The sequence below is a fragment of the Paenibacillus albidus genome (assembly GCF_014644435.1).
GTDB classification, from domain to species: Bacteria; Bacillota; Bacilli; order Paenibacillales; family Paenibacillaceae; genus Paenibacillus_AQ; species Paenibacillus_AQ albidus.
The window spans coordinates 1-115,343 of sequence record NZ_BMKR01000017.1 but is presented as its reverse complement, the minus strand read 5'-3'; the positions used below and the strand labels follow the sequence as shown (position 1 = coordinate 115,343).

80 protein-coding genes, 1 pseudogene and 1 riboswitch (1 of these 82 running past the window's edge) are annotated in these 115,343 nt (G+C 52.2%); of the genes and pseudogenes, 54 read left to right on the top strand and 27 right to left on the bottom strand.

Annotated elements, in window-relative coordinates; genetic code table 11:
• On the bottom strand, positions 1 to 1,122 hold the 5' portion of the coding sequence (gene sstT / locus IEY53_RS19570; RefSeq protein WP_189027924.1) for a serine/threonine transporter SstT. Its footprint begins 108 nt before the window's first position; the window shows 1,122 of its 1,230 coding nt (coding positions 1–1,122); it begins with the start codon at positions 1,120 to 1,122; its stop codon lies off the left edge, out of view.
• Between the two features lie 243 nt (positions 1,123 to 1,365).
• Here sstT and IEY53_RS19565 point away from each other — a divergent pair, with 243 nt between their 5' ends.
• Entirely contained in the window at positions 1,366 to 2,010 is a 645-nt protein-coding gene (locus IEY53_RS19565; RefSeq protein WP_189027923.1) for a hypothetical protein, read from the top strand.
• A 60-nt stretch (positions 2,011 to 2,070) separates the two neighbouring features.
• Positions 2,071 to 2,745 (top strand): metallophosphoesterase family protein, encoded by a 675-nt coding sequence (locus IEY53_RS19560; protein WP_229696243.1) that lies wholly within the window; start codon positions 2,071 to 2,073, stop codon positions 2,743 to 2,745.
• A 356-nt stretch (positions 2,746 to 3,101) separates the two neighbouring features.
• Here the strand turns inward: IEY53_RS19560 and IEY53_RS19555 are convergent, their stop codons facing one another.
• On the bottom strand, positions 3,102 to 3,491 hold the full coding sequence (locus tag IEY53_RS19555; RefSeq protein ID WP_189027919.1) for a (deoxy)nucleoside triphosphate pyrophosphohydrolase: 390 nt from the start codon (positions 3,489 to 3,491) through the stop codon (positions 3,102 to 3,104).
• Positions 3,492 to 3,679: 188 nt separating this feature from the next.
• On the opposite strand from IEY53_RS19555, the gene IEY53_RS35755 reads away from it, so the two are divergent.
• Positions 3,680 to 3,808, top strand: coding sequence for a hypothetical protein (locus IEY53_RS35755; protein WP_268240802.1), 129 nt, complete (start codon positions 3,680 to 3,682; stop codon positions 3,806 to 3,808).
• Between the two features lie 93 nt (positions 3,809 to 3,901).
• Here the strand turns inward: IEY53_RS35755 and IEY53_RS19550 are convergent, their stop codons facing one another.
• Genes IEY53_RS19550 through IEY53_RS19530 form a run of 5 tightly spaced genes read right to left on the bottom strand, consistent with a single transcriptional unit; the run spans position 3,902 to position 8,168 of the window.
• Positions 3,902 to 4,822: an MBL fold metallo-hydrolase gene (locus tag IEY53_RS19550; RefSeq protein WP_229696242.1), complete on the bottom strand. Its 921-nt coding sequence runs from the start codon at positions 4,820 to 4,822 to the stop codon at positions 3,902 to 3,904.
• 25 nt (positions 4,823 to 4,847) lie between these two features.
• A complete protein-coding gene (locus tag IEY53_RS19545; RefSeq protein ID WP_189027916.1) occupies positions 4,848 to 5,894 on the bottom strand; it encodes an ABC transporter substrate-binding protein in 1,047 nt (348 codons plus the stop codon).
• A 27-nt stretch (positions 5,895 to 5,921) separates the two neighbouring features.
• A complete protein-coding gene (locus IEY53_RS19540; protein ID WP_229696241.1) occupies positions 5,922 to 6,686 on the bottom strand; it encodes an ABC transporter permease in 765 nt (254 codons plus the stop codon).
• Entirely contained in the window at positions 6,679 to 7,458 is a 780-nt protein-coding gene (locus IEY53_RS19535; RefSeq protein WP_189027915.1) for an ABC transporter ATP-binding protein, read from the bottom strand. Before IEY53_RS19535 ends, IEY53_RS19540 begins: the two co-directional genes overlap by 8 nt.
• Before the next feature lie 29 nt (positions 7,459 to 7,487).
• Positions 7,488 to 8,168 (bottom strand): Crp/Fnr family transcriptional regulator, encoded by a 681-nt coding sequence (locus IEY53_RS19530; protein WP_229696244.1) that lies wholly within the window; start codon positions 8,166 to 8,168, stop codon positions 7,488 to 7,490.
• A gap of 523 nt (positions 8,169 to 8,691) precedes the next feature.
• Between IEY53_RS19530 and IEY53_RS19525 the strand changes: the two genes are divergently transcribed.
• The 3 genes from IEY53_RS19525 to IEY53_RS19515 all read left to right on the top strand — a co-directional run bounded on the left by IEY53_RS19525 (position 8,692) and on the right by IEY53_RS19515 (position 12,443).
• Positions 8,692 to 10,389: a hypothetical protein gene (locus tag IEY53_RS19525; protein ID WP_189027913.1), complete on the top strand. Its 1,698-nt coding sequence runs from the start codon at positions 8,692 to 8,694 to the stop codon at positions 10,387 to 10,389.
• Positions 10,390 to 10,609: 220 nt separating this feature from the next.
• Positions 10,610 to 12,190: a glycosyltransferase family 39 protein gene (locus tag IEY53_RS19520; protein ID WP_189027912.1), complete on the top strand. Its 1,581-nt coding sequence runs from the start codon at positions 10,610 to 10,612 to the stop codon at positions 12,188 to 12,190.
• Positions 12,168 to 12,443, top strand: a complete 276-nt coding sequence (locus IEY53_RS19515; RefSeq protein ID WP_189027910.1) for a hypothetical protein — start codon at positions 12,168 to 12,170, stop codon at positions 12,441 to 12,443. Before IEY53_RS19520 ends, IEY53_RS19515 begins: the two co-directional genes overlap by 23 nt.
• Positions 12,444 to 12,646: 203 nt before the next feature.
• On the opposite strand, the gene IEY53_RS19510 is transcribed toward IEY53_RS19515, so the two are convergent.
• The 3 genes from IEY53_RS19510 to IEY53_RS19500 all read right to left on the bottom strand — a co-directional run bounded on the left by IEY53_RS19510 (position 12,647) and on the right by IEY53_RS19500 (position 15,477).
• Positions 12,647 to 13,828 carry an anaerobic sulfatase maturase gene (locus tag IEY53_RS19510; protein WP_268240801.1) on the bottom strand — a complete coding sequence of 394 codons (1,182 nt, stop codon included), beginning with the start codon at positions 13,826 to 13,828 and terminating at the stop codon, positions 12,647 to 12,649.
• A 2-nt stretch (positions 13,829 to 13,830) separates the two neighbouring features.
• Entirely contained in the window at positions 13,831 to 14,817 is a 987-nt protein-coding gene (locus IEY53_RS19505; protein WP_189027908.1) for a DUF4003 family protein, read from the bottom strand.
• A gap of 75 nt (positions 14,818 to 14,892) precedes the next feature.
• Positions 14,893 to 15,477: a GNAT family N-acetyltransferase gene (locus IEY53_RS19500; protein ID WP_189027907.1), complete on the bottom strand. Its 585-nt coding sequence runs from the start codon at positions 15,475 to 15,477 to the stop codon at positions 14,893 to 14,895.
• A 521-nt stretch (positions 15,478 to 15,998) separates the two neighbouring features.
• On the opposite strand from IEY53_RS19500, the gene IEY53_RS19495 reads away from it, so the two are divergent.
• Positions 15,999 to 18,014 carry a methyl-accepting chemotaxis protein gene (locus IEY53_RS19495; RefSeq protein ID WP_189027905.1) on the top strand — a complete coding sequence of 672 codons (2,016 nt, stop codon included), beginning with the start codon at positions 15,999 to 16,001 and terminating at the stop codon, positions 18,012 to 18,014.
• A 413-nt stretch (positions 18,015 to 18,427) separates the two neighbouring features.
• Positions 18,428 to 18,850: a VOC family protein gene (locus IEY53_RS19490; protein WP_189027964.1), complete on the top strand. Its 423-nt coding sequence runs from the start codon at positions 18,428 to 18,430 to the stop codon at positions 18,848 to 18,850.
• A 96-nt stretch (positions 18,851 to 18,946) separates the two neighbouring features.
• Here IEY53_RS19490 and IEY53_RS19485 read toward each other — a convergent pair whose 3' ends face one another.
• From IEY53_RS19485 to IEY53_RS19455, 7 genes are all read right to left on the bottom strand, one after another.
• Positions 18,947 to 20,260, bottom strand: a complete 1,314-nt coding sequence (locus IEY53_RS19485; protein ID WP_189027903.1) for an ABC transporter substrate-binding protein — start codon at positions 20,258 to 20,260, stop codon at positions 18,947 to 18,949.
• 198 nt (positions 20,261 to 20,458) lie between these two features.
• Positions 20,459 to 23,461: a polysaccharide lyase 8 family protein gene (locus IEY53_RS19480; protein WP_189027902.1), complete on the bottom strand. Its 3,003-nt coding sequence runs from the start codon at positions 23,459 to 23,461 to the stop codon at positions 20,459 to 20,461.
• A 543-nt stretch (positions 23,462 to 24,004) separates the two neighbouring features.
• Positions 24,005 to 24,775 (bottom strand): response regulator transcription factor, encoded by a 771-nt coding sequence (locus IEY53_RS19475; RefSeq protein WP_189027901.1) that lies wholly within the window; start codon positions 24,773 to 24,775, stop codon positions 24,005 to 24,007.
• Positions 24,768 to 26,573, bottom strand: coding sequence for a sensor histidine kinase (locus IEY53_RS19470; protein WP_189027899.1), 1,806 nt, complete (start codon positions 26,571 to 26,573; stop codon positions 24,768 to 24,770). The genes IEY53_RS19475 and IEY53_RS19470 overlap by 8 nt, the downstream gene beginning before the upstream one ends.
• Before the next feature lie 135 nt (positions 26,574 to 26,708).
• Entirely contained in the window at positions 26,709 to 29,036 is a 2,328-nt protein-coding gene (locus tag IEY53_RS19465) for an FAD-dependent oxidoreductase (RefSeq protein WP_189027897.1), read from the bottom strand.
• A gap of 26 nt (positions 29,037 to 29,062) precedes the next feature.
• Positions 29,063 to 29,848, bottom strand: a complete 786-nt coding sequence (locus IEY53_RS19460; RefSeq protein ID WP_373293887.1) for a carbohydrate ABC transporter permease — start codon at positions 29,846 to 29,848, stop codon at positions 29,063 to 29,065.
• Between the two features lie 112 nt (positions 29,849 to 29,960).
• Positions 29,961 to 30,854, bottom strand: coding sequence for a carbohydrate ABC transporter permease (locus tag IEY53_RS19455; protein ID WP_229696239.1), 894 nt, complete (start codon positions 30,852 to 30,854; stop codon positions 29,961 to 29,963).
• A gap of 259 nt (positions 30,855 to 31,113) precedes the next feature.
• On the opposite strand from IEY53_RS19455, the gene IEY53_RS19450 reads away from it, so the two are divergent.
• From IEY53_RS19450 to IEY53_RS19405, 10 genes are all read left to right on the top strand, one after another.
• Positions 31,114 to 32,433 carry a hypothetical protein gene (locus IEY53_RS19450; protein ID WP_189027893.1) on the top strand — a complete coding sequence of 440 codons (1,320 nt, stop codon included), beginning with the start codon at positions 31,114 to 31,116 and terminating at the stop codon, positions 32,431 to 32,433.
• Positions 32,434 to 32,642: 209 nt separating this feature from the next.
• On the top strand, positions 32,643 to 34,022 hold the full coding sequence (locus IEY53_RS19445; RefSeq protein WP_189027891.1) for an amino acid permease: 1,380 nt from the start codon (positions 32,643 to 32,645) through the stop codon (positions 34,020 to 34,022).
• 140 nt (positions 34,023 to 34,162) lie between these two features.
• Complete coding sequence (locus tag IEY53_RS19440; protein ID WP_189027889.1) at positions 34,163 to 35,539, top strand: hypothetical protein; 1,377 nt, start codon at positions 34,163 to 34,165, stop codon at positions 35,537 to 35,539.
• Between the two features lie 28 nt (positions 35,540 to 35,567).
• Positions 35,568 to 36,221 (top strand): M48 family metallopeptidase, encoded by a 654-nt coding sequence (locus IEY53_RS19435; protein ID WP_189027962.1) that lies wholly within the window; start codon positions 35,568 to 35,570, stop codon positions 36,219 to 36,221.
• A gap of 298 nt (positions 36,222 to 36,519) precedes the next feature.
• Complete coding sequence (locus IEY53_RS19430) at positions 36,520 to 38,454, top strand: asparagine synthase-related protein (protein WP_189027888.1); 1,935 nt, start codon at positions 36,520 to 36,522, stop codon at positions 38,452 to 38,454.
• 37 nt (positions 38,455 to 38,491) lie between these two features.
• Positions 38,492 to 38,617 carry a paeninodin family lasso peptide gene (locus IEY53_RS19425; protein WP_189027887.1) on the top strand — a complete coding sequence of 42 codons (126 nt, stop codon included), beginning with the start codon at positions 38,492 to 38,494 and terminating at the stop codon, positions 38,615 to 38,617.
• 108 nt (positions 38,618 to 38,725) lie between these two features.
• Positions 38,726 to 39,658 carry a phosphoenolpyruvate carboxykinase (ATP) gene (locus IEY53_RS19420; protein ID WP_189027885.1) on the top strand — a complete coding sequence of 311 codons (933 nt, stop codon included), beginning with the start codon at positions 38,726 to 38,728 and terminating at the stop codon, positions 39,656 to 39,658.
• Between the two features lie 3 nt (positions 39,659 to 39,661).
• Positions 39,662 to 39,961: a lasso peptide biosynthesis PqqD family chaperone gene (locus IEY53_RS19415; RefSeq protein ID WP_189027884.1), complete on the top strand. Its 300-nt coding sequence runs from the start codon at positions 39,662 to 39,664 to the stop codon at positions 39,959 to 39,961.
• Positions 39,958 to 40,416, top strand: a complete 459-nt coding sequence (locus IEY53_RS19410; protein ID WP_189027882.1) for a lasso peptide biosynthesis B2 protein — start codon at positions 39,958 to 39,960, stop codon at positions 40,414 to 40,416. The genes IEY53_RS19415 and IEY53_RS19410 overlap by 4 nt, the downstream gene beginning before the upstream one ends.
• Before the next feature lie 15 nt (positions 40,417 to 40,431).
• Complete coding sequence (locus tag IEY53_RS19405; RefSeq protein WP_189027880.1) at positions 40,432 to 42,228, top strand: ABC transporter ATP-binding protein; 1,797 nt, start codon at positions 40,432 to 40,434, stop codon at positions 42,226 to 42,228.
• A gap of 179 nt (positions 42,229 to 42,407) precedes the next feature.
• Here the strand turns inward: IEY53_RS19405 and IEY53_RS19400 are convergent, their stop codons facing one another.
• The 3 genes from IEY53_RS19400 to IEY53_RS19390 all read right to left on the bottom strand — a co-directional run bounded on the left by IEY53_RS19400 (position 42,408) and on the right by IEY53_RS19390 (position 45,970).
• Positions 42,408 to 43,595: a nucleotidyltransferase domain-containing protein gene (locus tag IEY53_RS19400; RefSeq protein WP_189027879.1), complete on the bottom strand. Its 1,188-nt coding sequence runs from the start codon at positions 43,593 to 43,595 to the stop codon at positions 42,408 to 42,410.
• A 163-nt stretch (positions 43,596 to 43,758) separates the two neighbouring features.
• On the bottom strand, positions 43,759 to 44,091 hold the full coding sequence (locus IEY53_RS19395; protein WP_189027878.1) for a hypothetical protein: 333 nt from the start codon (positions 44,089 to 44,091) through the stop codon (positions 43,759 to 43,761).
• A gap of 151 nt (positions 44,092 to 44,242) precedes the next feature.
• The gene (locus IEY53_RS19390; RefSeq protein WP_229696238.1) at positions 44,243 to 45,970 is read right to left on the bottom strand and encodes a cellulase family glycosylhydrolase; all 1,728 of its coding nucleotides are present in this window, start codon (positions 45,968 to 45,970) and stop codon (positions 44,243 to 44,245) included.
• 394 nt (positions 45,971 to 46,364) lie between these two features.
• Between IEY53_RS19390 and IEY53_RS19385 the strand changes: the two genes are divergently transcribed.
• Positions 46,365 to 46,655, top strand: coding sequence for a hypothetical protein (locus tag IEY53_RS19385; RefSeq protein ID WP_189027958.1), 291 nt, complete (start codon positions 46,365 to 46,367; stop codon positions 46,653 to 46,655).
• Positions 46,656 to 46,739: 84 nt separating this feature from the next.
• Here the strand turns inward: IEY53_RS19385 and IEY53_RS19380 are convergent, their stop codons facing one another.
• Together IEY53_RS19380 and IEY53_RS19375 are read right to left on the bottom strand one after the other, a co-directional pair.
• Positions 46,740 to 47,366, bottom strand: a complete 627-nt coding sequence (locus IEY53_RS19380; RefSeq protein ID WP_189027877.1) for a sensor domain-containing protein — start codon at positions 47,364 to 47,366, stop codon at positions 46,740 to 46,742.
• 131 nt (positions 47,367 to 47,497) lie between these two features.
• On the bottom strand, positions 47,498 to 48,352 hold the full coding sequence (locus IEY53_RS19375) for a helix-turn-helix transcriptional regulator (RefSeq protein ID WP_189027875.1): 855 nt from the start codon (positions 48,350 to 48,352) through the stop codon (positions 47,498 to 47,500).
• Between the two features lie 113 nt (positions 48,353 to 48,465).
• Between IEY53_RS19375 and galA the strand changes: the two genes are divergently transcribed.
• The 20 genes from galA to IEY53_RS19275 all read left to right on the top strand — a co-directional run bounded on the left by galA (position 48,466) and on the right by IEY53_RS19275 (position 78,803).
• Complete coding sequence (galA, locus tag IEY53_RS19370) at positions 48,466 to 50,844, top strand: beta-galactosidase GalA (RefSeq protein ID WP_189027873.1); 2,379 nt, start codon at positions 48,466 to 48,468, stop codon at positions 50,842 to 50,844.
• A 116-nt stretch (positions 50,845 to 50,960) separates the two neighbouring features.
• Positions 50,961 to 52,697, top strand: a complete 1,737-nt coding sequence (locus tag IEY53_RS19365) for a sensor histidine kinase (protein ID WP_189027956.1) — start codon at positions 50,961 to 50,963, stop codon at positions 52,695 to 52,697.
• A 38-nt stretch (positions 52,698 to 52,735) separates the two neighbouring features.
• On the top strand, positions 52,736 to 54,307 hold the full coding sequence (locus IEY53_RS19360; RefSeq protein WP_189027872.1) for a response regulator: 1,572 nt from the start codon (positions 52,736 to 52,738) through the stop codon (positions 54,305 to 54,307).
• 258 nt (positions 54,308 to 54,565) lie between these two features.
• The gene (locus tag IEY53_RS19355) at positions 54,566 to 55,492 is read left to right on the top strand and encodes an ABC transporter permease (protein WP_189027871.1); all 927 of its coding nucleotides are present in this window, start codon (positions 54,566 to 54,568) and stop codon (positions 55,490 to 55,492) included.
• 17 nt (positions 55,493 to 55,509) lie between these two features.
• Positions 55,510 to 56,436, top strand: a complete 927-nt coding sequence (locus IEY53_RS19350) for a carbohydrate ABC transporter permease (protein ID WP_189027869.1) — start codon at positions 55,510 to 55,512, stop codon at positions 56,434 to 56,436.
• Between the two features lie 66 nt (positions 56,437 to 56,502).
• Positions 56,503 to 58,092 carry a DUF3502 domain-containing protein gene (locus IEY53_RS19345; protein ID WP_189027867.1) on the top strand — a complete coding sequence of 530 codons (1,590 nt, stop codon included), beginning with the start codon at positions 56,503 to 56,505 and terminating at the stop codon, positions 58,090 to 58,092.
• Positions 58,093 to 58,196: 104 nt separating this feature from the next.
• The gene (locus tag IEY53_RS19340) at positions 58,197 to 61,886 is read left to right on the top strand and encodes a glycosyl hydrolase 53 family protein (RefSeq protein WP_189027865.1); all 3,690 of its coding nucleotides are present in this window, start codon (positions 58,197 to 58,199) and stop codon (positions 61,884 to 61,886) included.
• Between the two features lie 117 nt (positions 61,887 to 62,003).
• Positions 62,004 to 64,364, top strand: a complete 2,361-nt coding sequence (locus IEY53_RS19335; RefSeq protein ID WP_189027864.1) for a beta-galactosidase — start codon at positions 62,004 to 62,006, stop codon at positions 64,362 to 64,364.
• A gap of 164 nt (positions 64,365 to 64,528) precedes the next feature.
• Positions 64,529 to 65,446 (top strand): phosphotransferase family protein, encoded by a 918-nt coding sequence (locus IEY53_RS19330; protein ID WP_189027862.1) that lies wholly within the window; start codon positions 64,529 to 64,531, stop codon positions 65,444 to 65,446.
• Positions 65,447 to 65,517: 71 nt separating this feature from the next.
• The gene (locus IEY53_RS19325; protein ID WP_189027860.1) at positions 65,518 to 65,955 is read left to right on the top strand and encodes a HEAT repeat domain-containing protein; all 438 of its coding nucleotides are present in this window, start codon (positions 65,518 to 65,520) and stop codon (positions 65,953 to 65,955) included.
• 108 nt (positions 65,956 to 66,063) lie between these two features.
• Positions 66,064 to 67,611 (top strand): response regulator transcription factor, encoded by a 1,548-nt coding sequence (locus tag IEY53_RS19320; protein ID WP_189027859.1) that lies wholly within the window; start codon positions 66,064 to 66,066, stop codon positions 67,609 to 67,611.
• Positions 67,612 to 67,814: 203 nt separating this feature from the next.
• Positions 67,815 to 68,777, top strand: coding sequence for an ABC transporter permease (locus tag IEY53_RS19315; RefSeq protein WP_189027857.1), 963 nt, complete (start codon positions 67,815 to 67,817; stop codon positions 68,775 to 68,777).
• Positions 68,778 to 68,793: 16 nt separating this feature from the next.
• On the top strand, positions 68,794 to 69,663 hold the full coding sequence (locus IEY53_RS19310) for a carbohydrate ABC transporter permease (protein ID WP_189027855.1): 870 nt from the start codon (positions 68,794 to 68,796) through the stop codon (positions 69,661 to 69,663).
• Between the two features lie 29 nt (positions 69,664 to 69,692).
• Positions 69,693 to 71,351: a type 2 periplasmic-binding domain-containing protein gene (locus tag IEY53_RS19305; protein WP_189027853.1), complete on the top strand. Its 1,659-nt coding sequence runs from the start codon at positions 69,693 to 69,695 to the stop codon at positions 71,349 to 71,351.
• Positions 71,352 to 71,399: 48 nt separating this feature from the next.
• Positions 71,400 to 73,142 (top strand): sensor histidine kinase, encoded by a 1,743-nt coding sequence (locus IEY53_RS19300; RefSeq protein ID WP_189027852.1) that lies wholly within the window; start codon positions 71,400 to 71,402, stop codon positions 73,140 to 73,142.
• Between the two features lie 3 nt (positions 73,143 to 73,145).
• Entirely contained in the window at positions 73,146 to 74,438 is a 1,293-nt protein-coding gene (locus IEY53_RS19295) for an ABC transporter substrate-binding protein (protein ID WP_189027850.1), read from the top strand.
• Positions 74,439 to 74,531: 93 nt separating this feature from the next.
• Positions 74,532 to 74,638: riboswitch (TPP riboswitch) on the top strand.
• Between the two features lie 120 nt (positions 74,639 to 74,758).
• The gene (gene thiC / locus IEY53_RS19290; protein ID WP_189027848.1) at positions 74,759 to 76,582 is read left to right on the top strand and encodes a phosphomethylpyrimidine synthase ThiC; all 1,824 of its coding nucleotides are present in this window, start codon (positions 74,759 to 74,761) and stop codon (positions 76,580 to 76,582) included.
• 187 nt (positions 76,583 to 76,769) lie between these two features.
• Positions 76,770 to 77,306, top strand: coding sequence for an STM3941 family protein (locus tag IEY53_RS19285; RefSeq protein WP_189027847.1), 537 nt, complete (start codon positions 76,770 to 76,772; stop codon positions 77,304 to 77,306).
• Between the two features lie 47 nt (positions 77,307 to 77,353).
• A complete protein-coding gene (locus tag IEY53_RS19280) occupies positions 77,354 to 77,938 on the top strand; it encodes an SMI1/KNR4 family protein (protein ID WP_189027846.1) in 585 nt (194 codons plus the stop codon).
• 70 nt (positions 77,939 to 78,008) lie between these two features.
• Positions 78,009 to 78,803 (top strand): DUF4261 domain-containing protein, encoded by a 795-nt coding sequence (locus tag IEY53_RS19275; protein WP_189027844.1) that lies wholly within the window; start codon positions 78,009 to 78,011, stop codon positions 78,801 to 78,803.
• Positions 78,804 to 79,227: 424 nt separating this feature from the next.
• Here IEY53_RS19275 and IEY53_RS19270 read toward each other — a convergent pair whose 3' ends face one another.
• Positions 79,228 to 80,766, bottom strand: coding sequence for an acetate--CoA ligase (locus IEY53_RS19270; RefSeq protein ID WP_189027954.1), 1,539 nt, complete (start codon positions 80,764 to 80,766; stop codon positions 79,228 to 79,230).
• A gap of 236 nt (positions 80,767 to 81,002) precedes the next feature.
• On the opposite strand from IEY53_RS19270, the gene IEY53_RS19265 reads away from it, so the two are divergent.
• Genes IEY53_RS19265 through IEY53_RS19255 form a run of 3 tightly spaced genes read left to right on the top strand, consistent with a single transcriptional unit; the run spans position 81,003 to position 83,937 of the window.
• Positions 81,003 to 82,238: an FxLYD domain-containing protein gene (locus IEY53_RS19265; protein WP_189027842.1), complete on the top strand. Its 1,236-nt coding sequence runs from the start codon at positions 81,003 to 81,005 to the stop codon at positions 82,236 to 82,238.
• Between the two features lie 13 nt (positions 82,239 to 82,251).
• A complete protein-coding gene (locus IEY53_RS19260) occupies positions 82,252 to 83,397 on the top strand; it encodes a S1C family serine protease (RefSeq protein ID WP_189027840.1) in 1,146 nt (381 codons plus the stop codon).
• 24 nt (positions 83,398 to 83,421) lie between these two features.
• Positions 83,422 to 83,937, top strand: coding sequence for a GNAT family N-acetyltransferase (locus IEY53_RS19255; RefSeq protein ID WP_189027839.1), 516 nt, complete (start codon positions 83,422 to 83,424; stop codon positions 83,935 to 83,937).
• 360 nt (positions 83,938 to 84,297) lie between these two features.
• Here the strand turns inward: IEY53_RS19255 and IEY53_RS19250 are convergent, their stop codons facing one another.
• Entirely contained in the window at positions 84,298 to 85,263 is a 966-nt protein-coding gene (locus IEY53_RS19250) for a DMT family transporter (protein ID WP_189027837.1), read from the bottom strand.
• Between the two features lie 165 nt (positions 85,264 to 85,428).
• Between IEY53_RS19250 and IEY53_RS19245 the strand changes: the two genes are divergently transcribed.
• Together IEY53_RS19245 and IEY53_RS19240 are read left to right on the top strand one after the other, a co-directional pair.
• Positions 85,429 to 86,772 (top strand): aminotransferase-like domain-containing protein, encoded by a 1,344-nt coding sequence (locus IEY53_RS19245; RefSeq protein ID WP_189027836.1) that lies wholly within the window; start codon positions 85,429 to 85,431, stop codon positions 86,770 to 86,772.
• Between the two features lie 141 nt (positions 86,773 to 86,913).
• A complete protein-coding gene (locus IEY53_RS19240; protein WP_189027834.1) occupies positions 86,914 to 87,633 on the top strand; it encodes a hypothetical protein in 720 nt (239 codons plus the stop codon).
• Between the two features lie 118 nt (positions 87,634 to 87,751).
• On the opposite strand, the gene IEY53_RS19235 is transcribed toward IEY53_RS19240, so the two are convergent.
• From IEY53_RS19235 to IEY53_RS19225, 3 genes are all read right to left on the bottom strand, one after another.
• Entirely contained in the window at positions 87,752 to 87,877 is a 126-nt protein-coding gene (locus IEY53_RS19235) for a DUF4023 family protein (RefSeq protein WP_189027833.1), read from the bottom strand.
• Between the two features lie 65 nt (positions 87,878 to 87,942).
• The gene (locus tag IEY53_RS19230) at positions 87,943 to 88,752 is read right to left on the bottom strand and encodes a WYL domain-containing protein (protein WP_189027831.1); all 810 of its coding nucleotides are present in this window, start codon (positions 88,750 to 88,752) and stop codon (positions 87,943 to 87,945) included.
• On the bottom strand, positions 88,739 to 90,058 hold the full coding sequence (locus IEY53_RS19225; RefSeq protein ID WP_189027830.1) for a helix-turn-helix transcriptional regulator: 1,320 nt from the start codon (positions 90,056 to 90,058) through the stop codon (positions 88,739 to 88,741). The genes IEY53_RS19230 and IEY53_RS19225 overlap by 14 nt, the downstream gene beginning before the upstream one ends.
• Positions 90,059 to 90,627: 569 nt before the next feature.
• On the opposite strand from IEY53_RS19225, the pseudogene IEY53_RS19220 reads away from it, so the two are divergent.
• The 10 genes and pseudogenes from IEY53_RS19220 (at position 90,628) to IEY53_RS19170 (ending at position 115,248) form a co-directional block, all read left to right on the top strand.
• Positions 90,628 to 92,128 (top strand): annotated as a pseudogene (locus IEY53_RS19220) (TROVE domain-containing protein).
• 177 nt (positions 92,129 to 92,305) lie between these two features.
• Positions 92,306 to 96,712 carry an S-layer homology domain-containing protein gene (locus tag IEY53_RS35190; protein WP_229696237.1) on the top strand — a complete coding sequence of 1,469 codons (4,407 nt, stop codon included), beginning with the start codon at positions 92,306 to 92,308 and terminating at the stop codon, positions 96,710 to 96,712.
• 740 nt (positions 96,713 to 97,452) lie between these two features.
• Positions 97,453 to 102,492, top strand: coding sequence for an endo-beta-N-acetylglucosaminidase (locus IEY53_RS19205; protein WP_189027828.1), 5,040 nt, complete (start codon positions 97,453 to 97,455; stop codon positions 102,490 to 102,492).
• A 184-nt stretch (positions 102,493 to 102,676) separates the two neighbouring features.
• Positions 102,677 to 104,500, top strand: coding sequence for a sensor histidine kinase (locus IEY53_RS19200; protein ID WP_189027826.1), 1,824 nt, complete (start codon positions 102,677 to 102,679; stop codon positions 104,498 to 104,500).
• Positions 104,493 to 106,016: a response regulator transcription factor gene (locus tag IEY53_RS19195; protein ID WP_189027824.1), complete on the top strand. Its 1,524-nt coding sequence runs from the start codon at positions 104,493 to 104,495 to the stop codon at positions 106,014 to 106,016. The genes IEY53_RS19200 and IEY53_RS19195 overlap by 8 nt, the downstream gene beginning before the upstream one ends.
• Before the next feature lie 178 nt (positions 106,017 to 106,194).
• Entirely contained in the window at positions 106,195 to 107,703 is a 1,509-nt protein-coding gene (locus IEY53_RS19190) for an ABC transporter substrate-binding protein (protein WP_189027823.1), read from the top strand.
• Between the two features lie 139 nt (positions 107,704 to 107,842).
• A complete protein-coding gene (locus IEY53_RS19185) occupies positions 107,843 to 108,733 on the top strand; it encodes an ABC transporter permease (protein ID WP_189027950.1) in 891 nt (296 codons plus the stop codon).
• Positions 108,734 to 108,758: 25 nt separating this feature from the next.
• The gene (locus IEY53_RS19180; RefSeq protein ID WP_189027821.1) at positions 108,759 to 109,676 is read left to right on the top strand and encodes a carbohydrate ABC transporter permease; all 918 of its coding nucleotides are present in this window, start codon (positions 108,759 to 108,761) and stop codon (positions 109,674 to 109,676) included.
• 42 nt (positions 109,677 to 109,718) lie between these two features.
• Positions 109,719 to 112,013, top strand: coding sequence for a glycoside hydrolase family 3 N-terminal domain-containing protein (locus tag IEY53_RS19175; protein ID WP_189027819.1), 2,295 nt, complete (start codon positions 109,719 to 109,721; stop codon positions 112,011 to 112,013).
• Positions 112,014 to 112,017: 4 nt separating this feature from the next.
• Positions 112,018 to 115,248, top strand: coding sequence for an alpha-mannosidase (locus IEY53_RS19170; RefSeq protein WP_189027818.1), 3,231 nt, complete (start codon positions 112,018 to 112,020; stop codon positions 115,246 to 115,248).
• The last annotated feature ends 95 nt before the right edge of the window (positions 115,249 to 115,343 follow it).

Genomic DNA, 115,343 nt, shown 5'->3' with positions numbered 1-115,343 from the left:
CTGCAACACACCGATTATGAAACCAACACCCACGACCTGAATTGCAACATCATTCGGAATGCCGAAAATACTGCATGCCAGAGGAATCAGTAGAAGTGAACCGCCAGCAACACCCGAGGCACCGGCAGCCGCTACAGCGGACAGGACGCTAAGAATAAGCGCCGTACCAAAGTCCACCTCAATGCCAACCGTATGAACAGCAGCGAGAGTCAAGACAGAAATCGTAACCGCTGCACCCGCCATATTAATCGTAGCACCTAATGGAATGGACACCGAATACGTATCTGCGTCGAGTTCCATTTTTTCACATAATCTCAGGTTAATTGGAATGTTAGCAGCTGAGCTGCGGGTGAAAAATGCGGTAATCCCGCTTCCCTTCAGGCAATGAAACACAAGAGGGTAAGGATTTCTGCGTATATTCAGATATACAATCAATGGATTAATAACTAATGCCATAAATAACATACATCCAATAAGAACAAGCAGCAGTTTGCCGTAATCGAGCAAGGATGAAAGTCCATTGGCTGTAATGGTATCAAATACAAGTCCCATGATGCCTAAGGGTGCCAAGCTGATGACCCATTTGACGATTTGTGAGACGGCATCTGAAAAATTAGCAAGCGAGTCTTTTGTACTATCATTGGCATTTCTTAAAGCAGTTCCAAGAAGGATTGCCCATGCCAGGATACCGATATAGTTGCCATTCATTAGGGCATTTACCGGGTTGTCGACGACCTGGAATAGCAAAGTCTTAAGGACTTCTACGATCCCATCGGGTGGAGTCAGGTCATTGGTACCCGTTACAAGAGACAAGCTTACCGGAAATATAAAACTCGCAATAACGGCTATGAGTCCTGCCAAAAATGTACTTAACCCATATAGAGCAAGGATCGCTTTCATATTCGTTTGGTGGCCCTTTTTATGTTTGGAGATGGCCGACATTACCAGAAGCAAGACCAATACAGGCGCAACCGCCTTTAATGCGGATACAAACAAGGAACCGAAAATGGTAACTCCTGTTGCATCAGGGATCGATAAAGCCAAGACTATACCAGCTATAATCCCCACAAGTATTCGTTGTACCAGGCTCACTTGATTCCACTTGAGTATTAATGTTTGCAATGATTTCCCTCCGCTGTCAATATGGAAATATAACTAAGCCCAGCCACATACTTCATTGAGGCAAGTTTATATTTAGCGTTAGTTTATCATGAAAAAAGCCGGTTGTCTGCGACTGTAAAAATCTGTGTATGTTGTTACGTAGGAGACCACCCGGTAAACGATGTGCAAGCAGACTTTATCATTGATGATTTGATAAGAATTGGAAGTAATCGCCACAATATAAGGAGCAGAATGGAGGACAATATGATAACAATCGATACCGATGGTGAAGCCTACTGGAGTGGAACGGTTGATTTAGGGGTGATGGGGGAATTCAATACGATCATTATTAACTTGGATACTTGCGACATAGCAGGGGTAAGTGATGATATGTCCCAAGAAGAGAAGCTGGACCGGGCAACCCAATATTATGGGGAACGGTTCAAGACGCTGGAAGCAGATGTGGATGTTATCAATGAGCAATTTCTAATATGGATGATTACGCACTTATGTGATATCGAATATCCTTTTTGGCAGTTTAGTGATGAAGATCCAGGCGGCGGAGATTATCCGGATTATATCGTTAAGGAAGAAATGGGGAAATTCGAAGATGAGAATGGACACTTCATACATGACCCCTATGGTCCCAGTCCGATTTATAAAGATATTCAGGAATATAATCCATATACGAATAAAGATAATCTATCAAGCTATGAAATTGTAGCGAAGTATTTACCGGTTCTTAATTTCAACAAACTTATAGATACCATTACAGCGGATAGCATAGATACCTATGAAGATAACATACATTTTCAAGTGAGCAGCGAGGTTTGTGGGGGGATGCTGCTTTGTGCTACTTACGGAACCATCGATGCCAATAATGAGCTGGAAGTTACACATAATTGTTAATAGTAAGTGAATGGCATAAAGAAGTGATCCAATCGGGGTGAGAATATTTTGAAGTTTTTCATGACAGATATACATGGCGAGTACCAGGGCATGGAGCTTTTGCTGAAACATGCAGAGGTAGATTTTGAAGCGGACCAGCTTGTTTTTGGCGGGGATATGATTGATCGGGGGGAGCATAGCGGGAGCGTAATTAAGAGGATAAAAGAGCTTGCCGATACCTATCCGAATGTACAAGCCGTTATCGGCAATCATGAGGAGATGCTGAGGGATTATTACCGGAGCGGAGACAAGCTTTGGTTGAGTCATGGCGGAAGGGCAACACTGAAGGATTTCGAGAAGACGTTCTCCAAAGCGGAAATGGATGAACACATAGAATGGATTATTCGTTTGCCGCTGGTTTATGCGGATGAGGAATATGTGTATACCCATGCGGGCTTAAATCCTCATGAACCGCTGGATCAGCAGAGCAGGGATATCCTCTGGATGTCGGAATACGATTTTTACAACACTCCGCTGACCAAACTCTTAGGCTTAACTCATAATAAACCGGTCATTTATGGTCATACGCCTGTGGAAAGGATCTATTTTGATGGAGCAAGGCTCAATTGCGATATGGGCAGCCATACTTACCCAATCGAAAGAGGACTGGGATTGGTGAATTTGACGGAGATGATCTACTGGGTGTATAAGCCTTCATCGAAGAAGATAGAGCAGCGGAAGGTAACGCGAATATAAGGAATGTTCTGGATGGAGTGTATAGTAACTGTATTACATTATTAATTTATCTTGGTATAGTGGAATATGACCGCTACCTTTGACCGGGGCGGTCTGTTTCTTTTTGAGGTAATTCACCTGAGGTTCAGCATTTTGTGTACAGGCAGCAATGAGTTCCGTCCATCAGGATATGCGCAGAACTGGAGTTAGAATTCCGCAAATCATAGGCATTAGTGTAGTTTTCCCCGCGTCATTTGCTCCCTCCATAGACTCCATGGTTTAAAGTAAAAGAAATTTTATCCACAGCTTTTTTTGGAGAACTCTTTGCTGATTCCATCAATAGTCGCTCTGGTCTATGCGAACGAGGACAATGCCAGTCAATTCCGCTGAATTTTCTCTACAGCAGGGATGTCAGCAGGGGCCCAATCCAGAGACATCAGTTCATGTGCGGGCAGCCAACGGATCGCCACATGTTCAGTCAGGGTAGGTTTACCGCTGATCAGATGACAATAGTAAGTAGACAAATGGACAAAACCAAAATCGTATTCGTGTACGGTAGTTTCAATGGCTTCGCCAATCTCGATCGTGCAGTTCATTTCTTCGTTGATCTCACGTTTCAGTGCAGCCTGAGGTGTCTCGCCGTCCTCAATCTTCCCGCCAGGGAATTCCCACTTATAGGCTAATGCTTTAGTAGCTCCGCGCTGCGCACAGAGGATCTTTTCATTTTCGATGATGACAGCGCCAACTACATAAATATGTTTTTTCATAAGTCCCTCCGGTTAGGCATTATAACTCTATTCTATTATAGTCTTGGGGATTTTTATAGCCGATTGTTAATGCTTCGGCCCATTCTGCGTATTAACATATGTGAGTTTCATATCATAACAAATTGCGCAATTTGTATGGCTCTCGCAAACCGGGCATTAGATGAAGGTAAGGTGGAAGGAGGGTGGGGATGGAGGTTATCCAGGGTAAGGTGGACCGTTACAAGCCTACAGAAGGATCAAATGAAGCCATGATGTCAAAAGAGGAGTTTACACAGATGTACGATACGTATTACCAACGTGTCGAGGGAGCGGAATGATCTATTTTAATTTATTGTACGGTTCTTAGTATCACCTATAGAGCGAAAAATAAAGGGCACTCAGCCGGGTGCCCTTCTTTAAACGGCTGTCCGCTACTTTAATACGAAGACCATCAAGTCGCGACCGACCGAGATCGGACCGTCGTAAATTCCGGCCATCCCCTCGATATACGCTTGCTCCGCCGCCGTATTCGCCGCAGGCGCGGGAATGTGATGCGTGAGCACGAGATGCTTGACTCCTGCCCGCTGCGCGATGTCCGCCGCTTCCAGCGTCGTCGTATGATACTTCGCGGGGTTCGACAGCGCCTTCTCGTGCTTCGGATATTGCGCGATCAGGGCGTCAAGCCATGGCTTGTTGTACGCTTCGTGAACGAGCAGATCCGCCCCGGTCGCGTGTTTCTCCATGTTGGCCACCGGAATCGTATCGCCCGAGATAACGACCGTCTTGCCGTTATACTCGAACTTGTAAGCGATAGCCGGATAGACAGGGCGATGGTCCACCTCGAAGGCGGTTATCCGGATGCCGTCCTTGTCATAGACAACGCCCTCGTTGCATTCCGTATATTCGATTCGCGAGCCTACTTCGTCCGACAGGTTATAGCTGATTCGGAGTTTGACATCGAACTCGAAGGATTCCTGCATTTTGCCGATGATCGCCTTCGTCGTCTCTGGTCCGTATACTTGCATGGGCACCGAACGGCCTTCGAAGACACGCTCCGCGGTAATATGCGTGCGCCAGCTCGTGATGAACACGTCGAAGAATCCGCCGTTATGATCGTAATGGTGATGGGTGAACAGGACATCGGATATCCGCTGAGGCATGATGCCCGCTTTGATCAATTGGTCCACCGTAGCGCCTCCGCAATCGACGAGGAACGCCTTGTCTGCCGCGAGCACCACGGCTCCGGGCTTCGCTCGCCCATAAAAGGCACGGGGAGAACCCGTTCCGAGCAGAACGACGGTCAGATCCGGGTGGTAGTCTGGCCGCAAATTCTCTTGTGGTTGGATATACATCGCTATCGTCCCTCTCATCTTCGGTTTATTTGCCTTCCTGCGTCTCCTTAAGCAGCGACAGATCGTACAGGCCTGCCAGATCCAAGCCATCTGCTCCAACTCCCTTGACGTAGCCGGCATCGACCGCTACCTGAGCCATTGTCTCCAAGGCGTCTTGGTCGATGTTCGTCGTCAGGCTTAGATGCGACAGCGTGGCCTTGATCAATTCGACGTCCAAGCCCTTACCCGTCAGTTCCTTCAACTCGTCGCTGACAAGAGAATACGTGTCGTCCGGGCTATCCTTGATGAACTTGATTGCGTCCTCGTTGGCGAGAAGAACGGATTTGGCCAGGTTCCGATAATTCTTCAGGAAGTCGTCGTTAGACACGATGATCGTTAGTGGATAATTCCCCCTGTTCGGCGGAATCTGATCCCACTCGACGATGATATCGCCAATGCCTTCGTTCGCGATCTGCGTACCCCACGGCTCCGGCAGTAGCACCGCGTCTATTTGGCCTTGCTTCATGGCTGTCAGCGTATCCGCCGGAGCCATCGCGATGAGCTGAGCCCCGTTCTTGTCCGTCGTCACCTTTAAGCCCTGCTCCTGAAGCAGCAGACGGAGAGAGATCTCGTTCGTGCTCCCCTTGGTCGGGATGGCGATCAGCTTGCCCGCCAAATCTTTTACGCTTGTCACGCCAGAGCCCTTCCTCGCCACCAGCACTGCGCCGCCGTTGTTCGCTCCGGACAGAATCTTGATGTTCTTGCTCCTTACGTATTGGTTAATGACTGGGCTTGGCCCGACGTAGCCGATGTCGATCTGGCCTGTCGCCATCGCGGTCGAGAAGTCGGAGCCGTTGTTGAAGCCCTTAACTTCGATCTTCACGTTAGCACCCAGACGGTCTTGGAGGTAGCCCTTTTTGATCGCTACGAAAGCCGGAGCATGGGTCACGTTCTTGAGCAAGCCGATCTTCACCGTAATTGGGTCGGCAGACTTGAAGCTCCCGTTGCTCCCTGAACCAGAGGAGCCGCAGCCGGACAGCAGCGTAAGAAATAAGACGATTGCAAGACTCGAATAACCCGCTTTTTTCCACATGGTGCATTCCCCTCTTTCTAATTAAGCTTACGTTTTGGCAGCATGCAGACCGTATTGGGTCCAGATCCGTTCCTCTATACGTTTGAAGACGAGGTGGTCGGAGATTGTACCGAGAATCGCGATTACGAGCACGATGCAGAGCATGAGGGAGGTGTCGCCGAGGCTCCGCCCCTCCTCCAGCAGTTGCCCTAGCCCGATGCCGCGCGCGATGAGCTCGCCGGAGACGAGCGCCCGCCAGGCGAACGCCCAGGCCATGCGCATACCCGTAATAAGCTGAGGGATGGCGGCGGGGACCATCACTTGGTAGAAGAGCCGGAACCTGCGGCCCGTTCCGAACATCTGCGCCGACTTCAGATAGATCGAAGGAATGTTCCTAATCCCGCTCCGGCTCGCAATCGTCATCGTCCATGTCGCCCCGATTGTAGTGATGAACACAACGGCGAAGTCGTTCAGCCCGAACCAGATGATGGCGAACGGTAGCCAAGCGATGCTCGGCACCGTTTGCAGAGCGACGATGACAAAGCCGAACGTCTCGTCCAGCAGCCGGCTCCGGGCGAACAGGACGCCGAGTGTCATGCCGATGACGCACGAGAGGACGAACGCGATTAGGATTCGCCTCAAGCTGCTAAACGTCGCTTCGAGCAGTTGCCCATTCGCGATCCCGTCGTAGAACGTCTGCATCGTCTGCAGCGCCGATGGGAAACGCCAGCCCCAATGCATCGTCCTATATGCCGTCTCCCAGATTACTAGCAGCAGAATGAGAAAGATGGTTTTTCTCCAGAGTTTAGTCATTGCCGTATTCCTCCTTCGCCACCTTCTCTAGTTCAGCGGCCAACGTATCCATGATCTGACTCTCGATATGGTGCAGAACGGAATCGCCGGGCTCCCGCGGCCGGGCCGCCCGTACGTGGAACTCCTTCTTGATCCGTCCCGGCCGAGTGGACATAACGAGCACCCTTTCCGACAATGTGACCGCCTCCCGGATGTTATGCGTGATAAACAGAATGGTCTTTCGGGTGTTCAGCCATATCTGCTCCAATTCTTTGTGCAGCAGAAGCCTCGTCTGTTCATCCAGCGCAGCGAACGGCTCATCCATGAGCAGAATTTCCGGGTCCATGACGAGCGCCCGCGCGATGGCTACCCGCTGCTTCATCCCGCCCGACAGCTCATGGGGATAGCGGTCCGCGAACTTGCCCAGATGGACTGCCCGGATCTGCTCCATGGACCGCTCGCGGCGTTCCTTCTTTTTGATTCCCTTTTGCTTGAGACCGAAAGCGACGTTTTCCAGCACGGTGAGCCAAGGGTACAACGCATGGTCCTGGAACACAACGATCCGGTCGGGCCCCGGGGCCGTGACTTCCTTGCCGTTCGCTTCGACGCGCCCGCGATCCGCCCGCTCCAGCCCCGCCACCAAATTAAGCAGTGTGGACTTGCCGCAGCCGGAAGGGCCGAGGATGGAAACGAACTCTCCCTTACCTATCTCGAAGGCGATGTCTTCCAGCGCGGTGTAGCCCGCTCCGCCCCGTTGCGCGAACGTCTTGCCGACTCCTTCTACTCGAATCATACTCCGCCCCCCTATATCCTTCCATATCGTTACAAGTGCTGTTGGAACTCGTCGGTATCGAGAATGACAACCATCTTCTTCTCATAGAGAATGCTGCCTTCGTCCCGCCACCGGCCCAACGTCTCCGTAACCGTCTGCCTGCTGCAGCCGATGACATAGGAGATCTCCTCATGGCTAAGCGGAAGCGTGACAACAGTCTCCTTCCCCACACGAACTCCGAGCTGCATTAATAGCTGAGCCAGCCTCCAGGCAACCGGCCGCGAAATGAGCGTCTCCACGTACCGCTGTGTCTGCAAAAGACGGCGGGCGTTGACCACCGTTAGCGCGTAAAGGGTATCCGGATGTCTCTTCAGCAAGCCGGTGAATTGGGAAGCCGGAATCGAGAGGATGCGGCTGTCCGTGATACATCGCGCATAGCGTTGCCTCTTCTGCCCCGTCAGCACCTCGGCCGCGCCGAACATCTCGCCCTTGTGGCGCAGGAACAAGGTGATGCTCTGGCCCTCTTGCGCAAACTGGGATATCTTTACCAGCCCGTCCCGGACGAAATAGATCTCCTGACTCTCCTCCTCACCCCTGAAGATAAAGGCGTTCTTCTTCATATCGTGTGAAGTGCCGAATTCCTCGAAGAGCTTCGCTAACACGAGTTGCTCGGCTTCGCCGTTATCTGTTGCGCTTCCTTCTGAATAGGAGGACATGCCCTCTTGACCCATCACCGTTGTGCTCCTCTCTAGCTGTTTATGAGTAATTCAAAGTTTACTTATCGGTATTTATGATTATAGTTCATGGTTTAAAACAAAAACAGTCGGATATCCGACAAAAATATAGGCGTATCATTGAATTTATTTGGCGGAATCGGTAGTAGGGGCAAAAAATAAGGTTGTCCCGAAGGCCGGCAAGCCCTAGAGACAACCAATATTGGGTCCAATAGAATAACCGGACGCGGTTAATACCGAAAATTCCGCCTCACTTATGGTACGGTTCAGTCCTTAGGGGCGGATGAGGTGAAGGAGAATTTGCAGAATAGTGGAGCTGCAGTTGCCGCCCCGGCCCCGGCTGAAGAGTAAAGTGCAGCCGCTGAAGAGTATGCTGGAGAATGAGAAGTGACTGCTGGAAGAACCACAAAAGAGAGGGAGAACCTCTCTTTTTTTTGCCTATTTTAGATGCAGGATTTAGTGATACTATAGTATAGTTACTTGGTCTATGAAACTTTTGAACTAATGGAGGAAATGTACGATGAAAAAGATTGTGACTATGCTGCTGGTCCTGGCACTGGTTATCCCGTCACTGGGCAACCTTGCTTCTGCCGGCACGGCTACAAAGGCAAAGGTGAGCGAAAGCAAGGTGTCTATTAATGGAGTCGAAGGGGATTTATACGGATTCAATATATCCGGCAGCAATTACTTCAGACTGCGTGATATCGCCAGGAATTTCTCGGGAACATCCAGTCAATTTGATATATCCTGGAACCCGTCAACAAGCGCCATTGAAATCATCAGAGGGCAAGCCTATACCCCGGAAGAAACAGAAGAGAGTACATATTATAGCCGCAGTAAAGAATACATAGCTACACGTTCCGCTGCAAAAGTGCTGATCGACGGGCAGCCGCTGCTTATTACAGCATACAATATTGGCGACAGCAATTATGTGCAATTAAGGGATTTGGGCAGCCAGATTCCGTTTGAGATCGAATATGACAATGCGTCCAATCAAATTGCGTTGTTCTCAAAAACCCCTGATCATGCGTACCGGGTGAAGACAGCGTTTGCGGCCAAAGATAACAAAGAATCTTCTTCTTTTCCCAGATGGAAAAGTCCTGTAACGTCTTACCTGGTCCATAATACGGATCAGACCACAAGTGTCATTGAGGCCAATCAGGAGCTTACGATCGAAACGTACAATGCTCAATATGAATTGGTGAATAGTCACAAGCTGGCTCTTGAACTTCCGCTTTTTGGAGGGTTTTATAGTGGAGAGAAGTATAACTATGTGGCTTATGGCCAAGAGAATCCTGAACAAAATGATGCGAAGGAAGTCATTCGTATTGTCCGTTATGATAAAAGCTTCAATAGGGTCGACAGTGTTTCTGTCAAGGGCGGAGAAAGCTACACGGTTATTCCCTTTGACGCAGGCTCGGGCAGAATGGCGGAGTATGGGGATACGCTTGTGTTCCATACCTCACGGGAAAGATACCTGACACCCGACGGTCTGAATCACCAATCCCAGCTTACGATTATGGTGAATACCTCGACGATGCAGGTCACCAATGATATGGGCAGATTTCAAAAAAACCATGTCAGCCATTCCTTCGACCAATATGTGTTATTTGATGGCGGCACTCAAGTCCTCGTGGATCATGGGGATGCCTATCCCCGTTCGATTGTATTGCATAAAGGGGATGGCGCCAGCTATAACGAAATCGATTTGTTTACCATTCCGGGTGCCATTGGCGCGAACAGCACGGGCGTTTCTATCGGCGGCTTTGAAATGTCTGCAGGTAACTATATGGTAGCCATGAATAGCATTGACCACTCGAAAGTGACTGAATATACCTCTTTTGAAATGACTGGACTGAAAACAGACCAGCGCGATATCATCCTTAGTGTATTGCCGAAGAACGATTTGAATGCGGCTGCTGTGAAGCACATCACTTTGGCCAAATATGTGGGGAGCGATCTTATCGCCTCTATCCCCAAATTAGTGAAGATCTCGGACAACAAGCTGGCGGTGTTGTGGCAGGAATTCGATAAGGAGAATCACCCGGGCAAGCTGAAATATGTTTTTGTGGATGGAAATGGACAAGCAGCGGGGGAGATCCAGACGCTTGAACATTTTGTTTTATCGGAGTGTTCCCCCATCATTAAGGGTGACCAAATCGTGTGGTACGCCAACCATAATGGCTATCGAATGTTCTATTCGATCCCCTTACAATAGGTAATAGTTATATAGAAGACGAAGGGGGCGTGAAGATCACGTCCCCTTTGCCTATCATTAAACATAAATAGCCCGAAGCATGGAATGCTTCATGGTATCCAGGAAGGCAAGCCAATACCTAGAGTTTGGTATAACCTGACTTGCCGGCAGAAGCTTTCATGAAATTTTCAGTTTAGCTCCTTATAATGCTGCTATAACATTGCCATAAGGGAGGATTTCAATGGTAAAGGCAGCTCAGCGAATATTGTATGTCATGCTTGCTTTTTGTATAGGTCTGTTTATCGCTTCCTCCTTCTTTATTCGAGCGGAGTATAATTACTTCAAATCCGGGGATATACCGGTTCTGGAGAAGCAGCAGCTGGGTCTTTTTCTGGTGATCCTCGGGGTGGTTCTAGCACTGGGCGCCTTGCTGTATAAAATGTGCCTGAAGCTGAATAAATACAGTCGGAAAATAGTCATTCCGGCCACGCTGCTATTGTCCGCTGCGATTCAGATTGCGATCCTGTTCCTGTTCCCGCGGCTCCCTACAGATGATTCCGAAACGGTGCTGACCCTGGCTAGGAATATGCTGTATCAGCAGGATTATTCCTCCTTTCAAACCGGTGGATATCTTCATATGTTTCCGTTTAATTTCTCGATCGTGTTGTACTTAAAAACGTTGTTGGATGTGTTTCCGGATAATTATCTGGTCATCAAAGGGTTTAATATTCTATTTTCACTGGTTACGACGTTAATGGTCTACCTGCTCTATAAAGAGATTAACGCCAAGTCCACAGAGCAGGATTATGGTGTTTTGGTGTTTGCTGCCACGTATATTCCTTCTTTGTTTATGAGCAATTTTATTTATAATGATGTGATTGCTACCGCTTTTCTGACCAGCGCTTTATATTGTGCCATCAGGTTCATTCGAACCAGATCGCTGCAGGATATCCTGTTTGCTGCAATTCTGCTCTCAATCGGCAATTATTTCAGGAGCATCGGCGTTATCTTTCTGATCGCTATTATGCTTAGCCTGGTGTTCAATATGAGGACCCTAGGTGTGAGGAAACTTCTGCTCTCTTTGTGCCTAATGGCCGTGCTGTTCAATGTTCCGGGCTGGACCCAAAATGCTGTGCTGCAGGCTACACAGGTCGTGGATGAACCGGTGAACGACAATGCTGCACCTGTCTACATGTGGCTGAATATGGGGATCAATCTGGAGACGTTTGGGTTCTGGGACAATCGGGAGAGCTACAATATCTACCAGAGAGAGGCGAATTATAATCAGGCAGAAAGTGTGGAGTTATTCAAAGAGTCCATCAGCAACAAGCTTTCCGAGGCGACCGCAGGCGAATTGGTGAAAATGTATTATAACAAGCTGGTATGGACCTGGACAGAAGGAACCTATCAGGTGGAAAGGTACGGCATTGGAAATGATAGTTCTTCCGATTCAGGGGGGGGAATGGGTTTTATAATGGATCGTTATAGCTATACTACATGGGCTACGGATTGGCTTAAAGCAGATTCCAAGTATAGAAGCGGGCTGCTCCGGGTGTTGTATGTCATGAATATTCTGATGTATGGCTTCCTTCTGGTTAGACTGATTAGTGGCATCAGAGCCAAAAGGTTCGAAGAAACCTCCTTGATTCTAGTGGTTCTCGGGTTCATCGGATTCTATCTGTTATGGGAGATTAAGTCCCGGTATATCTACCCTGTATATCCGCTATTGATCGTGTTGTCGTACATGGGATTCAAGGATGTTTATGATGTTATGGTACTAAGAAGGGAGTATCGGACAGATGCGGAAACGGACCAAAGGTAACTACATCTCTGTGATTCTGGTAGTGCTGAGTTGTGCCATAGTACTCGCCTCTTGCGAGGCCATTACCGCTCAGACCATAACGAATACGGACTCCGGTTCACGGACGAATGGGGGACCAGGGATGAACGGCGGCTTTGACACAAACGGAGGCCGGGGCGTAAACGGTGGCGGTCCCGGGAGGAATGGCGGCAGCGGTACGACGGGAAGAAACGGCAGCCAGGGGATGGATGGCGGGTCAGGCAGCAGACCCTAAGGCGATTTGTGGTATATTGAGGGTACATTGCAAAGAGAGCCGTGCGTCAACACGACTCCCTGTTTGCAATAGCCGCTTTTAAAGGCGGAGGCTTTAAAGGATTATGCAACGAAATAGGCCGCTACCTTTGACCGGGGCGGTCTATTTCTTTTTGTGGCGCTCCACATAGGCTGCAGCTGCTTCAAGGATAAGTGTCCTTTTAGTTAATGTCCTAGTGAAGCGCAGCACGCTTTGTACTTTTTCCCGCTGCCGCAAGCACAAGGTTCGTTTCGCCCCGGTGTTTTGCCGTTCAAATAACGCTGCATATTGTGAGAGAACAAGCTTTTGCGAAGCTGGTGACCCAGTGCCTGCATTCTCTCATATGCATAGGTATAAATCTGCGTATAGCTCTGACAGAAGTAGTCTTGATCCCCCTCGTTCCTTTCAGGGTTCCACGTACGGTTCCGGGGGCAGCCCCCGGAACATAATTGTTGCCATTCACAGGATTGGCATTTCACGGAGAGTGAAGGTTTCATCTGGCGGAACCGCTCATAGTTCGGGTGCGCCAGTAGACTATCAATCGAATCCGTACCTACATTGCCAACCTTCCACTTATCATTGATGAAGAAATCGCAGGGATAAGCATCACCGTTCTGCTCAAGGACCAGGGTAGTTGGACAATGGGCTTGATGAATGCATAACTCCGCTTCCCGGTTCAGATAGACACTAAGCATGTTGTCAAAGAACCCTACGGAAGTGTTAGGGTTGCCATCTTGGTACCATTCATCGAAAGCTTCACAGAGAAAGTCTCCATATTCCTGAGGGGTAATCTCATAAACCCCTGGCTGGTCAACCTGCTGGGACCGGAAATCCATACAAGGGATGAACTGGACATAAGCGAAATGATTCTCCCGGCAGAATGCCATAAGCTCCTTGGCCTTACCCACATTGCCTTTATGGATGACAGTTAAAATATTAAAATCGACCTGATGCCGTCTGAGATGCTCGATGCCGCCCATCACGCGCTCAAAGCTGCCCTGGCCAGAAGAGTACACCCGGAGGGAATCATGGATTTCCTGCGGACCGTCCAAACTTATGCCGATGAGAAATTGATAGGTCTTAAAGAACGCTGCCCATCTGTCATTGATTAATGTCCCATTCGTCTGTAAGGAGTTGCTAATAACCGTATGAGGCGGGGCATACAGGGCCTGAAGATGGACAACCTCTTCGAAAAAGTCATAGCCGGCTAACAAGGGTTCGCCACCCTGCCATGCGAAGGTAGCAGCACCTTGGCTATAAGCCATGTACTCCTTAATAAATCTGTCTAATATAGCGGAATTGATCCGGTTAATCGTTGGCCCCGGCTTCCCTCCACAGGTGCTGGAAAAAGTATAATCCCAAAACAACCCTAACTGGATGAAGAAGCCGCCGCAGCGGACGAAGCCGCAGCCACAGCAATAGCTGTCTGCTGTGCGATGACAATGTTGGTAATGCTGGTAGAGACTGTTGTGGTTAATATGCCGCTGCGGATCTCCTCCACATGCCAGAAGGCCACCAGTGCAGCCGATAGGAGCAGCAATTCCTGCTTGGTAATGGACCAATTGCCGAAGCCTTTTTGTGTACGTAAATATTCGTAGGTCTCGGAGACCTCATCGACGAGGGTCTCTTGACCGCAAGGGAGCAAGGAGAGCACGCCAAGTGAAGAGAGGGTATATTGTTTGTCCAGCCGGATGTCCCGTGTCCGAAAAGCATCGCGTAATGCCAGCACATTTGCCGACGTCCCGGAGGTTTCTTCTCCGAGCACCAGCACCTGGGTCAGGGCTTGCACACTGTTGCCTGATGGAAACTCGGGCTTCAGCTCGGCATAAAGCTGCTCCATACGTGACAAACCGCGTTCCATATCCAGATCCGAAAGGCCAAGCATAGCGGCGAAGATATAGTCGTCCTGTCCCGTAAGAAAACGGTGATTGGCTTTCATGCCATCGTAAAAAACCTTGGCTCGTTCTACAGTCTGCTCATATTGACTGGATGCCGTGTTCGCGGCAATTTGATAAGCGGCTACGACAAGATAGTCGGAAGCTCTGAACTTGGCCGCCTTCATGAGGTCATAGACGGCAAGGGTGTCAGTCAGCCGCGTTTTTTTGTCAGGAGACAGTGAGAGCAAGGCCGCAATGCTGATGGCCGAATTCCCCCGGAAGGCGGAGAAACGTTTGGTATTGTCCTTGATCATCTCATAACTCTCGCGAATGGCCTCGTCGTCCACAATTTTATCCTCCACCGCATAGAGCAAGGCTGCCAAGCGGTTGATCATTGCATTTTGCCAGATAAAAGTCTTCTTGGTCTTCTGCGCGTTCGCAGCAAACAATTCAAGTCTAGCGGGATACTGCTCTCTCATGAACACACCTCTTTAGTTTTTGGATATATTTATTATATTACGATAAACAGAGAAAATATTTCCTTAGGTGGAGGATTAGAACTCGACACCCCGTACCTTGGAGTAGACCCTGGTGTCCCTTAATGAACCATCTATGCCGCGGGTATCGTTACGCAGAATTCCTTCTAATAGAAAGCCGGAACGCTCAGCCACCGCCGCACTTTGCAGATTTCGTGCATCGCATCGAATCTCCACCCGATTAGCCGCCAGCTCATGAATAGCATACTTCGTAATCGCTTTTACTGCTTCTGTAATATATCCTTGTCTGCTGCAGGAGGTTCGCACCCAATAGCCGATTTCGAATGTTCGCGCCTGCCAGTCGAACCGGTGCAGGCCGCTGCCGCCCACTAATTCGCCCGTTTCTTTTTGGAACAGCAGCAGCCGTAAATCCGTACGTTCCAGGAATTGCAGCCGGGATCTTCTGATGCTGGCTTCGGATTCTTCAAGGGTAGGGAGGCTCTTCGCCCATGGCATCCACGGACGCAGTTCTTCAATACTTTCGGTAACAGCCTGGTTCACAGCCGCACCATCTCCCCATAACGGAGCACGAATCAGCAGTCGTTTACTCTCAAAGCGCTCAGGTATGGACATCATAATCGGGGATATAGAATCAGTGCTCATAGGATCAACTCCTGGAAATATTTCCAACAACATAACATAGGGGGATTATTTGTTCAAGGTTGTGTGAGTCTAAGCGGGGAGCAACGAAAGCAAGTAGAATTGACAGGCTCCTCGTCAGACATAGTAGAGGTAAAAATTATGAAGGTTTGAGCAAGATAATGTATTTTGTGCATTAGAACCGTCTTTTTTTGGCTCAAATCTGCATTCTGATGTATATGGTACATTGGAAAGTTGTATTAAATGCATTCAAACACTTCTCCGCGAAAGAGTGAACCAGCTAAAAACCCAAAATAGCCAGCCTCCCGCCATCCCTATACACACTACAGGTGCTCAGGTACGCTGCCTGGAGCGTCTTTATTTTATGCCGGAGCGGGCTTGTGGAAATTCTGGTGGAAACGCTACTGCAATATGACATAAGCACCGATATATAAGTGTGGTGAAAGGAAATGAATGAATTACATTTACATTCCAAGCCGACAACAACGATTAAAAAAAACACAAGAGGAGTGTAGGGAGAGTTCATGAAATCATGGATAGGGAAATTCAAAAAAGGTTCAGAGTCATTAAAGTTTAAGTTTATGGTGTTTCTGTTATTGCTCACGGTAATTCCCGTGGTGTTGGTGGCCGGAATAACGACCCGGTTGTTCTCCGGCATTGTGGAAAAGGAGCTCAAAGAACAGCAGTTGATTATAGCTTCTGTGAATGCGGAGGGTCTGAACGGGTTGCTCGAAGCCAAAGTCAAATCCTTGGAGAGCATGGTGGACAGCTACCGGGCGGATCTGCTCCAAGGGGATAGCGACAAGATTGTGGGCTATTTGAAGATGATGAAGGCGATGAGTCCGGATGTCACTTCCTTTGCCTATTCCTCCGAATCCGGTCAATTGATCAATGAGTCTTCGGGTACATTTGATATTTCGGCACTGGATAATTTCAAAAGGGCTCAACAAGAGAAGACCGTCGGCATCTCCGATGTGATCCAGGATCTTCAGACGAAAGAAAACATCATTATTATCGATATTCCAATTCTGGGGGACAGCAATGAATTTCGGGGAATTCTGCAGGGGGTAGTCAGTCCGGGTAATATTTTGGAGGAATTGAATAAGAACAAGATGAGTGAATCCAGCTCGGCATTTCTGCTCTCCAAAGACGGCAAGTATCTTGCCCATACCTCGGAACAGCTGGTCGGAAAAGAGCTCAAGGACTATGTGAATGAAGAAACAGCCGGCATTTTTGCGGGTGAAGTATTGAAGCTGAAGCAGGGCAATACCACCTATAGGGATAAGGCGGGAGTAGCCAAGATATCTTCCTTTGCCGAGGTGGGATTGACAGGTTGGCGTGTCGTTGTTTCGGGGAATGAAGCCGATCTGATGAGTGGTGTGGATCATTCCAAAAAAGTAGGGTACTACGTAATCCTCATCTGTGCACTGCTAGTGGCCGTATTATCCACGGTGGCTTCCGGCTTTATCCTGCGGCCTATTTATGCCGTCACCCATCTTATGAAAAGAGCAGCGAAGGGTGATCTCACCGGCCGGTTGCCTGTAAAAGGCAAGGACGAGATACAGCAGTTGAAGCATCATATCAATGTCATGCTGGATTCATTCACACTTACGCTTCGGAAATTGGACGAAGCTGTTCAGCATACAGCCGCCTCTTCCGAACAATTGACGGCTATAGCGGTCAACTCGGTGAGTGCTTCACAGCATACGGCTCAATCGGTAGAACGTATTACCAAAGGGGCTCAGGAGCAATACGAGGGATCGGAGCAATCGGCTTACGCCATGGAAGAAATGGCCATAGGGATTCAGAAGATTGCCGAATCCTCCGGTATTGTCAATGAACGGTCTCAGCACGTAAATGAGCAAGTTACATATGGAGATCAAGCCGTGCAGGGGGCGGTACAGCAAATTACCAGCGTCAATCAGGCAGTAGAACGTACGGCAGCCATGATTCATGCCCTGGAAGCCAAAACGGCTGAGATCAATCAGGTCGTCCGGTATATCTCGGAGATTGCGGCCCAGACCAATCTGCTGTCGCTAAATGCTTCTATAGAAGCTGCACGTGCGGGCGAGCATGGACGAGGTTTTGCTGTCGTTGCGGGAGAAGTAAAGAAGCTGGCTGAACAGACCACGAACGCTACCGGCACGATAGCGGGAATTCTGTCGGAGATCCAGGATTCAGCCGCAATGACCTCTACATCAATATCGGAAGAGATAGAAGAAGTACATAAAAGCGTAGCGCAGATCAGACGTGTCAGAGAAGTATTCGGCACCATCGTCCACGCCGTCACTGAAGTCTCGCATGAGATCAACGAGGTGTCTGCTGCCACTCAGCAGCTTTCTGCCAGCACAGAAGAGGTCTCTGCATCCATGAATGAAATCGTTGGGATCTCCCGCAACTCCCTGCAGGAATTAACCGCAATATCCGCAGCTGTCTCCGAACAGCACCGTTCGATGGAGGAGATTTCCTCTTCGTCCGAATCGCTGAGCCATATGGCGACGGAGCTGCAGGAGATGGTGACCAAGTTTCAGCTGGATTAGGAATAGCAAAGGAGCAGGGCATAATGCCAGTCTACTGCAAACTTGTAAGGGGCAACATTCCACAACCCGTCTGCAGCGTTGATTTTGTCTCATAACTTTTGTGCCTTTGAGCAATAGAATGTATTTGGTGTAGCAGAATTGTCCAGTGCTGGGTCAAAACGACTTTTTGATGTATTTAGTGCATTAGAAAGTTAGAAAATAAGTGTTTTTGGGCCATTTCTGCTTTTCCTGCTGTATCAAATACACTCTAATCTAAAAGTAGCATGATTTGCCCGCAGACTGATGTATAAAATGCAGTTAAACACTCTAAGATGGATGATACACTACTTCAAGTGGTGGCCACTTATAGCAATCTAAAAGAAATCGAAGCATTATTTATTTGCTATGATTGAAAAAAAAGGAGCTGATCAATGATGTCAGTAAAACTTACCCCTTATTTAAATATGGAAGGGAACGCAAGGGAAGCTATTGAGTTTTATGAACAAGCGATTGGTGCCGAAGTTCTATTCATTAGCACTTACGGAGAGATGCCGGATATGCCTGAAACTTTCACTGATGATCTAAAGAATCTTGTGGCGCATGCAATGTTACGAGTTGGTGAATCGGAACTCATGTTTTCGGATGCTCCAAGTGGTTCGCCTATTCCAAAGGGGAAACAGGTAACAATTTGCATTACAACTAACGACGTAGAAAAGTCAAAACTTTTTTTTGAAGCCTTACGACAAAACGGTCAAGTTAATATGCCGTTTGAAGCCACTCCCTTTAGCCCAGGTTTTGGGGATGTAACTGACCAATTCGGCGTGACCTTTCAAATATATACTGAAAGCCAAAGCTAAAATAGTTTTTCTGAAGCTCGTCCGCAGTGAGAAGTTCATTGGACCTGCTGTATACCAAACGGCCTCCACTCCTTACCAGGAGTAGAGGCCGTTTGGTTATTTTTCCCGGGCAATTAACTCGTTATGGCGTTTGGCAATGTTTTGAACGGTCTCGTCCAGTGTCCGGCCTTTTAGGAAGTAATGCTCAATCTCTTCCATCCGCAGGTCATTCAGCTGAACCGGTACTGTGTTGATGTAGGTTTCCTGGTCGCCGAACAGCACCTTTTTCATGGAGTCCAGATCATAGAGGTCTTCGAAGCCCGCAATCAGCTTGGCCTGAGTTTCTGTAGCATCGATCTTCTTCGAGGCGGGAATCCGCCCGCCTTTGGTCATATATACGACCCCTTCATCCGCATACCACTTCAGGAATTTCCAGGCCTCTTCCTTATAGGCGGACTTGGGATTGATAGCAATGACGTCGCTGAGCCCGCCTTCCACGCGGAAGTCGTCTCTGGCCCCATCCGGACGCGGGATGGTCGCAAAGGCGATTTTGAAGTCACGCGGGTAATCGGTCAGGTTGTTGGCATTGCGGAAGATAAAGTTGCCCGAGCCGAGCATGGCCGCTTCACCTTTCAGGAACGAGGCATCGACCGGCAGCTTGGTGGCGATCTGCTCGCCGTAGGCCGGCATGCTTTTATCCTCATGCATCATCTTGTACCAGGCTTCCAGCGAGCTGCGCGTCACAGGATTATCCAGATTGGATTTCCCGTCCTTGACGAATTCATTCTGCAATTGCCCATCCATGTTGAAGACAAACATATTGGTGCTCTGAACATATCCGTAAGTGGAATCCTTGCTCAAGACCTTGGCGTATTCGGCCAAGTCGGACTGTGTCCAATTCGTCTCCGGCAGCCCCAGTCCGGCTGCATCCAGCTTGTTCTTGTTCAGCCAGATAAAAGATTGGGACGACACGGTCGGAAGGCCGTAATAGCTGCCATCGAACTGCCAGGCCTTGGCTTGCTCGCCCATAACGCCCTCTATATCATATCCGTCCAATTCGCTCAGGTTTAACGCGCCGCCGGACTGCACTCTTTTTTCCAGTTGGAATTTCGCATAGTTCGTATACAAATCAATGCTCTCGCCGGCTACAAGAGCTGTATCCAGCTTCAGATTGCCGCTGTCATCATTAACATAACGCACATATTCTACCTGCACATCCGGATTGGCCTCATTCCAGGCTTTGACCATATCCGTTGGCCCCGCTTCTTCGGGTACACCGCCCCAGAACGTCAGCTTAATGACTTTGCTGTTCCCACCTGCGGAACCGGCACCTCCCGCTGCCGGGCTTGCTCCATTATTGCCACTGCAACCGCTTGCAAATATTAGCAGAGCTGTAAGTCCCGCGAACCATGCATAACTGGCTTTCTTCATTTCTTGTTACCCCCTTGGCATATGTTCAGCAGCCCGCTGCGGTGCAGCAGAGATCCGCTTGCTTTTCATCATATCAGCTCAGGCCCAGCAGCCAAATGAACGCTGTTGTGATCTAATGATACGGATTTGGGGGAAGCGCGGCAAGCAGGGAGCTTTGTGGCAGCATGGCCCCAGATGGGGGAGATTACAGCAAGAAATCTATGGGAGCTGACGAATCTGTATCTCTTGCAGCCGGCTGTCGGCTTTATACGTCAGCAGCCCCGCCCTTCCAGAAGGATGGGACGTATCGGTGGCCGAGGTCTGAAGGGTATAACCGCTGCCGCTGTCCACATACAGCTTCAATTGTGTGCCGAGCACTTCCGTTTTGATTCGGTAGGTCTGCCCGGCAGTTAGCTGGGTGTTAGGCCCGGTAGCGATGACGGTCCATGTGCCCGCTGCGCGTTTGTATATTTTCCATTGGCCATTGCCGGTGCTGTCGGTGCTGCCGAAGCCGAACCGGTAATAGTTCTGGGCATTGACGTAGCGGGCAATCAGATTCGGAGCGCTGCTGCCTGCCGCCAGGGACGAAACCTGCATCCTGGCCTCAATGGCGTAGTCGGTCCAGCCCGGGCCCTTGATCAGACTGCGGCATTCACCTGCCGGCTGGTTAGGTCCGTAAGTAAAACCACCGGAGCTGTTGTGCACGACATGCCACTGAGCCGGTCCGCAGGCAGGAACTGTTCCAGAAGCGGCCACGGTTTCAGGCTGCCACTTCTCGGAAGTCCCATATTTAAAAGAATCATAGAATAGTCTTCCGCTGCTATCAGGCACGGCATCGAGTCCTGTTCCAGGTCCGGAAGGCGGCGCCGTCAGACTGAGCTTCGCCTCGAAGCTTTCGCCCTTGGCGCCGCGCACATCAACGTACAGCCGGGCAGTCGGGGCAAAGCGGGTAACGAAAACGCCCGGACTTGCGGACAGCTTGCTGGTGACAGGCTGATCAAGATCGATGATCAGGAAATCCGCAGCTGACATTGTAGGATCGGACACGGCGATGTTCAGCTCGTCTAGGGAAGCCTTCAGCAGGACGGAAGCCTGTCCGCTGCTGGTGATCCCGCCTGCGCTGCCCCCGGAGGCTGTCCAGAAGTTGGCTCCGGTAAGCTGCAGGGAGTGGTCCCTGACCGCATGTACAGCGCCAGTCCGGGACAGCACGGTGAAGCCGGGATTGGCGGCGTAGTCCGCCGCCTGCGTGCTGGTTGCACCCGGCAGCAGAGCATAAGCGTAAGTTCCGTTCGTCGGACTTACGCCGTGGTTCACGCGCATGGAGAGATAGCTGCGCGTAATGGGGGCGTTTGGCCCGGACTGGTTGATGTCCTGCCAGCTACCGGTTCTTGTACTCCGCTGGCTTTCAATCGCGGCTCCGCCCGGGAAATAGTAACCGATATCAGCGCCTGCGACGCTCCCGGCCAGGTGGGCCCACTGCACATTGGCATGGCTGTGGGCTGCACCTGCCGCCGAAGGCTGCACGACTCCGTTAACGCTGAACGTATTGCTGCCGCTGACATTCAGCTTGCGGTTCTCCACATTGGTTACAATGGGGCGGTTATCCGTGCTGGTAATGCCTGAGCCCAGCGCAATGATTTCATTATCGAACATGAACCAGGATTTACGTGCGGTCAGGCTGCTGCCCCAGGCATCAAGCTCCATACCGGCAGCTCCATAAACCCCGCCCAGACTGGCTCCGCCTGTCCAGCTTGTTGTTCCCAAATAACCGTAACCGGATGAATTCAGCCGGGGGTTGGTATCAAGGGTTGTACCAGCAAGGCGGTAAGGATCAACGGTTGCCCAGTAGTCATTGCTGTAATGGGACAGGTCGTTGTTATACAAATAAGTTCCGCCGTCCCCGGTGAACCAGCCCTTCAGATTCTCTCCATTAATCGACTCGAAGTTGTATACACGGCTGGAGGACATGCTGATTCCGAACCCAAAGCTGCCGCCAAGATGAACCGTACGGTCCATGCCGGCAAACGTATGGTTCAGGGACAGGGCACCCCGGGCTGCAACGCCCGGGTCGTTCATAAGCTCCTTGGCCATCAGAATCCTGAACATGCTGCTGTGGATATAAAAGGGGTAATAGGTGTCGGCCGCGATCATCTCTTTGGCCAGACTTTTAAGCGTAGCCGCTTGCGTAGCGGGCGCAGTCTCGGCCAGCATAAGGATCGCCTGCACCGCACGGTTCCCGGCGTAATGGTCCTGATAGGCAGCACGCGATATTTCTCTGCCCCGTGTCATGTCCATAAAAGCTCCCTTATAGAGAAAAGGCTCAACCGCCTCATGCACCCAGCGGTAGACGTGCTCAAGCTTCGGATCGGACGGCTCCCAGCTGGAATCTCCAAGCAGATACAGGATATTCGCAATATCGCTGATTAAAGACAGTCCATAACCTCCGGTATAAGCATACTTGTCATGCTGGATAAAAGAGCCGTCCGCATAAAAGCCGTCCCCTGCGACGACATAAGAGAATACTTCGCTTAACCCGCCGCTGGCTGCAGCCAGCTTGGCTGCGTCCTTGACGACCACGCCCCGTACGGCCACAATCGTGACCTTCCAGACCCGGTTCGCACCGGTCATCTCTACCACCGGGGAGAACTGTTCAATGGCTGCTGCATAATTTGTCCTCCGTGCCGAACCAAGCTCGTCATAGAGCAGGACCATAATATCGTTCAGCCGCAGCGGCGTCCCGATCTCCCAGTCCCACCAGTTGTTGTAAGTGGCAGCAGTCTGGTTGTAACGGTTCGTATGCAGCCAATCCAGTGCCGAGAGCATATCGGTGAGCAGCGCGGGATTTCCCTCCAAAGACGTGCCCGGGGTTTCATAAGCAATGGCCATATCTTTAATTCGGGTGTAGCTGTCTGTGATATGGCTGGAGTTATTGGTGCTGCACAGGTCGCTCCACAGGCAGGTGCGGTCTGCTTCCTTGGATAGGTCTGTCCAGTAATTCTGGGCCTTTGTATTGACCTCCAGCCGTTTGGCGGCAATATCGGAATCGTCCGCAGCGGCACCGGGACCTCCGGTCAGGACCAGATGCCATTTGTCCCGCAGCTGGTCGAATTCATCCGGACTTTCTGCCGAAGCTCCTCCCGCCGGCAGCAGTGCAGTTAGCCAGATTAAGGCTGCAAACAGGGTGACACCCGTCTTTCGGATCGTTCCATTCTTCAAGTACATAAGCAATCCCTCCTTTTTATGTAAGCGCTATCAGAAAGTATAAAGGGGGAGCTGTTACCTGAACAGGAACATAATTGTGTATTTTCAGCACGGTATTGGGTACAGTTAGTTGCAACCCCCGATTGCTGATTGAGCTGCCTAATGCCTAATTCCGGTGACGCAGTGGGAGGGGACTCCGTGCAGCGGCTCAGCGCAGCGGACAGGAGATACCTTATTTGCTGCCCGGTGTACCTTTTTGCTGGGGACTCGGACTGAGAAGATCCTATTTACTCGATTGGAACCGCAGGGTAGTACATTTCCTTGCAATAGTGGATCGTCAGTCCGTAAAAGAGCGAAAAGGGCTATTTTCAGCAAAATAGCGTCTCCTGAGTCCGCTGGTTCATCATTCAAGTGGATTCCGCTAGGTTGTTCCTCATAGGAGTGAACGATGGTCTGGTTACAGAAGTAGAGCTCGGCCCCGTCGATTGCTAATTGAGCTGCCTGATTCCGGTGACGCAGTGGGAGGGGGGCTCAGTGTAGCTGACCGGAGGGACCTTATTAGCTTCAAGAACGGCGGAAATCGCTGGGTGTCTTGCCCGTCCAGCGCTTAAAAACCTTGTTGAAATAGTTGTCATTGGAGAAGCCGCACTCAAAAGCTATGGCTGAGACCGGCAGGCTGGTATGGAGCAGCTGATGCACAGCCGCCTCGATCCGGACCTTTTGCGTGAAATTCGTGAGAGTGAGTCCGGTTTTTTTCTTGAACAGGTTGCTGACATAGGTCTGTTCCATGTTGACAAGCCGGGCAAGCTCACCGAGCGTGAGGTCCCGTCTGTAGTGCTCGGAGATATAGTCCACAATGCGGTCGATCTGCGGATGGCCGGTCCGTCCTCCGGCTGTCCGGTCTGCGGCCAGCAGGGCGGTATCGCTTATCGTGCTGAGCTTCCTCCATTTGTCGCGCTGTTCCAGTTCGCCCCTCGCTTTGTCGAGTAGGGCAATCAGGCGCTCCGGCCGCAGGGAGAGCTTCAGGACATAGCCGATCGCTCCAAGCTCCAGCGCCTGCTGGGCATAGGTAAACTCCGACATGCAGGTCAACATGATGAACTGGCTGTCCCAGCCTGCTTCACGGCTCCGGCGCAGCAGCTCGACTCCGTCCAGAACAGGCATCACAATGTCGGTAATCACGATGTCAGGAAGTTGTTTGTCCATGGCGTTCTCCGCTTCCGCACCGTTGGCAAATTCTCCGCTGATGGTAAAACCATATTTCTCCCAGGCAATCAGGTGTTTCACCATATCGCGTGCAAAAATTTCATCTTCAACCAAATAGACACTATACATGTTTTGTTTCCCCCTTTCGGTAGGGTTCGGATACAAGCAGCGGAGTCCTTATTTCAACAATCGTCCGGCTGTTGTCAGGCGTGCGGTACAGGGATAAGGAGGCCTTGCCTTTGTACAGCAGTTCAAGCCTTTCCCGGATATTGCTCAGCCCAATGCCTTTGCGGCTCCGCCGGATGGTGGCTGAAGCTGCGGCTTGGCGCGCGGCCTCGGGACCTATGCCGTCATCCATAACCTGGATCACCAGCTCCTGTCCGTTTTTATTGATGTTCACCTTGATATGGCCTTCAGAGGCTGTCTCGGCAAACCCGTGTGTAATGGCATTTTCGACCAGCGGCTGCAGCGTAAACTTGGGAACCAGCGCGTAGAACAAGGAAGCGTCATATTCGATATCCAGATGATAGCGGTTTCCGAAACGGGTATTCTGAATGTGCATATACGCCTCTGTGAAGCTGAGTTCCTGATCCAGCGGGATAAGATCCAGCTCGGTATTAAGGCTCGTCTCGAGGAGCAGTCCGAGGGAGACACAAATCTCAAAGGTGGTCTGATCTTGATTCTTAAGCGCCTGGCTTTTAATCATATTCAGTGTATTCAACAGAAAATGAGGGTCCATTTGCGAGACGAGAATCTGGAAGCGGACCGATTCCTTCTGGCGTTCCTCTACCTTAAGCCGGTAAATCAGCGTCCCTATGTCTGCAATCATTCGGTTAAAGCTGGTCAGAAGCTGCAGAATTTCCCCTTTGTAGTTGCTGGTCGGGATCGTGACACGCAATTCCTGATCGGCGGCCCGGCTCATTTGATCCCGGAGCTTGTGCAGCGGCTTGGTGACATTGGATGAAATCAGCAATGTAGCGGCAATGAATACCACCGTAAGAGCAACCAGTGCGATCAGGGCCGTACGTTTGATGGCATTGGTACCCGCGAACACTTCCTCCAGTGAGATTTTTTTCACCAGTGTCCACTCCAGCGAAGGCATATAGCTGGCCAGGTACAAAGCCTGCTCGTCCTCATTGGTAAGGTAGAGCAGCTTATCCGGGTAGGCGCGGAAGTCCTCCTGGAACCGGTGAGTCACCGCTTCCGGCATTTGCGCGTCGGCCGTGCTGCGGTAGATGAGGTCGCCTGTCTTTCCGATCACGAGATATTGCGCTTTGGGGTCTGCCGCCCGTGTCCACTGCTTCAGCCATTGCTGGTGGTCCATACTGATTCTCAGGGCTCCGTAAGGCTCAAGCCGGGTTCCCAGCAGCAGGGAGTCAATCGTCAGCATCGTCTCGCCGGATACAATGTCCCTGAACACATAGTTGTCCGCAACTTTCCAGTAGTAGGAGGCATGGGGTTTCAGATGGTCCAGCTTGCCGGAAATTTCCTGATACATCGCTTCACCCTGTATGGGGTATTTTGGTGTGTAATTAAAATAGGCATGGCCTGCCCGGTCTGTGACTGTCATAAAGACGGACGGAGTGGACAGGAAAAAGGAATTGGCAAGCGAATCCAGATTGCGGTTGATTTCGCGCATGGCGGTGTAAGGAGAATGGGGCGTGTCCGGGCTTAAATACTGCTCAAAAGAAGGGTTCTGATTGATAAGAATTAGCGATTTGGTCATCAGTCCGGTCAGATCCAGCAGATCTCCGCGAAAGCCGTCCATTTCCCGCGTGTTTTGTTCAATTTGCTGCTGCTTGAGAATCTGCTCAATCTGCTGGAACCCAATGAGGCAGAGCAGGGAGAAGGGGATAATGACCACTAGGAGATATGCGGTAAAAATCCGGTATTTCAGCCCTCCCGGCCACCTTAACAGCTTTCGCATCTGCATCACGCCTTTCTGTCCGCTATGTGTCTTTTGCCAAGTATAGCAAAGGATTCTTGATTTGAGATCAGGATTGTTGAAGATCATTCCTGTATGGACAGCCGAAAAGCAGGCCGCAATTGCGGCCTGCCCGATTCAGTTATAGCAGCGAACCTCGTAAATGGCGGCTGAAGGGTCCCCATTGGTTTCATGAATAACAATCCGCAGTCTGTCCGTGGTGACGCTGCCGGATTCCGCTAAGGGGACTACATTTCTCCGTTGATAATTGTCCCGCACCCTGGCGGCTTCCAGCCAGCTTCCGTTCTGCCGGATTTGGATGCTGTAGGTTTTGGCGCACTGCGGATCACGGTACAGCGGCGGATAGTTATGGTATTCATGGAACAGATGTCCCGGAAAACTCAGTTCCACCGTCCGTAATTGCTGCGGCTGCTCCCAGCTCAGCTCCAGCCACTGCTCCTGCGGGTTTGCGCGCCACAGATTGGCCGCACGGTATGGGCGTGTAACGCCGTTTGTAACCTGCCGGGCGGCATAGCAGTTCTGCGGCGGTTCCATCCGAAAGCTGCGGTTCTCCTTGAGGCTGCGCATCTTCCCGCCGCCGATCTCGTAAGCCGAGGTATGCCCCGGTATGACGGTGCCTGCTTTGATCCAGGCCACATGGTTATGTGCAAGCAGGTCGAGCCGGAGGTAAGAGAACGCCGGAAAGTCGCGTCCGGGTTCAAGCCCGAGCTGCACAGAGACCCACTGTGCTTCCCCGGCAGGGACACGGAGATTCAGCTCTGCCAGCGGCTCTCCCGGTTCAGTACGGTAATCCCAGATGCTGTCGGCTGCATAAAGATAACCTTGGACCTGCTGCTCAGCGCCCGACAGATTGCTAAGGCAGAGTTCTATACGTCTCACTGGACGATCTCCTACCGCGATCCATTGGCCCACCCGTCTGTTCAGCCGGTCCCGGTCATAAGGCTGTGGCCTTGGCTCTGGCAGCTGCGGCTTCGTCTCCGTCCAATCCACCAGAAACTCGGCTGTTCCCGCGGAAGACGGGCCCACGCCGTACATCAGCGCTTCGCTGCTTGCAGTAACGGTGGCGAGCCGCGCCAAATCAAGCGGATCTTCGTTGCTCACATTCGGCAGGAAGCAGCCATCCCGAAGCAGCTGCTGCTGAATGTGAGGGATGCGGGTCCGCAGCAATTCATCGGCGCTGAGGTTATCCTTCACCGCTGCGGCTACCGCCACGCCTACGGCTTGCCCGATCAGCGCGGTTGTGCTCATTACACGCACCGTGCCAAGCGCAGCATGGGTGACGCTCACGTTGCGGCCGGCCATCATTAGATTGTCCACATCCTTGGACATACAGATACGCAGCGGAATGCCATAAGGGCCGCAGTAGCTTTTCACCGCATAGTCGGTAGTCTGGTCGTAATGCTCCGCGCTGCTGGGCTCACTGGTCGGTGCCAGCAGGCCCCCGGGTGTATGCAGATCAAGGAACCAGCCGCCAAAGGCAATCTCATCCTCAAAGACAGTGCGGCCTGCCGGATCATGCTCAGTCATTAAATATTTGCCCATAACACGCCGGCTCTCCCGCTTGCCGGGCACCTGCCCGATCCAGTCCAGCGCATAATGGGCTGCAAGCTCCCTGGTCTGCGGATCACGGTTCTTGATCCAGTCCCATACCCCCAGCGTGTGGCGGGTCAGCTCATGGCGGATACGCTCCGCGTCGTGAATGGTATGCCAGGGCACCCCAATTTCGAGCCACCAGTATCCGCTGCGGATGTCGTAAGGCTTGCGGCCCTGGTCATAGAAAAAGCTGGCGTCCTCATAGCGGATCGCCCAATCCGGCAGGACAAACGGAACGGGCCGCCCCATATCCTTTGCTTTGAAGTGGATCGAGTTGCCCATCACCTCCGAGTTTGCCTGTTCGGGGGCGTGCGGCTCATCAAATTCGTCCTTGCCCTCGCTGCCCATGCGCCATTCGCAGCCTGCCAGGTCGGCGAGTACGCCGTCCCCGGTACAGTCAATGAACTGCTTCGCTTCGAGCAGCAGTTCAGTTTCACTGCCCGCCGTCCGGCACAGCACCGAGCGGATCTTACGGTCATGTTCCATCTGAACCGTAAGCAGGGCCGTGTTCAAGTGGAAGGTAAGACCGGGTGTGCTCATGGCCATATCGTACATCGTCATATCCCACACGCTGTTCGTCCAGCCGTTCTCAGTGACCAGCTCATGATTAATCGCCCGTTCCTCAATCAGCAGCTCGGAGATGATGCCGGTCTCCCGTCCATAAGCGTGGAAGCAGGCTGCTCCATGCGGCGATACGCGAATTTCGGATGAAGAATTGCCGCCGAATACAGGGCGGTCCTGTACAAGACACACCGGCACGCCTTGGCGTGCGGCAGCCACAGCGGCAGAGAAGCCGGCGAGACCGCCCCCCACGACAACAACATCATAACTTTCCTTAATTTGAATACTCAATTTGCAGTGCCCCCCCTTGGATGACATCAGCCCTTGACTGCTCCGCTGGCGATGCCTTGAATTATGAATTTTTGACCGGCCAGAAAGACCACGATCATCGGAATCATAGCGGATGTAGCCGCAGCCATCATCCCGTTGTAATCAACTGAATTTTCCAATACGAAATTTTGCAGCCCAAGCGGCACAGTATACAGATCTTTATCTACCAGAAAAATCAGGGCATTCTCATAATCGTTCCAGTGCCAGGAGAAATCCAGAATGGTCAGAGTGGCCAGCGGAGCTTTGGCCAGCGGCAAGATGATCCGTGCGAAAATCCGGAAATGTCCGGCTCCGTCTACAAAAGCGGCTTCACTGATCTCCTGGGGCACGGTGATAAAAAACTGGCGCAGCAGAAAGACGCCGAAAATCGTGAACATCCCCGGTAAAATCAGCGCCCAATGCGAATTGTAAATGCCCATCCAGTTGAACAGGACGAACTTGGGCACGAACAGAATTTGCGGCGGGATCATCATCATCGATAAATAAAGAAGGAACAGCGGCTCGCGCCCGCGGAATTTGACACGCGAGAAGCCATAGGCGGCAAAAGCGGCAAACGTGACGGCGCCGAGGGTAGAGAATATGGATATTTTCAGGGAATTTGCATAATACAGAGTGAAGCTGCCCGTACCGGTCCAGACATTCGCATGGTGCTTAAAGACTGGATGCTCCGGGATCCACTGAATCGGGAATTCGAACACCTCAAGCGGTGTTTTGAATGAGGTGGAGATCATCCAGACAAACGGCAGCAGCAGCAGCAGGCCGAGGGCCGTCATGACAAAAGTAAGCAGCCATTTCCCTACTTGCGGAGCGCGCCTGGCCGTCTGCCGTCCCGGACTCAATACGGGGGGTGTAGTGGTTTCCATTAGCGGTTCTCCTTGCTTTGGTTTAGTAATGAACCCAGCGGCGCTGGCCTGCCCAGTTGAGCAGCATGACGAGCATGACGATGGCGAACAGCATCCAGGATATAGCCGAAGCGTAACCCATTTCGTAATAGCGGAAGGCTGTTTTGTAAATGTACAGCGACAGCACGTTTGTTGCTTCTCCCGGTCCGCCGGCGGTGGTCGCCTGGATGATCCCGAAGGTTTTGATCGCCGAGATAAATCCGGTAATCAGCAGCAGAAAGGTAGTCGGCGACACCAGCGGTACCGTGATATAACGGATTGAATGCCACAGCCGGGCTCCATCGATGGTGGCTGCTTCCAGCAGCTCTTTGGGCACCTCCTGAAGACTGGCCAGATAGATAATCATGTTGTAGCCGACCATGATCCAGATTTGAATAATGCAGACCGCATAGATTGCCGTGTCGGTCCCGGACAGCCAGCCTGGCGGGCTCTCGATGCCGATCATCTTGAGCGCTCCGTTAATCGGCCCCATGCTCGGATGAAAGAGCAGCATCCAGACAAACGCAATGGCGACCCCGTTCATGATGTAAGGCAGGAAGAAGAGGGTGCGCAGCAGCTTGGTCCAATACACACTCTGATTCAGAATGTAGGCGATGGGAAAAGCCACGATCAGCGAGACCGGAACAGTCAACAGAAAAATCAGCGTCATCAGGACCGAGTTATGAAAAGAAGCATCTCCGGCCAGCCGCCTGAAATTGTCCAGCCCGATAAACTGAATGTCCCCCTTACTCATAAAGGAATAGTCCGTAAACATCATGACCAGCGACATCAGCGCAGGCACCAGATAAAACAGGGTAATGCCCAGAATGCTGGGGGCGATAAACAAATAACCGACAGGATGGTTGTCATGGATGCCGGTTCTTCTAAGCTTCTTCAAGATATTCCTCCTTTGCCATGAATTCATAAGGTAATTCTAGCAAAGGGGAGGGCCGCTTATAATGAACGCAATTGTGGCGTAGGGGTACGGATTTTGGGAGTGGCAGGAATGATCCTGGACACTGGGCCTTCCCGCCTAAGCGTCTGTCTGCATATTCAGCGGCTGCTTTACGCCGGAAGCACTAAAAATGTCGATACTACTTCTTTTTAGCAATACTTTGTAATATCCTTACCCTATTCCAATTTATAGGAGGTATATTATGAAAGCTTTAATAAGGAAAGTGAGCCGTTTGTGTGCGGGTCTGCTGTTGATCGGTGTTGTGTCTCAGGTACAGGTGCAGCAGGTGACCGCGCAGCAGCTGGCTGCCGCGCCGGATGTCAGTTCCAATATGACAGTCCTGGGCAGTCCATTTAAAAAAGCGTCTTATGCCCGTAACGTCTGGGATATGCAGCTGTTTGACGGGAAAATATATCTGGGGCACGGTAACAGCAGCAATTATGCGCCTTCGCCTAATGCAGGCCCCGTCCCGATCTATTATTGGGACCCTGCCCAGAACAAGTTCTCTGTTCAGGATGTTACGTATACCAACCCTGCAACCGGTAGAGTAACCACCAATGTGTATGTGATGGATGAGCAGATCGACAACTTCAAGGTACTGAATGGAGAGCTGTACATACCGGGGAATGACTCCAGGGTGCCCGGCTGGGCCTATGGGAATTTCTATCGGCTGAACGGGGATCATTGGGATCAATATATGAACATTCCGGGCGGCATCCATGTCTATGATATGGAATATTATCAAGGCAAGCTGTACGCCGCACTCGGGGCTATCGAAGGCCCGTTGGTCTACGTGTCGTCTGATCACGGCAACAGCTGGAGCAAATTTACTTCCGTCTCCAAGTATGGGATTATGCGCACCTACAATCTGTTCAAACTGGGCGATGCGCTCTATGCTTCATCGGCCACCGCCGGCAAGACACAGGGGATTGCCAATGAGAAAGGATATATGGCTTCCATCCGGCAGAATAGCAGCGGTGCCATCCAGACCTCCAAGCTGACCTTTACCAGCACTCAGCTGTTCCCCGGACTTAGCTGGGTGGTGAACAAGAACGAACCGAGCGTTCCGGGTGTCAGCGGCCAGCCTTGGCTGAAGCTGCTGCGTACGACGCCGGTGAACGACCGGCTGCTCTATATTCCGGGGATCATTTATAATGACCATCAAGCCATTCCGCAAGGTCTGTTCTCGGCGGGGGCGGATTTCCAGAATGTGCGCAAGGAACAGCTTCCGAACACTGCCGTATTGCCTATCGATATTCTGGAGCGCGGTGAGAAGGTGTACGTGCTGGGTTATGTTAAAGAGGCCACGGGCCAATATACGAATTATGTCTACAGCAAAAACACCGGCAGCTTTCCAAGCACCGGTCAGGGCTGGAGTGAGGTGTTCCATTTCCAGCGGGATACCTTCGCCCGTTCGTTTGAAGAGCTGAACGGCGACTTCTATTTTGGTCTCGGCAGCTATGCCGACGTGATTCCGCAATCCACCGGCACCATTTTGAAGCTGAACGCCGGGTCGTACTGACACTATTAACCAATTATCCTCCGTTTCATTTATATTGTGTTTCCGAAGATATTCCCTTACAATTTTGTGGAGCAATTCTGCATTGCGTTAATGTATGTCACAGCATATAGGGGTACTTGCCTATTATGATAGCTGTACATAATAAAGCTGGGGACGGTCTTCCGTATCCTTACAGATGAAGCTGAACATACACGAAGGGGAGCGTTCTTGTGGAAGAGAAGCAATTAACCAGGGGGCTGAAGACACGGCATATTGAGCTGATCGCACTTGGGGGGACAATTGGCGTAGGTTTATTTATGGGCTCGGCAAGCACAATCAAGTGGGCGGGGCCCTCGGTGCTGCTGGCGTATTTGCTGGCGGGGATCATTATGTTTTTTGTGATGCGGATTATGGGGGAAATGCTGATTTTGGAACCGGTGACCGGTTCCTTTGCGACTTTTGCCCATAAATATATTCATCCGCTCGCCGGTTTCCTGACCGCTTGGAGCTATTGGTTCTTGTGGGTGACGGTAGGGATGGCGGAAGTGACGGCGATTGGGATTTATGTGGGGTATTGGTTCCCCGAAATTCCGCAATGGCTGCCGGCACTGGCGGGTGTAGGGATAATAGCGGCAGCCAATTTGGCGGCGGTGAAGTTCTATGGAGAATTCGAATTTTGGTTCGCCATGATCAAGGTGGTCGCGATAGGGGTAATGCTGGTGGTTGGAACGGGCATGATCTTTTTTGGTCTCGGGAACGGAGGCGAGCCGATTGGGCTCTCGAATCTGTACAGCCATGGCGGTTTTTTTGCAGGGGGCTTGAAAGGGTTTCTGTTTGCGCTCTGTATCGTTACGGCCGCCTACCAAGGGATTGAGCTGGTCGGCATTACAGCCGGTGAGGCGGAGAATCCCAAGGTTACGCTGCGAAAAGCGATCAAAAACATCATCTGGCGCATTCTGGTCTTTTATGTAGGTGCAATCTTTGTGATCGTTACGATTTACCCGTGGAACGAAGTGGGAGAGATCGGCAGTCCCTTTGTGATGACCTTTGCCAAGGTGGGGATTGTGGCCGCTGCGGGAATTATCAACTTCGTAGTGTTGACGGCAGCCATGTCCGGCTGCAACAGCGGGATTTACAGTGCCGGCCGGATGCTGTATACGCTGGCGAGGAATGGACAAGCGCCCCGTTTTTTTGGGAAAGTCTCAAAGAGCGGTGTTCCCAGAAACAGCATTATTACGACAATCTCCCTGCTGCTGATTGGTGTGCTGTTTAATTACCTCATGCCAGACTCCAAGCTGTTCCTGTATATTTACAGTGCCAGTATTTTGCCGGGGATGGTGCCATGGTTTGCCTTGGCCTTCAGCCAGTTCAAGTTCAGGAGGAAATGGAAGGGAGAACTGAAGGAACATCCCTTCAAGTCACTGTTCTTCCCGGTCAGCAACTATATTACGATCATCTTCCTGTCGCTGGTGCTGGTCGGGATGGGCTTCAACCCGGATACACAGACTTCATTAATCGTTGGGGCCACCTTCATTATGATTGTCATTGCGGGATATTATATTTTTGGAATGGGAACAAGGCAGCGGGCCAAAAAGACAGAAGAGCAGTAAGTCGCCGCCGCTGAGTATCCGGTATGCCGGGCGGGAACGGACTTGTTCCCGCCCGGCTTTTTCTTTTGGGATTCTAATGCAAACAAGCACCTTTGATGGTAATCTGAAACTAGATGTCTACACTCAATTCGGAGGCGCAAATGAACAAGCACGACAAGTTATTATCGTTTATTTATATGGGGGTTATGCTTGCAGCGGCGCTGTACTGGGCGATTTCAGCCGACAGCTGGACGGTTCCGGGAACGGTTGCCGCTGTTGCCTGTTGGGTATTGTTCACAGGTCTGGGCCTAAGGGCCATTCCGCCTTTCACCTCGTACCTTGTGTCCCCTGGAGATCCTCAGAAAGTTGCTCCAACCGGCCCGGAGAACGGCCGGCAGCAGACCTGGATCCGAATTGTGGCCTGGGTGCTGGCGAGCCGGATACTGCTCCTTCTGCTGGCTTATGCGTTTCTGATTATCAATAACGGTTACACCGGCGGACTGTTCGAGACCCTGACAGAAACCTGGCATCTTCAGGGGATCGATGCGGCCTCCTATTTGGGGATCGCAGAACGTGGTTATGTGACGGAAGGGGACGCCAGATTCCACCTTGTATTTCTGCCGTTTTTTCCGCTGGTGATGAAGATGGTGCAGGTATTCGTCGGCGACTATCTGGTTGCCGGATTCATCGTCTCCAATGTGTGTGCGGTAGCCGCCGCCTTATTCGCCTATGAACTGGCGCGGCTGGATCTGCGCAGGGAAGAAGCGCTGCGGGTGGTGAAGTATATCTTTGTATTTCCTTCGGCGTTCTTTTTCTTCATTCCGATGACCGAGTCGCTGTTCCTGCTGCTCTCACTGATGTGCCTCTATTATGTGCGCCGCAAGAACTGGCTGCTGGGATGTCTATGCGGGGCACTGGCCGGGTTCACGCGTTCACCGGGGATTCTGCTGGCTGTGCCGGTAGCCGTTGAAATGGCCCGGGATTTGATCACAAGTTACCGCCTTCTGGATAAAAAAGCGTTCGTGCGCAGATTCGCCGCGGCGTTCATTTGTCTCGCCACAATATCGCTGGGGCTGCTGGCCTACCTCTATGTGAATTACCTCGTGAGCGGCAATGCGTTCCAGTTCAGCATTTATCAAAGAGAGCATTGGTTCCAGCGGCTGTATCTCTTTTTTGACACCGTAAGATACCAGACGGAATATGCGGTAAGGACCTTCAGGGAGGGAGACACCCGGTCCTTGCTTGGTCTTTGGCTGCCGAATCTGGTCTGCATCTTTGCCGTGCTCATCCTGATGTTCCAAAGCGCCAAAAAGCTCCATCCCTCATACACCCTATATTTTATTGTATATTTTGCGTATGTCGTCGGTCCTACGTGGCTGTTGTCAGCGCCGCGCTATTTTGCCGTGGCTTTTCCGCTGGCCTTTGCCGCCGTGCTGCTGACCCCGGACAAAAGGAAAGATGTGGTGCTGACCTCCCTGGCGATTCTAGGCAGTGTTGTGTATCTTGCCGTATTTGTGGCAGGGTATCCGGTGTATTAACTTAAAAATTACAGAAATGAGGGTGGCCATGCAGATTGAGCTGGAAGGACAACGGATTCATTTTGATATCCAATACGGCAAACGGAAGAAGCTTTCCCTTCATATGGATGTGATCGGACGGATAACGGTGAAGGCCCCCAAGGGAACAAGTGAAGAGGTGATTCTGAGAGCGGTGGAAGGGCAGGGGCCCTGGATACTGGACAAGCTGCGCAGCCGCTCGGAGGTTAGAGATACATCCGGGGTGAGAGCCTATGAGGATCAGGGGAAGTTCCTGTATCTGGGCCGGGAGCATGAGCTGCAGGAGCTGATCCCGACTGCCGGGCGGAGTGAGGAAGAGCTGAAGCATGCACTTAAGAAGTTTTATTTTGTCAGCTGTAAAAAAATCGTAGAAGACCGCCTGCCCGCCTATCAGGCACAGCTGAGAGTGAAACCGAAGACGATTGAAATCGTCGAATCCAGCACCAAATGGGGAAGCTGCAGCGCAGATAAAAAGCTGACCTTTAACTACCGGCTCGCCATGGCTCCCGTGGAAGTTATCGACTATGTGATTATCCATGAGCTGTGCCATCTGCTCCACATGAACCATGACCGTTCGTTCTGGCGGAGGCTGGGAAGCCTCATGCCCGATTATAAGGAGAAAGAGGCCTATCTGGCCCGCTATGGGCAGGCTATGACGTTTTAGGGGCCCAAATGCCCCTCTTCCATGAACTAGAAAATTCCCCAGTATGCGAAATTAACCCCTTATACCCCCATTACCTTATGAAAAGACCTATTTTTCATATCATAATTCACAATTTCTGTCAATACGCTAAAGGATACTGAAATATACTCTTTGGGAGAATTCGTAAATTTCAGAAAAACATTATCTTATATATAGAGATATTGTTCTTTATTGAGAACTCAAGACAAACCGCGGCGGGCATCTTCCCTGGTGAAGAGCCGTCAGGGCGGTTTTGTATAGAGTAAGTGGAGGTCCTGACATGAGCGCGATCACCGGTATCTATCATTTACAGCAGCAGCCCCTTGATCCCGGACTGGGCCGGCATCTTATGCAGGAGTTGCAGCGTTATCCGGCCGATGAGAGCAGAAGTTGGGAGGACAGCGGCGTCTACTTCGGCTGCCATGCCCAGTGGATTACTCCCGAGTCCCTGAATGAGACGCTTCCTTACTATGATGCCAAGCGAAGGCTGGCGATTACGGCAGATGCCATTATCGATAACCGGGAAGAATTGTTCGGACAACTTCAGGTGCCTTATGAGGATCGGACTACGATACCGGATAGCCTGCTCATACTTCTTGCCTATGCCAAATGGGGAGAGCAGACACCGGTCCATCTGGTTGGGGACTTTGCGTTCATGATTTGGGATGAGCAGCGGCGTATTCTTTTCGGAGCCCGGGATTTCTCCGGGAACCGTACGCTATATTTTCACCGTTCCGGCGAAGTGTTCTCATTCTGCACAGTGATTCATCCCTTGCTGGGTATGCCGGGAGCAGGCCGGAAGCTGAACGAGCAATGGACTTCCGAATTCCTGGCCATTCAGGTACGGACGGATGTTACGGATGCTTTCTCCACGGTATATCAAGCGATTGAGCAGCTTCCGCCGGCTCATTCCATCTCCGTCAGCGGAGAGAGGGTTACGTTCTCCCGGTATTGCACCCTGCAAGCTCCGCGGGCTCTGCGCTTGGGATCTAACGCGGAATATGAGGAGGCCTTCCGGGAAATCTTTGGCCAAGCCGTACGGGACCGGCTGCGGACCCATTTGGCCGCCGGAGCCAATTTAAGCGGGGGCCTGGATTCCGGCTCAGTGGTCAGCTTTGCGGCCGGGGAGCTCCGCCGCCGCGGGAAGCCGCTGCATACCTTCAGTTCCTATCCGGTGGATGGCTTCACCGATTTCAATATCGGCCGGCGCGTTGCGGATGAACGTCCGTATATCCGGGAGACCATCAAGCATGTGGGCAATATTGAGCCAAGCTTTCTGAATTTCCCGGAGCGCAGCTTTTATACGGAGCTGGATGAATGGCTGGATATTCTGGAGATGCCTTATAAGTTCATCGAGAACTCTTATTGGCTCAAAGGCATCTTTGAGCAGGCACAGCAGCAGGATATCGGCGTTCTGCTCAGCGGGCAAAGAGGCAACTGGAGCGTCTCCTGGGGACCGGCGCTGGATTATCAGGCGAAGCTGATCCGTGATTTTCGCTGGATAACTTTTTACCATGAGAACAAGCAGTATAACCGGACGATGGAGGCGGACCGCCGCAAGGTGCTGCAGATTGTTGGCAGGAAGGCATTTCCTTCCCTTGCCGCTCTGCTTCCTGCGGGGAAAACGGAGCCGTTGCCCGAACTGATCAATCCGGGTTTTGCCCAGCGGACAGAAGTGCAGCAGAGGCTGCGGGCGTTTCAGCTGGATCGGCCGCCTTCCGCGCAGACCATCTACGATATCCGCCGAAATCATTTTGAGCAGCCAAATATCTGGAACGTCAACGGAACGGTGGCTACCAAGCTGTCGCTGAAGTACCGGGTATGGGACCGTGATCCTACCAATGATCTGCGCGTGATCCGTTTCTGCTTGTCTGTGCCGGAAGGCCAATATGTGCAGAACGGCGTGGACCGTTCCCTCATTCGCAGAGCCATGAAGGGGCTGCTCCCGGACGAGGTGCGAATGAACCGGAAAAGGCGCGGAGTGCAGGGGGCGGATGGCGTCTACCGCATGATTCCGCATTGGGCAACGTTCCAGAATGAGCTGCGGGAAATGATCAAGGACCCGCAGACCTCATCGTATCTGAACAGTGCGGAGCTTGCCGGCTGTCTGGAAAGGATCGGCAGCGAACCTGCGCCGAACCTGATGTTCAGCACGGACTTCCGCCTGCTGACACGGGGGCTGGTTTTTCACCGCTTTCTGAAACGGTTGACCTGACAGCTCTGCTAAATCTGCTTGAAAGGAGGTGAAAACAATGAAAAAAGAATACAGCACACCAGCTCTGGAAGTACTTGATATCAAAATGACTATGGCTGGCCCAGGGGTTGCCCTTGCCGACTCTTTCCAAGATGATCCGGAAGAAGTAGTTCACTACTCTTAAGTTTGTCTTTATAACATGGTTTTCGCGTTGCCCTCATCCCCCCCTGTGCACAGCGGAAGGGGATTAGGGCTATCTTTTTAAAATACAGGATCTATAGGAGTGAGCCGTATGGCCAAAACAGCGGAATGTCTTGCCTATAAAGCTTTCGGGCTGCAAATTCACAGTGAAATCCCCTTGCCGGAGCTGGCCCGCTCCGAGGAGCAGGAGCTGCTTGGCAGCATATCGGTTGTTCAGGCAGATCTGTCGGAGCGCTGGCGTTCCATCCCCAAGGTTTCTTCAAGCATGGGTGTTGCGGACAATGAGGTCCTGTTCGAGGTTAAGGAAATGGCAATTTTCTCGATTCAGTCGGGTAGTCTGATCACCGTATCTCCGGCCGCCGAGGCGGATGAGGACTGTGTCCGTCTGTTCATTCTGGGCAGCTGTATGGGCATTCTCCTGATGCAGCGCGGGGTTCTTCCGTTACATGGCAGTGCGCTTGTAATCAATAACCGGGCCTATGCGCTGGTAGGACGTTCAGGAGCAGGCAAGTCAACACTCGCCTCCTATCTGATGGATCAGGGTTGTCCAATGATCAGCGACGACGTTATTCCCGTTATAGTGCAGAATGGGCATCCGCTTGCAATTCCAGGTTATCCGCAGCAGAAGTTATGGCAGCAGAGCCTGGACTATTTGGGAATGAATTCGTCCTCCTACCGTCCGTTGTTCCAAAGAGAGACTAAATTTGCGGTTCCGGTACATGACCGTTTTCATGCGGAGCCTTTGCCGCTTGCCGGGATCTTTGAGCTTGGAGTCTCGCCAGACGGGCCGGTCGCCATCCAGCCGGTTCTGGGAATGGAGCGGTTCCCTGTTTTGTTTAGTCATACCTATCAGAAGCAGGTTGTAGACCGGCTGGGGCTCAGGGAATGGCATTTTGGCCTGCTCGCTTCCTTTGTGAACCGCCTGCCGCTGTACCGGCTGAACCGTCCGGCGGAAGGCTTCAGCGCCCCGGCACAGGCCGGGCTTATCTTTGAGACTATCCATAATTCATTGAAGGAGGGGTAACCCATGAGTACTACAAATATTCTTTCCCTGGATACCGTACTTACGCAGCAGCCAGGCAATATTGCAAGTGATATGGATGGCGAGAAAGTGATGTTGAATGTGAAGAACGGCAAATATTACAACCTCGGCGAAGTAGGCGGGGAGATTTGGACCGCGATCGCAACTCCAGCTCCTGTCAGATCCGTCGTTGCGGCCATCATGCAATTATTCGAAGTCCCTGCCGAGCTTGCAGAGCGGGATGTGCTGAGCTTTCTGCAGCATTTGCTGGATGAGGATCTCGCGGCCATCGCCGATCAGCCATGACGGCCATCCGGCGCATGCGGCTGCTGCTGACGGAGGACAAGGCCACAGTGGCGCTTTTTCCGGAAGCGCTGCTTCGGTTGTGCCGGGCGCGTATTCAGTTGCTGTTCCCCTTTGCAAGAACCGCCCCGCAGCTTGGCCTCAAGTCCCTGGAGACCGCCCAGGTCACGAGAGACAGGGATCTTCCCCGCATTCAGCAGATTACCCGTGCAATTCGTATCATCAGCCGGTATACGCCCTGGAAAAGCACATGTATGGTCCGCGCCGTAGCCGGGCTGAAAATGCTCGAAAAACGCGGCATTGAGTGCACGCTCTACCTGGGAGTCGCCAAGGACAAACACGGCAAAATGGTTGCCCATGCCTGGCTGCGCAGCGGAAGCTGTTATGTATCCGGCGATGATGCCATGCAGGGATTTGTCGTTGTGGAAAAATTCGCAAACGTGTTACCAGCCGAGTAAGCGAGGTGTGCCATCATGCAAGCGATTATTTATTACATCAGGCAGCTGCATCACTTATCCGGTGTGAAGCTCTACCTGAATTTATTCGGCATGGTCATCAGCGGTCTGCTGGAGAGCTCTGCCATTCTGCTGTTAGTGCCCATGCTTGGGATGGCCGGCATTCAGATCAGCGGGGCCGGAGCGGGAATCAACCTGCCTGTGTTCAGCTTTCTGACGGATCTGCCGCAGTCCACAGTGCTGGTTATGGTGCTGGGAGCCTATGTCCTGATCATCCTGTCCCAGAATTTGATTTCGCGTTCGGTGGCCATCCGCAACGTGGACATTCAGCAGAGCTACAGCCGGGAGCTGCGTTATGAGGTGTACAGCGAATTGCTGCGGTCCGAGTGGTCTTTTTTTCTGAAAAAGCGCACCTCCGATCTGATTAATATCATGACTACGGAGCTGGCCAGAGTGCTGGCCGGAATCAGCAGCTTCCTGCAGTTTCTTACCTCGCTGCTCTTCACCCTGGTTCAGATCGGCTTCGCCTTTTGGCTGTCCCCTTCGATGACCCTGGGCGTGCTTGTCTGCGCGGTGCTGCTGTCTGTCTTCTCCCGCCGCTTCATCCGCAAGGCCAAAAAGCTGGGCAGCCGCAGCTCGCTGCTGGGCAAAATGTATCTGGCCGGGATCACGGACCAATTGAATGGAATCAAGGATATCAAAAGCAACACTCTGGAGTCTTCCCGGCTGGCATGGCTGCATGAATTTACCGCTGAGGTCAAAAATGAGCAGCTGGATTATACCCGGCTGCGTTCCAATTCCCAGCTGCTGTACAAAATGTCCTCCGCGCTGCTGATCGCCGGATTCATCTTTGTATCGTTCCGGTTTCTGCACGCGGAAGGTCCGCATCTGCTGCTGGTCATTCTGGTCTTTGCCCGTTTGTGGCCAACCTTTGCCACTCTGCAGTCATTGATGGAGCAGTTGGCTGCTGTCCTGCCCTCCTTCAGGCAGCTGCAGCAGCTGCAGGCCGAATGCCGTGAGGCTGCGGAACGCGGACAGACAGAAGGGGCGGAGACTGTTGCTCCCCTGAAACTCCGGCAAGGTCTGGAAGCCCGGAATGTCAATTTCCGCTACCAGCCGGATCATCCGGAATATTCACTGCAGCAGGTGAATGTCTTCATCCCGGCCAACCGGATGACGGCGGTTGTCGGGCGGTCGGGGGCGGGGAAAAGCACGCTTGTTGACTTGCTTATGGGGCTGATGCAGCCGGAGTCGGGCGAGATTCTGGCCGATGGCCGGCCCATATCGGGGGAACGGCTGCTTCCGTTCAGAAGGTCTATAGGTTATGTGGCCCAGGACCCGTTCCTGTACAACGCCACCATCCGGGACAACCTGACCATGATCAAGCCGGATGCCAGCGAAGAGGAGCTGTGGGAGGCGCTGGAATTTGCTTCTTCGGCGGATTTCGTCCGTGCGCTGCCGGAAGGGCTGGATACGCTGATCGGAGACCGCGGCGTCAGGCTGTCGGGCGGAGAACGCCAGCGGCTGGTGCTGGCCCGGGCGATTATCCGCAAGCCGTCCATTCTGGTGCTGGACGAGGCTACCAGTGCGCTGGATACGGAGAATGAGAAGAAGATTCAGGAGGCGCTGGAGCGGCTGAAGCACTCGGTGACGCTTATTATCATTGCCCACCGCCTGTCTACCATCCGGGGAGCGGACCAGATCCTGGTGATCGATCAAGGCCGTGTAGTCCAGCAGGGTGTGTATGGCGGATTGGCTTCCGAGAAAGGCGGCATGTTCAGCCGCTTACTTGGCAGCCAGGAGGAGGCCATGTAGCAGCTTGGTTGCGGGGGCGCCCTCCAGCTAACCTAGTGAAAAGCCCTTCCCCGAGACAATCGGCGGGGAAGGGCTTTTCAGCATGCATTTATAGGGAGGCGGCAGCTCCGGCAATTCCCGGCCAGTTTCATCGGGATGAATCTGGCCGGTCAAACGTTGCTGTATAAGGCGCCTGTGCTCTATTCCTTGCCCGTGACTTTTCTCCAGCTCCACAGGAAGGGGCGGAGCGGGAAATACAGCGCATGCAGCGCCTTGGGCAGAGGGAGCGTCTTGGCATCTGCGGCGTAGGGGTAGAGAAAACCAAGCATATATAAGAGCTGCTGCCGCCGCGACAGAATGGCGGGCTTATAATATTTATAATGCTTTTCGACTTCCGGGCCGAGCGGCGGGTTATGCAGATTGACCTGGCGCTCGACATAGAACATAGCCAGGTCCGCAAGGCGGCGGGCCTTAGGCTTCGCTGTTAACCCGGCGAGACCGGAGTCATCCACAGGGGCGTTGAGCAGCCCGGAAGCCAGGATAAGTGCTTGTCCGGCGGCGTGTTCATAATGATACTGGTGCAGCAGCCGCAGCAGCAGCACAGGATCAGGCGTTTGCAGGAGCAGCTGCTTGATATCATGCAGCCAGCGCAGCCGGGACCAGCCATGTCTGGCGCCGTGGGCGGCGAGGAACATGAACAGATCTTCTTTGCCAAGATAATGAACATCCGGGCCGAAATTTTTACTGGTCCGGGCTCTCCGCCACAGCTCATCAAACGCCGGTTCCTTGGAAGGGCCCGGACTTAGACGCCAATGGACCTCCACCTTGATATGTTGACTGGGATGGTGGAAGGTCAGATGATGCTCCCGCCATTTCCAGTCGCCCAGGATAGGCTCAAATACTTCTTCCTGCAAGTAGCCAAGCTCTCTGAGCAGGGCTTCCGCTGCGGCCAGATCATGCATAGGCACCAGAAAGTCAAGATCACGCGAGGTGCGCAGTGAAATGTCCCCGTACAGATCCTGGGCCAGCACGGGCCCCTTTAGAAACAGGGAGCGGATATTCAGTTGGGCCAGCTTATCGCTGAGCCGCCCCATCTCTCCGCCCAGTTGAAGCATCTGCAGGGTATTGCGGCGGTATTCCTGCTTGAGCCGCTGAATGGCCGTTGCCGGAACCCGTTCTTCCCCTATCATGCTGAGCCTGGGGAATAAAAAGGGGTAGACCCGGTGATGCAAGGCCAGCCGGACGAACAATTCCCAGTCCACCTCAGCGAACAGCGCTGCCTTCTCTTCTGCGATGCTTGCAGGAGCATCTGTAGCCAGCAGCTCCAGCAGCAGCAATAATTCATTGGATAAGTTGCCCTTGTTCAGGGCGTACCGTCGGTCAGTCATAAGGGCTCTCCTTCTGGCGATACAACCAATTGGTGCAGGAATCGTTCGGTTTAGCGAACGCCTGAATATAGTGTGAGCGTACCATCCCCCAATGAATAAAGTCAATTCAAATCTGTATTTATCTTCCATCCCTACCCATCATCGATATTGCAGCCACGGTACATCAGCTAGGGGAGGCGGATCTATTCCTTAAACCTCTTGGGGCGGGTATGAATATGTGTCCAAAACAGACTTCCCGGGGCGCCGTTTCTTTCGGAGAACAATGTGTTCTAATTTCTGTTTTGAATGTATTTTGCGCAGCCAAATCGCTCTGGGAGCGCTTGATAGTTCGTTCTGATGTATTTTGTACATTGCATATTTTAGTAAAGAGGTGTTTTTTACCCTTTTCGGCTGTTTCTAATGCATCAAATGCAGTCAAATCGTCCAACGAGCCGTATTTATGTGCCAGCTGCTGTACAGAATGCAGTGAAAAAGCCTCCTCGCCAGCAGCTTCCATGGCGCAAGCAGAAATATACTGTCCGGCCACGATACCTTACACCGGTGATCATCACGAACACAGGCAGCTACCCTGAAGTGAGTTTCATAAAAAAGGCGTTCCCCAAGTCCAAGTGGAGAACGCCTTTTCCTGCTATAGATACAGTTAAAGATTACAGTGCCGTACCCACAACACTTGTTCCATTCTTAACGATCTTGTACTGAATCTTATCGCCGTTCCAGAAATGGAAGGTAAGCTTCACTTCACCGTCCTTGACATCCTTGAAGAAATCCGGAAGCAGCTTGATTCCTCCAGTGTCATAAGCCGGAGAAAAGGTGTAGCCGAACTCTTTGTAGGACGTCCAATCCTGTGGACCTGCATTGCCGCCGGCAGCATAAACTGCTTCCATAGTAGCAAGCTGGTTGCCGTTGAAGACTGCAGGGATGGTAAAAGCTTCAGTAGTGCCCTGTGTGCTGCTCAGCTTGGCGGTATCGGACAAAATGACATTAAAGTTCCAGTTGGCGCCTTTGTTGAATTTGGCGGTAATGACTGCATTTACGCCGTATTTATTGGCAGCGGTGAGCTTCTTGAGCAGGCTGGCCTTAAGGGTCAAGGTCTCGCCGTTCAGGCTGTAGTCCTTGCCTTTGTCCAGCTTCTTGTCATTCACGCTGAGCGAGGTCAGCTTGTTGCCGTTCAGATTCAGAAGGACGGCAGTATCTTGAGGAGCCGCTCCCTTCTTCAGGTAGATCAGATCGCTGGCCGCATTGGACGAGCGTGATTTCAGACCTTCCTTCATGACATTGAACAGCTCGGGATCCGACCACTTGTAGGTCGTGCGGTTGAAATGCTGGCCGTTGTCCCAGAGCATGGTGGTGATTTTTTTCTCCTTGAGATAGTAGGTCAGGAATTCAAAAAATTTCAGCTTCTCGCCCTGCTCGATAACGCCTGTATTCTTATCGAAGCCGAGCAGTCCGTATTCGCCGACAATGACGGGGATACCTTTGGCTACAAAGGTATTGTATACGTTATCAAAAGTCTGGACGATATCGTTTTTCGTATCTTTTTCAAAGGTGGTGTAGCCGGCGATGTTCACACTGAACGGCCAGAACCCGTAATAATGCACGGTGGCGATCAGATTGGGGTCGTTCAGCTCAGTGATCGTTTTGTAGAGCTCATTGATTCTCTCCTGGGTAGGGGAGGTTTCCACTCCAGGCAGAACCAGTGGACGAGAATCATTTTTTCCCCCGGAAGAGCGGATGATAGTATGGAAGGAAGTATTAAGCTCCTTGAGCATTTCAGTCATTTTCGCTTCATCAGTGGTGCCGCCTTCGGAGAAGCGGGGTTCATTGATGCTCTCGAACATCAGTTTGGCGGATTTATCTTTGAAGCGGTCGGCAATTTGCGTCCAGGCCGCATTGTAGCGGGCCAACACTTCATCATGTTTGGGTTCCATGGAGCTCACCCACAGCCAGGAGTCATGGTGCACATTTATCATCACGTACAACTTGGCATCCAGGGCCCAGCCCACAACCTCTTCCACACGGTCAAGGTAAGCTTTGTCGATGGTATAGTCCGGTGCTGCTCCCATGTGCTGATCCCAGGTGACGGGAATGCGGATGCTTTTGTAGCCTTGTCCGGCAATTTGCTGAATCAGCTTTTTCGTTACACGGGGATTTCCCCAGGAGGTCTCGTCTGCACCGGTAGCATCCAGCGTATTGCCCAGGTTCCAGCCTGGCTGCATGTCTTCTACATAGGCTTGCATTTTGCTCTTGGAGGCTGCTGAGGCAGACAACGTTGGATCGGCAGCTGCGGCAGCTGCAGGGGAGAACAGGGAGAGCAGAAGGGAAGTAACCAGGGCCAGTGACCAGAAAGATTTGTGGACTCGCATTGTTTTTGTCATTGAGGTCTCCTTTGGATTTAATTTTGTAAACGTTTTCTTAATATAGGCTAACATAGAAGCGGTTTGAGGAATACCTTACTAATTTGTGGTAAAATCAGATAAGAATTAGTGATTTTACCGCTGAAGGGACACTCTCTGAAATCATCTGAAATCCGTTCAGCGCCGAAATGGGCCTCCGGTTACAAATTAAATTTAACAACTCGCCCCGTCCTTGGTATAATAGAACAAGTTTAGAAGTACAATGCGAAGAGAGCGCACGGGACCGTGTGTACGGGGTAACCGGCTTTCAGAATATGTGCCAGGGTTATAGGCCGTATCCTGCTTGAGGACGGTCTTTTCTTCTTGTAAATCACACAACAATTATAGGAGTGGTAATTTGAGAAAACAAAAACCGATGTCATTTGAGGATTTGCTGAAGGATTTGCAGGGGCAAAACGAGGTCCCGGAGGATCCGAATTTCGTACCTCTGGACAAGCTGTTCAACGAGTCATTTATGCGCAAGTATTCCGCCTTCGGCAGTTTCGATGAGTTTCTGGAGAAGGGGAATTTCCAGGCCAAGACGCGTGAGGATATTCAGAATATCCCGGATGAACTGTTTGACCGCCATGTGCAAAGAGAAACCTCCTTTGCCGACTGGGAAGCGATGCTGGCCGCATCGAATCAGGAATATAAGCCCAAGGAGTAATCCTCTAAGCTTAAGCTAGTGAACGTCAAAAACTACCCTCATCATTTCGGAGGGTAGTTTTTTGACGTGGATACGAAAGTGTCATTATGTATGTGATGCTATCGATTGAACCCATGCGGAATAAAGGCGGCCCATTACTTTCAGGAACTTTGGCACCAGCAGAACCAGCACCAGCCCGATGCCTCCGGCAGCCCAAGCCCGTTCGGATGCATCCAGGTCCGTGAACAGAAATGAAAGTACCGGATCATAGCTATACAGATCAAAGGACAACGGGAGCTCGGTGCTGAGCCTATAGGCCAAGGGCGTTAACATCACGGCAAAAGCCGTAACCGGCACCACGACTGCAATGGTAAAACAAGCAATCCCTATAGGAAGCTGTGCCAAGCTGTAGATTATCGCCCGGTGAGTCCGCGCCTGCCCAAGCGTGGAGATTAGCGCTGACCATCCGTTCCAGCGCAGTGCTGCTGAATGATCCGGGTGAGGTTGATCCTCTCCGCCATTACCCAGCCATGCTTCCACCTGGGCCTCTTCATTGGACATCATCCGTTGACTGACTGCAAGTGTCAGCGCCAGCAAAGGCAAGCCAACCCATATTATGATGAGCGGCAAACTAACACAGATACCCGTCACTACGATCACAAAGGTCAAGATACCTTTAGGCAAAGCCAGCATGAGCATGGACCAGCTTTGTAACGCACTTTGTTTCTTCATACTGTATAAATCCCCTCTCCTGCCATTACTTTCCTCATTATAATGGGGAAATCCAGCTTAAGCATCTATCCGCAGTCGGGTGCGATGCCCCGACTTTGGTCCAGTATGATTCTAAATGAGCGACAGCCACTTCATCGATCGTCGGCTGCTCCCGTTACTTGATCCCGGTAGATGCCAGGCGCAACACCGTAAGCTTTTTTGAACGCGCGGACGAAATAGTTGGGTTCCAGACCCAATCGTCCGGCGATTTCCTTGATCGAGAGGCCGGGTTCCCCCTCCAGCCACAGGCTGGCCTGCCGCAGGCGGATGCGCTGGAGATAGGCATGTGGAGTCACCCCGTAAGCCTCTCTGAATATGCGCTGGAAGTGCTGAACGGAGTACCCGACGGCATGGGCAATATTCGACATGAGCAAAGGCTCGGAGTAGTGCTCCTGCATATATCCGGCCGCTTGGCGCAGCGCTTCCTCTGCTGGAGTTCCATGCGGCACCGCAGATGTGGCAGCAGCGGTCTCTGCTTGTTCGGACAGCTGAAGCATAAATTCATACAGCTTGGTGGAGGTTACGGCCGCCTGCAACGGATCAGGCTGATCCGCCATTTCCCATAGCGCCTCCAGTTGAATGCGCAATAATCGGGTATCCTTCAGGCGGATCACTGTGCAGAGCGGCAAACCGCAGCCGCTGACAATTTCGTCAGCTGCGGTACCCTTGAACCCAATATATCCAACCAGCCAAGGCGAGTCGGATAAGGGATAATACTCATGCGCCAGACCCTTGGGCAGAAGCAGCGCATCCCTGGCTCCCAGGAGAAGATGGCTTCCGTCCTTGAAATCGACCCGTCCGGTCCCTTCAAAGACGACAAAGCATTGCGGCACCAGATAACCGGAGGGCCGCAGGACATGATGCTGGCCGTGACAGCCGATATTGTACAGGGTCAGCGGCCGGCGCTCATTCTGCGGATAGGAGGATAGACGAAATGGAAGCAACATGACTGTACCCCCTTGGTGTTCATATTGTGCTGTTCTATCCTAGCATTGTGCTAACTCTATGGGCACATCTTATTCTAGAATATGAATATAGTCCAGTATAGGGGTGGTTACATATGAAGCAGCAGCCGGCAAGGGAACAGCGTTTATTTGATCAGGATTGGCATTTCTACAAAGGGGACATCAGTATCCCCTATGCCGTCAAGGGGGGCATGACCGGCGGCATTACAGACTGCGGCTCTCTTCAGGAGGGCGAGTGGCTGGATATTGCTTTTAATGATAAAGGCATGGAACATCAGCAGCTCGAGTGGGCAAGCGTTGGGCTGCCGCATGACTGGTGTATCGAGCAGCAATATGTGCATGATGACCTGCTGGGGTCGAGGGATGGCAGTCATGGGTATTTACCCGGAGGCACAGGTTTTTACCGCAAGACCTTTGAAATTCCGGCCGAAGGCCTGGGGCGCAAATGGAACATCCGTTTTGATGGTGTGTCGGGCGTCAGCACAGTGTGGGTGAACGGTCATTTGATCGGGGAGCACCGGGGCGGGTACATCGGGTTCAGTTATGATCTGTCGGATGTGCTGCGTTACGGGGATGAGGGCAAAAACGTCATACTGGTCAAGGTGGACGCGACTGAACCTGAAGGCTGGTGGTACGAAGGCTGCGGCATCTACCGCCATGTATGGCTTGAACAGACCCATCTCCTGCATGTAGGCGAATTCGGCACCGTTATCACGACTCCGGAAGTGAGCCGGGAACAGGCCGTGGTGAATGTCAGAACCATCCTTTGCAATGAAGGGACACAGAGCGAAACGCTGGAACTTGTGACGGAAATTTATGATGCGGACGGACAGGCCGTGGGCAGCGCAGTGGACCGGATTTTTGCCGGGAGTTATGGGGAACGGAAGCAGGAGCAGCAGATTGTCGTGGAACAACCTAAGCTTTGGTCTACAGATACCCCTTACTTGTACCGGGCGGTGTCTTTGGTGAAGCTGGATGGGGAGACGGTGGACCGGTATGAGACGGTATTTGGCATCCGCACCATCCGTTTTGATGCGAATGAAGGTTTTTTCCTGAATGGAGAACCCCTTCTCATCAAAGGGACGTGCAATCATCAGGATTTCGCCGGTGTCGGTGTAGCCCTGCCGGACAGTCTGATCGAATATAAGCTGAAGCTGCTGCAGGAGATGGGTTCCAACGCCTACCGCAGCGCCCACCATCCGCCGACCCCGGAACTGCTGGCGGCTTGCGACCGGATCGGCATGCTGGTGATGGATGAGAACCGCAAGCTCGACAGCAGTCCGAATGGCCTGTCCCAACTGAAACGGATGCTCTACCGGGACCGCAACCATCCCAGTGTCATCATCTGGAATCTGGAGAATGAAGAGGTGCTTGAAGGGACCGTGATGGGGGCGCGGATTCTCAAGACATTGGCAGACACCACCCGGAAGATAGATCCCACCCGGCCAGTCTCCGCCGCCCTGAATCATGGCTGGAACGAGGGCGGCTACAGCGAGGTGGTGGATATTGTAGGCTATAACTACGGGCAGCGCAACAACCTGGATATCAGGGATCATGAGCAGTACCCGGAACGGGTGATGATTGGCAGCGAATCGGCCAGCTATACGACGACCCGTGGTATCTATGAGGATGATCCGGTACGGGGCTACTGTTCGGAATACGGTACGAATGTTCCTTCATGGGGATGCAGCCCGGAGAGAGCGTGGAGCGATGTGGCCCAGAACCGCTTTCTGACCGGAGTGTTCCTGTGGACAGGATTCGATTACCGGGGAGAGCCGACTCCGTATCGGTGGCCATGCATCAACTCGCATTTTGGAATCATGGATACCTGCGGTTTTCCAAAGGACAGCTACTATTACATGCAGGCTGTATGGACCGATGAACCGATGGTGCATCTATTCCCGCACTGGACGTGGAACGGCGCCGAAGGCCGGGTGATTGAAGTCCGCGTATTCTCCAATACGGAGACGGTCGAGCTGATCCTGAATGGCAGAAGCCTTGGCGAACAGCAGGTGAACCGGACGGCACATCTGTCCTGGGACGTTGGATATGAGCCTGGAGAGCTGATAGCAGTCGGCAAAATCGGCGGGAAGCCCGTTACCCGCAAAGTGGCGGTCACCGCAGGCCAGGCCGCCGGGATCCGGTTGTACCCCGATCGTTCACGCGCAGTGGCGGATGGTGCGGACACGGTGCCTGTCCGCGTGGCTGTCGTGGACGGGCAGGGGAATATCGTGCCAACGGCAGATAATGAAGTCCGGTTCGAAGTGGAAGGTGCCGGAATTCTCCTCGGCGTAGGCAATGGCAATCCCAGCAGCCATGAGCCGGACAAGGCTACGGTGCGCAGAGCTTTTAACGGCTGGTGCCTGGCGCTTGTCCAGGCTTCGGCCGAAGCGGGGCCGGTTACAGTGCGGGCAGTTTCGACTGGACTTGCATCGGCAGAGGTGGTACTGCAGATCTCTAAGCCTTCAATATAGCGAAAAGGGCCCAGAGGGTGTCTGGACGCCTCTTTTGTCGCTGACTATTTATTTCTCGGCAAGGGGACGTTAATATAGACATACCTAAATCCATACAGAAGGATGTTCTGCAAGTGATGCCCAAGCTGAAGAAATATATGCCTTTCACCTACAAAATGATGATTCCCTATCTGCTGCTGGTGCTCCTGACCGATGTAATTATCGGCTATATCTCCTATTCCATGCTGACCGATTCGCGGACAGAGATGGCGGAGTCGAACATCCGGACGGGAATGGAGCAGGCCAGGAACAATATCCGCTACCAAATGGATGAAATTCAGCGGATGTCGGATAATCTGTTTAGCAGCCAGCCCTTTCAGCGCGCCCTTGAGCTGAAGGGGACGCCGTTTGAAATTTATCTGGTCATGCTGGATGAGATCGTTCCCCAGATTACCGCGCCGCTGCAGCTGTTCGGGAACAAGATCCGCTTCATGCTCTATACGCCTAACAGTGACCTTAACATTGTATCCGGTGACAATCTGAATGAGCCGATTCATGACAGTGATTATTACATTCTGCCGCTTACGGATATCACGGGCAGCGAATGGTATCAGTCTCTCAAGGATTCGAAACGGGACAACCTCTGGCTGCAGATTGACACGGACCAGAAGCTGGACAACATTTCGCATGTCCGCAGACTGGTCAACTTCAGCGATTACAAAACCGTGATCGGCTATGTCCGTATTACCGTAACCCTTGAGGATCTGTTTGGCGGCTTTGACACCTTCCCTCTCGAAGAGGGGATTACGCTCCGGCTTGTCGAAGAGACTACCGGCGATATTCTGTTCCAGCGCGGCATGGTGAATGATGATGATGCAGGCAGGGATTTTCTCAGTCTGCATGAAAAGATTCCCGGGAGCAGCTTCGTCATCGAATCTCTGGTTCCCTATACGTATCTGACGAAGGATGCCGGCAGGCTGCGCCGTGTGATTTTTGCGGTATGTGCACTGAGCTTTCTGGTGATGACGGTGATCGGATATGTGGTGGCGCGGCTGTCCGGACGCAAGATGAGCCGGATCGTGGGGCTGGTGCGTTCCTTCCAGGAAGGGAACTTCCAGAAGCGTATCCGCTTCTCCGGGAATGATGAATTCGTGCAGATTGCGGATTCGTTCAATGTGATGGCAACCAATATTCAGGAACTGATCAACAGCGTGTATGTGCAGGGCATCCAAAAGAAGCAGGCGGAGCTGGAAGCGCTGCAGGCGCAGATTAATCCGCATTTCCTGTATAATACACTTTCAACGATAAGCAGCCTGGCCAATCTCGGGGAGATTGAGAAGGTCACCGACATGGTGCAGGGACTCGCGCGCTTCTACCGGTTGACCCTGAATCAGGGCAATGTCTACATTGAACTGGAGAAGGAACTGGAGCAGGTCGCCACGTACCTTGAAATCCAGCGGGTCAAATATGCGGATGCGTTCACGGTATATGTGGATGTAGACAAGGAAATTCTGCACATGCAGGTCATCAAGCTGGTCCTTCAGCCTTTTGTGGAAAATGTTTTCAAGCATGCATGGTTTGGTGAGACGATTGCCATCCGTCTCACCGGCAAGCGGGTAGGCGGCAATATTGAGCTGAAAGTCATCGACAACGGAATTGGAATGCGTCCTGAGGAGATTACACGAATGATGCAAGGACCGAGCCAGGCCGGCGGCTACGGGGTTAAGAACGTGAACGAGCGGATCAAGCTCAGATACGGGGGCGACTACGGAGTGACCATTGCGAGCATTTTTGGGGCAGGCACAACCGTACAACTTCTGCTTCCCGCCGGGATTAAGGACAACGAAGAAAAGGATGAAGGGTTTGCCCCGTAATCTGCAACCCGCACGAACACAGGAGGAACATTACTATTATGAGTATTAACTTATTGCTGGTAGACGATGAAGCAGTTGACCTGGAGTGGATGCGCCGAAGAATGCTGGCCAGCGGACTAAATATTAATGTAGTGGGCACGGCGAGCAGTGGCTTTGGTGCGCTCAAAATTATGGAGGAAACACAGGTTGATATTATTTTATCCGACATCCGGATGCCGATCATGACCGGGACTGAATTTGCACGCAAGGCGAAGGCGCTGAGCCCGAAGACCAAAATTGTGTTCATCAGCGGCCATGAGGATTTCAGTTACGCCAAGGAGGCGATTGAGATCAATGCCTCCGGATATCTGCTGAAGCCCGTTCAGGATAAGGACTTATATGAAATGATGGGCACACTTTGCGCCAAAATGGAGCAGGAAAGGGAGCAGGACCGCTCCTTCAGTGAAGCCCTTTCTTTGGTGAACAAGGAGTTGCTGCTGCGCTGGTTCGATGAGGGATCGCCGGATTCAGCTGAGCCGCATCTGCACAGCATATTGACTCCCTTTTTGCAGAAAGGCGCGGCGGCAGCGATCGTGGAGATCGATGATCTGGAGTGGAAAATGCGCGATTTGTCCGAGGAGGACACCCACGGTATCACTCGTCAAATTGTCGCTGTGATTAAAACCTTTGTCGAGGAGGCCAAGCTGGGCACTTGGATTGCTGTCCACCATACCCGGTTTGTGATCCTGTCTTCCCTCCCTCAGGACAGCTTTCTGAGTCTGCTGGAGGAGCTGATCCGCAAAGTGGCGGATTCTTCTCCCTGCACGGTAACCGTAGGTGTCGGACGGTACGCAGCTGAAGAGGCAGGACTACACGAGTCCTACCGGCAAGCACAGGCTGCGCTCAGTGCCAAGTGGCTGCTCGGCAAGAACCGTCTGATCCGGGATACTACACAGTCGTCACCGCGGGGAACATCCGGGCCGCAGATTGAACTAACGGTGGACCGGCTGCTCGAGGCCATCATCCAGTATGATCTCGTATCAATAGACGACCATTTACTTGAGCTGTTTACGAAAGATCTTCCGGCCACCGGAAGGAAAGAGGTCTATGAGCTGATCGTCCGCATCACTTCGAAGCTTCATGCTGATCTTCAGCAGCAGAACGAGAACCTGTATGAGCTGCTCCAATGGGAATCCCATCAGCCGGATATCCTGTTCCAGTTCGAGACCATCCATGACATCCTATCCTGGATGCGGCGCAGGTTCTTCGAGCTGTCGGAGCTGCTGTATGTGAAGCGGCAGCGGCAGAAGCGCAAGCTGATCGATGAGATCATACGTTATGTGGAGGAGAATCTGGAGAAGAAGATTACCTTAAAAGAGGTGGCGGCCCACTTCGACTTCACACCGAATTACCTGGGCTATCTGTTCAAGGAGGAATATGGGCAGCCTTTCAGTGAATACGTGAATGAGCGCAAGACAAGCCGGGTATCCGAGCTGCTGAGTGATCCAACCCTCAAAATCTATGAGATTGCCGAGCGTATGGGTTATAAGAATATTATTTATTTCAACCGGCAGTTCAAGCAGACTACAGGAATGACTCCGGGAGAATACCGTAAAAAACATAAAATTTAGCCGCAAGCGCTTCATTATAATAAGGCTACAGAGAAATAGTGTCATGGAAATAGGGAGTGCATAAATTATAGCTAGTCAAACGTTGTCCGGCCGATTTTCAGGCCGCAGGCAGCGTTTTTTTTGCCTTTTGGAAAAGTAAATGTTTGAACCGATCGTTGAAAAAGTATTACTTTTAGTTGATGGGCTGAATCCACACCAGTTAAGCGCTTCTTTATAATAAGGCTATAGAGAAATAGTGAGATGGAAAGGGGATTCGAGATGAAACTGAAACAACATGGGTTCTGGGATGATATCAAGAAGTATAGAACCTTACTCCTCATGCTGACTCCAGCAGTACTGTTTTTCCTGCTGTTTGCTTACGTGCCTATGGCGGGTATTGTGCTGGCGTTTAAGGAATACAACTACACAGACGGTATCTTCGGCAGTCCATGGAATGGACTGGACAACTTCAAATTTTTCTTTGGTTCCGGTGATGCCTGGCGCGTAACTCGAAACACCGCGCTGTACAACATTGCATTTATTGTTGTGAACAACGTACTTCAAATCTTTGCGGGCATCCTGCTGTTCGAGGTTGCCGGCAAATGGTTCCGTAAGATTACACAAACGATACTATTCCTGCCATACTTCATTTCCTGGGTTGTGGTTGGAGCCATCGCCTACAACCTGTTCAACTTCGATGTTGGTACCGTTAATGTATTGCTGAAGGGGCTTGGCATGCAGCCAGTCGATATCTATAATACTGCAGCCTATTGGCCGGTTATTCTCGTGGTTGTGTCTGCCTGGAAGGCATTGGGCTACGGAACGATCATGTATCTGGCGGCAATCACCAGCATCGATACGGAAATGTATGAAGCAGCCGAAATTGACGGTGCGAATATTTTCCAGCGCATTATGAAGATTACAATTCCGAACCTGATCCCTACGGTGATCATCCTGGTTCTGCTGGCCATCGGCAACATCTTCCGCGGAGATTTCGGGATGTTCTACAACATGGTCGGCAACAACGGCCTGCTGTTCTCGTCCACCGACGTTATTGATACCTTCGTATTCCGCTCGCTCACAACCTCGAATGAAATCGGGATGTCCGCTGCGGCCGGATTCTATCAATCGCTGCTGGGCTTTGTAACCATCATGCTCGCCAACTACGCGGTACGCAAATACGATAAAGACCGTGCTCTATTCTAGAAAAAGGAGGTAGCCCAATGAGTTCAACTACTGCAAAAATCCAAACTACAAAGGTGCGCAAGCGTGTCAACACGGACCGGCTGATGTTGTCAATCATCGGATACGTGACGCTTACAGTGCTCGCTATATTCTGCATTGTTCCCTTTTTACTGGTGGTGTCCGCCTCTCTAAGTGAGGAGAGCTCTATTATCGAGAAAGGATTCCAGCTTATCCCGTCTACCTTTTCCACGGAAGCCTACAGCTTGCTGTTCAAGTATCCGGCTGATATGCTCAGAGCTTACGGTGTGACGATCTCCGTTACGTTAATCGGCACCGTGCTCGGATTGTTTCTGACTTCCATGACAGCTTACGTACTGTCCCGGAGTGATTTTAAATGGCGCAGCCGCTTCTCTTTCTACTTCTTCTTTACTACTTTGTTCAGCGGTGGCCTGGTTCCCTCGTATCTGTTGATCATCAACTTCCTGCATCTCAAAGATACACTGATGGTGTTGATTCTGCCGATGCTGATGAATGTGTTCTACATTATCGTCATGAAGTCGTTCATGAGCAGTATCCCGGATGCGATTACGGAATCTGCTAAAATTGACGGAGCTGGCGACTTCCGGATTTTCCTGCAGCTGATTGTGCCTTTGTCCAAGCCTGCACTGGCTACGATCGGTTTGTTCATAGCCCTGGGTTACTGGAACGATTGGTACAACGCGCTGCTCTATATTTCCAAGTCCGAATTAATGCCCCTTCAATACTATCTCTACAAAATGCTGGGCAACATGGATGGCATGCGCAAGGCGATGATGGCCTCGGGTGTGGTAGTGAATTCCAATCTGCCTACTGAAAGCTTGAAGATGGCCATGACCATTGTGGCTACTGGACCTATCCTGCTTGCTTATCCTTTCATCCAAAAGTATTTTGTGCAAGGTCTCACGATTGGTGCTGTCAAAGGATAGTCCCGGGGCAACCCGGTTATCAATATATAACCCAACCAACTATTCGATTAGGGGGAAATACCGGTCATGACAAACAAGAAAAAGAAACTCACCATTACGCTGGCAACGATGATGACACTGGGGACAATTCTCAGTGCATGCGGAGGCGGAAACAACAACAATACAGCTGCGGAAGCAACGAACAATGGAGCAACCGCTACTGAAGGAGCAGCCACAAATTCTGGCGCTCCTGACACATCCAAAGAGGTCAAACTGAAAATGCTGCTTGTCGGCGGTCAGCCTGGTGATTACGACAAGGTATTCGGAGAACTGAACACCAAATTAAAGGAAAAAATCAATGCTACTGTGGAAACAGAGTTCCTTGACTGGTCGGACTGGACACAGAAGTATCCGCTGAAATTTGCAGCCAATGAGGATTTTGACCTGGTATACACAGCTAACTGGGCATTTTATAACGATCAGGCACTCAAAGGCGGATTCCTGGAGCTGACGGATGATATGCTGTCCAAGTATATGCCGCAAACCTGGGAAGCCATGCCTAAAGTGAACTGGGAACAAGCAAAAGTGGATGGCAAGCTCTATATGGTGCCAAACAACAACGTTGAGGTTACCGACAAGGTTGTACTGTACCGCGAAGACCTGCGCAAGAAATACAATCTTCCGGAAATCAACAGTCCTGAAACTTATGCCAATTACTTGAAAACGGTTGCTAAAGAAGAAAAAGGCGTATCCGCTTTCGGAGCTAAGCCTGCTGATGGCTGGAAGTTTCATGAGTTAGACCAAACTCTGCTGGAGCAGAACAACAACTTCAACCTGGTGGATGCGAACCTGCTGCCGCTTGCGTACAAGCTGGATGATGCTTCCGGTAAAATATTCAACATCTATGATACTCCAGAATTCACATCATTGCTTAAATACTATAAAGATCTGGCCGACAATGGCGCATGGTCCAAAAACGTAGTCAGCAACAAAAATGATGTATGGCAGGATATCAAAGCCGGGAAGGTTTCCTCTTATGCCCATAACCTGGGTACTGTAGCCGCCAACCTTGCTGAAATGCGCCGCGACAAACCGGATGTAGAGCTTGGAATTGCCGACCTCACTCCGGACAAGAAGAAAATCGCTGCCATCGCGACACAGAATGGTATGTCCGTCCATGCAACCTCGAAGAACGCTGAACGTTCCCTGATGCTGATTGATCTGCTGCAGAATGACAAGGAAATTCACGACTTGACCATGTACGGTATTGCCGGAACCAACTATATTCCTCAAGGCGATGACAAGTACACTGCAGGTCCTGCGGCTGCGAATTACACCGGCTTCTCGAACTGGGGCTGGAACTCCCCGTTGAACCGCCAAGATGCGGCTTATCCAAAGGAAGCTGACGATATGTTCAACACCTGGCAGTCCAGCGTCTATCACTTCCCGCTGGAAACCTTTGTCTTCGACTCGGCTAAAGTAAAGAACGAAGTGGCAAATATCGGGAACGTCATGCTGCGTTACGCTATTCCGCTGGAATACGGATTGATTGATGATATCGAAAAAGGTCAGGCTGACCTGATCAAGCAGCTGAAATCAGCCGGCATTGACAAGGTCCAGACTGAAATGCAATCTCAAATTGATGCCTTCCTGGCAGCGCAAAAAATAGCTGAATAAGAGTGAAGTTTATGTAATGGCTTCCGGGCTGCTCTCAAAGCATGGGCTTTGGGGCAGCCCTTTTTACTCTATATGTTTACAAAATTGATTATGGAGGCTCTAATATGAAAAACAGAAAAAGAGTTTTTGCAATCTTTCTTACATTTGCAATGATTCTATCCATGACATCATTCGGTTTACCCGCAAAGGCAAAAGCTTCATCTGCTCCTGGCTCATTCTCCAAAGGCGCAGATATTAGCTGGCTGCCCCAATTAGAGGCTTTAGGGTATAAATTTTATAATGATCATGGGGAAGAACAGGATCTTCTCCAGATTTTAAAGGATCACGGAATTGATTCCATAAGAATACGGGCTTGGGTTAATCCCTCAGATGACCCTTCCAATGGTCATAACAGTACAGAAGAAGTGGTTGCATTAGCGTCTCGTGTAAGCGCTCTCGGTTTCAGGGTTATGATTGATTTACACTACAGCGATACTTGGGCTGATCCCGGGAAACAGATCACACCTAAAGCATGGGCTAATGATAATTTAGATCAATTAAAAGTACATGTATCGGAATATACTTCTGAGGTGATGAATGCTCTAAAAGAAGCCGGCGTAACACCAGAGTGGGTACAAATAGGAAATGAAATTAATAATGGCATGCTGCATCCGTTGGGGAGTTATAGCAATACGTCCAACCTCGTTCAACTGATTCAAGCCGGATCAAGCGCAGCCAAAGCAGTTTTTCCCGGGATTAAGGTTATCATCCATAGAGCAAATGGAGCAGAAGCTGGCGTTGATTCGTATTATGCCGGTCTCGTAGCTGCCGGCCTCAAAGATAGCGATTACGATATCATAGGCTTGTCCTATTATCCGGATTCAGTCTTTACATCCTCAATTAATGAATTAAGCGAAAACATGAATAAACTGGAAGCGAAATATGGGAAGGAAGTTATGGTAGTTGAAGTCGGGGGGGACGTTTCCAAGGATGTCGATAGCGTTTATAACATGCTTGTAGCCGTTCAAAATAAACTGCATGCCGTTCCAAACAATATGGGAACCGGTATATTTTACTGGGAACCCACAGGAATCATGTTTGGCTATCCCTTATCCGCATGGAACATAGATGGCACACCGACATTCGCTATGGATGCATTCATTAATGGCGCTGCCGAAATCAACCGGAATCCGGTTGTATCGGTGGCTCTTGATAAGCATACGGCTATTATTGAAGTTGGTGGGACGGATAAATTATCAGCACTCATCAATCCTATGAATGCAACCTATAAAGGAGTTGCATTTACAAGTTCCAAGCCGGAAGTTGTCAAAGTAGACCCTTATAATGGGACTATTTCTGGGATTTCCACTGGAGCTGCAACTGTATCGGCTGTTACCTATGACGGAGGTTTTACTGCCTCTACCGAAGTTACCGTAGTCCCTAGTACAAGTTTGATACAGAACCCTGGTTTTGAAGACGGGTTGAATTCGTGGACCATTTCAGGGGATGCAAGCGCGGTTAGCACAGATATTGACGTACACTCCGGTACATTGGCATTACACTACTATAGTGCAAATCCTGCTGAATTCACTGCTTCTCAAACCATCACGGGGCTGGAAAATGGAACATATTCATTATCGGCTTGGGTCTCCGGCGGCGGTGGTGAAGAAGTTTCGGAGATTTTTGCCGGTAGCGCAACTCAGAGCTTTACTAATACAGGTTGGAGACAATGGAGCAAGCCAACTCTAGATAATATTGAAGTTACGGATGGAAAGCTAACCGTAGGTGCCCATTTTAAACTTTCTGGCGAGCAGTGGGGAAACATTGACGATTTCGAGCTGATCAAGAAAGATAACACCCGATTGGCAGATTTAAAAGTGAATGATGCTACGGTTCCGGGATTTGATCCAAACATTCAGGACTATGATGTGGTTCTGCCGTATGGTACGACTACCATACCTTCAGTTGCGGCAACAGCAGCAGACGGCGGAGTGGCAGTGATTACACAAGCAACGGCTTTGCCTGGCAGCGCAAAGGTTATTGTAACGGGGGAAGGGACAAGAACGTATACCCTTCATTTCACTGTGGACCCGAACCCTGTTATAAATCCCGGCTTTGAAAAGGTCAATGGAGAGGGTTCTCCTGAAGGGTGGACCATTCCTGATTCTACGCCATTAGCATCGAATTCCGCCTATACAGGTACAAAGTCACTTGGGTTTTGGAAGAAAACGGCATATACATTTGAAGCATTTCAGACGATTACCGGCTTGACGAATGGAACCTATACTTTGTCGGCTTGGTCGCAGGGCGCTGGCGAAGAAATGAAGAATCAGTTGTATGCAATTAGTGGTGATCAGGCCCAATTAACTTCCAGCTTTGCGAATAAGGGTTGGAATGTGTGGAACAAAGCAGCCATTGAAAATATTAAGGTCATTGACGGAACGCTGAAAATAGGGGTTTCTCTGGATGCGAAGCCTGGGGACTGGGGTTCTTATGACGATTTTGTTCTAGTTAAAACCAGTGATGCCCCGGGGACGCAAGTTCCCCCAACTAGTGGAGATACCGGCAATAATCCTTCCGGCAGCGGTACCGGGGGAGTTAGTACGCCAAAAACAGAGCCTGTTCCTCTTATCACTGGCAACACAACATTTTATACCGTTATGATCAAGGCATTAAAGGATACGGCAACAAATATAGCCACTGCCAAGCTTGATTCGAGCGTGATCACCGACCTGGTCCAAAAGGTCAAAGAGTCTGAAGCCGCCGGACAAAAAGTAGTGATTGTTATCAAGATTGATGCTGCAGCAAATGAAAAGTCTGTCCATTTAGTAATTCCGAAGGAAGCTCTCAAACCGTTAGCCGACACGACAAAAGCAGATCTAAGAGTGGATGCAGGCATTGCTGTGATCACCTTTGATCCAAAAGCAGCAGCTGCCATTGGTGGTAGTACAGGTGCGGAAAGCATAATAAGCATCAAGAAGCTTGCTAAATCCGACCTGCCAGAAAATGTTCAGAATAAAGTAGGGGACAGATCGGTTTTTGATTTCTCTGTAAAAGCAGGTGATGCTGAAATTACAGACTTCAACGGAGGAAAGTTAAAGATTAGCATACCTTATATTCCGATGACGAGTGAAAAGAAGAATGCCATTGTTGCATATTACATCGACAAAGCAGGAAACCTCAAACCGGTTAGGGGAGGTTATGATGCGTCAACAGGGAAAGTTAACTTTCAGACAACCCATTTCTCAAATTATGCAGTGGGATATAACGAAGTGAAATTCAATGATGTCAGCTCGGAGAACTGGTATAGCGATGCCGTTGGGTATCTGGCGGCAAGAGGGATTGCGAATGGCGTTGGAGGCAGTACATTTGCACCTGACAAAAACGTGACGCGGGCAGACTTCCTGATGATGGTCATGAAAGCTTACGGGATCGGGACAGATGCCATAATAACCGATAATTTCTTAGATGCAGGCAATAAGTACTATACCGAGTATCTGGGCACTGCGCGTAAATTAGGGTTGGTTTCTGGTGTGGACGGCAATAAATTTATGCCGGAAGCAACGATAAGCCGACAAGATATGTCTGTTATTCTTTACAACATTCTGAAGCAGCTGGACGAGCTGCCAACCGGTAAAAATGGTAAGGGCTATGAAAACTATGTTGATGCAGCTGCTGTAGCTGGTTATGCCAAAGATTCGATGAAGTTATTAGTGGATACGGGATGGATTACAGGAAACGGGAATGAACTTGATCCTAAGGCCTCTGCTACCCGAGCACAAGTTGCACAGATAATTTACAACTGTATTCAATAAATAATATGGTTTTCCTCCCACCGTGGAATCCAAATCCAGAAGTGCGGACAGTGTCCACCGAGAAGGCGGCGGAGAAGCGAATCGAAAAGCATTCTTCTAAAAGGGAGCTACAAAAAAATGGAATATAACATTCAGGCGGGCGTTGCCCCAAAAGATATCTATCCCGCATCCTTGCGGTTAGGCGGAACCAATCCGCAAGGGGATAAGATCAGCTTCACCAATTATTATATGGAATGGAACGGTAAGCCTTATTTCGCGATTTGCGGCGAGTTCCATTATTCCCGCTACCCGGAAACAGAGTGGGAAGCGGAAATCCGCAAGATGAAGATGTCAGGCATCAACGTCCTGGCCACTTATATCTTCTGGAATCACCATGAAGAGACCGAAGGGGCATTCGATTGGGAAGGGAACCGGAACTTGCGCCAATTTGTGGAGCTGTGCGGACGCGTTGGCCTGCATGTGATCTTGCGTATTGGACCTTTTTGCCATGGGGAGGTGCGCAATGGCGGGTTGCCGGACTGGCTGTTCGGGCGGTCCTTTGATGTCCGCTCCAATGATGAGGGGTATCTGCATTACGTGCGGATTCTGGTAAATGAGATTGGCCGTCAGGCCAAAGGGCTGATGTTCAAGGACGGCGGTCCGGTGATCGGGGTTCAGCTTGAGAATGAGTTCAATGCTGCGGCGGCTTTATGGGAGATGACGGCCAAGCAGGGCGACGAATATCTGAGAGGCGGAATGGGCGGCGAAGCCGGAGCGGAGCATATGCGCTTACTCAAACAGTATGCCGTTGAAGCCGGGATGGTAACGCCAATCTATACCAGCACGGGCTGGGGAGATGCCCCTTTCCTTGAAGATGAAGTGCTTCCGCTCTATGGCGGTTACGCTTATACACCCTGGAGTGTCAGCGAGCAGCACCCGGATCAGCAGGCGACGCAAGAGTATCTGTTCATGAATTATCATGATGAGCAGGCCGAGACCGGGGAGTTCCATCCGCCTTATGCCCGGACCAAATATCCTTTCGCCTGCTGTGAGATGGGGGGCGGGATGCAGACCTGGTATCTGTCGCGCTTTCAGGTAGAGCCGGAGAGCGTGATGGCGATGAGCCTGATGAAAATCGCCGGCGGCTGCAACTTTGTCGGCTATTACATGTTCCATGGGGGGACGAATCCTGTCGGCCAGACGGGTTATCTGAACGAGAGTACGACACCAAGAATCACCTATGACTTCCAGGCGCCGATTGGTGAGTTCGGACAGGTCCGCGCGTCGAATCATTTGTTGCGTCCGCTGCATTATTTCCTGCACCAGTTCGCGGAACGTCTCGCGCCTATGGCAACGGTTCTGCCCGAAGGTTCTGCAGACATCACTCCGGATGATGCGCATACGCTGCGCTACGCTGTCCGCACGGACGGGAAGTCGGGCTTCCTGTTCGTCAATAATTATCAGGATCACATCGAGATGGATACCCATGAAGAGGTCCAGTTCGCGGTTGAACTGGCAGGGGAGACCCTTAGATTCCCGCAGAAGACCTCGCTGACGATTCGGCAAAAGGCTTCATTGATGTTTCCGTTCAACTTCGCACTGGACGGTCTGAATCTGATGTATGCGACCGCCCAGCCCGTAACGGCTGTAGCCTCGGAGGCAGCCATCACTTATTTCTTCGCCATGCCTGAAGGCGTGGATGGTGAATTTAAGTTGGCCGGACAAGAGATCATTAGCGTGGATATGGATGCAGGCACAGCGGCGGTTGAGGCTGATGGTGCATACAGTGTAGTCATCCCGCATGACCGTTCAGCGATGATCCGCATTGCGCGGAATGGGGCCAAGGAAGTCCGCATCTACGCGATGAATGCCCAGGACGCCTCTGCGCTGTGGGTAATGAACAATGACGGACATACACGGATTTTGTTCTCGGAAACTCCGCTTGTGGAGACGGCGGAAGGAATCGAGTTCTTCAGCACCGGACAGGGGAGTTTCACCTTCCGTGAATATAGAGGACAAGGGCAGGCGGCACCGCGGTGGAGTACTGCACAGACCGGCTGCTCCATCTCCGAGCGGCACGACGAGTGGTTCTACAGCTATGATATCGAGATTCCGGTGAAGGAGATCGAGCTGACGATCCGGCGGATTCATGATCATAAGATGGCTGTGCAGGTTCCCGCCGATCTGTTAAAAGGTGTAGAGGAGGTCCTCCTGAAGATTGATTACACGGGCAACGTGGGTTATGCCTTTTCCAAAGGCCGGTTGTTCCACGACCACTTCTATAACGGCCAGCCGTGGGAAATAGGTCTGTCCCGGTTCCGGCATGTCGTCCGCGGGGGCGAGATCATTCTGGAGACCACTCCGCTGCGTAAAGGCATCATGACCATCGTCGCCGATGCGGCCATGGCGGTCGAGAAGCAGTTCACCGGAGAGTCGACGGCAGTATTTCATAAGGTCACGGCTGAACCGGTGTACCGGGTGTGTTTAGTGAGCGGATGAATGGGGGAGCAGAGCGATTGGAACAACGGTCCGTTCCGGAGCATCCACACGCGTGCTAGTGTTTATCCCACTTGTGCTTGCGGTAGATGAAGCGTCATGAGACAATCCTGGGTAGAGCGGCAGAACGGCGGCGGAACAGACTCTAAGGATGGAGGGGACGCTGAGTGGATACCATCACCGGCATACCAGGAAGTGAAGCCTGGACTGTGATTCAGCCTATATTGAAAGGCTGGTCCAGCGACCGCAAATATTTCATTGAGGATAAAGAGGGGCAGAAACGGCTGCTGAGGCTGTCGGACCGGGAAACCTATGACCGTAAGCGGGAGGAATATGAGATGATTCAGCGGGTCAATCCGCTGGATTTTCCAATGTCACGGGCAGTAGATTTTGGCATCACTACTCAGGGAGAGAACATCTATATGCTGCTTACCTGGGTGGAGGGGCGTCCGCTCGAAGAATGTCTCCTATCCTTTACCGAACAAGAACAGTATCGGCTTGGTACGGAAGCAGGCGGTATTCTTAAGCGCATTCACTCCATTCCGAATTATGAGGACCTCTCGGGTTGGGAGGACCGGATGAAGCAGAAGATTTTGGACAAAATTAAAGAATATGAGCACTGCCCTTACCGCATTCCGGGTGACGAAGCCGCGCTTGCCTATGTGAGAGGCAATATTGGCCTCATTGTAGACACCCACAAAGTCTATCAGCACAGGGACTTTCATATCGGCAATCTGATCTACACGTCAGAGGGACGGATCGGTGTCATTGATTTCAACCGCTCCGGCAGCGGCGATTACGTGGAAGAGTTCTACAAATTGCAGTCTTTTGACCGGGAGAGAAGCCTGGCTTTTGCCCAAGGAAAGCTCGACGGCTACTTTGGGGGTCCCCCTCCGGAATCCTTCTGGAAGAGACTTGCAGTGTACGTTGCTTTCGCTTCCCTCAGCTCGATCCAATGGGCCATCCCGTACGGTCAGGAAGATATTGAGGGCATGCAGGCCCGTTGTGAGCTGGCTTTGGCGGATTATGAGCAGTTTACACGAGTGATCCCGGGCTGGTACCGCCCTTTTTGGCGAAAAGATTGATATTATGGAGAACAGTACGGTAAAATTGCAGTATCTCACATTAGATTGAACATAGAAGGGAATTGTGTCGTTTGAATAATGAAGAACTGAATCAGGAATTGCCTGAGAATTACGAGGTATTGAAGAAAGAGGCTAACCGCTCTGCGGATTGGAAAGCGCGCCTTGCCGCAGTGGAAGAGCTGGGCCAGACGCATCATAAACAAATCGTTGATATCCTGACACGCCTTATGGACAGTGATCCTGTATATACCGTGCAAGAAGCGGCTTATCTGAAGCTGAAGGCTTTTGGTGAAGATGTGAAGGCCCCTTCCAAGAACAAGCCGGAGCTGGTAAAGGGCGTCTCCAAGATTCTGCTGAGAATCAAGAAGAGCTTGCCGCGGGACCATTCCTACGAAGAATTCAAAGAGAAGCTTAAGAAGATGAGAATCGACGTATACGATACGTACGAAGGCGAAAAAGGCGCAGACTTTGATGCTTGGCTGAACAAAATGTGGACATCGGCGAAATAAGCCGCTTCCCGTGTTACCCGGGACTGGTTGCCGCCTGTAGAGGCGAATGCAGCCGGTCTTTTTGAACTTCAATGTGAAAGCGCTTAATATACCAAGAGGAGGTACACCATGCAAAAGGTGCTGCTCGTGGATGATGAATTTATTATTCTGGACGGAATTTCGTCGGTGATGAATTGGGCGTCCCTTGGCGCTGAGCTGACTGGAACGGCACAGAACGGCTTCGAGGCGCTTGCGCTGGTGGACAAGGACCCGCCCGATATTGTAATTACGGATATTCGCATGCCAGGAATGGACGGACTTGCGCTGGTGGCGAAGGTTGCCGCGCTCTATCCGGATATCTCTTTTATTATGTTGACCGGTTTCTCCGAATTCGATTACGCCAAGGCGGCGATGCAGTATGGCGTCAGACACTATTTGCTGAAGCCTTGCAGCGAGGAGAGCCTGGGGGAAGCTTTAAGGGAGCTGATAGTCGAACGAGAGGAACAGGCGGGCCGTGAAGCTTTTTTTGAATCCGTCAAATACGGTCTGGAGCGTGTGCTGCCGCATGCCAAGGAACAGTTCCTGAAGGAGCTGGTCACGAACAAAACCTATGGCCAGCAGGAATGGCGGTATTTCGGGGACTTGTTCGGACTGCATTTCCAGAACCGGCGTGTCCGGCTGCTGCTCGTGGAAATGGAAGGCGAACATGAATATGAGCATCTCTTTGCTGTGCGGAATCTGGCTGCCGATATTCTGCAGTCACTGCTTCTGAGCACAACGGTGGGCGGACGGGTGCTGCTGATGATGGAAGACGAGCTTGCGGAAGCGGAATTGTTTGAGCGGATCAATACACTCCGCGGCACGTTCATCGATTATTATCATACCGACATCACTGCTGCGCTCAGCGATGCCGGGGAGCTTGCCCAGGTGCGGCGGCTTTATGCACAGACGGTTGACTGCCTGAATCACCGCTTTTACCTGGGCGAAGGCAGCCTGATTACGGAGAAAGATATCTCCGTTGCGGGCGAAGATATGGACATGGGCCTCCAATACGACCAGGAACGGCTGGTGCTGCTGATCAAGGCCGGGCACTGGGATGAAGTGGAACGTGAACTTGCGGCACTGCTTGGGCTGCTGCTGGCGCTGAAATACGATATCGCCAAGACCAAATCCCATCTCATCCAGCTGTTCATGGAGATGATCCGCTTATGCGGGGAGGAGCAGATGCGGGCCTATATGGATCAGCTGCCGAGCATCCTTGAGCTGAAGACGCTGCAGTCGGTGCAGCAGGCCATCCTCACCATTGCCAGAGAGATCACGCTGGAACGCTACGAACGCAACCGCAGCAAGCAGTCGCAGATGGTCCTGGAGGTAAAACACATTGTGCACCGCAAATATGGGGATGAGACACTGACTCTCCAGACGGTGGCCAACGAAATCTATATGAATCCCGATTATATCAGCAAGATGTTCAAGAAGGAGACCGGTGAGAAATTCACCAATTATGTCATGAACTACCGGATGCAGAAGGCGCTGGAGCATATGGAACGAGGAGCGTGCAGCACGGTATCGGCACTGGCCGAAGAGACCGGATTTGGCGATAATGTCTCCTATTTCAGCAAAATGTTCAAGAAACACACCGGATGCTCCCCCTCCGAGTACAACAAAGCACCGTAGCTATTGTAGAGCTACCGCAGCACCCTAAGCAGCCGGCATTTCGCCGGCGCGGGGTGCTTTTTACTGTGGTTACGCTTACAAAAAGTCATCGGTTTTAGACCAATGAAGAGCGGATATGAACATGGGAAAACCCTCTTAAGCCTTGTAAAGTAAGGACATAGCTGAATACATGATTTGAAAATAACAGGAACGGGGGTACAACCATGGAGCTGAAGCATCAGCTGCCCGCAGAGCACACCCGCAGGAAGACCGGCAAGCTGTTTTTCCTGAAGAAGGAGCTGCTGCGGAATAAATATGTCTATCTCATGCTGATCCCGGTCGTGGCTTATTATTTGATTTTTAGCTACGGGCCGATGTACGGTCTGGTGATGGCTTTTCAGAAGTCCTACAGTCCGATTAAGGGCATATGGGCAGGGGAATGGATTGGACTGGATAATTTCAAGATGTTTTTTGACAGCTATTATTTCTGGCGGATCATTAAGAATACCTTGATACTCAGCTTTTACAGCATTCTCTTCGGGTTCCCGGCCCCGATTATTCTGGCCCTCCTGCTGCACGAGGTGCGGAAGAAATGGTTCAGAAGCACGGTGCAGACGGTCAGCTATATGCCGCATTTTATTTCTGTTGTGGTTGTGGTCGGTATGCTCAAGACGTTCTCCGCGTTGGATGGCGGGCTGTTTAATGTGGTCCGCAGCTTCTTCGATATGCAGCCGGTCATGTTCCTGGCGGAAAAGGATATGTTCAGGCCCTTATACATACTCTCCAACATTTGGCAGGGCGCGGGCTGGGCATCCATTATCTTTTTGGCGGCGCTGAGCGGGATTGATCCCCAACTGTATGAGGCTTCAAAGATCGACGGCGCGGGCCGATGGAAGCAGCTGCTGCATGTGACTTTGCCGGGCATTATGCCAACGGTTGTAGTTATGCTGATCCTCCGTTTGGGTGCGGTGATGAACTCTGATTTTCAAAAAATCCTGCTGATGCAGACAGCTCCTACCTATGAGACATCCGATGTGATCTCCACCTTTGTCTATCGCTCAGGGATTCTGGAAGGCAATTATACCTATTCGACAGCGATTGGGCTTATTAATGGAGTGATTAATTTCTCACTGTTATTGATGGCTAACTCTATCAGCAAAAAAGTGAATTCGACCAGTCTATGGTAAACAGGAGGGAGTTTACATGAAACGTTCGGCCGGTGAGTATCTCTTCGATGGGTTCAATGTCCTGCTGCTCTGCTGCATTATGGCCATTTCGATCTATCCGCTGCTCTATGTGTTCAATTCCTCCATCAGCGACCCGGATGCATTAATGCGTTCCCGCTCGCTTATGCTGCTGCCGGAAGGTTTTCAGCTGGAGGCTTACAAGGTTGTCTTTCAGAATCCGAAGATTTACACCGGATATTTGAATACGCTTTTTTATGTAATTGTAGGAACTCTTGTTAATCTGCTGATGACATCCCTGGCTGCCTACGGCTTGTCCAGAATGGATCTCTATGGGCGCAAGACGCTGATGAAGCTGATCACGTTCACGATGTTTTTTGGCGGGGGTATGATTCCGACGTTCCTGCTCGTGCAGAATTTGGGGCTGGTGGATACCCGCTGGGCGATTATTATCCCCGGGGCGATCAGCACCTTTTACTTCCTGATTATGAAAACAAGCTTCGAGAGTATCCCGGAGAGTCTGATTGAATCGGCCAAGCTGGACGGGGCGAACGACTTCCTGATCCTGTTCCGCATCGTGCTGCCGCTCTCCAAATCGATACTGGCGGTAATGACGCTTTATTATGCCGTTGACCACTGGAATGATTTCGTGGGCCCGATGCTGTATCTGCGCAGCCAGGACCTGTATCCGATCCAGATTATTATGCGCGATATCCTGATCAGCAGCAGTACGGAATCCATGGGCGCGGGAGCGGACACGGGGTTTGCGATTGGAGAGAACATTAAATACGCTACGATCATTATTTCAACGCTGCCCATTATGCTGGTGTATCCGTTTATTCAGAAATATTTTGTTCAAGGCGCCTTAATCGGTGCCGTGAAACAATAAATATCACTTACTTATGGAGGGATTTATCGGTGAAAAAGAACATAGGGGCCATGATGGCATGCTCGGCACTTTTTGCAGGACTGCTGAGCGGATGCTCGGGAAAAGAAACGGAGAATGGGCCGGCGAACAGTGCTGCTACAGACCCTGCGGCAAAACCCGCTGAAGTGCTGACGGAAATCCCGCTGCCGATCGTAAAGGAACCGTTCACCATTAATTACTGGCGTGCCAATGACGCGAAGCTGACGGCTTCGATGGAAGGTTTTGCCGACAATAAGGCATACCAGAAAAAAGCGGAGCTGACCGGTATTGAGGCCAAGTTCACACATCCGCCGCTCGGGCAGCAGAAAGATCAATTCAATCTGCTCATTGCTACCAAAGAGTTGCCAGATGTGATCTATTATAACTGGGCGGATGCCGTAGGCGGCCCGGAGAAGATGATTGAGGACGGCCGGATTATCCGCCTCAATGAGCTGATCGATCAATATGCCCCCAATCTCAAAAAAATCATCGACTCCGATCCGGAGGTGCGCAAGCAGATTACACTCGATGACGGAACCATCTACATGTTCCCGCTGCTCAAACTGGATGCGCTTAAACTGAATGCAACCTCGGGCCTGATCATGCGCAAGGATTGGCTGGACCAGTTGGGTCTTTCCGTGCCGACTAACATTGATGAATGGTACACTGTACTAAAGGCGTTTAAAGAAAAGGACCCGAACGGAAACGGCAAGCAAGATGAACTGCCCTTTACCGGCAATTGGGGCCCCGGCAATTTAACCAAGCTGCATGATTTAGCACCTGCTTTTGGCGTGATCGGCGGGTTCCAGATAACAGGCGATAAGGTGGAGTTTGGCCCTATTCAGCCGGGATACAAGGATTTCCTCGAAACCATGTCCAAGTGGTATGCCGAAGGGCTGATTGATCCTGAGATCATGACCAATGACGGCAAGGCGTTTGACTACAAGGTCACGAATAATTTGGCGGGCGCCTATCAGGGCGGCGTATTCAGTGGAATGGGTAAATACTTCAACCTGATGCGTGAAGACAACCCGGATTTCAACCTCACGGGAGTACCTTCGCCGGTTGCGCCGGATGGCACAGCCTATGCCGCTTTTAATATGAACAACAAAGTATTGACCTACGGTGAAGCGATTACTTCGGGTGCCGATGAAGACAAGCTGAAGTATATCGTTCAGTGGATGGATTTCAACTACAGTCCTGAAGGGCATGATCTGTTCAATTTCGGGATTGAAGGGGAGAGTTATGTCAAGGAAGGCGATGTCGTCAAGTTCACTGATACGATCTTTAAGAATCCGCAGGGATTGACTTATGATCAGGCGCTTGCTTCGTACGCGTTATCCATTATGGACGGGCCGATCGATCAGGACAGCAAGTACCTGGATGCCCTGTTGATCGATGAAGGGCAGAAGCAGGCCAATGTCTCCTGGATGACACAAAGCTCGGACCTGACCTTGCCGCCGATCCGCCTGACAACGGACGAAGCCAGCCAGGTGACCTCTATTATGAGCCAGATCAATACTTACCTGAATGAGACAATGACCGCCATCATCAACGGCCAGAAGCCGATTAGTGAATTCGACAAGATGGTGGATACCATCAAGGGAATGGGGATCGAAGAGGCCGTGAAAGCCCATCAGGCAGCCTACGAAAGATACCAGGCTAAATAGAAACGGGCTAAAGCCGGAGCATGACGGATACAAAGGAGTCGCTGCCGGATGAAGGCATACCGGAATTTAAGCATTAAGCTGAAGGTGTTTCTCACGATTATACTGCTCATGATTATCATCATAACCTTGGCTTTTGGCTCTTTGTATTACGTCTATTCCATCTATGACAAACAGCTGTATGACAAATCCTACCGGCTGCTTAATCTCTCCTCCACCACGGTGGATATGGAGCTGAAGAAGCTTGAAGCCATGACCCTGACAATCATAGCCGACAGGCAGATTCAGCAGAGCCTGTGGGATTTGCGCCACAATGATGCCGACTATTCGGGATATATCACCCGGAGTACTATCACGGACCGGCTCTGGACCCATATCAGCACCGCCGAGCGTTACGTCCAGTCGGTGCATCTGATTGATCCTACGGGCCGGATCAGCAATTATGGCGAGACGCTGACCTTCCCGCAGGATAAATACAAGCGTATGATCGCCGAGGCCGCCAGCGGCAAAGGAGCTGTCCGCTGGCTCTATCCCGACGATACGGACCGGATGCTGATGATGGTCAGGGAAGTCCGTGCCTTCGATCCCATGACCCTGGAGAAGATCGGCACTTTATTCCTGCGGATCAATATTGAGCGGCTGGTCGAGGATTATGCCGGAATGGCTTCCGGCCATAGCGATATTGTCCTGAAATCAGGCGATGATCTGGTCTATCCGTACCGTGGAATTCCATCCGGCGTGACCGGGGTTATGCAAGCTCAGAATTCCCGCGAGGGGTATGAAATCAAGGAGGTTGACGGCGATATCCTCTTCCTGTCCCAGAAAAAATCCGCTTATACCGGATGGACCTACTATAATTATGTGCCTTACAAGGATATTTTCGAGAAAATCCTGTGGGTGAAACGTGCCATGATTATCGTCTTTGGGCTGGCGGTTCTGCTTGTAATTGCGCTGGGAATCAGGTTTGCCCGCAATTTGACCCGGCCGATCCGGCTGCTCATCAGCCAGATGAAAGAGGTGCAGTATGGGGATCTGGACAGCAGCGGCATTCCCGTGGCCCCGGCGGCATTTCCGCAGATGGATGAGGTGGGGCTGCTGCAGCGTACCTTCCGGCTGATGATCACCCGCATCAATACCTTAATCAAGGAGAATTATGCCAACCAGCTGGTGATTAAAGAGACGGAATTCAAGGCACTGCAGGCACAGATTAATCCGCATTTTCTCTACAATTCACTGGATTCCATTCACTGGCTGGCCAAGAAAAGCGGACATGGGCAAATTTCAAGCATGGTGGTTTCCCTCGCCTATTTGCTGCGCTCCTCCATCAGCTTGAAGCAGAATGTGATTACAGTCGCCCAGGAACTGGAGATCGTAAGCCACTACATTACCATCCAGACGCACCGGTTTCAGCATCGGCTTGATTTCCGAATGGAGGTCCCGGAGGTGTATTATTCCGCAGCCATTCCCAAGCTGACACTTCAGCCTTTACTGGAGAATGCCATTCAGTATGGTGTGGAGACGATGATTGAGCCGTGCAGTATCCGCCTGTATGCCGGGCAGCAGGAAGGGATGCTGGCCATTACCGTGGAAGACCGCGGTCCCGGAATGGAAGAAGAGTTCGTAAGCCGGGTCCTCAGCGGCGAGGTTCAGACCCGGGGCACAGGCATCGGACTGCTCAATATCCGTGACCGGGTCCGGCTTGCCTTCGGTGACAGCTATGGAATTAAAGTGGAAAGCACGCCGGGATTCGGGACAAAGGTCAGTGTGCTGCTTCCGTTACCGCAGGAGGAATAAACGATGGGTAAACACATATCGAGGTTCATGATCATCGTACTGCTGACGGTTCTGACTGGCTGCACTGGGCAGCCTGCCGCGGAAGGGGGACATACGGAGGCTGAGAACATTACACTGCGTATCGCCTGGTGGGGCGGCGAGTTCAGGAATGAGGCCACGATAGGGGTCATCAAGATGTATGAGCAGCAGCATCCCAATGTGCATATTGAATTCGAGTACAGCGGTTTCAACGAATATTGGAAAAAGCTTGCGCCAAGCGCAGCCGGAAATGTACTGCCGGATATCCTCCAGATGGATGTCTCCTATCTAACCCAATACAGCAGCCTGGATCTGTTGGAGGATCTGTCGCCTTATCTCCATCAAGGCGGGATTGATCCCACTTTTATTAGTGAGTCCAATCTGTCCGGAGGCAGACTGGACGGCAAACTGTATGGGATCAGCCTGGGCGTCAATGCGCTCAGCACCTTTTACGACCCCGAAGTGTTCAAGGCGAACGGAATTGCTCCGCCTGCAGAATCCTGGACCTGGGCAGATCTGGATACGATGGGGGAAGCGCTTAAGGGAAAAGGAACATACCTCGGCACCTATCTGACGCCGGAGCAGTTCTTCTCTTATTATTTGCGGCAGCAGGGTGCATCCTTGTTCTCCAAGGATGGTGAGGGCCTTGGATACGAAGAGGACAGGCTGTTCACGGATTACTTCGGGCGGATGCAGCGTCTGGCCAGAGATAAGCTTATTTTTGCCCCGGATATCTGGATGTTCAATATCAAGAACCCGGCAGAAGACCCCTTTTATAAAGGCGAGGCTTTGCTGGGTTGGGGATATTCCAACCAGTTCATCAGCACAGTTGAGCGCTACGGCAAACCATTGGCGATTGCTCCCATGCCGGGTCCGGATCAAGCACGGGGAATGTTCCTTAAGCCCAGCATGTTCTTTTCCATGGCCAAAAGCTCCAGGCACAAGGAGGAAGCCGCAAAGTTTCTGGACTTCTTCGTCAATGATGTGGAAGCCAATAAGCTGCTGAAAGGCGAACGGGGCGTACCGGTATCCTCCAAAGTAAAAGAAGAGCTGAAGCCGTTCCTGGAGCCGGAAATGGTTCAGGTTGTGGAATATATCGACTGGGTGGAGCAGAACAGCAGCCCGATGGACCCGCCGGAGCCTGTGTTGACCTCGAAGGTGGTAAGCGAACTGCGCAGTCTGTATGATCTGCTGCTGTTCGGCCAGATCACGCCGGAGGCTGCAGCGGCCGAGTTCCGGCTGAAGGCGGTGGGAATACTGAAAGGCAACTACAAATAAATGAATGAGAGAGGTAAGGTTGCCCGAAGAGTAGAATCCGATCTAATGGTTGACAATTGCTGGATTTCTATGTACCGTATAACTAATTGAACAAGAACCCACTAGGGGAGCCTGAATAGGCTGAGACGGGAAAATTGCATTTCCGGACCCTTGAACCTGATCTGGATCATACCAGCGTAGGAAAGTGGAGTCGGACCTTTATTTGTAATTGGCATGATCTGTTCCCTGATCATTCACTGATAAAGCCGCTCCATGTGGAGCGGCTTTTTGATGCGCATTCTTGCTCATGAATTCCACTAAGCATTAAGGGAGGAATCAAGATGCCAAATGAAGTGAAGAACGGGTCAAACGAGGAACTGAAGAAGATTGCAAACGCGGCTGCTGACCGCAAAGGAGAGGTGGATTTGTCCGCTTTTCCGGGGAGCCGCAAGGTGTATGTGGAAGGTACCAGCCCGGATATCCGGGTACCGATGCGGGAGATCAGTCTGAGCAAGACCTCTGGCGCGGCCGGTGAAGAGGACAATGCTCCTGTGCGCGTCTACGACACAAGCGGATTGTACACCGATATCGAAGCGTCGACCGATATCCGCCAGGGGCTTCCGCCGCACCGGCTGCGGTGGATTGAAGCCCGCGGTGATGCCGAAAGCTATGTTGGCAGAGCAATTAGGCCGGAGGATAACGGGAATGCTTCAGGCCAATCGGGGGTGGAGGTATTTCCGGGCTTGCAGCGGCAGCCGCTGAGAGCGAAGGCGGGGCGCAATGTCAGCCAGCTGCATTATGCACGCCGGGGCATCATCACGGCAGAGATGGAATTCATTGCGATCCGCGAGCAGGTGAAGCCCGAGTTCGTGCGGGATGAGGTCGCCAGCGGACGTGCAATTATTCCGGCGAACATCAACCACCCGGAGAGCGAACCGATGATTATCGGGCGGAACTTTCTGGTCAAGATCAACGCGAACATCGGGAACTCGGCGGTATCCTCCTCTATTGAAGAAGAGGTGGAGAAGATGCGCTGGGCTACGCGCTGGGGTGCGGACAACATCATGGACCTCTCCACCGGCACAAACATTCATACAACCCGGGAATGGATTATCCGCAATTCTCCGGTACCCATCGGGACTGTTCCGATCTATCAGGCTCTGGAAAAGGTCAAAGGCAAAGCAGAGGAGCTCACGTGGGAAGTCTATCGCGACACACTGATTGAGCAGGCCGAGCAAGGCGTGGATTACTTCACCATCCATGCCGGGGTGCTGCTGCGTTATATCCCGCTGACGGCAAGGCGGATGACCGGGATTGTCTCGCGGGGCGGATCGATTATGGCAGCCTGGTGCCTGGCGCATCATGAGGAGAACTTCCTGTACACGCATTTTGAGGAGATCTGCGAGATTATGAAGACCTATGATGTAGCCTTCTCGCTTGGTGACGGACTGCGCCCCGGCTCCATCGCCGATGCGAACGACGAAGCCCAGTTCGCGGAACTGGAGACCTTGGGCGAGCTGACGGCGCTGGCCTGGAAGCATGATGTGCAGGTAATGGTTGAAGGCCCGGGACATGTGCCGATGCATCAGATCAAGGAGAATATGGATAAGCAGCTGGAACTATGCCATGGTGCGCCTTTTTACACTTTGGGGCCGCTCACGACAGATATTGCTCCCGGTTATGACCATATTACTTCGGCCATCGGCGCAGCAATGATCGGCTGGTTCGGCACAGCGATGTTGTGTTACGTAACGCCGAAGGAGCATCTGGGGCTGCCGAACAAAAACGATGTGCGGGAAGGGGTCATCACCTACAAAATCGCCGCCCATGCTGCCGATCTTGCCAAAGGCCATCCGGGTGCCCGGGAGCGGGACGATGCCTTGTCCAAAGCGCGGTTCGAGTTCCGCTGGCGCGACCAGTTCCATCTGTCGCTTGATCCCGAGCGGGCGCTCGAATACCACGACGAGACGCTGCCGGCCGAAGGGGCCAAGACGGCCCACTTCTGCTCAATGTGCGGGCCGAAATTTTGCAGCATGCGCATTTCTCACGATATCCGTGACTCCGCCCGGCAGCGGGAGGAAACGGCAGAGCAAGAGGCCATCGCCGCCGGAATGCGCGAGAAGGCCGAAGCCTTTAAAGAAGGCGGCAGCGTGATTTATAAATAAGCCGATAGTTATCCGGCGGGGGTGTTCCAGCAGTCATGAATGGCTGGAGCATCCCTTTTTTTTTTGGCGGATATTTATACTTAACGTTGAACTGCCCGCTGCCGGTGTGTTTAAACAGGAGGTCAGGAAGTTTAATAGTTTATTTGGAGCCATTTATACATAAGAATGACTGGGGGAAACGGGACACATGAACACATTAATGAAACAGGAGTCTTTTAAGGTGTATACGGGGAAGCGGAATCTGTGGCTGATGGCTTTGGCCGGACTGGCTTTTGTCGCTGCAGGGGTGTGGATGATCAGCCTTTATCTGGAGGGCGGAGAGTCGATCCTTATTGCGTTGGTGGGATTGGTTTGTACCGTTTTCTTCGGCGCTTGTCTGTTGTACATTATCAAGATGATGTTTGACCGCGGGCCGGCGGTGATTCTGGATGAGCAGGGCGTTACCGATCATTCTTCATTCACCTCCGGCGGCACCATCCGCTGGGACGAGATCGAGAATCTGGAGCTGTTTCATCTTTCCGGGCAAAAAATGATCGGCATTCAGCTCAAGGACCCGCAGGCATATCTGGCGAACCAGCGGGGTTTCAAGGGCTGGCTGATGCGGGTGAATCACCGCATGGTGGACGCCCCGGTCAATATTGCCCAGGCTGCTCTGCCGATTCCGCTGGAGCAGCTGTATGAGGAGATGCTCCGGCGCTGGGAGTTGCATCGCCAGGATCATTGAGGATAATAGAGAGTAAGCAACTATTTAACCATGCAAAGGATGACAACATGCCAACTCAACCATTAACACAACTATTCCAGGAATACCTCCGCCTGTCCGCAGAGCAACGTCCCAATTACATTGCCAGTCTGGGTGCGGGCGATGAGGCTTGCACTACGAGCCTTGCCGAATTGGTGCCGCAGGTTCCGGAACTGCTGGAGGCCGTATACAGCACTGTTGCCGGCACCGGCAGTGATGAAGAAGACCCCAGCCTTGTTGAATTTATACCCGGATACCGGTTGATTCACAGGGAGGAGTATGCCCAGGAGATGCAGGTGCTGGCCGGGGTTCTGCAAGAGAAGGGCCAGGAGACAGAGGGAGTGATTCTTCCGCTGCTGACGAACTATGGAAGTGACTTCATTTGCTACCATCGTTCCGTGGAGGGTGTTGAACGGATATGCGACCTGCTGCATGATTACGGCGATTTGGTCGTTATGTATGATTCGCCTGCCCTATTCCTGGAGACACTATGCGAATTCTACAAGCAGGAGGTTTATTTCCTGGACGAAGAAGGCTACCTGGATTGCGATCTTGTCAAAGAAGGCGAAGTGGCCGCAGCGCTAAATCCGGAAGCGAACTATTGGTCCGAGTAACTCTGCTGAATACTGAAGCCGGCGGAGTGGAAACCAATCTTGTGCCGCGATAACAAAGGAGATCGGTCCTATGGGGATGTTTGACAGATTGCGCCGAAAAAAACAAGCAGCCGCCGAAGAACCTATACGGGCGGAGGAACAAGCGGAGCTGATTCTGGGGTTCGCGCTGCTGGAGAGCGGTGAATGTGATTTTGACCGCTTCATCGCTAACATGAAAAAGGAATGGGATATAGACGTAGAAGACAGGCCCGACCAAGATAACCTGATGTTCAGTGTGGACGGGATGCAGGTGGTCTGCGCTTATATTCCTGCTCGGATTCCCGACAATGAGGCCGAGGACTGCTGCAAATATAATCTGCTGTGGCCCGATGCGGAGCAGGTCGTTTCCAGACATCAGGCGCAGATCATCATTACGGTGCTGAACTATGACGATGTGCTGGATGGCTACCAGCTGTTCACCAAGACGGCGAGCGCATGGCTGCAGCTGGACAATGCCCTGGCCCTGTATATGGCCCCGCTGGTAGTGGAAGCGGGCAAATATGTGGAGACGGCGCAGATGCTGCATGAGGAGGGGCTTCCGGTGTCTCTCTGGGTATTTATCGGGCTGTACCGGACGGAGCAAAAAGCCTCCGCTTATACGCGGGGGCTGCGGACATTCGGCAAGGAGGAACTGGAGATTATCAGCTCCGGGGAGTCGCTGGAAGACGTTTTTGAGCTTATGTTCATGGTCACCGACTATATTGTAGGGGATGATGTGACCTTGAGACATGGGGAGACTATCGGCTTCACTGCGGAGCAAAAGCTGCCCATCACCCTGTCGCAGGGGGGAGCCGTCGAAGGCCAGACCTTGAAGATCGGCTACTGACAAGCCGGGACCGGTGCTATATTTAGAAAAAGGGGCTGCCCCCAAGCCATGTGAATGGTTTGGGAGGCAGCCCCTGCGCTTGGAAAATGACGCCTTGGACCGCGATAGGGAATTCTACCCGCTAAAAGAGACGAATGTCCGATTCCAACCGGTATAGCGGGAATTTTGCCCACTAATATCGTCAAAAACACCCTCACTCGGGAGTTCCTGCAATATTAGCGGGCGTTATTCCCTGTAAGTCATCCAGACAGCTTGTAATCCCTGAATTAGCGGGTGAAATTCCCGCTAGCAGGTAAGGTTCCACGTTGCTGCTGTCCATGCCAGCTGCCCCGCCCGCGGCGTTCAGCAGCCGCTGTCCACGCGTTCAGCTCTCGTCTGCGGCGTTCACGTTGCCGCTGTCCATGCAGCAGCTTCTAAGCTGCGGCTATTCCCGCGCTGTCCGCAACTCCTGCTCCCGCAGCTCGATTCTGCGGATCTTGCCGGAGGAGGTCTTCGGCAGATCCGTGATGAATTCGATCTTGCGCGGATATTTGTAAGGCGCGGTCCATTCCTTCACATGGTTCTGCAGCTCTTTGGCCAGCTCCGGTGAACCGGTTACCTCATCCTTTAGCACAATGAATGCTTTTACGATATGGCCGCGAATCTCATCGGGGCTGGCTACGACGGCGCATTCTTTGACCGAGTTATGCTTCATCAGCGCTTCCTCTACTTCAAAGGGGCCAATGGTATAACCTGAGCTGATGATGATATCGTCGCCGCGGCCTTCAAACCAGAAGTAGCCGTCCTCATCCCTGCGGGCACGGTCTCCTGTCACAAAATAGTCCCCTTGCGAGCTTTTGCCTTTACGTTCAGGGTCCTTGTAATAGGTATGGAACAACGCCGGCATGCTCAAATGGACCGCAATATCGCCAACGACTCCCGGAGCGACCGGAATTCCGTGCTCATCGACTACTTCCACAATCCCCGGTTCAATCGCCTGGCCCATGGAGCCCATGCGGATCGGGGTGTCCTTGAGGGTTCCGATAATCAGCGTGCTTTCGGTCTGCCCGTAGCCGTCGCGGATCGTAATATCGAAATGGCGCTGGAAGGTGTCTATGACCTCCTGATTCAAAGGTTCTCCTGCAGAAACCGCACAGCGCAGTTTAGACAAGTCGTATTGCCCCAGCCCTTCTGTTTTGGCCATCAGGCGGTATTCCGTAGGTGTGCAGCACAAGACCTGGATGCCATGATCCTGCAGCAGCTGCAGATACCGTTTGGGCTGGAACGCGCCGTTATAGACGAAGCCCGTTGCCCCGTTGCCGAGCACGGTCAGGAAGGGGCTCCAGATCCATTTTTGCCAGCCGGGTGCGGCGGTTGCCCAGACGGTATCCGATTCGCGGATATCCAGCCACTGGGAAGATACGATACGAAGATGGGCATAGGCCCAGCCGTGGCTGTGAACGACAGCCTTGGGATTGCCGGTCGTCCCGGAAGTGTAGGCCAGAATGGCAATATCATCCCGTCGGGTTGCTACCGTGGTGAAATCCTCCTGCTGTCCGTCCATCAGTGCGTCCAGGTCCAGCCAGCCCCCGCTTAAGGCGCTGTCTTCAGTGACGGCAATGCGGAAATCCAAAGCCGGCAGATCCTCGCTGATTTTGTCCACCTCTCCCAAGATCTTCGACCAGGCGATGACGGCTCGGGCTTCGGAATGGCGCAGACGGTATGACAGGTCTTTGGCGCGGAGCATCTCGGAGGAAGGAATGATCGCCAGTCCTAGCTTGAGACAGGCCATATAAATGGCATAGGTAATAATTCTGCGCGGTACCATAACCAGAACCTTGTCCCCTTTGCGCAGCCCCAGCTGGCTGAGCCCGCCCGCCAGCCGGTTGGCCTGCTGCAACAGCTTCCCATAGGTAATCTCCTCGCACTGCTGGTGTTCATTCAAGAATTTTAGAGCAACTTTATCGGCCGGGTGCTGTTCCATTTCCGATGTAAGGTTGTAGATTTCAGGTGCAATTAGGTGCGGATGTTCCAAATGAATCTCTCCTAACTAAAGCTAAGATGGTATAACTGCTGTCCTCAGTATAGCATGTTATCCTAGTACCAGGTACTAGTACCTCGGCGGGGTATTCAAGAATGTTCTGTGTCTATTTCTTTTTTTATATATTATAATGTCGATAAATGGGAGATTTTGAAACAACTCTAGTGGGGGAAAGCAACATGTACTGTCATGAATGTGGAACCAAAAATACAGCAGGCACAGCCATTTGTATCCGTTGCGGCACAAAGCTGCATCTTGGAGAAGAGGCGCTCAGCGAGCCGGCAGGCGGCGAGATTGCTGCAGGACTTGAGCGGCGTACGGCGCGGGGAGTCCAGACCGGGAAAACTGCGGCTAATCTGCAATCCGGACAAACGGGCAGTGTGTTCGCCTGGGTCATCCCTCTACTGCTGCTAGGCGTGGTTGGGCTTGGTCTGGGCCTTTATTACAAATATGAAGCGGGAATTAATCGGCAGGTGCTGGCACTGCAGCAGCAGGCTGAAGCGGAAGCGCTGGAAGGCCGCTACGGAGCAGCCGTTGAGCTGCTGGATACGGCGGCCGGGAAGCGGCCCCGGTATCAGGCGCTGGCCCTGGACAGGGAGATTGCTGCGGAAGCTGCGGAATTGCAGCAGCAGCTTGCGGCGGCAGCGGAAGGGCTGAAGACACAGCAGCTGCAGACCAGTGAAGCTGCCATGAAGGCCATAACGCAGGCTGTGGCGGGACGGCAGGAGCCGGTCTTTGCTGCGCTCCAGAAAGAGCTGGCTACCAGCCAAGTGAAGCTGGCAGTTATGAAGGTGAAGAGTGAGCTGGACAAACTGAATACTGTAGACGCCTTGGCTGTGAAGCTGGGGGCCGTAGTGAATCTGGAAGGTGAAGAAGCGGAGGCGGTCAAGAAGCAAATCATCAGCAAGCTGGCAGGACTCAGCTATACCGCAGCCGAGAAGCTGCTGAAGCTCAAAGATTTTGCAGGCGCCTTGCAGGCCGTAGACAAAGGGCTCTCCTATGCGCCGGAGGACGAGCAATTAAGTGCCTACCGCAAACGGATTCAGAGTGAGAAGCTGGCTTTTGAACAAGCGGAGCAGGAACGTATTGAGCGCGCGCAGCAGCAGGCTGCCGAAGAGGATTTGACCAACCGGACGGCGGCTGTTGATGTGACCGGAATTCAGGTGATTCTGGACGAATACGGCGACCTGGAAATCCGCGGGACCGTGAACAACAAAGCGACACGCCCGATCTATTCCATTGATGTGAGTCTGGGCATTTATAACGAGTCCGGTTCTTATCTGGGGGAAACGTATGCCAGTGTGTACCCGTACCGTCTGGAACCGGGCGAGTCCGGCGAGTTCACAGTTTCGTATTACGGTGTCTACGAAGAAGCGCAGGCATCTGTAGTTAACGTAACATGGTATTTGGAATAGGGGGCCGCAATTGATGTCTAAGAGAATATGGGCAAGTGTCATTACGAGTGTTGTTATTTTGGGTGCGGGAACAGTGGGTGCCCTTTGGATTCATAAATCGCTTGAGCAGGAGCTGCAAAGCGGGCCCCTGCTGGCAGCAGCTCCGGCAGATTCTGCACAGGTACAGGCTGCGGCTGCCAAGACAGAGGTTCCCAAAACGCGGAAAGAAATCATCGAGGATAGCCAGAAGCGGGTCGTTACCATTATAAGCGGAGATTCGCAGGGTTCAGGATTTGTATACAACAGTCAGGGGGATCTGCTGACCAATGCGCATGTGGTCGAAGGCTCAAGCGTGGTGACCATCCGCACCTTAAGTCATGAGGAGTATCAAGGAACAGTCATCGGAATAGGTGTAGATACCGATGTGGCTGTCGTCCGTGTCCCCAAGCTCAAAGGGATGGTTCCGCTGACCATTGCGCGTACGCAGAGGGCAGAGACCGGAGATGAGATTCTGGCGCTCGGCAGCCCGCTGGGGCTGGAGAATACGGTAACAACCGGAATTATTAGCGGCATTGGCCGGAGCTTCGAGATTGAACCGTATCTTTACAGCAATATGATTCAGATCTCTGCGCCTATTACACATGGGAACAGCGGGGGGCCGCTCGTGAGCGCCACAACCGGAGAAGTGCTCGGCATCAACTCGGCCTCCATCGACCAGGAATCCGGTATCGGGTTCAGCATCCCCATATCCAGTGTGCTCAAACAGGTGGAGGAATGGTCAAAGAAGCCGATGACGGAATTGCCCGGCGCAAGCGGCGGGGTCACGGATGAAGATTCCGATGAATATTACTCTGCCGGCGAGGATTTGGTCCTCTATTTCTATGAGAGTCTGGACGCCGGCGATTATGTGACCGCCTATTCGCTGATCGGCAGTGATTGGCAGAGCAGCACGAATTACGAGGACTTCCGCAAAGGTTATCTGATGACCACCCATGTGACCGTAGATGAAGTGAAGGCTACCACAGAGGACAACGCCGGTGCACAGGTCAGCGCACTCATTACAGCGGAGGAACGCCGCAACGGTGAAACCGTGTTTCAGCGGTACCAGCTAAACTATACGCTGGGGCTTGAGAACGGGCAATTAAAGATTTTGCACGGGAAGGGCAAGAAGGCAGAGTAATAATAATCTGAAAGTGAGAACAAAATGAGCAACTTCACAACATTTGACGAAATATTCGCTATTATGGAGGTTTCCTTTCCCCCTAGTGAGATTAGAACCTATGAAGATCAGCGGGCGCTGCTCGCTCTCCCGCAATACCGGCTGCTTACCGAGCAGGATGCGGATGGACGAACGATTGCATTTTTGGCCGCGTGGGAATTTGCAGCTTTTCGTTTCGTGGAGCATATTGCGGTCGACCCGCAGATCAGGGGTGGCGGTCTTGGCCGCAAGCTGATGACCCGCTATATCGGCCAGTCGCCTAAACCGGTTCTGCTGGAGGTGGAGCCGCCCGTGGGTGAACTGGAGCAGCGAAGGGTAGGATTCTATGAACGGCTGGGGTTTCATTTAAATTCATATGATTATGTGCAGCCGCCTTTACGCAAGGGTCAAGCGGACCTGCCGCTGCAGATTATGACATACCCGGGGCCCCTGACGGCAGAGGACTTCCGCAGCTTCAGAGCTGTGCTGTACACGGAGGTATATAAGGTTATTCCGCGGTAAACCTGCGCTCAGAGCTGCTTCTGATGTATTTAGTGCAGCGTAATCGCGCTGGTACGGCTTAAAAGTCCATTTGGATGTATTTCGTACATTGGAAACTTAGAAAACAGCCGTTTTCCAGCTGTTTCCGCTGTACCGAATGCATCAAATGCAGTCAAATCGAAAATGTGCCTAATTTACGCGCAGCCTGATGTATAAAATGCAGTGAACAGACTCCATCCCTTAACAAGGGCATTCCAGCGAGCCACCATCCCCAAAAAACTAACCGCCAGCGTCTGCCTTTACATCTTACGCAAAACCGCAAAGGATGCCCCGTTGCCATCGGCTCGGGGCATCCTGTTTGCTTATGTCGCTGTATCCCTTTCAGGTCACGTTTGCGTCAGGCTTCCGCCGCGCTGCACTGGCTATTTTCGGAGCTGCCTTTTTCCGTCCGAATAGATTGGCTCCAAGAACCCCCGCGATAATCAGCACCGAGCCGATTAGATGATACACGGTTACTTCTTCACCCAGGAACAACGCCCCGGCCGCAATGGAGACGATGGTCGCCAGATTGGTGAACACGCTCATTTTGGAGGCTTCAATCTTGGACAAGATATAAGTAGAAGTCAGCGTCGTAACCAGCGAAGAAATCACGCCCAGGTACAGGGCCGAGATGACAAAGGTTCCGCTGGCGAGCGGGGTGAAGAAATTACCGAGTGTTCCGGCAGCCGTGTGGTTGATCAACGAAATCGCCAGAAATACAATGAATCCGATCGCCATCATCAGATAACTGATTTCCGCCGGACTGAACTGCTTCGACAGCGAGCGGGCAAGCACGCTATATCCGGCAAAAGCGACACAAGTCAGGAACAGCATCAGAATCCCGGCCATATTGGAGAGGTCAATGCTGCTCCCCTTCATGATGAAAATAAACACCACGCCGAAGACCGACAGGAAGATCGAGAGCTTTTGCAGCACAGTGGTCGCTTCTTTGAGAAATATCGCTGCAATAATCATCGTCACTACCGGTGTGAAAGAGTACAGAATCCCTCCCTCGGCAGAAGTGGCGTGCTGGAGTCCGAAGACCTGGAGGGTGAAAAAGCCAAGCGGGTACATTGTGGCCAAAAGCAGCACTTTATACAGCGGCTTCCCGCGGTAACGGAGCTTGACCCAGCCAAACGCGACCGGCACAGACATCACCAGAAACGATGCGGCAAAACGGAAGGTCAGCGTATCGAGCGGGCCGGAGTACTCCAGGGCCATTTTGGTAAACAGGAACGAAAAGCCGATAATCGCCGCATTCAGCACGGCAAAGATATAGGCAAGCTTTACACCGGTTTGTTGTTTCATGATGGGTTCTTCCTCTCTTTTTTGGATGATTGTGTGTGTAAGCACGCCAGATCCGATATCTCTAAATTAAGGGGATTTGTCTGTTCAAACAATGATGATTTGAGAGGATTGTACCGGTACAGTTAAGCGGGATGGGGTATAATAGTTATATAAAGGGGGGACAAGATGAAAAAGTATGATGGGGTTATAACCGACCTGGAGCGCAAAATAAAAGAAGGCCAATACCGTTCCGGACAAAAGCTTCCATCGGTACGTAGTGCCGCAGCATCCTATGGGTGCAGTATCAGTACGATCCTTCGGGCCTATGGCGAATTGGAAAATAAACATGCCATCTACTCGATCCCGCAAAGCGGCTATTATGTAGTGGAACAGCCGGGAGAAGGGCAAGCGGTATCCGACAGCGAAAGGATTGATTTCAGCTCGGCTTCGCCGGATTTGAATGTGTTCCCTTATCTTGATTTCCAGCACTGTCTCAATAAAGCGATCGACACCTACAAGTATCACTTGTTTACCTACGGAGAAACGCAAGGCCTCGCATCCCTGCGGCAGACGCTTGTCTCCCATCTCGCGAACGATCAGGTGTTCACCGGAGCAGAGCGGATTTTTATTACCTCCGGCGTTCAGCAGGCGCTGGGCATTCTGGCCAAAATGCCGTTTCCGAACGGGAACCGGACCGTTCTCGTCGAACAGCCGAGTTATGATATTTACCTGCGTTATCTGGAGACGGAGGGCATACCGGTCTGCGGCATTCCCCGCTCGGCGGACGGAATTGACCTGGGGCGGCTGGAGGAGTTATTCCGTACCGGCGGCATTAAATTTTTCTACACCATGTCCAGATATCAGAATCCGCTGGGGACCTCTTACCGCCCTGAGGAACGGAAGGCCATTGCCGCCCTGGCCGGCAAATATGATGTCTACATCGTGGAGGATGACTATATGGCTGATCTCGGGTTCAGCCAGCGGTTTGAGCCGATAGCCGCTTTTGACCGGACCGGGCATGTCATCTATTTAAAAAGCTTCTCCAAGATCATTTTCCCGGGCCTCAGCCTGGGAGCCGCCGTCCTGCCGGGCCCGCTGCCTGCGGTCTTCCAGGCCTACAAAAGCTACATGGATACCTCGCTGTTATCTCAGGCAGCCCTTGATGTGTACATTAAAAACGGCATGTATGAACGCCATAAGCATAAGATACGCGAGCTGTATGCGGCGCGGATGATGGCTTTTAACGAAGCGCTTAAGCGTTATAACGAGGCTGGTCTGATTGCGGCTCCGCAGATCACTTCAGGGATCTACATCCCCCTGCTGCTTCCGCAGACCGTCAATCTGGAGCAGCTGTTGAAACGCCTGGAGCAGCGCAACATTCGGGTGGTATCCGGGAAGGGCTTCTATTTATCCGATTATCTGGAGCGCGAGAAATTTCTGAAGATCAGCATCTCACGGGCCCGTCCCGGGCAGATTGATGCCGGTGTCAAAGCTATCGTGCAGGAGGTGGCCGCCGGAGGCTGGTGGTAGATTACTGCTGTTCACCGGACTTTGTTTGTTCGCACTTCTTTACATTCCCGATACAAGTTGGAAACAAGTTCATGATTAAATGATTGTATCAGCAAGCAGTAATCAAATAATCAATGACACCACTTGAAGGAGACGATAAGAATGAAAAGCAAAAAGATGATCATAGCAACGATGGTATGCGGAATGGCGATTACAGGCTCAGCGGGTGTGTATGCCGGAACAAATATGGAGAAGATCAGCGCGTTCCTTAACCATAGCATCGGATTCAAAGTGAATGGAGCAGCCTACAGTCCGGTGGACAACAAAGGAAATAAGCTGGCGGCGATTACTTACAAAGATATTACCTACCTGCCGGTAAGAGCGCTGGCCGATGCACTGAAGGTTCCGGTTACCTTTGATGCAGCCGCTAATCAAGTCGTACTGGGCACAAGCTCGGGCAGCACCACTCCGGGCAGCGGTTCGGCTGTTACTATGGTTGCTGTTCCATACACTGCTGCACAGAAAGCAGAAATCACCAAGGCTTTTGCCAACTTCCAGGGTTTTGAAACAGCTTATGCTCCGGGACAAATGGTGAAAGGCGATGTTCTGCAGAAGATATCGGGCCTCAGTGACGGTGTGAACTTTCAGTTCAAGCACATGACCGTAAATGTATCCCCGCGCGATTATTCTTTTGATTACGAAGGCAACAATGTGAAGCTCTCCAACGGTACCGAAGGTAAATGGTACAGCCCGTCCGGGGACACCGAGATGTTAACCTTTGGGCTGGCAGACCGTTTCGTGACCCTCAGTTCACCGGACAAAAGCCTTAGCAAAGAACAACTGGAGCAAGTGGCCGTAAGTGTAGCGAAAGTAAATAAATGAGCCTAAAGTTTAATCCCTTGAATAGTTAACAGGCTAAACAGCCCGGGTAGTCCATCAGCGGACCCCGGGCTGTTTTATGTTGCGACATAGATACATGACCTGCCTGTAATTTCAAATCCTATTTATTTGTGCCGTGCTGCTTGGTGGGCAGCTTTTCATTGGGCGTACCTTTTCCGCGGCGTTTGTTCTTCTCAGCCTTTTGCTGGGTGTCATGCAGCTTCTCTACGAACTCATGTGTATCCATGGGTACCCTCCTTGTTATGTCAGCTGCTGTTACTGTAACCAGTTTTGCAGGCTGGCATACATCCATCAGTCCGGTGTGTTCATCCCATACTGGCGCAGTGCTTTCAGGCTGGACTCACGCATCCGGCCAATCAGATAACCGCCTTCGGTCACACGGACCCGTTTGCCTAAGAAACGCAGCTTGGACAATACATATTCACTCTCATTTCCGAGAAAAGTAAGGGTGATGGAATAGGTTTGCAGCTCCGGGTCGTAAGCGACTTCTTTCTCAAAGCAGGAGAACGCGTATAATATCCGGGACAGCTCCTTGTTATACTCTGGCAGAACCGTAATCACGGCGCTGCGCTTGCGGCTCTCCAGCAGTCGCCCGATTTCAGCCAGAGTGGACGCAACAAGTTCCGCGGTGAGCGGTTCCGTGGAGAGGAGCTTCAGCTTTCTGAGCCGGGTACTGACATAGGCCCGGGTTCGGAAATTGTACCACAGCAAATACCATTCCCGTTTGACCATGGAATATTCCAGCCGGTAGGGAAACCCGGATTGTTCTGCACCGCAGCTCCCGTCCTTGTGAAGGAAACACATGGTAATCCCTTGCTTATGCCAGATCGCCCGGCGCAGGGGGCGCAGCAGCGGGTGATAGACCTGTGCTTCCAGGCTGCCGGCCTTCTGTACAAAATGGCCATGCAGATCGAGCGCTTCATCCTGCTGCAACAGCGTGGTGAGCTTCGCAAGCGTGACCGCCGAGAAGGCTTCCGCAGCGGAAGGGTGTGTGAGCATCAGCTTCAGCCAGGAGCGTTCATGGGCTGTGGCGAGGAAGGTGCCGGAGTCCTGCAGGCGGGCGAGCAGCTGGTAGTTGAATATTTTCTCAAAAGGATTCATAGTAAGCGGCAATCTCCTTCCACTCCTGGATCATCTCCTGCCGGAGCTTCGCTGGCGACAGCACTTCACAGCTGGACCCGAAGCTGCGCAGCCACGGCCTGATCTCCGTGGTCCCATTCACTGTGATTTCAAAGACGAAGGAACACTCATCTTCCTCCACGATCCGTCCCCACTGCCCCTGCAGCAGCACCCGTTCCTTCACGAAGTTATGCGCAGCCCCATCCGCCTGAGGGTTTATGAATCTGCACTGAATAGTCACCGGCCGGCCCGTATCAATCAACCAGCTGTAACGGATTCTGTCCTCAAGCAACTGTCTTTTCTTTTCAAAAAAATCCTCAGACACGACCTCCGCTTCTTCAAGCTGCGTCATCCCTTCCAAGCGGTACTTGCGGATATCACTCCGGCTGTGCCAAGCGAGCAGATACCATCTCCCATACTGATGGTCGTAGACCACTTTGAGCGGAAGCGCCGTTTCCTGCTTGCCTTCCGTCTCGCGGGCGAACAGCGGATTCGTGTTCTGGGAAGCATAGCTTTGATCCATCCGGGGCGAGAAATAGAGAAACTCCACCTTGCGCCGATAGCGGATGGCGGACAGCAGCGGGAAGAGATGGGCTTCGTCCAGAATCCGCGAGTAGTAATGGTATTTGTAGAGAAAAGGTTCAAGGCTCTCATTGCCCTCGGCTTTGCGGCTCAGCTGTTTGCGCAGGCCATCCCGCAGCAGGTATCCCTGGATGGACGGGAGCTGCGTATTGGACATTACGTCCACGAAGTCAAACAGATCCAGCAGCTCATCATCCGACAAGGCATGGACAAGGTCATTTTCCAGCCGATAGCGGAAGGGCCGGGGACCGGGTTCTTTGCGGATCACGCCTACCTCAGCCAAGTATTTCAGATCGCCGCGGATCGTTTTTTCGTCGGGAAAAGAAACGTCAGCGATTTCATCGGTGCAGCAGATATCAAGCAGTTCCTTGGCCGTCAGCGGCTGTTCGTGCAGCGCGGACAGGAGCCTCGCAATCCGCTGGCTCTCCGAGTCCTTCAGGGATTTGGCCCGGAACAAGAACAGCAGCATCGGTTCGGCGGAACCGTAGTAATTGAAGCGGAGCGATTCGGCGAATTCCTGGCCCTGTTCTTCCGGCAGCTGCTGGTAGACAGTGCTTACGACCTCTTTCAATTTCTTCAGTGTCTTGTCAAAAGTATGTACGGAAATGCCCAGCCGTTCGGCAAATTGTTTGCGGTTATACGCTCCGCTCGTCAATACAAGCATGCGCAGGAATTGAATCTCCTTGTCAAAGCTTTCTTTAGCCATCTTGTCCTCCGATTTTCTCTATAGCAGTTATACCTATTGTAACAGCTATGGTGACGGCGACAACTGGACAAATTGGAGAAGTTTCTCAGGAAGTCGTAATACTTGCGCCATGTTCGGATGCCTGAATATAAGCGACAATAGGTTCAAGAAAGTCGAGGCGCCTGAACGGGGTACTTCGAATTGGGATCGACGGGTCGCTGGTTCGACTCCAGCTTCCTCCAAGAGGAGGAATAGCTCAGTGGTAGAGCAGTTTGTACCTGTTCAATCTTCATCTTCCTCGGCAGCTTTTTTAATCTATATCCTTTTTGCAACATGATGAAGCGAGGCGCATGAAAGGGTTTCTTCGACTATTACCAGTATGAATGCCGGTGTCCTTTTGGAACACTGCATGAACCTTTTCGCCTTTTTTTCTTCGCTTCGTTCCGTACATAACCGCCGGTGAGGCGCTGGGATGGGTTACTTCACCTTCCAAGTGGCCAAAGATTACCCTGGGCAATACGGCAGGTTCGACTCCTGCATGAACCTATCCCGCTTTTTCCTCACCGTGTTCTATGAAGGAGGTTACACTAATGAGCTTTGCATCCAAATTGTTCGGTTCACTCAGACCGGCAACTGTCAACAAAGACGGCTATCCTGCCTATACGCGTTCGCCCGAGGAGCAGTATGTTCAGATGCTTTTGACCAATACGATGAATCAAACCTTTTATGCCGACCAGCATGAACTGCTCGATAACGCGGCAGAGCTTCACCAGAGCATGGCTGCCGGGAACCCTGTGTTCATGGCCAAAGCGCTCGTGTATGCCCGCAGCGAAGGCTTCATGCGCTTGCAGCCGTTGTTCGGTCTGGCGGTACTTTCTTCCGCCCGTCCGGACCTGTTCTCTCAAGTCTTCCAGCAGGTGGTACGGATTCCTTCGGACCTGTCCGACTTTCTGACCATCCTGAACGGACTGGGCCGGGGCGAAGGCGGCCGGGCCGTGAAGCGGCAGGTCAAGCTGTTCCTGGCCGGGGTCAGCGAATACTGGGCCCTGAAATACAACGGCCGCGGACGTGGCTACAGTCTGGGCGATGCCATCGCCACGGCGCATCCGAAGCCGGAGGATCTGAAGCAACAGGCCTTGTTCCGTTATCTGCGCGGACAGGAAGCAAATCTTGCCCTTCTGCCGCAGGTGGAAGCGATGGAGAAGCTGAAGACGGCTGCTACCGAAGAGGAACAGCTGGCGTGGATTGAGGCGGGTAAGTTGCCTTACGCTACCGTTACCGGCGTGATCAAACCGACACTCGCGGTATGGAATTCCATCCTGTACCAGATGCCTACCTTTGCGCTACTCCGTCACCTGAATGCCTTGCAGCGGGCCGGGGTACTCGAAGACAAACGGAACCTGGATTACGTAAGTGGAACGTCTGACGGATCAGCAGGCCCTGCGCAAAGCCCGGATTCTGCCGTTCCGCTTCGCGACAGCCTTCCGTCAGGTAGAGCAGCCGGAGCTGCGGGATGCCTTGCGGGAAGCGGTGGACCTCACGTTCGATAACCTGCCGGATATCGGTGGCCGCAGCGCGATCTTCCTGGATATCTCCGGCTCGATGAACAGCGGGGAGTACTTGCAGATCGGTTCGGTGTTTGCGCTGGCCTTGTACAAAAAAACCGCAGGCCAATCGCTGTTCTGGCTATTCGACACCGAGGTCTTCGATGCCAAGCCGTCGCGGCGTGACAGCATCCTCGGCCAGGCTGAGCAGATTCGGGCCCGGGGAGGCACGGATACGGGAGCGCCTGTGCGCAGGCTGCTGGCGGAGCGCAAGAAAGTCGACCAGATCATCATGATCACCGATGAGCAGCAGAACAGCGGCAGCCCATTTTATGAGGCGTTGCGGATGTACCGCGCCAAGGTGAATAAGGACGTCAAAGCGTTCATCGTCGATATTGCCCCTTACCGTAACGCGATGGTACCCACGCAGGACGACAAGACCTTTTACATCTACGGTTGGAGCGACACGGTCTTGAACTTTATCGCCCAGTCTGCTGCCGGATATGGAACTATGACGGAGCGGATTTCCGCGATGGAGCTGCAATGATGATAGGCAGTAGAACTGAATAACAAGCACCGGGTGGGCCAAGCGGCTCCGAACCGGTGCTTGTTTTGCTATTGGTTTTTACATAAACCTGAATTGATGTGAATATTAGGAGAACATTCCCTTGGTATTATGAACCGGTGCGTAAATAGTTCATATTACGAATAAGGGAGACCACGGATGAATAAGTTATTTAGACAGGCAGTATCGATGGTGTTGGCCCTGGTGATGGTACTCGGGCTTGCTACCGGCGGATTTACCGCTTACGCGGAAGAGAACAGCGGGGGCACGGATCAGCAATTGCAGGCCGAACCGCCTTTGATCCTTCTGGAGGGGAACTCCAGCTGGAGATATGCAGATGACGGCACGGATCAAGGCACTGCATGGCAAGCCGTCTATAATGATACCGGTTGGAAAACCGGCCAGGCCCCTTTGGGGTATAAGGATAACGGATCAGGGGTCAGCACCTCGCAGTTCGGGGCGCTTAAAACCAATATCAGCTATGGCCCGGATAAAAGTCATAAATACCGCACTTCTTATTTCCGTACGAACTTAAATGTAGATACGGCACAACTCGGTGGTTACGGCAAGATTGAGGCGACCCTTGCTTTTGATGACGGGATCGTTCTGTACCTCAATGGCGCAGAAATCTATCGTGAGGGCATGCCTGCGGGACAGATCGACTATTTAACCAAGAGCACTTTTTCTAATAGTAATCCTAATGTATCTACGGTGGATCTCACGGCCCTGGTCATGGGCAATCTGAAAGATGGCAGCAACGAGCTGTCGGCTGAAGTTCACCAAGCGAATGACAGCAGCTCAGATTTATATTTTGATATGAAGCTGGTTGCAGGACCTGCGGACGAGCCTGCGGTTCCGGGTGTAGGCAAGCCAGAATCCATCGCGCTGACGTTTAATGGTAATCCACAGACAAGTCTGGGTTTTGCATGGTATGCACCGGAGACGGTGACTGGAACGAAGCTGGAAGTTGTGGAAGCCTCACGGCTCGTGAACGGTGAGTTTCCGGCCGAAGGTGTGCTGACATATGAAGGAACGTCTGTTACAGCCAGTGTCTATAGGACCAAAGCGGATAAATCCGCCAAGAAGGGAACGCTGATCACCAGCCATAAGGTGGTTGCTGACCAATTGCAGCCGGGTACAGAATATGCCTACCGTGCAGGCGACGGACAAGCTGGAAATTGGAGCGGGATTGGGACATTTACTACAGAGACCTCGTCTAACAATGCCTACCGCTTCTTATATACAACCGACTCACAGGGAACTTCCGAAGAGGATTTTGAGATTTGGAATCATACGCTGGAAGAAGGTCTCGCCAAATTTCCGGATAGCCAATTCATCCTGAACTCCGGCGATCTGGTGGATAACGGGGATATTGAAGAGCAATGGTCCTGGTTCTTCGACAAGCCGAAGGCCATCCTCGCGAATACTCCGCTCGTTCCATTAGTGGGTAACCATGAGAGTAAGAACTATAGCAATTATGCCGGACATTTTAATCTGCCGAACGAATCGAATACAGGGGCGAAGCCGGAGGGTTCGGTGTATTCTCTGGATTATGGCTCCGCGCATTTTATGGTAATCAATACCGAGTATTATGGTACAAGCTCCAATGCGGAGAATAATGAGATTTACAATAAACAAGTAGAATGGCTGCGCAGTGAAGTTGCCAAGACGGATAAGAAATGGAAAGTGGTGTTCCTGCACAAATCTCCATACTCCGTCGCCAATCATACCAAAGATACAGATGTGCTGTTCTACAGAGCACAGCTGACGAAAGTGTTCGACGAGCTTGGAATCGACATGGTTCTGGGCGGTCATGACCACACTTTCGCCAGAAGTTATCAAATGTACAACAATGAGCCGCTGACGGATATTATGCCGGATGCGGGCGGAGTGGTTACGGACCCTAAGGGGACGTTGTACCTGATCACCAATGCAGCGGGGAACAAGAAATACAATGTGGCCGCGGGGACATTCCCTTTTGCCGCCAAATACGGCCAGCCCGGCAAGGAAATGTTCACAGGTGTAACGGTGACGGACGAGGAACTGTCCTACCAGTCTTATACCACGACTACCGGGGGAGCAACAGACCTCTATGATCAATACAGCATCCACAAGTCTGATGAGATCGCCTCACCTGTTCAGCAGGCCAAAGCCGCGAGGGGAGAAGACGGTACGATCACATTGACCTGGAATGCTCCGGCAACGGGTGAGGTGTCCGGGTACAGGATCTATGAGCTGAATGATCAGGTTACGGCGAACTGGAATGCGAGTGTTGCTCATGCACAAGGGACAACGGCTTACAGCTACACAGTCAGTAATTTGGACCCTGGCAAGACCTATCAATTCGTCATCAAAGCCGTAAACGGCAGAACGAACTCGGAAGGCGTAATTGCGTCTACGGCTTCGGTCAGTAAAGTAACCGTTACGTTTAACGGAGATCCTGTGACGTCAAAAGGTTTTGCCTGGTACACGCCGCTGGCTTCTGTGGGCAACGATCTGCAAGTCGTGAAGAAGACGGATGCTGTGCCGGACTTCAGCAAGGCTATCCGGTTCAGTGGACGTTCTTCCATCTCAACAAACGCCAAGGAAGAACGCGTGCATAAGGCTGAGGCTACTGGACTTAGCGCAGATACTGCCTATGCTTACCGTGTCGGCGATGAAGCGCTCGGCATCTGGAGCAAGACAGGAAGCTTCCGTACTGCTCCTGCTTCCGGTGCGTTTACCTTCATCGATCTGGCCGATACCCAGGCCAAGTCGGAAGACGAAGCGATGCTCTCAGCGGAGACGCTGGAGAAGGCATTGACGACGGTCCCGGACGCTGACTTCGTGGTGCACAATGGAGATATCGTCGATACCGGCACGAATGAGAAGCAATGGGATTGGCTGCTCGGCCATTCACAGGACAGCCTGCTTAACACGACGATTGTGCCGTCAGCCGGGAATCATGAGGACGAAGCGAACGCTTTTTATGAACACTTCAATATTAAGGAAGCACCAGGTTCGGCAACGGAAACCGGCGCTTATTATTCCTACGATTACAGCAACGCCCACTTTGTTGTGCTGAACAGCAATGAAAATTCCGACCTGTATGCCAACTTCTCTACCGATCAGGTGGAATGGCTGAAGGCGGATGTGACCGCGGCCAAAGCGGCAGGGGCCCAGTGGATTATTGTAAATATCCATAAAGGACCCTACACCACATCCAACCATGCTACGGATAAAGACATTATCGGAGACAATGGGGTCAGAAACAAAATCGCACCGATCATGGCTGAACTGGGCATCGATTTTGTCGTCCAAGGCCATGACCATATTTATGCCCGCACCAAACCGATCCAAGCGGACGGTACAGCTGCAGCCACAGACAAGATTACCGAATCGCTCAATGGCCAGACGGTAGAATATACTGTAAACCCGGATGGTTCGATCTATCTGATCCCGGCTACAGCGGGGGCAAAAGTATATTACAAGAACCAGAAGCCAGAGCTCGGCGAGGCTTATTATAATCTTTTTGAAGTGGCTGATGAGAATCACGCAGCCCCTTACGGTCCAGACCCAAGCAACAGCTCGCGTCCGAAGCGCGGCTTGGTGCAGAACTTCGTAGGCATCACCGTGGACGGCAACAAGCTGACTGCGGTCTCATACGAGATTGATCAGAACAAAAATGGGGCGCAGCCGTTTATCATTGAACAATTCGGGATCATGAAGAAGAGCGGATCCGACAATGGCGGGGGAACGACGCCGACCCCGACACCAGAAACACCAGAAACGCCGGAAGTACCAGAAACGCCGGGAACTCCTGCTCCGGCGACGCCAACGCCAAGTCCAGGCACTCCGGCTACAGCAACCCCGGCTCCTGCCGGCGGCAGTAACAACGGAGGAAGCACGGGCAATGCTGGTGGCACCGGCGGGAACTCGACGACCGGCAGCATCGTAGACAGTACGGGCAACGCAGGCGGCAATGGGACAAACACAGGCAATACCGGAGGCAGTGGGAATAGCGGCAGTGACGGTGGCTCAACTCCGGTAACCCTCGCTGATATCAGTACTCACTGGGCTGCGGCGGCGATTCAAAAGGCCGTACAAGCCGGTTTCGTCAATGGATATACGGACAATACCTTCCGTCCGAATCAAGAGGTGAACCGTGCCGAATTTATAACGATACTGGCCCGCGCCCTGCAATTGCCGGATAGCGGAGCTACGCCAAACTTTAAGGATTTGAGCAAGATTCCGGCATGGGCCCAAGCTTTTGTGACTCAGGCGGCCGAGCTTGGAATTATCGGCGGGTATGATGACGGTACTTTCCGTCCGGCCCAAAAGCTGACCCGTACAGAATTGTCCGTGATGATTGTCCGCTCGCTGGGCATCACGGTGGACAAACAAGCTAAGCTATCGTTTGCCGATGCGAAGGATGTTCCCAAGTGGGCGGTGCCTTACATCGCCGCAGCAGCAGATGTTGGCCTGGTGAACGGCGTCGGCCAGAACCGCTTCGCTCCTAACCAGATAGCGACCCGGGCCGAAGCTGTAGCAATCATTCTGAATTTGCTGGAGAAACAAGGGAAGTAAACCACATCGGATATTTTTTGAAAAAGGTTGCCTCAAGGTCATCAGGATGACTGAGAGGTGGCCTTTTTTGTTGTATAGGAAATTATGCAATGTTAGAAGCTTCAGATGAAATAAGCGGTGCAGGAGGATTGGGCTCCATCAGCGGAGTGAAGCGGACAGAGAAGACCCTATTTTGCGAAAAAGTCATCTTTCCTGGCGAACTCGGACTCAGGAGCCGTTATATCGTTCGTTTGAGCCTAGAATGCGGGGAGAAGGGACAATTAGCGGAATCTCTGTCCGTTTGTCGTGCTGAATAGACGAATCCTCCCCAATAAAGGATTTCCTGTCCGCATCAGCGGCGGATAGATCGTGAAGGGACCTCATCGTGAGCTCTAAGCAAGCCAAATGACGATAATCTTGCCTATTGTACAACAATCCGGGCCTCGTTAAGCTCCAAGTTGTTATTCACCTGCCAGGGTGATTTTGTTCCGTAACTGGAATGTGCGGGGGATGCGTCCGCCCCTGCTATTTCAACTAGCTTTTGTATAGCCGCCTACTTATTACCAGACCACTGGGTCTTGATGGCCTGACAATCTTTAAATAGTCCAGCTTATCTTTAATTTTGCGACTATTTGTAAGCTCGGTTCTGGGTTAGATTAGGGGGGACCAAAAAAAGCCAAGGCGGGGTGATCGATGTTACATATGAAGGCGCTTGCAGAAGAGAACAACCGAAATCACTAGAAGACGAGGAGAATGGAAGAATGAACATTCACACCGGTAAAAAAGCACTTCCCAAGCTGACATCAACATTGTTGGCTGTTGCTTTGCTAGTTTCAGGTCTTCCCTTAACGGCTTATGCCGGTGACACATGGCCTTTCAAAGGAGACAGTGCTCCTGGTGCCAACCAGCCTAATGTTCATGGATATACCAGCAGCCATATTGCGAACTGGAGTCCAGGCACCGATCCGGATGCGGAGCTGCTTAGATCGCGTGTGCCGCTGCAGCCGCGGATTGCTCCTTTTGCCGCTACCCAGGCCAACCCGGCGCTCAGCCCGCAGACACAAATGATGAATGTGGCAGGCGACTACGGCAACGCCTTTATCGAGAATGCGCCGTATACCAACAAGTTTGCGCAGTACCACTTTAACTTTTGGCAATATATCGATTATTACTCCTACTGGCACGGCACAGCAACTGCCTATACCCCGCCGGAATATTATGATGAGCTGGCCCAGAAGGACTGGCAGCAAAAATGGTTCGAATTCGGCATGCTGAATATCCCGAATCCTACCTATACAGACGCGGCGCATAAGAATGGCGTGATGTCCTTGGCCGGCATTTTCTTTTCCAACAATGACCGCGGCCAGCAAACCTACAAGCAAATGATCGTCCGGGATGAGCACGGCAATTTTCCGGTAGCGGATAAGCTGATTGAAATGGCCGATTATTTTGGCTTTGACGGTTATTTTGTCAATCAGGAGGAAATGAGTCCGAATGTCGCAGTACAGGACATCCCTGATTACATCGCATTTATGAAAACGCTGCAAAAGGGCGGATTGTACGTACAGTGGTACGATTCTCTGAATACCAATACCGGCTCGAACACGTTCGCTCGGACGCTGAACGATACCAACATCTCTTTTTTAGTGGACAAAAGCACGAAGGAACCGGTGTCCAATTCGTTTTTCTTCGATTACGGGGCCGGGAATACACAGATTACGAATGCTGCGGCTTATCTGAGCAATCTTAATGCCAGCCTGGGCACCAGCTACAACTTGTATGATGTGGCCTATGCAGGGCTGGAAGCGGGCCGTGACCGCTTCAAATCCATCAATGGTTCTGCGCTTGCCAGCAAGCTGGACGCGAACGGTCTGCCGAGACTCAGCCTGGCTACGCTTGGCGCCGATTTTGTACACGCCGGGCTAGATGAAGATATGGGACTGTCCTATCCCGTCTCCCACAGATCGGAGAATGACTACCAGTGGATGACTCATCTGCGTGAGCAGCTGTGGTGGTCCGGTCCGAACGTGAATCCCAAGAATACTGCCAAGTCCGCCACCAACACGGTCTCCGATGTTTATGCCGACAACCGTTATTGGCCGGGGATGGCTTCTGTCATTGCAGAGCGTTCAGTCATTAAGGACAATCACTTTTATACGAGCTTCAATACTGGACACGGGTTGTCCTATTATGTGAATGGTGCAGTCTCAAACAACGATGAATGGTCCAACATGAGCTTGCAGGACATTCCTGTTACGTGGCAATGGTGGCAGGACACGACAGGCAATCAGCTTACAGTGGACTTCGACTATGGGCCCGAATATAACATCTCGGCCACGGAACGTTATAACTATGAGCAGCTCGGCGGGTTTAACGGCGGCAGCTCGCTTACCGTGAACGGCAATCTGAATGCAGAGAACTTCCTGCGTTTATACAAAACAGATCTGGATGTGTTGGCCGGCTCCAAGCTGTCCATCAGCTACAATAAGCCGTCAGCCACGGATACATCGGCGATGTCGGTGGGGCTTATCCTGGCTGACGATCCGGATACCGTGGTCAAAGTCGCTGTTCCGGACAGCGGCCGGAAGACCAATGGCTGGGCAACGAAGGAGCTGGATCTGAGCGCTTATGCAGGCAAGACGATTGCCGCGTTTGGACTTGTCTTTGATCCCGGCCAAGGGGCTGTAGCCAATTATCAGATGAATATCGGACACCTCCGGATTTCTGACGGTACGGCCGTGAAGCCTGCTGCTCCAGAGGGCCTTGCGATTGCAGAGGCTTACGCCGATACCAATGAAATGGTTGTTCAGTGGAAGCTGGACCCTGATTACAACAAGGTGAAGCAATATAATGTCTATGTAAACAATGTATTTATGGGCGGAAAATATGATGAGGTATTCTACCTCAAGCACCTTCCGGCTAAATCCGGGACGCTTAAAGTCGTGGCCGTTGGTGCAGACGGCCGGGAGGGCGATGCGGCAACCCTGGATTTTGACCTGAATGCGGCAGTCTTAAATGTTAAGGTAAACTCCCAAGAAGATGGAGAGTTGGCCGTGAACTGGACGAATACCGGCAACACAGCGGGAGACGTCACCGTCCGCGTGCAGTCGGTAAACTGGATTACAACTGCGGAGCCGGTGCAGCAGCAGACCGTTGTTCCGGCAGGCTCCACCTCTGCGGTATTCACCGGGATGCCGGTGAACGGCGATGATTACATCGTTACAGTCACGGCAGGAAGTTCCGATCCGGTATCGGTGAGCGGGCGTTTTATCGACACAATCGCTGAGCCGTATGCGGAAGCCTGGTCCTGGGAGCAAGACATGCTGAAGTTGCCGATGCCGAACACCAGAGACTGGCGGTACCTGTACGTCTACGAGGATGGGGTGGCCAAATCCTTTGCAACCACCTACAGCTCCGGCAATAAGCCCATGATTATCCGGGGGCGGACAACCAAAGCAAGCTTAAGCTTCCGCTCTACGGCGAAAGTGGTGCATGTCGTGATGGAGGACTATGCGGGCAACCAGTCCGAGCCGGTGTATCTGAAGGGAAGCCACAAGGTATCCTTTGATGCCAATGGCGGTGAACCGGCGGCTACGGTCGCTCAGGCCGTATATGGGACCTTGCTGGCGTTGCCTTCAGGTATTGCCAGAGAAGGTTATGAGCTGGAGGGCTGGTATACGGGAGAGCGGAAGTGGGATTTTGCCGAAGACAAGGTGGATGGCGATCTTACATTAAAGGCCAAGTGGGCCCTGCAGGCACCGGTGGTGCACATTGTGGGTGAAGGTACTTTCCGTGAAGGAACGGCTGGAACCCTAAGAGCTGTTGCTGCCGGAGCAGGCCAGTTGACCTATGCCTGGTATGCGGACACGGGCAGCGGTTATGGCGATTTGCTCGGAACCGAAGCCCAGTATACGCTGCCGGTTTTGACTGCGGAAATGAACGGCTATAAATACAAGGTTGCCGTAACCAATGCTGTCGGTGCCAAGGTAGAAGCCGAATTTGTCCTGGACGTTACTCCGGCCGGGGCTCCTGGAGTGGCTCCGGACTTCACGGCCGATCTGGCTTCTGCGCTTGAGGTCATTTCCGGTGAGGAAGTGCAGCTGTTCGTACAGACCAGCGGGGATGTCGAATCGATCCGCTGGGAGACCAAGGCAACGGGAGCAGAAGACTGGAGCACGGCGGAGAGTGTGACTTCTGCGGTGTACAGCTTTATTGCCACTGAAGCTGATAACGGAACACGGTTCCGTGTCGTTTTGACCGGCAAGCCGGGCACGGAACCGGCAACCAAAACCGGCAACGAGCTGACCCTGACGGTTCATCCGGCTACGGCTGCACCGGTTATCGCCTCTTACAGCGTTTCCCGGAATCCTGCGGTTGCCGGCGAGTCGGCCGTCTTTACCGTAGTGGCTTCGTCGGTATACGGCGATCTGAGCTATCAATGGTTTAAGGACGGGCAAGCCCTTGAGTATGCCGGGGACAGCACCTATACCCTTACAGCGGTAAAAGCGGCAGACGCCGGCCAATACAAAGTGGCAGTCACCAACACCCAAAAGCTGAACGGACGCGAATACAAGGCTGTGCAAGAGAGCGGAGCAATCGACTTCACGGTCAATCCTGCTCCTGCAGCAACGCCGCAGCCGACTTCAGCTCCAGAGACGGGTGGCTCCGCTCCGGCAGCTTCGGGGGCCCCGGCTGCGACAGTAGCTCCAAGCCCGGCAGCCGCGGTAAAGACTGTTACGGCAGCTGAGCTCAGTACTACGGCTGCGAATGGCTCCGTAACCGTGAGCATTCCGGCAGGCGTAACCGTTGTTGAGCTGCCTGTGAATGCAGGCGAGCTGCTTGGCACCCGCCAGCTTGAGCTGGTTACCGAAAGTGCCACGCTGGGCATCGCACCGGAGCTGCTGGTGCAATTAAAGGCACTGGTTAATGAAACTGAGGCTGCAGGCAGTAAGATTCAGGGGATCATCCGTCCGGAAACCTTGAATCTGGCCGCTCTGAAGACAAAGAGCGGCGTAACTCTACGCGGCACGGGAATGAATTTTGAACTGGGCCTGCTGACAGGCAGTGGTACGGTCCGCCCTCTGACAGCCTTTAGTCCGCCGGTTGCCCTGAAATGGGAGGCGGGCTCCGATTACAGCACCGGTCTGCTTGGACTGTATGCGATAGCGGAGAATGGCACACTTACTTATTTGGGCGGAGATTATGCGGACGGATTCCTGAAAGGGCAGCTTAACGGTGCAGGAAAGGTTGCTCTCCTGGAATACAGCAAATCCTTTGCCGATGTTCCGGCGGCCCACTGGGCTGCGGATACGATCCGTCTGCTGTCGGCCAAACATCTGGTGCAGGGAACCTCCGAGACTGGATATGAACCTGCCCGCAGCATTACGAGAGCCGAGTTTGTGAAGCTGATGGCCGGTGTGCTGAAGCTGGAGAACCAGGCGGTCTTGACGTTCAGCGATGTGTCCTCCGGCGTATGGTATGAGCAGGAGCTTTCCGCCCTGGTGCAGGCAGGAATCGTCTCCGGACGTACGGCGGACCGCTTCGATCCCGGCGCGGATATCAGCCGCCAGGAGATTGTGACCCTCATGATGCGTGCCTATGCACATCAGCATGGAGCCTTGTTGCCAGCGGCACCGGCAGCATTCGCCGATTCCGGTGACATTGCAGCTTGGGCGGCGGACAGTGTGAACGCGGCAGCTTCGCTTGGACTGGTCAAAGGCCGCACGGGCGGGGAGTTTGTTCCCGCCGGTCTGGCCACCCGGGCCGAAGCGGCACAGTTTATTTTGAACTATATAAGATGAACATTACAGTTTGATCCTACGGTCTGCCCAAGGAGCGGGTGCTCCCTGGGCAGGCTGTATTTTCGTAGGATTCATGTAAGGTTTTACCGTCCGCAGGCGTTCTTAACTCATGCTATACTTTATTTTACGGGCCATAATGGCAAGCGGCGAAGCAGAAGCTTCACCTTACTATAGGAGGTTCCTGATGCTCCCGGGGAAACTGTACAGAAAGTATTTGAAGAACAATCTTTTTATGAAAATCATTCTGACCTTCGCAGTAATTGCCGTCGTTACGATCATCACGTTCTCTTATTTAATGTTCCTGCTGATGTCCCAGGCAGCGGTGCAAAGGCAGTTGGAAATTCAGAAGCGTACGGTGGAGAGCGTCAACAGCTATATCGAACGGAAGTATGAGTCCGTCCAGACGATGATGAGAGATGTATACCGCGACAGTGAACTCACGGCCAACACCTCTTATTTGCTGGAGCATCCTTATGAGGAGTATGTCAGATATAGGCTGGACCGCTATTTCAGCGAGAGTAACTCAACAACGGATACCGTGCAGTTTTTTCGTAATCAAGTGGAAGATGACCCGGATATCCGCAGTCTGATGTTGTACAGTTCGGCTGAGCAGCATATGTATGTGTACAACGACCATAAGCAATTCGAGATTATCTCGACCAATGCGGCGCATTCCTATATCCCCGACGCTCTGTATTTGGAAGAGGAGGGCAGTGTGTCCATTCCTAACATTTGGGTCAGCAAGGCGATTGAGCCACCCGCTGGACCGGTGTTCTCTGTCCGCGCGCCGATTAACAACAAGCTCTCTTTAAGCAATATTGGCCAGTTGCTAGTTTATTTTGATGCAGCCAAGGTTTGGGAGAGCATGGGCAATTATAAAAATGACTTCAAGGGTACGATACTGGTGCTTTCGGCCGACGGAGATGTGCTCTTCGATTCTTCAGGTACATTTTACGGACGGAAATATCCCTATTTGGAACAAGTCACCTCTGCCTATACGGATGGCGAGGAGGTCGGCGGGATGATGATTACGAAGCTGACGCACACCCAGGGCGGGTTCACCGTGCTCAGCGCCGTGCCGAAGCAGGAGCTTGCCGCCACTTACGCGGGTCTGCGCAATATGATTGTTGTGATCTGCCTGATTTGTCTTTTGTTTGCGATTATTACGCCTACGTTATTTATCAATAATTTTGCCAAGCGGACGCATGGCATTATCAAGTTCACCCGCAAGGTGAAGAACGGTGATCTGGACGCGCGGATTGCCGATGTGAGAGAAGATGAGCTGGGGCAAATCTCCAAAAGCTTCAACGATATGCTGGACGAGCTGAATCTCCATATCGACAGGGTATTCAAAGCCGAAATCAAGCAAAAGCATACTGAAATTGCCGCGCTTGAGGCGAGGGTGAATCCGCATTTTTTGTACAATACGCTGGAGGTCATCCGGATGCGGGCGATTTCCCAAGGCGCCTCGGATGTAGGCGAGATGATCTACAGCTTGTCGGTTCTGTTCAAAAGTTATGTGCAGCAGAAGCCCAAACATACGCTCAAGGACGAGCTGGAGGCCTGCCGGCTGTATCTGGAGCTGTTCCGCATCCGCTACAAGGATAAATTCTCTTATGAGCTGGATTGCAGCAAAGAGCTGGAGGGAAGGGTTGTACTGAAGATGTCTCTGCAGCCCATTATCGAGAATTACATTCTGCACGGGATGCGGGTGGATAAGAACGATAACCGGATTCATATTGCCGTGAAGCGTGAAGGCACATTTCTGCGTGCCGTGGTGACGGACAACGGGCGGGGGATTTCCCCGGAAAGGCTGGAGCAGCTGAAGCAGGGTCTGATGAATCCGGAGGAGCAATCGGAATCCTTTGGCCTGCGGAGCATCCATGACAGGCTGAAGCTTCTGTACGGGGGCGAGCATGGGATACAGCTGGAAAGTGAAGCGGGCGTCGGGACAACAGTGACTGTGTATTTCCCCGATTTGGGAGAGGATGAGCCAAAATATGTATAAAGTATTCATTGTGGATGACGAGCCTTTTATTATCGAAGGTTTATATGATATTGTCGACTGGTCCGCTCTGGACATGGAGATTGTCGGCCAGGCCGGGAATGGCCAGGAAGCGCTGGAGGCGCTGCAGAACGTGCGGGCCGATGTGCTGATTACCGATATTTCCATGCCGCTTATGAATGGTCTGGATCTGATCCGTGCTATCCGTGATTCGCAGCCGGAGATCAAAGTCATTATCCTCAGCGGTTATGATGAATTCGGCTATCTGAAGGAAGGGATGGCGCTCGGCATTGAGAATTATCTGCTGAAACCCATTAATCTGGAAGAGTTCAGGGCTACGCTGAATACTACCCGGGAGAAACTTGATGTGTCCAGAAATGAATACAAGCTTAATGCCCACAGCATTTCCATTCTGCGGGACAACGTGATGCACCGCTGGCTGCATAACCAGATCGGACCCCAGGAGTTCCGGGAGCGGGCGGAATTTCTGGGGATTGTGATGGACAAGCCGCTGGTGCAGGCTGCACTGCTGAGGCCGGAGGCTGACCATGCAGAGCTGTTCCGGCTCTGTACACAGGCCCTGAACGGGAATCCCTCCGTCATTGCCTTTCAGGATATGGACGGGGATATTGTGCTGCTGCACCTGCTAAGTGAATATCAGCGGGGCAAAGAGGCGGTGGAGCAGCTTCACGCACAGCTGCTGTTGTCCTTATCCGCAGGCCGGCCGCTGCATTTATCTGTGGGAACGGTGGAGGAAGCTGAAGGCGGGGCTGCGGTTAGCTACCGGCATGCCAAAAGAGCCCAGGAATACTTTATGCTTTTCCCCGAGCTTGAGCTGCTCCGGTACGAGGAGCTTCAGCGCAGGCATGAGGCTGCTGTGGCCGAAGGCATGCCGATCCAGTGGGAGGAAGATCTCAAGCTGATTATGGCCAGGGACAAGGAAACGCTGCTTGAGCGGATTGCGGCACATTTTGAGCAGCTGCGCCAGATGGAGGGCATCACTCCGGATCTTCTTCAGGGCTTCGCCATGGAGTGGCTGATCCGCTTCAAGATGAAGCTGAAGGAAATTCGGCATGTCGAGGAGCCGGAGCTGTTCGCAGACGGTTTTGGACGCATCCGCACCACTGCCTCCATTGGCGAGCTGACCCGTATTATTCAGGAAGCGGCGGCGGTAACAGTGGATGCGCTGATCCGCGATGTGAAGAGTCCGGTGGTGCAGCAGGTGCTGAATTATATTCATGAGTCCTATTTCGAGGATGTGTCGCTCAAGACACTCGGTGTCCAGTACAACATTCACCCGGTGTACCTGGGGCAGCTGTTTCATAAGGAAGTCAATGAATCCTTTACGGATTACATCAATAAATACCGGATTGAGAAGGCGAAGGAACAACTGCGGAGCTCTGCGCTTAAAGTGCATGAAATCGCCAGGAATGTGGGCTACTGGGAGACCGGCTATTTCTACAAGCAGTTCAAAAAGCATGTGGGCATTTCCCCGACCGAATATAAAGGGCTTGTCTAGCGGAACATTTCGCAGCAAGCTTTTTTCTTTATTTTCTACATGATTTATTTACTTTAGCTTCTGTCTGAAAATGCTTTCATAAATTACAGTAAAGGTAGTCCTTGAAGGCAATAACGGCTGGCTGAATTCCGGAATATCCCAGCTATTTTGAGGTAAACAAAGGGGAGGTTTTATAGAAATGGGCAAGAAGAGAAAAAGGTTTTCCCTGTTACTGACATCACTGATGGCTTTCTCGCTGGCACTTACCGCGTGCGGCGGCGGTTCCAACAACGCTGCGACGGGCACGGGCACCAATACCGGGTCATCCGGCAACGGTGCAGCTTCAGAAAAGCCGGTTGAGCTGATCTGGTACACGATAGGCGGACCGCAAAAGGATCTGGACAAAGTCATGGAGGAAGTCAACAAATACACCAAAGAGAAAATTAATGTCACCGTGAAGATGAATATGATTGATTTTGGCGACTATACGCAAAAAATGCAGGTGAAGGTAGCCTCCGGCGAACCGATGGACATTCTGTTTACAAGTTCCTGGGCGTTCGATTATGTGCAAAATGCCCGCAAGGGAGCATTCATGGAACTGGACAGCCTGCTTAATGAATATGGAAAAGGGGTTGTGGATACCATTGACCCTGCGTTCCTGGAAGGCTCCAAGGTGGACGGCCACAATTATGCCGTGCCGGCCAACAAAGAGCTGCCTGCCCAGGAAGTCTGGCGCTTTAACAAAGAGCTTCTGGACAAATACAAGCTTGATATTTCCGGTGTAAAAACCATGGAAAGCCTCGAGCCGCTGTTGAAGACCATCAAGGAGAATGAGCCGGGAATCACGCCGTATGCCATGGTTAAGGATTTCATGCCGATACTGCCTTTCGACTACATTATTGAGAAAATGCCTATGGCGGTCTACATGGACACCAAGGATTACAAGATCGTCAACATCCTGGAAAGTCCGGAGCTGAAAAGCAGTCTTGAAACCGTTCGCAAATATTACAAGGCGGGTTACATTTCGCCGGAAGTAGCGACTACCACTTCGGTAGACGATCTGTACAAATCGTCCAACTGGTTCATGGACCGCGCGGCTACCCAGCCAATGGCGGACAACCTGTGGTCGGCAAGCTACGGTTATCCTGTAGTTTCGACACCTGCCGGTGAGCCGTACATCTACAACTGGTCTGTAATGGGCTCGATGCAAGCGATCTCTGCGAACTCCGAGTATCCGGAGAAAGCAATGGAATTCCTCAACCTGCTCAACACCGATCCGGTTCTGCGCAATATGATTGACTCCGGTATCGAAGGCGTGCACTACGAGAAGACCGGTGAGAACACAATGAAGAACCTGCCGGAATCCAAGAACTATGACATGCCTACCTTCTCGCTGGGCAATATCATGATCAACTATTTGAACGAGGGAGATCCCGAGAACAAATGGGAAGAATTCAAGAAATTCAACGAATCCGGTGTGAATGCACCACTGCTCGGCTTTAACTTCGACACCTCGAAGGTGACCAATGAAATCGCTGCTGTCCAGAACGTGAAGGAAGAATTCTGGGCGCCGCTGATGACGGGTACGGTAGATCCTGAAGAATATCTGCCAAAAGCCATTGAGAAATTCAAGGCAGCCGGTCTGGATGCGATCATCGCCGAAGCCCAAACGCAAATTGACGCCTGGAAAGCGGAAAACAACAAATAAATACACATTGGATAAGAAGATCGGGGCAGGGGCGCGGCCCCTTACCCGGTCTTTTTTACCATTCATATGAGTTATCAGGAGGGATATAAGCGTGAAAAAAACCAGCGGTTTTATCAAAAATATCATCAATAACAAGGTCATGCTGCTCATGGTCCTGCCCGGTGCGCTTTGGTTTCTCTTCTTTTCCTATCTGCCTATGATGGGAGCCGTCATTGCTTTTAAAGAGTACCGTTTCAGCCGGGATGGCTTCTGGGCCAGCATTATCGACAGCAAATGGGTAGGCATGGACAACTTTAAATTTCTGTTCACCACCAATGATGCTTACATCATCACCCGCAACACCCTGCTCTACAACGGGGCATTTATCGTGCTTGGTTTGATCCTGTCCGTGCTGATGGCGATTGTGCTGTCCGAGATTGTGAACAAAAAGCTGGCCAAGGTCTATCAGACCGGGATGTTCCTGCCATACTTCCTGTCCTGGGTAGTTGTCGGCTATTTCGCATTCAGCTTCCTGAGCTCGGAGCGCGGAATGCTGAATCAGGTGATGGAATTCATGGGCATGGAATCGGTTCAGTGGTATTCGGAGAAAAAATACTGGCCGTTCATTTTGATCTTCGTCTATCTATGGAAAGCAGTCGGCTACAACAGCGTGGTTTATCTCGCAGCCATTATGGGGATCGACAAATCGCTTTATGAAGCGGCGATGATCGACGGGGCCAGCAAGTTCCAGCAGATCCGCAACATCACACTGCCGCTGCTGAATCCGATCATCACGATTATGACGCTGCTTGCGATCGGCAAGATTTTTTATGCCGACTTCGGCCTCTTTTACCAGGTGCCCCGAAATTCCGGGACGCTCTACAGTGTCACCAACGTTATTGATACCTACGTCTATCAAGGACTCAAAACTACGGGTGAGATTGGGATGAGTACCGCCGCAGGGTTGTATCAATCGGTTGTCGGCTTTGTGCTTGTCATGACATCCAACTATATTGTACGCAAATACAACAAGGACAGCGCCTTGTTCTAAACTTACCTGAAGGGAGTGAGCCCATATGTCTTCCATTACTAAAAAAGAACGTGATTTCCATCATCTCTCCAAACCGTGGAATGTGGTGTTTAATCTGATTGCCGGGATTTTCGCGTTCCTCTGCGTGTTCCCGTTTCTCTTTGTCGTGATTATCTCGTTCACGGATGAAGGAGTGCTGGCCAGAGACGGCTACAAGCTGATTCCCGAGAAATGGAGCCTCGGCGCGTACCGTTACGTGTTTGAATCCGGAGATATGCTGCTGCGTTCGTATGGCGTAACGATTTTTGTAACGGTCATCGGGACGATCGTCAGCTTGCTGTTTATTGCCTTTTACGCTTATGCCATTTCACGGAAAAGCTTCCGTTACCGCAATTTCTTTGCTTTTTTCGCTTTCTTCACCATGCTGTTCAACGGGGGACTTGTTCCGACCTACATTATCGTTACGCAGTTTTTGGGACTTAAGGATTCGATCTGGGCACTGATTCTGCCGCTGGCAGTGAACGCCTTTTACATTATGATTCTGCGCACTTTCTACAGCACGAGTGTGCCTGATGCCATTATTGAATCGGGCAAAATCGACGGGGCCGGCGAGTTCCGCATTTTCCTGACGCTGGTGCTGCCTTTGTCTCTGCCCGGTCTGGCGACGATTGCGCTGTTCAGCACCCTGGGCTACTGGAACGACTGGTTCAATGCGCTGCTGTACATCGATAATCCGAACCTCGTGCCGCTGCAATCCATGCTGATGCGGATCGAGACGAGCATGCAGTTTATTTTGCAGAATTCACAGAACAGCTCGCTCAGTCTGGAAGCTCTGCGGTCGATGCCGCAGGATACCTCGCGGATGGCGATGGTGGTGCTGGCAACGGGGCCGATTATATTTGCTTATCCGTTTTTCCAGCGTTATTTCATTCAAGGGCTTACGGTAGGGGCCGTTAAAGAATAAAAAAACAATAAGCTCATCAGGGCAGAGGAGAGAGTGGAGAATATGAGCTATAAAGACCCGAATAAACCTGCTGGAGAACGGGCGGAGGATCTGCTCGGACTGATGACTTTGGAAGAGAAGGTCGGCCAGCTGATTCAGCCTTTTGGCTGGCAGACCTATGAACATAGAGATGGTAAAATTACACTGACAGAAGACTTTAAGACTCAAGTGCAGCAAAGCGGCGTGGGCTCGCTCTACGGGATGCTGCGTGCAGACCCGTGGACCGGCGTCTCGCTGGAGAGTGGCCTGTCGCCCCGTGAGGGAGCGGAGGCGGTCAATACGCTCCAGCGTTATGTGCTGGAGCATTCACGGCTGGGTATTCCGGTGCTGATCGGCGAGGAATGCTCGCATGGCCATATGGCGATCGGGGCCACCGTGTTCCCGGTGCCTCTGTCGCTCGGCAGCTCCTGGAACGTGGAGCTGTACAGAGAAGTCTGCCGCGCCGTTGCGCTGGAGACACGTAGTCAGGGCGGCGCGGTGACCTACTCGCCGGTGCTGGATGTGGTGCGCGATCCCCGCTGGGGACGCACCGAGGAGTGCTTCGGGGAAGATGCCTATCTGATCGGCGAGATGGCGGTTGCCGCGGTTGAAGGGCTGCAGGGGGAATCGCTGCAAAGCCCCGGCAGCGTAGGCGCCACGCTGAAGCATTTCGTAGGGTATGGCAGCTCCGAAGGCGGCAGGAACGCCGGGCCTGTACATATGGGCTGGCGTGAGCTGCTCGAAGTGGATCTGCTGCCGTTTAAGAAAGCGGTGGAAGCCGGAGCGGTGTCGATTATGCCCGCATACAACGAGATTGACGGAGTGCCTTGCACCACCAACAGCGTTTTGCTGGAGGATATTCTCCGCAAGGCCTGGGGTTTCGAAGGTCTCGTGATTACCGACTGCGGGGCCATTGATATGCTGGCAGCCGGCCATGATGTAGCCGAAGACGGCATGGATGCGGCGGTACAGGCCTTGAAGGCCGGAATCGACATGGAAATGTCGGGGGAAATATACGGCAGCTACCTGCTGGAGGCCGTTAGACAAGGCCGCCTGGATATGGAGCTGCTGGACCGCGCGGCCTTGCGGGTGCTGACCCTCAAATTCAGGCTGGGCCTGTTTGAGCAGCCTTTTGCCGATCCTGAGGCCGCCGAGCGGGTAATCGGCAGTGAGCAGCACCGGCTGCTAGCCCGGCAGGTTGCGGGTGAGAGCATTATTCTGCTCAAGAATGAAGCGGATGTACTGCCGCTCTCCAAGGCCTCCGGTACGATTGCCGTCATTGGCCCGAATGCCGACGCCGGATATAACCAGCTTGGCGACTATACTTCACCGCAGCCGCCGGACAGAGTAACGACGGTGCTGCGGGGGATTCGCAGCAAGCTGGCTGCAGAGCCCCAGCGGGTCCTGTATGCGCCCGGCTGCCGGATTAAAGGGGATTCGCGGGAAGGTTTTGAAGCGGCAATGGCCTGTGCGGAGCAGGCGGATACCATCGTAATGGTAGTCGGAGGCTCCAGTGCACGCGATTTCGGAGAAGGCAGCATTGATCTGAAGACCGGCGCCTCGAAGGTGACGGAGAATGCCTGGAATGACATGGACTGCGGAGAAGGGATCGACCGGATGTCGCTGGCGCTGTCAGGCGTCCAGCTGGAGCTGATCCAGCAGATCCATCAGCTTGGAAAACCGGTGATTGTGGTGTATATCAACGGCCGGCCGGTGAGCGAGCCCTGGATCGACGAGCATGCCGATGCGATTCTCGAGGCCTGGTATCCGGGACAGGAAGGCGGCCAGGCGGTGGCGGATATTCTGTTCGGCGATGTGAATCCGTCCGGCAAGCTGACGCTTTCGGTGCCTAAGGATGTCGGCCAGCTTCCGGTGTACTACAACGGCAAACGCTCGCGTGGCAAACGATATCTGGAGGCGGATTCACAGCCTCAATATCCGTTCGGCTACGGACTCAGCTATACCAGCTACGCCTACTCGGCGCTCAAAGTAGAGCCTGAAGTGATTGCAGCAGATGAGACGGCCACAGTTACCGTAGACATTCAGAATACGGGAGAACGTGAAGGGGCCGAAGTGGTCCAGTTGTATATTTCCGATGTGGCCAGCAAGGTGACCCGTCCGGCCAGAGAATTGAAGGCTTTCCGCAAAATCCGGCTGGCCCCGGGCGAGAAACGGACCGTGCAGTTCACTGTAGGTCCGGAGCAGCTGCAGTATATCGGACCGGATCTGCAGCCGGTGGTTGAACCCGGCAGCTTCAAAGTGCTTGTTGGCAGACATGTGAATGATACACTCAGCGCTGACTTAACCGTGAGGGGGTAAAGTTATGGAACGTATTAGACGCTTCATCCGCGAGCTCTCCGAGCAGCAATGGCTTGAGGTGCAGGAGCTTCGCGATTGGAAGATCGACTCGTCCGTGTACCGGCTGCCGGGGCAATACGACAAGCCGCAGCCGTATACGGAAGGCAGCAATTACGACCTGTTCCCGAGTGTGCAGGGAACCACTTATTTCTTCCGCCGTACCTTTGCAATTCCGGCTGCGTGGTCAACCGGCCACGTTGGACTGGTGTTTGAATCCGGCGGAGAAGGGCTGCTGCGTGTGAATGGGGAATCGCGGCAAGGACTGGACCGTAACCACACCTTTGTAACGCTGGCGGGTGATGCGTCCGGACATCCGCTTGAACTTGAGATTGAACTGTTCGATCCGATACCCGAGCCGGTCGATCCCCTGAATCAGCAGGCTGTCATCCAGCCGCCGATCCGCGCTATCCGCAGTCAGCTGGTCCTGGTCAATGGACCGGTGCAGAGCCTGATGTACACGGTGGTAGTCATCCGTGATTCAGCGGTTCTGCTGCCGGAGCAGGACCAGCGCCGTACCCGGATGCTGGAAGCGTTATATGTGGCGATGGATGAGTTTCTGGGCCTTGACGTGCAAGTTATCCGCGAAGGCAGCGTAATCTCCTTGATTGAGCAGAAACTGCGGGACAGAATCAAGGAGATCGGCGGCTCTGCCGAAGGCACGATGCATATGGTTGGCCAGTCGCATATTGACATCGCCTGGCTCTGGCCTGCACGTGAGACTGTGCGCAAGACCAGCCGGACCTTTTCAACCGTCAATGCGTTAATGGATGAATATCCGGATTATCAATATGCCCAGAGCCAGCCGCTTTTGTTCGAATACCTGAAGAACAACGACCCGGTTCTGTACGAGAAGGTCAAAGCCAGAATCCGTGAAGGCCGCTGGGAGCTTGTAGGCGGAATGTGGATTGAGCCGGATCTCAACATTCCGAGCGGGGAGTCGCTGATGCGGCAAATGCTGTATGGCCAGCGCTTTTATCAGGAGGAATTTGGCCAGACCTCGCAGATTGAATGGCTGCCGGACACATTTGGCTACTGCGCCTCCTTGCCGCAGATCCTGAAGCACGGCGGGATCGAATATTTCATGACCACCAAGCTGGGCTGGAATGATACCAATGTTTTTCCTTATGATCTGTTTCATTGGGTCGGCATTGACGGAACGCCCATGCTGTCTTACCTGAACCACGGCGTTAATGAGAACACGCTGCCGAAGGATATTCATGAACATTATCAGTCCTTCCGCGAGAAGGACAAGCACAATGAGCAGATGCTGCTTTACGGGCACGGCGATGGCGGAGGCGGTGTCACCCGCGAGATGCTGGAATATATCCAGCGCGCGGAGCTGATGGTCGGCCAGCCGGCCAGCAAGTACAGCAATGCCGCTGATTTCTTCGCGGGCATTACGCGGTCTCAGCCGCAGCTGCCGCAGTGGCGGGGCGATCTGTATCTGGAGCTGCACCGCGGCACCTATACCACGCATGCCCGGAACAAGCGGAATAACCGGCAGGCGGAGATATTGTACCGTGAAGCGGAGCTGTGGCAGACCCTGGCTTCAACGGAGCTGGATGCAGAGCAGCGGGCGGCAAATGCCCAGCGCCTGCATCAGGGCTGGAAGCTGATTCTGCTGAACCAGTTCCATGACATTATTCCGGGCTCGGCGATTACGGAAGCCTACGAGACCTCAAAGAAGGAATATAAAGAGATTTTTGATTATGGCCATGCGGCGCTGCAGCCGGGCCTATCCGCTTTGGCCGGCAGCATTGCTGCTGCCGGCGAGGGCAGCGCCTTCGTTATCTTCAACAGTCTAGGCTGGACAAGGGATGCCGTTGTCGAGCTTGAGCTGAACGAACCAACACACGGCAGACACCTGGCTGCGTATGACGAGCAGGGTCTGCCGCTGAAGGCGGACCTGCCAGCCGGCAATGGATCGGGCAGCGGTGACGGCGGGGCAGGTACCCCGCGGATCTCCGTGTTCGTTCCCGGTATTCCGGCGTTTGGTTATAAGACGATCTGGATCAGAAGCAAGTCCGGCGATCAGGCTTCGGAGGTTGCTGAGGTTAGCGCTAAAGCTGCCTCTGGTGCGGAAGCGAAGACTGCGGAAGCTGGGCTGTCTGGACTATCGCCTGCTATACCCCTGGAACCCGTCCCGCTGGGAGACGGCTGGGAGACGGAATATTACCGGCTTGCTTTTAATGAGCGGGGAGAAATCAGCAGTCTGTTCGACAAACAAGCGGGCCGGGAGATTGTGAAGCCTGGTGAACGCGCCAACCGCCTGCACTTTTTCCATGACCGTCCGACGCTTTGGGATGCCTGGGATATTGACAGCCGTTATGAGGCGCAGCCCGCAGGGGAAGCCGAGCTGATTGAGAAAACGGTGCTGCAGTCCGGTACAGTTCAGGATGTGCTGCGCTTCCGCTGGAGGCTGGGCCAATCCGGCATCATCCAGGATCTGATCCTGTATCATCAGGACCGGCGGATCGATTTCAAGACCCATGTGAGCTGGCATGAAGCCCATAAGCTGCTCAAAGTAGGCTTTCCGCTGGACCTGGTGGCGGAGAAAGCAACGTACGAGATTCCTTTTGGCGCTCTGGAACGCCCAACGCACCGTAACACGAGCTGGGAGCAGGCGCAATATGAAGTATGCGGACACCGTTTCGCCGATGTATCCGAACGCGGCTATGGCGTCAGCCTGCTGAACGACTGCAAATACGGCTATGACATTCAGGGCAGCACGATTCGCCTGTCGCTATTGCGTGCACCGAAATGGCCGGATGCTACCGCCGATCTGGGCGAGCATGACTTCACCTATTCGCTATACCCGCATGAGGGAGACTGGCGGGAGGCCCATACCCTGCGCCGTGCTGCAGAGCTGAATCACGGGCTGTATACAGTCGCTGCTGACTCGGCTGAAGGCAAGCTTCCGGCTTCCGGTTCTTTCATCGGGTTCTCCGGGGAGCATGTAGTGCTGGATACCATCAAGCCGTCCGAAGATGGCGGGGGCACTGTACTGCGCCTCTATGAATCCTCAGGCGGGCGGGAGCGGCTTCGCCTGCAATGGAAACGCCCGGTTCAGGCGATTTACCTGTCCAATGCTCTGGAAGAGCAGCTGGAACAGATCGCCCATGCCGAAGGGGAAGTGGAGCTCCAGTTTGCCCCTTATGAGATTAAAACGCTCTATATTAAAGGCTCAAATCCATAATCAGCGGTTGACTTAGGCCCGGCTGTGCAAGGAAGCGGACTCAGTGTACTTCTGTCAATAGAGTGGACACAGTAAAAAGGTCAATTCGCAAGCTT

Bases quoted from the DNA above. Each gene is read 5' to 3' on its own strand.
- IEY53_RS19440 (WP_189027889.1), top strand. From the start codon at position 34,163: ATGAACAAGCACGACAAGTTATTATCGTTTATTTATATGGGGGTTATG.
- IEY53_RS19350 (WP_189027869.1), top strand. From the start codon at position 55,510: ATGAGTTCAACTACTGCAAAAATCCAAACTACAAAGGTGCGCAAGCGT.
- IEY53_RS19470 (WP_189027899.1), bottom strand. From the start codon at position 26,573: ATGCGAAAGCTGTTAAGGTGGCCGGGAGGGCTGAAATACCGGATTTTT.
- IEY53_RS19385 (WP_189027958.1), top strand. From the start codon at position 46,365: ATGTCATTTGAGGATTTGCTGAAGGATTTGCAGGGGCAAAACGAGGTC.
- IEY53_RS19490 (WP_189027964.1), top strand. From the start codon at position 18,428: ATGTCAGTAAAACTTACCCCTTATTTAAATATGGAAGGGAACGCAAGG.
- IEY53_RS19195 (WP_189027824.1), top strand. From the start codon at position 104,493: ATGTATAAAGTATTCATTGTGGATGACGAGCCTTTTATTATCGAAGGT.
- IEY53_RS19430 (WP_189027888.1), top strand. From the start codon at position 36,520: ATGAGCGCGATCACCGGTATCTATCATTTACAGCAGCAGCCCCTTGAT.
- IEY53_RS19360 (WP_189027872.1), top strand. From the start codon at position 52,736: ATGAGTATTAACTTATTGCTGGTAGACGATGAAGCAGTTGACCTGGAG.
- IEY53_RS19185 (WP_189027950.1), top strand. From the start codon at position 107,843: ATGCTGCTCATGGTCCTGCCCGGTGCGCTTTGGTTTCTCTTCTTTTCC.
- IEY53_RS19395 (WP_189027878.1), bottom strand. From the start codon at position 44,091: ATGGAAGCTGCTGGCGAGGAGGCTTTTTCACTGCATTCTGTACAGCAG.
- IEY53_RS19560 (WP_229696243.1), top strand. From the start codon at position 2,071: ATGACAGATATACATGGCGAGTACCAGGGCATGGAGCTTTTGCTGAAA.
- IEY53_RS19435 (WP_189027962.1), top strand. From the start codon at position 35,568: ATGCAGATTGAGCTGGAAGGACAACGGATTCATTTTGATATCCAATAC.
- IEY53_RS19265 (WP_189027842.1), top strand. From the start codon at position 81,003: ATGTACTGTCATGAATGTGGAACCAAAAATACAGCAGGCACAGCCATT.
- IEY53_RS19180 (WP_189027821.1), top strand. From the start codon at position 108,759: ATGTCTTCCATTACTAAAAAAGAACGTGATTTCCATCATCTCTCCAAA.
- IEY53_RS19365 (WP_189027956.1), top strand. From the start codon at position 50,961: ATGCCCAAGCTGAAGAAATATATGCCTTTCACCTACAAAATGATGATT.
- IEY53_RS35755 (WP_268240802.1), top strand. From the start codon at position 3,680: ATGGAGGTTATCCAGGGTAAGGTGGACCGTTACAAGCCTACAGAAGGA.
- IEY53_RS19230 (WP_189027831.1), bottom strand. From the start codon at position 88,752: ATGAATCCTTTTGAGAAAATATTCAACTACCAGCTGCTCGCCCGCCTG.
- IEY53_RS19405 (WP_189027880.1), top strand. From the start codon at position 40,432: ATGCAAGCGATTATTTATTACATCAGGCAGCTGCATCACTTATCCGGT.
- IEY53_RS19540 (WP_229696241.1), bottom strand. From the start codon at position 6,686: ATGACTAAACTCTGGAGAAAAACCATCTTTCTCATTCTGCTGCTAGTA.
- IEY53_RS19410 (WP_189027882.1), top strand. From the start codon at position 39,958: ATGACGGCCATCCGGCGCATGCGGCTGCTGCTGACGGAGGACAAGGCC.
- IEY53_RS19425 (WP_189027887.1), top strand. From the start codon at position 38,492: ATGAAAAAAGAATACAGCACACCAGCTCTGGAAGTACTTGATATCAAA.
- IEY53_RS19500 (WP_189027907.1), bottom strand. From the start codon at position 15,477: ATGAGCACTGATTCTATATCCCCGATTATGATGTCCATACCTGAGCGC.
- IEY53_RS19530 (WP_229696244.1), bottom strand. From the start codon at position 8,168: ATGGGTCAAGAGGGCATGTCCTCCTATTCAGAAGGAAGCGCAACAGAT.
- IEY53_RS35190 (WP_229696237.1), top strand. From the start codon at position 92,306: ATGAATAAGTTATTTAGACAGGCAGTATCGATGGTGTTGGCCCTGGTG.
- IEY53_RS19420 (WP_189027885.1), top strand. From the start codon at position 38,726: ATGGCCAAAACAGCGGAATGTCTTGCCTATAAAGCTTTCGGGCTGCAA.
- thiC (WP_189027848.1), top strand. From the start codon at position 74,759: ATGCCAAATGAAGTGAAGAACGGGTCAAACGAGGAACTGAAGAAGATT.
- IEY53_RS19525 (WP_189027913.1), top strand. From the start codon at position 8,692: ATGAAAAAGATTGTGACTATGCTGCTGGTCCTGGCACTGGTTATCCCG.
- IEY53_RS19315 (WP_189027857.1), top strand. From the start codon at position 67,815: ATGGAGCTGAAGCATCAGCTGCCCGCAGAGCACACCCGCAGGAAGACC.
- IEY53_RS19255 (WP_189027839.1), top strand. From the start codon at position 83,422: ATGAGCAACTTCACAACATTTGACGAAATATTCGCTATTATGGAGGTT.
- IEY53_RS19200 (WP_189027826.1), top strand. From the start codon at position 102,677: ATGCTCCCGGGGAAACTGTACAGAAAGTATTTGAAGAACAATCTTTTT.
- IEY53_RS19320 (WP_189027859.1), top strand. From the start codon at position 66,064: ATGCAAAAGGTGCTGCTCGTGGATGATGAATTTATTATTCTGGACGGA.
- IEY53_RS19310 (WP_189027855.1), top strand. From the start codon at position 68,794: ATGAAACGTTCGGCCGGTGAGTATCTCTTCGATGGGTTCAATGTCCTG.
- IEY53_RS19190 (WP_189027823.1), top strand. From the start codon at position 106,195: ATGGGCAAGAAGAGAAAAAGGTTTTCCCTGTTACTGACATCACTGATG.
- IEY53_RS19225 (WP_189027830.1), bottom strand. From the start codon at position 90,058: ATGGCTAAAGAAAGCTTTGACAAGGAGATTCAATTCCTGCGCATGCTT.
- IEY53_RS19275 (WP_189027844.1), top strand. From the start codon at position 78,009: ATGGGGATGTTTGACAGATTGCGCCGAAAAAAACAAGCAGCCGCCGAA.
- IEY53_RS19535 (WP_189027915.1), bottom strand. From the start codon at position 7,458: ATGATTCGAGTAGAAGGAGTCGGCAAGACGTTCGCGCAACGGGGCGGA.
- IEY53_RS19170 (WP_189027818.1), top strand. From the start codon at position 112,018: ATGGAACGTATTAGACGCTTCATCCGCGAGCTCTCCGAGCAGCAATGG.
- IEY53_RS19495 (WP_189027905.1), top strand. From the start codon at position 15,999: ATGAAATCATGGATAGGGAAATTCAAAAAAGGTTCAGAGTCATTAAAG.
- IEY53_RS19545 (WP_189027916.1), bottom strand. From the start codon at position 5,894: ATGTGGAAAAAAGCGGGTTATTCGAGTCTTGCAATCGTCTTATTTCTT.
- IEY53_RS19205 (WP_189027828.1), top strand. From the start codon at position 97,453: ATGAACATTCACACCGGTAAAAAAGCACTTCCCAAGCTGACATCAACA.
- IEY53_RS19380 (WP_189027877.1), bottom strand. From the start codon at position 47,366: ATGAAGAAACAAAGTGCGTTACAAAGCTGGTCCATGCTCATGCTGGCT.
- IEY53_RS19515 (WP_189027910.1), top strand. From the start codon at position 12,168: ATGCGGAAACGGACCAAAGGTAACTACATCTCTGTGATTCTGGTAGTG.
- IEY53_RS19450 (WP_189027893.1), top strand. From the start codon at position 31,114: ATGAAAGCTTTAATAAGGAAAGTGAGCCGTTTGTGTGCGGGTCTGCTG.
- IEY53_RS19480 (WP_189027902.1), bottom strand. From the start codon at position 23,461: ATGTACTTGAAGAATGGAACGATCCGAAAGACGGGTGTCACCCTGTTT.
- IEY53_RS19475 (WP_189027901.1), bottom strand. From the start codon at position 24,775: ATGTATAGTGTCTATTTGGTTGAAGATGAAATTTTTGCACGCGATATG.
- IEY53_RS19175 (WP_189027819.1), top strand. From the start codon at position 109,719: ATGAGCTATAAAGACCCGAATAAACCTGCTGGAGAACGGGCGGAGGAT.
- IEY53_RS19520 (WP_189027912.1), top strand. From the start codon at position 10,610: ATGGTAAAGGCAGCTCAGCGAATATTGTATGTCATGCTTGCTTTTTGT.
- IEY53_RS19270 (WP_189027954.1), bottom strand. From the start codon at position 80,766: ATGGAACAGCACCCGGCCGATAAAGTTGCTCTAAAATTCTTGAATGAA.
- IEY53_RS19565 (WP_189027923.1), top strand. From the start codon at position 1,366: ATGATAACAATCGATACCGATGGTGAAGCCTACTGGAGTGGAACGGTT.
- IEY53_RS19550 (WP_229696242.1), bottom strand. From the start codon at position 4,822: ATGTATATCCAACCACAAGAGAATTTGCGGCCAGACTACCACCCGGAT.
- IEY53_RS19485 (WP_189027903.1), bottom strand. From the start codon at position 20,260: ATGAAGAAAGCCAGTTATGCATGGTTCGCGGGACTTACAGCTCTGCTA.
- IEY53_RS19555 (WP_189027919.1), bottom strand. From the start codon at position 3,491: ATGAAAAAACATATTTATGTAGTTGGCGCTGTCATCATCGAAAATGAA.
- IEY53_RS19260 (WP_189027840.1), top strand. From the start codon at position 82,252: ATGTCTAAGAGAATATGGGCAAGTGTCATTACGAGTGTTGTTATTTTG.
- IEY53_RS19375 (WP_189027875.1), bottom strand. From the start codon at position 48,352: ATGTTGCTTCCATTTCGTCTATCCTCCTATCCGCAGAATGAGCGCCGG.
- IEY53_RS19300 (WP_189027852.1), top strand. From the start codon at position 71,400: ATGAAGGCATACCGGAATTTAAGCATTAAGCTGAAGGTGTTTCTCACG.
- IEY53_RS19345 (WP_189027867.1), top strand. From the start codon at position 56,503: ATGACAAACAAGAAAAAGAAACTCACCATTACGCTGGCAACGATGATG.
- IEY53_RS19505 (WP_189027908.1), bottom strand. From the start codon at position 14,817: ATGAGAGAGCAGTATCCCGCTAGACTTGAATTGTTTGCTGCGAACGCG.
- galA (WP_189027873.1), top strand. From the start codon at position 48,466: ATGAAGCAGCAGCCGGCAAGGGAACAGCGTTTATTTGATCAGGATTGG.
- IEY53_RS19280 (WP_189027846.1), top strand. From the start codon at position 77,354: ATGCCAACTCAACCATTAACACAACTATTCCAGGAATACCTCCGCCTG.
- IEY53_RS19285 (WP_189027847.1), top strand. From the start codon at position 76,770: ATGAACACATTAATGAAACAGGAGTCTTTTAAGGTGTATACGGGGAAG.
- IEY53_RS19245 (WP_189027836.1), top strand. From the start codon at position 85,429: ATGAAAAAGTATGATGGGGTTATAACCGACCTGGAGCGCAAAATAAAA.
- IEY53_RS19250 (WP_189027837.1), bottom strand. From the start codon at position 85,263: ATGAAACAACAAACCGGTGTAAAGCTTGCCTATATCTTTGCCGTGCTG.
- IEY53_RS19460 (WP_373293887.1), bottom strand. From the start codon at position 29,848: ATGACGGCCCTCGGCCTGCTGCTGCTGCTGCCGTTTGTCTGGATGATC.
- IEY53_RS19415 (WP_189027884.1), top strand. From the start codon at position 39,662: ATGAGTACTACAAATATTCTTTCCCTGGATACCGTACTTACGCAGCAG.
- IEY53_RS19235 (WP_189027833.1), bottom strand. From the start codon at position 87,877: ATGGATACACATGAGTTCGTAGAGAAGCTGCATGACACCCAGCAAAAG.
- IEY53_RS19400 (WP_189027879.1), bottom strand. From the start codon at position 43,595: ATGACTGACCGACGGTACGCCCTGAACAAGGGCAACTTATCCAATGAA.
- IEY53_RS19295 (WP_189027850.1), top strand. From the start codon at position 73,146: ATGGGTAAACACATATCGAGGTTCATGATCATCGTACTGCTGACGGTT.
- IEY53_RS19390 (WP_229696238.1), bottom strand. From the start codon at position 45,970: ATGACAAAAACAATGCGAGTCCACAAATCTTTCTGGTCACTGGCCCTG.
- IEY53_RS19340 (WP_189027865.1), top strand. From the start codon at position 58,197: ATGAAAAACAGAAAAAGAGTTTTTGCAATCTTTCTTACATTTGCAATG.
- IEY53_RS19355 (WP_189027871.1), top strand. From the start codon at position 54,566: ATGAAACTGAAACAACATGGGTTCTGGGATGATATCAAGAAGTATAGA.
- IEY53_RS19240 (WP_189027834.1), top strand. From the start codon at position 86,914: ATGAAAAGCAAAAAGATGATCATAGCAACGATGGTATGCGGAATGGCG.
- IEY53_RS19335 (WP_189027864.1), top strand. From the start codon at position 62,004: ATGGAATATAACATTCAGGCGGGCGTTGCCCCAAAAGATATCTATCCC.